This window comes from Streptomyces sp. NPDC046261, assembly GCF_040646235.1.
Lineage (GTDB): Bacteria > Actinomycetota > Actinomycetes > Streptomycetales > Streptomycetaceae > Streptomyces.
This window is the reverse complement of sequence record NZ_JBEYZU010000020.1, coordinates 1-103,919: the sequence shown is the minus strand read 5'-3', so window position 1 is coordinate 103,919 and position 103,919 is coordinate 1. Positions and strand designations below refer to the sequence as shown.

Annotated in this window: 99 protein-coding genes and 1 riboswitch; of the genes, 47 read left to right on the top strand and 52 right to left on the bottom strand. The window is 72.4% G+C overall.

Annotation, left to right across the window (positions count from 1 at the left end):
* Window positions 1–204: hypothetical protein (locus ABZ956_RS26305; RefSeq protein ID WP_360917356.1), on the top strand; the 204-nt coding region annotated here is incomplete at its 5' end.
* 155 nt (window positions 205–359) lie between these two features.
* Here ABZ956_RS26305 and ABZ956_RS26300 read toward each other — a convergent pair.
* Window positions 360–1,046: a DNA-3-methyladenine glycosylase gene (locus ABZ956_RS26300; RefSeq protein ID WP_361898452.1), complete on the bottom strand. Its 687-nt coding sequence runs from the start codon at window positions 1,044–1,046 to the stop codon at window positions 360–362.
* A 56-nt stretch (window positions 1,047–1,102) separates the two neighbouring features.
* Between ABZ956_RS26300 and ABZ956_RS26295 the strand changes: the two genes are divergently transcribed.
* A complete protein-coding gene (locus ABZ956_RS26295; RefSeq protein WP_361898449.1) occupies window positions 1,103–1,885 on the top strand; it encodes a sporulation protein in 783 nt (260 codons plus the stop codon).
* A gap of 74 nt (window positions 1,886–1,959) precedes the next feature.
* Here ABZ956_RS26295 and ABZ956_RS26290 read toward each other — a convergent pair whose 3' ends face one another.
* Both ABZ956_RS26290 and ABZ956_RS26285 read right to left on the bottom strand, forming a co-directional pair.
* Window positions 1,960–2,391, bottom strand: coding sequence for a barstar family protein (locus ABZ956_RS26290; protein ID WP_361898446.1), 432 nt, complete (start codon window positions 2,389–2,391; stop codon window positions 1,960–1,962).
* Window positions 2,388–2,798 (bottom strand): ribonuclease domain-containing protein, encoded by a 411-nt coding sequence (locus ABZ956_RS26285; RefSeq protein ID WP_361898444.1) that lies wholly within the window; start codon window positions 2,796–2,798, stop codon window positions 2,388–2,390. The genes ABZ956_RS26290 and ABZ956_RS26285 overlap by 4 nt, the downstream gene beginning before the upstream one ends.
* Before the next feature lie 142 nt (window positions 2,799–2,940).
* Between ABZ956_RS26285 and ABZ956_RS26280 the strand changes: the two genes are divergently transcribed.
* Window positions 2,941–3,480 carry a YbhB/YbcL family Raf kinase inhibitor-like protein gene (locus ABZ956_RS26280; protein WP_361898467.1) on the top strand — a complete coding sequence of 180 codons (540 nt, stop codon included), beginning with the start codon at window positions 2,941–2,943 and terminating at the stop codon, window positions 3,478–3,480.
* 294 nt (window positions 3,481–3,774) lie between these two features.
* Here the strand turns inward: ABZ956_RS26280 and ABZ956_RS26275 are convergent, their stop codons facing one another.
* From ABZ956_RS26275 to ABZ956_RS26260, 4 genes are all read right to left on the bottom strand, one after another.
* Entirely contained in the window at window positions 3,775–4,548 is a 774-nt protein-coding gene (locus ABZ956_RS26275; RefSeq protein ID WP_361898441.1) for a sulfite exporter TauE/SafE family protein, read from the bottom strand.
* Between the two features lie 95 nt (window positions 4,549–4,643).
* Complete coding sequence (locus ABZ956_RS26270) at window positions 4,644–5,591, bottom strand: SPFH domain-containing protein (protein ID WP_361898438.1); 948 nt, start codon at window positions 5,589–5,591, stop codon at window positions 4,644–4,646.
* 173 nt (window positions 5,592–5,764) lie between these two features.
* A complete protein-coding gene (locus tag ABZ956_RS26265) occupies window positions 5,765–6,130 on the bottom strand; it encodes an NfeD family protein (protein ID WP_361898464.1) in 366 nt (121 codons plus the stop codon).
* A gap of 127 nt (window positions 6,131–6,257) precedes the next feature.
* Window positions 6,258–7,067, bottom strand: coding sequence for an ABC transporter ATP-binding protein (locus ABZ956_RS26260; RefSeq protein WP_361898435.1), 810 nt, complete (start codon window positions 7,065–7,067; stop codon window positions 6,258–6,260).
* Between the two features lie 92 nt (window positions 7,068–7,159).
* Here ABZ956_RS26260 and ABZ956_RS26255 point away from each other — a divergent pair, with 92 nt between their 5' ends.
* Window positions 7,160–7,966 (top strand): hypothetical protein, encoded by an 807-nt coding sequence (locus ABZ956_RS26255; protein ID WP_361898432.1) that lies wholly within the window; start codon window positions 7,160–7,162, stop codon window positions 7,964–7,966.
* Window positions 7,967–8,069: 103 nt separating this feature from the next.
* On the opposite strand, the gene ABZ956_RS26250 is transcribed toward ABZ956_RS26255, so the two are convergent.
* The 4 genes from ABZ956_RS26250 to ABZ956_RS26235 all read right to left on the bottom strand — a co-directional run bounded on the left by ABZ956_RS26250 (window position 8,070) and on the right by ABZ956_RS26235 (window position 10,871).
* Entirely contained in the window at window positions 8,070–8,474 is a 405-nt protein-coding gene (locus tag ABZ956_RS26250; protein WP_361898429.1) for a chaplin, read from the bottom strand.
* A gap of 188 nt (window positions 8,475–8,662) precedes the next feature.
* Complete coding sequence (locus ABZ956_RS26245; protein ID WP_361898426.1) at window positions 8,663–8,905, bottom strand: chaplin; 243 nt, start codon at window positions 8,903–8,905, stop codon at window positions 8,663–8,665.
* A 177-nt stretch (window positions 8,906–9,082) separates the two neighbouring features.
* Window positions 9,083–9,733 carry a response regulator transcription factor gene (locus tag ABZ956_RS26240; protein ID WP_361898423.1) on the bottom strand — a complete coding sequence of 217 codons (651 nt, stop codon included), beginning with the start codon at window positions 9,731–9,733 and terminating at the stop codon, window positions 9,083–9,085.
* Window positions 9,726–10,871 (bottom strand): GAF domain-containing sensor histidine kinase, encoded by a 1,146-nt coding sequence (locus ABZ956_RS26235; RefSeq protein WP_361898420.1) that lies wholly within the window; start codon window positions 10,869–10,871, stop codon window positions 9,726–9,728. Before ABZ956_RS26235 ends, ABZ956_RS26240 begins: the two co-directional genes overlap by 8 nt.
* 157 nt (window positions 10,872–11,028) lie before the next feature.
* On the opposite strand from ABZ956_RS26235, the gene ABZ956_RS26230 reads away from it, so the two are divergent.
* Together ABZ956_RS26230 and ABZ956_RS26225 are read left to right on the top strand one after the other, a co-directional pair.
* Window positions 11,029–11,727, top strand: coding sequence for a nitroreductase family protein (locus ABZ956_RS26230; RefSeq protein ID WP_361898417.1), 699 nt, complete (start codon window positions 11,029–11,031; stop codon window positions 11,725–11,727).
* A 383-nt stretch (window positions 11,728–12,110) separates the two neighbouring features.
* Entirely contained in the window at window positions 12,111–12,815 is a 705-nt protein-coding gene (locus tag ABZ956_RS26225; protein WP_361898414.1) for a transglycosylase SLT domain-containing protein, read from the top strand.
* A 113-nt stretch (window positions 12,816–12,928) separates the two neighbouring features.
* Here ABZ956_RS26225 and ABZ956_RS26220 read toward each other — a convergent pair whose 3' ends face one another.
* Window positions 12,929–15,517 carry an FHA domain-containing protein gene (locus tag ABZ956_RS26220; protein WP_361898411.1) on the bottom strand — a complete coding sequence of 863 codons (2,589 nt, stop codon included), beginning with the start codon at window positions 15,515–15,517 and terminating at the stop codon, window positions 12,929–12,931.
* A gap of 230 nt (window positions 15,518–15,747) precedes the next feature.
* Between ABZ956_RS26220 and ABZ956_RS26215 the strand changes: the two genes are divergently transcribed.
* Together ABZ956_RS26215 and serB are read left to right on the top strand one after the other, a co-directional pair.
* Window positions 15,748–17,397: a streptophobe family protein gene (locus ABZ956_RS26215; protein WP_361898408.1), complete on the top strand. Its 1,650-nt coding sequence runs from the start codon at window positions 15,748–15,750 to the stop codon at window positions 17,395–17,397.
* A 164-nt stretch (window positions 17,398–17,561) separates the two neighbouring features.
* Window positions 17,562–18,794 carry a phosphoserine phosphatase SerB gene (serB, locus tag ABZ956_RS26210; RefSeq protein WP_361898405.1) on the top strand — a complete coding sequence of 411 codons (1,233 nt, stop codon included), beginning with the start codon at window positions 17,562–17,564 and terminating at the stop codon, window positions 18,792–18,794.
* Between the two features lie 45 nt (window positions 18,795–18,839).
* Here serB and ABZ956_RS26205 read toward each other — a convergent pair whose 3' ends face one another.
* The 6 genes from ABZ956_RS26205 to fabG form a co-directional block, all read right to left on the bottom strand.
* Window positions 18,840–19,358 carry a histidine phosphatase family protein gene (locus ABZ956_RS26205; protein WP_361898402.1) on the bottom strand — a complete coding sequence of 173 codons (519 nt, stop codon included), beginning with the start codon at window positions 19,356–19,358 and terminating at the stop codon, window positions 18,840–18,842.
* Between the two features lie 89 nt (window positions 19,359–19,447).
* Window positions 19,448–19,678, bottom strand: coding sequence for a hypothetical protein (locus ABZ956_RS26200; protein ID WP_361898400.1), 231 nt, complete (start codon window positions 19,676–19,678; stop codon window positions 19,448–19,450).
* A 176-nt stretch (window positions 19,679–19,854) separates the two neighbouring features.
* Window positions 19,855–19,971, bottom strand: coding sequence for an SGM_5486 family transporter-associated protein (locus ABZ956_RS26195; protein WP_361898397.1), 117 nt, complete (start codon window positions 19,969–19,971; stop codon window positions 19,855–19,857).
* A 33-nt stretch (window positions 19,972–20,004) separates the two neighbouring features.
* Entirely contained in the window at window positions 20,005–20,346 is a 342-nt protein-coding gene (locus ABZ956_RS26190; RefSeq protein ID WP_361898395.1) for a hypothetical protein, read from the bottom strand.
* Between the two features lie 131 nt (window positions 20,347–20,477).
* Window positions 20,478–21,248: an enoyl-ACP reductase FabI gene (gene fabI, locus ABZ956_RS26185; protein ID WP_361898392.1), complete on the bottom strand. Its 771-nt coding sequence runs from the start codon at window positions 21,246–21,248 to the stop codon at window positions 20,478–20,480.
* A 5-nt stretch (window positions 21,249–21,253) separates the two neighbouring features.
* Complete coding sequence (gene fabG, locus ABZ956_RS26180) at window positions 21,254–21,958, bottom strand: 3-oxoacyl-[acyl-carrier-protein] reductase (protein WP_361898390.1); 705 nt, start codon at window positions 21,956–21,958, stop codon at window positions 21,254–21,256.
* Between the two features lie 204 nt (window positions 21,959–22,162).
* On the opposite strand from fabG, the gene ABZ956_RS26175 reads away from it, so the two are divergent.
* From ABZ956_RS26175 to tyrS, 3 genes are all read left to right on the top strand, one after another.
* The gene (locus ABZ956_RS26175; RefSeq protein ID WP_361898388.1) at window positions 22,163–23,689 is read left to right on the top strand and encodes a TldD/PmbA family protein; all 1,527 of its coding nucleotides are present in this window, start codon (window positions 22,163–22,165) and stop codon (window positions 23,687–23,689) included.
* Between the two features lie 168 nt (window positions 23,690–23,857).
* On the top strand, window positions 23,858–25,264 hold the full coding sequence (locus ABZ956_RS26170) for a metallopeptidase TldD-related protein (protein WP_361898385.1): 1,407 nt from the start codon (window positions 23,858–23,860) through the stop codon (window positions 25,262–25,264).
* Between the two features lie 76 nt (window positions 25,265–25,340).
* A complete protein-coding gene (gene tyrS / locus ABZ956_RS26165; RefSeq protein WP_361898382.1) occupies window positions 25,341–26,744 on the top strand; it encodes a tyrosine--tRNA ligase in 1,404 nt (467 codons plus the stop codon).
* Window positions 26,745–26,836: 92 nt separating this feature from the next.
* Here the strand turns inward: tyrS and ABZ956_RS26160 are convergent, their stop codons facing one another.
* The gene (locus ABZ956_RS26160; protein WP_361898380.1) at window positions 26,837–27,115 is read right to left on the bottom strand and encodes a GlsB/YeaQ/YmgE family stress response membrane protein; all 279 of its coding nucleotides are present in this window, start codon (window positions 27,113–27,115) and stop codon (window positions 26,837–26,839) included.
* Between the two features lie 222 nt (window positions 27,116–27,337).
* On the opposite strand from ABZ956_RS26160, the gene ABZ956_RS26155 reads away from it, so the two are divergent.
* Together ABZ956_RS26155 and ABZ956_RS26150 are read left to right on the top strand one after the other, a co-directional pair.
* Window positions 27,338–27,712 carry a DUF3099 domain-containing protein gene (locus tag ABZ956_RS26155; RefSeq protein WP_361898377.1) on the top strand — a complete coding sequence of 125 codons (375 nt, stop codon included), beginning with the start codon at window positions 27,338–27,340 and terminating at the stop codon, window positions 27,710–27,712.
* A gap of 229 nt (window positions 27,713–27,941) precedes the next feature.
* Window positions 27,942–28,169, top strand: coding sequence for a hypothetical protein (locus ABZ956_RS26150; protein WP_361898374.1), 228 nt, complete (start codon window positions 27,942–27,944; stop codon window positions 28,167–28,169).
* On the opposite strand, the gene moaA is transcribed toward ABZ956_RS26150, so the two are convergent.
* The 3 genes from moaA to ABZ956_RS26135 all read right to left on the bottom strand — a co-directional run bounded on the left by moaA (window position 28,152) and on the right by ABZ956_RS26135 (window position 31,262).
* The gene (moaA, locus tag ABZ956_RS26145; protein WP_361898371.1) at window positions 28,152–29,141 is read right to left on the bottom strand and encodes a GTP 3',8-cyclase MoaA; all 990 of its coding nucleotides are present in this window, start codon (window positions 29,139–29,141) and stop codon (window positions 28,152–28,154) included. The two genes, ABZ956_RS26150 and moaA, sit on opposite strands and share 18 nt — an antisense overlap.
* Before the next feature lie 88 nt (window positions 29,142–29,229).
* Window positions 29,230–30,876: a cation acetate symporter gene (locus ABZ956_RS26140; RefSeq protein ID WP_361898368.1), complete on the bottom strand. Its 1,647-nt coding sequence runs from the start codon at window positions 30,874–30,876 to the stop codon at window positions 29,230–29,232.
* The gene (locus tag ABZ956_RS26135; RefSeq protein WP_361898366.1) at window positions 30,873–31,262 is read right to left on the bottom strand and encodes a DUF485 domain-containing protein; all 390 of its coding nucleotides are present in this window, start codon (window positions 31,260–31,262) and stop codon (window positions 30,873–30,875) included. Before ABZ956_RS26135 ends, ABZ956_RS26140 begins: the two co-directional genes overlap by 4 nt.
* Before the next feature lie 532 nt (window positions 31,263–31,794).
* Here ABZ956_RS26135 and ABZ956_RS26130 point away from each other — a divergent pair.
* Complete coding sequence (locus ABZ956_RS26130) at window positions 31,795–33,345, top strand: S8 family serine peptidase (protein WP_361898363.1); 1,551 nt, start codon at window positions 31,795–31,797, stop codon at window positions 33,343–33,345.
* On the opposite strand, the gene ABZ956_RS26125 is transcribed toward ABZ956_RS26130, so the two are convergent.
* Both ABZ956_RS26125 and ABZ956_RS26120 read right to left on the bottom strand, forming a co-directional pair.
* Window positions 33,306–34,040 carry a lysoplasmalogenase gene (locus tag ABZ956_RS26125; RefSeq protein WP_361898361.1) on the bottom strand — a complete coding sequence of 245 codons (735 nt, stop codon included), beginning with the start codon at window positions 34,038–34,040 and terminating at the stop codon, window positions 33,306–33,308. The genes ABZ956_RS26130 and ABZ956_RS26125 overlap by 40 nt on opposite strands.
* Entirely contained in the window at window positions 34,037–34,927 is an 891-nt protein-coding gene (locus ABZ956_RS26120; RefSeq protein ID WP_361898358.1) for a sterol desaturase family protein, read from the bottom strand. Before ABZ956_RS26120 ends, ABZ956_RS26125 begins: the two co-directional genes overlap by 4 nt.
* A 276-nt stretch (window positions 34,928–35,203) precedes the next feature.
* Between ABZ956_RS26120 and ABZ956_RS26115 the strand changes: the two genes are divergently transcribed.
* From ABZ956_RS26115 to ABZ956_RS26095, 5 genes are all read left to right on the top strand, one after another.
* Window positions 35,204–37,843, top strand: a complete 2,640-nt coding sequence (locus tag ABZ956_RS26115; protein ID WP_361898356.1) for an MXAN_6230/SCO0854 family RING domain-containing protein — start codon at window positions 35,204–35,206, stop codon at window positions 37,841–37,843.
* Between the two features lie 73 nt (window positions 37,844–37,916).
* Complete coding sequence (locus ABZ956_RS26110; protein ID WP_361898353.1) at window positions 37,917–38,927, top strand: DEDDh family exonuclease; 1,011 nt, start codon at window positions 37,917–37,919, stop codon at window positions 38,925–38,927.
* Window positions 38,928–39,002: 75 nt separating this feature from the next.
* A complete protein-coding gene (locus ABZ956_RS26105; RefSeq protein WP_361898350.1) occupies window positions 39,003–39,827 on the top strand; it encodes an SURF1 family protein in 825 nt (274 codons plus the stop codon).
* 29 nt (window positions 39,828–39,856) lie between these two features.
* A complete protein-coding gene (locus ABZ956_RS26100) occupies window positions 39,857–41,650 on the top strand; it encodes a glycoside hydrolase family 15 protein (RefSeq protein WP_361898347.1) in 1,794 nt (597 codons plus the stop codon).
* Window positions 41,651–41,654: 4 nt separating this feature from the next.
* Window positions 41,655–42,410 carry an SDR family oxidoreductase gene (locus ABZ956_RS26095; protein WP_361898344.1) on the top strand — a complete coding sequence of 252 codons (756 nt, stop codon included), beginning with the start codon at window positions 41,655–41,657 and terminating at the stop codon, window positions 42,408–42,410.
* A gap of 9 nt (window positions 42,411–42,419) precedes the next feature.
* Here ABZ956_RS26095 and amaP read toward each other — a convergent pair whose 3' ends face one another.
* From amaP to ABZ956_RS26055, 8 genes are all read right to left on the bottom strand, one after another.
* Entirely contained in the window at window positions 42,420–43,016 is a 597-nt protein-coding gene (gene amaP, locus ABZ956_RS26090) for an alkaline shock response membrane anchor protein AmaP (protein WP_361898342.1), read from the bottom strand.
* A 7-nt stretch (window positions 43,017–43,023) separates the two neighbouring features.
* A complete protein-coding gene (locus ABZ956_RS26085; protein ID WP_361898340.1) occupies window positions 43,024–43,617 on the bottom strand; it encodes a DUF6286 domain-containing protein in 594 nt (197 codons plus the stop codon).
* On the bottom strand, window positions 43,614–43,976 hold the full coding sequence (locus ABZ956_RS26080) for a hypothetical protein (protein ID WP_361898337.1): 363 nt from the start codon (window positions 43,974–43,976) through the stop codon (window positions 43,614–43,616). Before ABZ956_RS26080 ends, ABZ956_RS26085 begins: the two co-directional genes overlap by 4 nt.
* A 4-nt stretch (window positions 43,977–43,980) precedes the next feature.
* Window positions 43,981–44,181, bottom strand: a complete 201-nt coding sequence (locus tag ABZ956_RS26075) for a hypothetical protein (protein ID WP_361898335.1) — start codon at window positions 44,179–44,181, stop codon at window positions 43,981–43,983.
* 10 nt (window positions 44,182–44,191) lie between these two features.
* Complete coding sequence (locus ABZ956_RS26070) at window positions 44,192–44,638, bottom strand: Asp23/Gls24 family envelope stress response protein (protein ID WP_361898332.1); 447 nt, start codon at window positions 44,636–44,638, stop codon at window positions 44,192–44,194.
* Between the two features lie 131 nt (window positions 44,639–44,769).
* Complete coding sequence (locus tag ABZ956_RS26065) at window positions 44,770–45,561, bottom strand: enoyl-CoA hydratase/isomerase family protein (RefSeq protein WP_361898329.1); 792 nt, start codon at window positions 45,559–45,561, stop codon at window positions 44,770–44,772.
* A 132-nt stretch (window positions 45,562–45,693) separates the two neighbouring features.
* A complete protein-coding gene (locus ABZ956_RS26060) occupies window positions 45,694–45,915 on the bottom strand; it encodes a helix-turn-helix domain-containing protein (protein ID WP_006606369.1) in 222 nt (73 codons plus the stop codon).
* 378 nt (window positions 45,916–46,293) lie between these two features.
* Entirely contained in the window at window positions 46,294–47,892 is a 1,599-nt protein-coding gene (locus tag ABZ956_RS26055) for an ABC-F family ATP-binding cassette domain-containing protein (RefSeq protein WP_361898326.1), read from the bottom strand.
* A gap of 262 nt (window positions 47,893–48,154) precedes the next feature.
* Between ABZ956_RS26055 and ABZ956_RS26050 the strand changes: the two genes are divergently transcribed.
* Window positions 48,155–49,042 carry a neutral zinc metallopeptidase gene (locus ABZ956_RS26050; protein ID WP_361898323.1) on the top strand — a complete coding sequence of 296 codons (888 nt, stop codon included), beginning with the start codon at window positions 48,155–48,157 and terminating at the stop codon, window positions 49,040–49,042.
* Window positions 49,043–49,081: 39 nt separating this feature from the next.
* The gene (locus ABZ956_RS26045; protein ID WP_361898320.1) at window positions 49,082–49,504 is read left to right on the top strand and encodes a VOC family protein; all 423 of its coding nucleotides are present in this window, start codon (window positions 49,082–49,084) and stop codon (window positions 49,502–49,504) included.
* A gap of 37 nt (window positions 49,505–49,541) precedes the next feature.
* Here ABZ956_RS26045 and ABZ956_RS26040 read toward each other — a convergent pair whose 3' ends face one another.
* The 3 genes from ABZ956_RS26040 to ABZ956_RS26030 all read right to left on the bottom strand — a co-directional run bounded on the left by ABZ956_RS26040 (window position 49,542) and on the right by ABZ956_RS26030 (window position 52,922).
* Window positions 49,542–50,960 (bottom strand): hypothetical protein, encoded by a 1,419-nt coding sequence (locus ABZ956_RS26040; RefSeq protein ID WP_361898317.1) that lies wholly within the window; start codon window positions 50,958–50,960, stop codon window positions 49,542–49,544.
* A gap of 111 nt (window positions 50,961–51,071) precedes the next feature.
* A complete protein-coding gene (locus ABZ956_RS26035; RefSeq protein ID WP_361898314.1) occupies window positions 51,072–52,196 on the bottom strand; it encodes an alpha/beta fold hydrolase in 1,125 nt (374 codons plus the stop codon).
* A gap of 51 nt (window positions 52,197–52,247) precedes the next feature.
* Window positions 52,248–52,922 (bottom strand): class II aldolase/adducin family protein, encoded by a 675-nt coding sequence (locus tag ABZ956_RS26030; RefSeq protein WP_361898312.1) that lies wholly within the window; start codon window positions 52,920–52,922, stop codon window positions 52,248–52,250.
* 112 nt (window positions 52,923–53,034) lie between these two features.
* Between ABZ956_RS26030 and ABZ956_RS26025 the strand changes: the two genes are divergently transcribed.
* The 9 genes from ABZ956_RS26025 (at window position 53,035) to cobC (ending at window position 63,365) form a co-directional block, all read left to right on the top strand.
* Window positions 53,035–54,276, top strand: coding sequence for an inorganic phosphate transporter (locus tag ABZ956_RS26025; protein ID WP_361898310.1), 1,242 nt, complete (start codon window positions 53,035–53,037; stop codon window positions 54,274–54,276).
* Window positions 54,277–54,302: 26 nt separating this feature from the next.
* Window positions 54,303–54,542: a hypothetical protein gene (locus ABZ956_RS26020; RefSeq protein ID WP_361898307.1), complete on the top strand. Its 240-nt coding sequence runs from the start codon at window positions 54,303–54,305 to the stop codon at window positions 54,540–54,542.
* A gap of 176 nt (window positions 54,543–54,718) precedes the next feature.
* Window positions 54,719–54,850, top strand: a riboswitch (cobalamin riboswitch).
* A gap of 166 nt (window positions 54,851–55,016) precedes the next feature.
* The gene (locus ABZ956_RS26015) at window positions 55,017–56,003 is read left to right on the top strand and encodes a cobalamin biosynthesis protein (protein ID WP_361898305.1); all 987 of its coding nucleotides are present in this window, start codon (window positions 55,017–55,019) and stop codon (window positions 56,001–56,003) included.
* Entirely contained in the window at window positions 56,000–57,547 is a 1,548-nt protein-coding gene (locus ABZ956_RS26010; protein WP_361898302.1) for a cobyric acid synthase, read from the top strand. The genes ABZ956_RS26015 and ABZ956_RS26010 overlap by 4 nt, the downstream gene beginning before the upstream one ends.
* 166 nt (window positions 57,548–57,713) lie before the next feature.
* Window positions 57,714–59,789, top strand: coding sequence for a putative cobaltochelatase (locus ABZ956_RS26005; protein WP_361898300.1), 2,076 nt, complete (start codon window positions 57,714–57,716; stop codon window positions 59,787–59,789).
* On the top strand, window positions 59,789–60,388 hold the full coding sequence (cobO, locus tag ABZ956_RS26000; protein WP_361898298.1) for a cob(I)yrinic acid a,c-diamide adenosyltransferase: 600 nt from the start codon (window positions 59,789–59,791) through the stop codon (window positions 60,386–60,388). Before ABZ956_RS26005 ends, cobO begins: the two co-directional genes overlap by 1 nt.
* Complete coding sequence (locus tag ABZ956_RS25995) at window positions 60,385–61,863, top strand: cobyrinate a,c-diamide synthase (RefSeq protein WP_361898295.1); 1,479 nt, start codon at window positions 60,385–60,387, stop codon at window positions 61,861–61,863. The genes cobO and ABZ956_RS25995 overlap by 4 nt, the downstream gene beginning before the upstream one ends.
* Window positions 61,860–62,240, top strand: coding sequence for a cobalamin biosynthesis protein (locus ABZ956_RS25990; RefSeq protein WP_361898293.1), 381 nt, complete (start codon window positions 61,860–61,862; stop codon window positions 62,238–62,240). Before ABZ956_RS25995 ends, ABZ956_RS25990 begins: the two co-directional genes overlap by 4 nt.
* A gap of 72 nt (window positions 62,241–62,312) precedes the next feature.
* Window positions 62,313–63,365, top strand: a complete 1,053-nt coding sequence (gene cobC, locus ABZ956_RS25985; protein WP_361898290.1) for an Rv2231c family pyridoxal phosphate-dependent protein CobC — start codon at window positions 62,313–62,315, stop codon at window positions 63,363–63,365.
* Window positions 63,366–63,387: 22 nt separating this feature from the next.
* On the opposite strand, the gene ABZ956_RS25980 is transcribed toward cobC, so the two are convergent.
* Window positions 63,388–64,347 (bottom strand): SCO1860 family LAETG-anchored protein, encoded by a 960-nt coding sequence (locus ABZ956_RS25980; RefSeq protein WP_361898287.1) that lies wholly within the window; start codon window positions 64,345–64,347, stop codon window positions 63,388–63,390.
* A 228-nt stretch (window positions 64,348–64,575) separates the two neighbouring features.
* A complete protein-coding gene (locus tag ABZ956_RS25975) occupies window positions 64,576–65,715 on the bottom strand; it encodes an amidohydrolase family protein (protein WP_361898284.1) in 1,140 nt (379 codons plus the stop codon).
* A gap of 198 nt (window positions 65,716–65,913) precedes the next feature.
* Between ABZ956_RS25975 and ABZ956_RS25970 the strand changes: the two genes are divergently transcribed.
* From ABZ956_RS25970 to ABZ956_RS25960, 3 genes are read left to right on the top strand one after another with little or no spacing between them, the layout of a single operon-like run.
* On the top strand, window positions 65,914–66,951 hold the full coding sequence (locus ABZ956_RS25970; RefSeq protein ID WP_361898282.1) for a hypothetical protein: 1,038 nt from the start codon (window positions 65,914–65,916) through the stop codon (window positions 66,949–66,951).
* On the top strand, window positions 66,948–68,207 hold the full coding sequence (locus ABZ956_RS25965; protein ID WP_361898279.1) for a histidine kinase: 1,260 nt from the start codon (window positions 66,948–66,950) through the stop codon (window positions 68,205–68,207). Before ABZ956_RS25970 ends, ABZ956_RS25965 begins: the two co-directional genes overlap by 4 nt.
* Complete coding sequence (locus ABZ956_RS25960) at window positions 68,204–68,872, top strand: response regulator transcription factor (protein ID WP_361898277.1); 669 nt, start codon at window positions 68,204–68,206, stop codon at window positions 68,870–68,872. The genes ABZ956_RS25965 and ABZ956_RS25960 overlap by 4 nt, the downstream gene beginning before the upstream one ends.
* Window positions 68,873–68,885: 13 nt before the next feature.
* On the opposite strand, the gene ABZ956_RS25955 is transcribed toward ABZ956_RS25960, so the two are convergent.
* Window positions 68,886–70,031, bottom strand: coding sequence for a serine hydrolase domain-containing protein (locus tag ABZ956_RS25955; RefSeq protein ID WP_361898275.1), 1,146 nt, complete (start codon window positions 70,029–70,031; stop codon window positions 68,886–68,888).
* Between the two features lie 140 nt (window positions 70,032–70,171).
* Here ABZ956_RS25955 and ABZ956_RS25950 point away from each other — a divergent pair, with 140 nt between their 5' ends.
* On the top strand, window positions 70,172–71,317 hold the full coding sequence (locus ABZ956_RS25950; protein WP_361898461.1) for a TerD family protein: 1,146 nt from the start codon (window positions 70,172–70,174) through the stop codon (window positions 71,315–71,317).
* Window positions 71,318–71,375: 58 nt separating this feature from the next.
* On the opposite strand, the gene ABZ956_RS25945 is transcribed toward ABZ956_RS25950, so the two are convergent.
* Window positions 71,376–72,872, bottom strand: coding sequence for an alkaline phosphatase PhoX (locus tag ABZ956_RS25945; RefSeq protein ID WP_361898272.1), 1,497 nt, complete (start codon window positions 72,870–72,872; stop codon window positions 71,376–71,378).
* Window positions 72,873–73,090: 218 nt separating this feature from the next.
* Window positions 73,091–74,590 (bottom strand): hypothetical protein, encoded by a 1,500-nt coding sequence (locus tag ABZ956_RS25940; RefSeq protein ID WP_361898269.1) that lies wholly within the window; start codon window positions 74,588–74,590, stop codon window positions 73,091–73,093.
* 375 nt (window positions 74,591–74,965) lie between these two features.
* Between ABZ956_RS25940 and ABZ956_RS25935 the strand changes: the two genes are divergently transcribed.
* Window positions 74,966–76,819 (top strand): endonuclease/exonuclease/phosphatase family protein, encoded by a 1,854-nt coding sequence (locus ABZ956_RS25935; protein WP_361898458.1) that lies wholly within the window; start codon window positions 74,966–74,968, stop codon window positions 76,817–76,819.
* Window positions 76,820–76,919: 100 nt separating this feature from the next.
* A complete protein-coding gene (dapA, locus tag ABZ956_RS25930; protein ID WP_361898266.1) occupies window positions 76,920–77,819 on the top strand; it encodes a 4-hydroxy-tetrahydrodipicolinate synthase in 900 nt (299 codons plus the stop codon).
* A gap of 35 nt (window positions 77,820–77,854) precedes the next feature.
* Here dapA and dapD read toward each other — a convergent pair whose 3' ends face one another.
* The gene (gene dapD / locus ABZ956_RS25925) at window positions 77,855–78,850 is read right to left on the bottom strand and encodes a 2,3,4,5-tetrahydropyridine-2,6-dicarboxylate N-succinyltransferase (RefSeq protein WP_361898263.1); all 996 of its coding nucleotides are present in this window, start codon (window positions 78,848–78,850) and stop codon (window positions 77,855–77,857) included.
* Between the two features lie 272 nt (window positions 78,851–79,122).
* On the opposite strand from dapD, the gene ABZ956_RS25920 reads away from it, so the two are divergent.
* The 3 genes from ABZ956_RS25920 (at window position 79,123) to ABZ956_RS25910 (ending at window position 84,457) form a co-directional block, all read left to right on the top strand.
* Complete coding sequence (locus tag ABZ956_RS25920; RefSeq protein ID WP_361898260.1) at window positions 79,123–80,346, top strand: S8 family peptidase; 1,224 nt, start codon at window positions 79,123–79,125, stop codon at window positions 80,344–80,346.
* A gap of 110 nt (window positions 80,347–80,456) precedes the next feature.
* Window positions 80,457–81,470 (top strand): agmatine deiminase family protein, encoded by a 1,014-nt coding sequence (locus tag ABZ956_RS25915; protein ID WP_361898257.1) that lies wholly within the window; start codon window positions 80,457–80,459, stop codon window positions 81,468–81,470.
* 71 nt (window positions 81,471–81,541) lie between these two features.
* Window positions 81,542–84,457, top strand: coding sequence for a tetratricopeptide repeat protein (locus ABZ956_RS25910; protein ID WP_361898254.1), 2,916 nt, complete (start codon window positions 81,542–81,544; stop codon window positions 84,455–84,457).
* A gap of 334 nt (window positions 84,458–84,791) precedes the next feature.
* Here the strand turns inward: ABZ956_RS25910 and ABZ956_RS25905 are convergent, their stop codons facing one another.
* From ABZ956_RS25905 to ABZ956_RS25870, 8 genes are all read right to left on the bottom strand, one after another.
* Complete coding sequence (locus ABZ956_RS25905) at window positions 84,792–85,130, bottom strand: metal-sulfur cluster assembly factor (protein WP_361898251.1); 339 nt, start codon at window positions 85,128–85,130, stop codon at window positions 84,792–84,794.
* Entirely contained in the window at window positions 85,127–85,600 is a 474-nt protein-coding gene (gene sufU / locus ABZ956_RS25900) for a Fe-S cluster assembly sulfur transfer protein SufU (RefSeq protein WP_361898249.1), read from the bottom strand. The genes ABZ956_RS25905 and sufU overlap by 4 nt, the downstream gene beginning before the upstream one ends.
* Before the next feature lie 18 nt (window positions 85,601–85,618).
* Window positions 85,619–86,872 (bottom strand): cysteine desulfurase, encoded by a 1,254-nt coding sequence (locus tag ABZ956_RS25895; protein WP_361898455.1) that lies wholly within the window; start codon window positions 86,870–86,872, stop codon window positions 85,619–85,621.
* Window positions 86,873–86,874: 2 nt separating this feature from the next.
* The gene (gene sufC / locus ABZ956_RS25890; protein WP_361898246.1) at window positions 86,875–87,642 is read right to left on the bottom strand and encodes a Fe-S cluster assembly ATPase SufC; all 768 of its coding nucleotides are present in this window, start codon (window positions 87,640–87,642) and stop codon (window positions 86,875–86,877) included.
* 7 nt (window positions 87,643–87,649) lie between these two features.
* Window positions 87,650–87,976, bottom strand: a complete 327-nt coding sequence (locus ABZ956_RS25885) for a non-heme iron oxygenase ferredoxin subunit (protein ID WP_361898243.1) — start codon at window positions 87,974–87,976, stop codon at window positions 87,650–87,652.
* A complete protein-coding gene (gene sufD, locus ABZ956_RS25880; RefSeq protein ID WP_361898241.1) occupies window positions 87,973–89,163 on the bottom strand; it encodes a Fe-S cluster assembly protein SufD in 1,191 nt (396 codons plus the stop codon). The genes ABZ956_RS25885 and sufD overlap by 4 nt, the downstream gene beginning before the upstream one ends.
* 62 nt (window positions 89,164–89,225) lie before the next feature.
* Window positions 89,226–90,647: a Fe-S cluster assembly protein SufB gene (sufB, locus tag ABZ956_RS25875; RefSeq protein WP_361898238.1), complete on the bottom strand. Its 1,422-nt coding sequence runs from the start codon at window positions 90,645–90,647 to the stop codon at window positions 89,226–89,228.
* Complete coding sequence (locus tag ABZ956_RS25870) at window positions 90,644–91,378, bottom strand: ArsR family transcriptional regulator (protein WP_361898235.1); 735 nt, start codon at window positions 91,376–91,378, stop codon at window positions 90,644–90,646. The genes sufB and ABZ956_RS25870 overlap by 4 nt, the downstream gene beginning before the upstream one ends.
* Window positions 91,379–91,548: 170 nt before the next feature.
* Between ABZ956_RS25870 and ABZ956_RS25865 the strand changes: the two genes are divergently transcribed.
* The 3 genes from ABZ956_RS25865 to ABZ956_RS25855 all read left to right on the top strand — a co-directional run bounded on the left by ABZ956_RS25865 (window position 91,549) and on the right by ABZ956_RS25855 (window position 94,299).
* The gene (locus ABZ956_RS25865; protein ID WP_361898233.1) at window positions 91,549–92,472 is read left to right on the top strand and encodes an ABC transporter ATP-binding protein; all 924 of its coding nucleotides are present in this window, start codon (window positions 91,549–91,551) and stop codon (window positions 92,470–92,472) included.
* The gene (locus ABZ956_RS25860) at window positions 92,469–93,239 is read left to right on the top strand and encodes an ABC transporter permease (protein ID WP_361898230.1); all 771 of its coding nucleotides are present in this window, start codon (window positions 92,469–92,471) and stop codon (window positions 93,237–93,239) included. Before ABZ956_RS25865 ends, ABZ956_RS25860 begins: the two co-directional genes overlap by 4 nt.
* A gap of 64 nt (window positions 93,240–93,303) precedes the next feature.
* Window positions 93,304–94,299, top strand: coding sequence for a COX15/CtaA family protein (locus ABZ956_RS25855; protein WP_361898227.1), 996 nt, complete (start codon window positions 93,304–93,306; stop codon window positions 94,297–94,299).
* Here the strand turns inward: ABZ956_RS25855 and ABZ956_RS25850 are convergent.
* From ABZ956_RS25850 to ABZ956_RS25840, 3 genes are all read right to left on the bottom strand, one after another.
* Window positions 94,272–95,330: an amidohydrolase gene (locus ABZ956_RS25850; RefSeq protein ID WP_361898224.1), complete on the bottom strand. Its 1,059-nt coding sequence runs from the start codon at window positions 95,328–95,330 to the stop codon at window positions 94,272–94,274. The two genes, ABZ956_RS25855 and ABZ956_RS25850, sit on opposite strands and share 28 nt — an antisense overlap.
* 75 nt (window positions 95,331–95,405) lie before the next feature.
* Window positions 95,406–95,729 (bottom strand): hypothetical protein, encoded by a 324-nt coding sequence (locus ABZ956_RS25845; protein ID WP_361898221.1) that lies wholly within the window; start codon window positions 95,727–95,729, stop codon window positions 95,406–95,408.
* 91 nt (window positions 95,730–95,820) lie between these two features.
* Window positions 95,821–96,768 carry a heme o synthase gene (locus ABZ956_RS25840; RefSeq protein WP_361898218.1) on the bottom strand — a complete coding sequence of 316 codons (948 nt, stop codon included), beginning with the start codon at window positions 96,766–96,768 and terminating at the stop codon, window positions 95,821–95,823.
* Window positions 96,769–97,188: 420 nt separating this feature from the next.
* Here ABZ956_RS25840 and tkt point away from each other — a divergent pair, with 420 nt between their 5' ends.
* The 5 genes from tkt to pgl are packed head-to-tail and all read left to right on the top strand — an operon-like array spanning window position 97,189 to window position 103,812.
* Window positions 97,189–99,270, top strand: a complete 2,082-nt coding sequence (gene tkt / locus ABZ956_RS25835; protein WP_361898215.1) for a transketolase — start codon at window positions 97,189–97,191, stop codon at window positions 99,268–99,270.
* A gap of 37 nt (window positions 99,271–99,307) precedes the next feature.
* Window positions 99,308–100,423, top strand: a complete 1,116-nt coding sequence (tal, locus tag ABZ956_RS25830) for a transaldolase (RefSeq protein WP_361898213.1) — start codon at window positions 99,308–99,310, stop codon at window positions 100,421–100,423.
* 1 nt (window position 100,424) lies between these two features.
* Window positions 100,425–101,948 (top strand): glucose-6-phosphate dehydrogenase, encoded by a 1,524-nt coding sequence (zwf, locus tag ABZ956_RS25825; RefSeq protein WP_361898210.1) that lies wholly within the window; start codon window positions 100,425–100,427, stop codon window positions 101,946–101,948.
* Window positions 101,945–103,036, top strand: a complete 1,092-nt coding sequence (gene opcA / locus ABZ956_RS25820) for a glucose-6-phosphate dehydrogenase assembly protein OpcA (protein ID WP_361898207.1) — start codon at window positions 101,945–101,947, stop codon at window positions 103,034–103,036. Before zwf ends, opcA begins: the two co-directional genes overlap by 4 nt.
* Window positions 103,033–103,812 carry a 6-phosphogluconolactonase gene (gene pgl, locus ABZ956_RS25815; protein WP_361898204.1) on the top strand — a complete coding sequence of 260 codons (780 nt, stop codon included), beginning with the start codon at window positions 103,033–103,035 and terminating at the stop codon, window positions 103,810–103,812. Before opcA ends, pgl begins: the two co-directional genes overlap by 4 nt.
* Window positions 103,813–103,919 lie beyond the last annotated feature (107 nt).

Genomic DNA, 103,919 nt, shown 5'->3' with positions numbered 1-103,919 from the left:
TTTGGCACGCTGTTGAGTTCTCAAGGAACGGACGCTTCCTTTGTACTCACCCTCTCGGGCTTTCCTCCGGGCGCTTCCCTTCGGTATTTCGTGTTCCGACTCTATCAGATCCTTTTCCGTGCCGTTCCCGGCTCGAAATTTTGTTTCCGATTCCCCGTCGGCGGGGTGTTCACTACGTTAGCGGATTTCCCCGGCGGCTCCTAATCGGGCCGGATCATTGTCGTATTTCGGCACAGCGAAATACGGCCCCGATCAAGGGGATGGTTCCTCGTAGTAGTGGTTTGCCGCCCAGAGGTACGCGCACACGGCGCTGCCCGTCTCAAGCGGCTCGCCTACGTTAGGCCCTCCCGGCTCCGGAGTCAAGCACCGTCGCCCGCCCGGCCCTTGGCCTGGCTCTTCGCCCCTGCCCTCCCCCTGTTCCGCGGCACATGGGGCCGGTACGTACTCACCGTCGGGTCGCCGTCCGCCCAGAATCGCCAGGGGTGCGTCGCGCCCTCGCCGCCCACGCCCGTGCGGGGGCCGCTGCGTACCTGGTCGGCAGGGACGGGGTGGCCGGTCAGGACGGACAGGGGACCGTCCGGGCCCGCGCAGAGGTCGACGCCGTTGAGGCCGCGGTCCACGTCCAGGGCCGTGGCGAGGCGGGCCGGGCCCTGGGCGAGCTCGCGGTCGTGGCGGGCCTTGGGGCGGCGGCCGCGGGCGAGGTCGGCACCCTTGATCACTTCCCCGCCGCGCAGGAGGACGCCGCTCGCGGTGCCCTCGGGGCCGCAGACGAGGTTCAGGCTGAACCACATGCCGTAGATGAAGTAGACGTAGGCGTGGCCCGGGGGGCCGAACATCGACGCGTTGCGCTCCGTGCGGCCGCGATAGGCGTGCGATCCGGGGTCGGATTCGCCGGCGTATGCCTCGACCTCCGTGATGCGGAGCTCGATCGTGCCCTCGGGAGCGGTACGGACCAGGGTGCGGCCCAGCAGCTCGGGGGCGACCTCGAGTACGGGACGGTCGAAGAACGCTCGGTCGAGTGGCATACGGTCAGGCGCGGCGATCATGCCGCTCGAGCGTACTGGAAGGGTCCGGGATCGGTCCCGGGTCCGGGGAGGTAGAGATGGTTTTCAAGAAGCTCATGGCGAGCCTGGGTGCGGGCGGTGCCTCGGTCGAGACCGTGCTGTTCGAGGAGAACGTGGTCCCGGGCGGCGTGGCGCAGGGTGAGGTGCGTATTCAGGGCGGCTCCGTCCCGCAGCAGATCGAGGGGCTGTCGGTGGGGCTGCAGGCCCGCGTCGAGGTGGAGCGGGAGGACGGCGAGTACAAGCAGGACGTCGAGTTCACCCGGGTCCAGCTGGGCGGGGCGTTCGAGGTGCAGCCGGGGGCCGTGCACACGGTGCCGTTCGGGCTGGAGATTCCCTGGGAGACGCCGATCACGACCTTCCTGGGCCGGCATCTGACCGGGATGAGCGTGGGGGTCACGACGCACCTGGCGATCGCCCGCGCGGTGGACTCGGGGGATCTCGATCCGGTGAACGTCCACCCGATGCCGGCGCAGCAGGCGATTCTCGACGCGTTCGGGCAGCTGGGCTTCTCCTTCAAGAGCGCCGACCTCGAGCAGGGGCACATCTCGGGGACGCGGCAGCGGCTGCCGTTCTACCAGGAGATCGAGTTCCACGCGCCGTCGCAGTACCGGGGGCTGAACGAGGTCGAGCTGTCGTTCGTCGCGGACGAGCACGAGATGGACGTCGTCCTGGAGATGGACAAGAAGCCGGGGGTGTTCAGCTCGGGCAGCGACACCTACCGCTCGTTCACCGTGGATCTGCGCTCCTACGGGCAGACCGACTGGGCCGCCTACCTCAACCAGTGGCTCGCGGAGGTCGGCGGCCGACGCAGCTGGCTCTGACGGTTCCGGGCGGGGGTACGAGCGGCACGTGCGCACCCCCGCACCCCGTCTCTCCCCTCTCCTGGCGGGTGCCCTCAGGCGAGCAGCACCGTCAGGGGTGATTCGTCGTGGGCCCAGAAGTCGACGGCGTCGGCGAGGACGGCCTCGGCGGTGCGGGCGTCGGCGGGGGCGGACTTGCGGAAGGTGCCCCAGTCCTCCGCCAGCAGCAGGCAGCCGCGTGACTTGCCGGCCTCGCGCCACCAGGAGAGGTCCGTGAGGCAGTCGGCGAGGGCGTCCCAGTTGTGGCCGAACCAGTCGGGGAAGTCGAGGTCGCGGGCGCAGCGGTCGAGGAAGGCAGCCTTGTCGTGGACGCCGTCGAGCCGGAGCCAGGCGCCCCGCCAGTCGGCTTCGGCGGCGAGTGCCATGACGTGTGACGGGGCGTCGGTGGGGGGCAGGTGGTAGACGCCGGGTGGCGTGGAACCGTTGAGGATGCCGGGGAGCCCGGGGTCGGGCAGCAGGCCGGTCATGGGTGTACCACCGCTTCGAAGGTCTGGTAGTGGTCGCTGGTGTAGAAGCGCTCGGAGTGTTCCCCGGTGATGATGCGGCGGGCGCCGCGGTTGCGGGCACCGGGGGTGGGGACGGTGTACTCGCGGTAGTAGCCGCGGGCCTGCCGGGGGAGCCGGTTCTCGTAGTTGCCGAAGACGCTGCCGTCCTTCTCGTAGGGGAAGGGGCCGCCCTTGGCGATGAGTTCGAGGGTACGGCGTGCCTCGGGCGGCAGCCGGTCCTCGGTGACGGTCTTCATGCCCTTCGCCCAGGCGGGGACCGTGGAGGACGTGGTCGCGGCGGGGGTCCGCTCCGTCTTCTGGTCTCCCGGCGAGCATGCGGGGAGCAGCAGGAGGGGCAGGGCGGCCAGGAGTACGGTCAGGGCGCGCATGACGCGGCTCGCCGGTCGGTCTCGTCCGATTTGTCGAAGTACATGAAGCACACTCCCTATGGTCGCAGTCTGCGCCGTCGTGCCGTCGTTAGGCTGGCGCTTTGACCTGTCCGCGTGTACTGGAGGTGTCCCCGTGTCCGACGTGTCCGAGCGGAAGCGACGTCCGCTGCCCCACGATTTTCATCCGCCGGTGCCCTCGTTCGCCGTGGTGAGCGACGATGTGGCGCTGGGTCAGAAGCTGAAGGACGATCAGGTGTACTCCGGCGGCAATCTGTCGCCGGAGCTGCGCTGGGACGGCTTCCCGCCGGAGACCAAGAGCTTCGCCGTGACGTGCTTCGACCCGGACGCGCCCACGGGCAGCGGGTTCTGGCACTGGGTCCTCTTCGACATCCCCGCCACCGTCACCGAGCTCCCGACGGGGGCTGGCAGCGGTGACATGAAGGGGCTTCCGCAGGGCGCGGTGCACGCGCGCAACGACTACGGGACGCGTGACTTCGGCGGTGCCGCGCCGCCGGCGGGGGACGGGCCGCACCGGTACGTGTTCACGGTGTACGCGGTGGACCGGGAGAAGCTGGGGCCGGAGGCGGACGCCTCGCCGGCCGTGGTGGGCTTCCACCTGCGGTTCCACTCGCTCGCGCGGGCGCAGCTGATCGGTGAGTACGAGGTGCCGGCCGCGGGCTGAGCTCCGTACGCCCCGTCAGGCGGGCGCGGGCGTCCGGAAATTCCGTTGCGCCCCGACGCCCCCGGATCGCACAGTGGTGGTGCTTGACCGACGGCTTCGCATGCGGCCGTCGGGCAGTGGATACCGCAGTGGCGGGGGCGGCGGGGCGCGGTTGCGCCGGCCGTCTGCCGGAGTCCGGTTCTGTGCCGGGTGGCCGCGTCCGCTGCCGGACGCTCCGGGCCCGTGTTTCTTACGGGGGAAGGGCCCGGAGCGTTACCCCTTGCTGGTCTTTGTGCTACTTGACCGTTCCTTGTGCTATTTGAGCAGCATTTGGACGATCGCGACGATGCCGACGGCGACGATGACGCCGCGCAGCACGGTGGGGCTCAGTCGGCGGCCGACCTTGGCGCCTATCTGGCCGCCGATCGTGGAGCCGACGGCGATGAGCAGGACGGCGGTCCAGTCGACGTCGGCGACGAAGACGAAGAAGAGGGCGGCGACGCCGTTGACGATGACGCCGAGGACGTTCTTGAGGGCGTTGACGCGCTGGAGTTCGTCGTTGAGGAGCAGGCCCATGAGGGAGAGGTACAGGACGCCCTGGGCCGCGCCGAAGTAGCCGCCGTAGGCGCTGGCCACGAGGAGTCCGGCGAGCAGGGCGGGGCCGCCGTCGGTGGGGGCCTCGGTGCCGTTGCGTTCGTGGCGGCGGGCGAGGGCGCGGGCGAGCCGGGGCTGGAGGACGACCAGCACCAGGGCGAGGGCGATGAGGGCGGGCACGATCGCGTCGAAGGCCTTCGACGGGAGGGCGAGCAGGAGGATCGCGCCGGTGAGTCCGCCGATGAGGGCGGCGATGCCGCAGCGGATGATGCGGTCGCGCTGGCCGCTCAGTTCACGGCGGTAGCCGAAGGCGCCGCTGAAGTTGCCGGGGACCAGGCCCAGGGTGTTGGAGACGTTGGCGACGATCGGTGGCAGTCCGGTGGCGAGGAGCACCGGGAAGGTGAACAGGGTGCCCGAGCCGACGATGGTGTTGATGGTGCCGGCGCCGATGCCGGCGGCGAAGACCGCGAGTGCTTCCCAGATGGACAAGGCCATCTCCTTCAAGGTCAGTGTGTCGCCTCCCCGCCATAGAGGTCGAGGGGCCGCACCGATCATGCATGAAGTCGATCAGCCATGGATAGGGAGGCGGCTCAGTCGATCGTGGGCCGCTCGCGGCGCGGGCTCTCCTTCGCGGGCTTGGGCGCGCCGCCTCCGCCGCCGCCCATGGGGCCGAAGTTGCCGACGGCACCGCTGAGGCCCTTGAGGGCGTCGCCGATCTCGCTGGGGACGATCCAGAGCTTGTTGGCGTCGCCTTCGGCGATCTTCGGGAGCATCTGGAGGTACTGGTAGGCGAGCAGCTTCTCGTCGGCGTCGCCGGCGTGGATGGACTCGAAGACCGTACGGATCGCCTGGGCCTCGCCCTCTGCGCGCAGCGCGGCGGCCCGGGCCTCACCCTCGGCGCGCAGGATCGCGGACTGCTTCTCGCCCTCGGCCGTGAGGATCTGCGACTGGCGGATGCCTTCGGCGGTGAGGATCGCGGCGCGCTTGTCACGGTCGGCGCGCATCTGCTTCTCCATCGAGTCCTGGATGGAGGTCGGCGGCTCGATGGCCTTGAGCTCGACGCGGTTGACGCGGATGCCCCACTTGCCGGTGGCCTCGTCGAGGACGCCGCGCAGGGCCGCGTTGATCTCCTCGCGGGAGGTGAGGGTCCGCTCGAGGTCCATGCCGCCGATGATGTTGCGCAGGGTGGTGACGGTGAGCTGCTCGATGGCCTGGATGAAGCTGGAGACCTCGTAGGTCGCCGCGCGGGCGTCGGTCACCTGGTAGTAGATGACGGTGTCGATGTTGACGACGAGGTTGTCCTGGGTGATCACCGGCTGCGGCGGGAACGGCACGACCTGCTCGCGGAGGTCGATGCGGTTGCGGATGGAGTCGATGAACGGGACGACGATGTTCAGGCCCGCGTTGAGGGTGCGGGTGTAGCGGCCGAAGCGCTCGACGATGGCGGCGCTGGCCTGTGGAATGACCTGCACCGTCTTCATGAGGGCGATGAAGACGAGCACCACCAGGATGATCAGGACGATGATGATCGGTTCCATCGTGGCTCCAGCTCCCCGTGCCGTTGTCGTTGGTCTTGATCGGGCGTTCGTTGATCGTCGTGGTGGAGTCTTTCAGAACCCGGTGCCGGTGTGCAGGCGTTGAGGCCGACTCGTCCGCTCCGCGACGATCTGGGCCTTCACCGCGACGGCGGGCTCCCGCGTCCCGGGGGACCTCACATCACGACGGCCGTCGCGCCGTCGATCTCGACGACGTCCACGTGCTGCCCCACCTCGAAGCTGCGCTCCTCGTCGAGGGCGCGCGCGGACCAGATCTCACCGGCCAGCTTGATGCGCCCGCCGCTGCCGTCGACCCGTTCGAGCACGACGGCCTGCCGGCCCCTGAGCGCGTCGATGCCCGACTTGTGCTCGGGCCGGCGGGAGCGCTGCCGGTTGGCGAGGGGGCGCACGACGGCGATGAGGGCGACGGAGACGACGACGAAGACCACGACCTGGGCCACCAGGCCGCCGTGCAGGGCCGCCGTGATCGCGGCGCCGACGGCGCCGACCGCGAACATGCCGAACTCCGGCATGGCGGTCATGACCAGAGGAATTCCGAGCCCGACGGCGGCTACGAGCCACCACACCCATGTGTCCACATGGTCATGGTAGGGGCGCGAGCCGCTCGGCGGACAGGGCGCCCGGGGGCCCCGTGGGCCCCGGGGCGCGTCAGGCCATCGGCAGGCCCTGTGCGGTCCAGCGGTCGCCGCGGCGCTCGACGATCAGGGGCAGGCCGAAGCAGTGCGAGAGGTTGCGGGAGGTGAGCTCGAGCTCGAGGGGGCCGGCGGCGAGCACCTTGCCCTGACGGATCATCAGGACGTGGGTGAAGCCGGGGGCGATCTCCTCGACGTGGTGGGTGACCATGACCATCGAGGGGGCGAGCGGGTCGCGGGCGAGCCGGCCGAGGCGGCGCACCAGGTCCTCACGGCCGCCGAGGTCGAGGCCGGCGGCGGGCTCGTCGAGCATCAGCAGCTCGGGGTCGGTCATCATCGCGCGGGCGATGAGGGTGCGCTTGCGCTCGCCCTCGGAGAGGGTGCCGAACTTACGGTCCAGGTGCTCCGTCATGCCCAGGACGTCGAGGAAGGCGCGGGCGCGCTGCTCGTCGACGGCCTCGTAGTCCTCCTGCCAGGTGGCCGTCATGCCGTAGGCGGCGGTGAGGACGGTCTCCAGGACGGTCTGGGCGCGCGGCAGCTTGTCGGCGAGGGCGATGCCGGCCATGCCGATGCGGGGGCGGAGCTCGAAGACGTCGACCGCGCCGAGCCTCTCGCCGAGGATCCGGGCGGTGCCCTTGCTCGGGAAGAGGTAGCTGGAGGCGACATTGAGAAGGGTGGTCTTGCCGGCGCCGTTGGGGCCGAGGATCACCCAGCGCTCGCCCTCCTTCACCGACCAGGAGACCTGGTCCACCAGAGCCCGGCCCTCGCGGACCACGGATACGTCCACCAGTTCCAGCACATCGCTCATGAGCGCGTTGTCTCCCATTGCAGTCGCGTCGTCGCTTGCGCCTGTCGGCGCAGCCCCCAAGGAAAAACCTACGCCACCGGTTGTCGGTGCCAGTCCTTAGGCTGGGGGCCATGCTCGATGAACATCGCTCAGGACGGCTCACCGCGTGGGGAAATGCCCTTCTTGCCGGATTTGCCGCACCGGATGACGCGGCGCACCACATCACCGGAAGTGACGCGGTCCACCGCGTCACCGGTCTGCCCGGCGAGTCGGGCCCGGTGGGGCTCACCCTGGCGCTCGGCCGGCTGCGGGCGCTCGGCGCGACGGGGCTGAGGCTGGCGCTGCCGGCCCCGGGCCACCCTCTCGGCCTGAGCGGACCGCCGGAGTTCAACGCCCGCGCCCTGGAGGCCGAGGAGGCGGTGATCGCCACGGGTGCCGCGCTGGGCCTCGTACCGGAGGTGTACGAGGCGGGGCCCGAGGGCGATGTGCACGTGGAGGTCCTCTGGCACTGCCTGCCGGTGCGCGAGGCCCCGCCCGCCGACGTGCCGTCCCTGTCGGAGGCCGAGCGGGAGCTGGCGGAGGCGCTGCGGGACGCGACCGAGGTCCTCACCCGGCTGGACGTGGCCGGCTCCGGCCCGGTGGCCCAGGCGGCACTGGAGGCATACCGGGCGCGGGCCGAGCGCGGGCGCGAGGTGCTCGCGCCGGGGTATCCGCCGCGCGCGGTGCGGGTGCTGGAGCTGGCGCAGCGCGTCGGGGCGCTGATCTCGATCGCCTACGAGCCGGGGGACGCCGAGGGGCGTGAGCACGGCGGGGCGGTGAGCGCGTCGGAGATCGCGGCGCGGGCGGCGGCGCTTCGGCCGGTGGAGCGTACGGCCCGGCGGGCGCAGGTGGCGGCGTACAACGCGATGCTGGAGGAGCGGGACCGGCGGGGCCGCTGACGGCGCCTGCCGGACGGACAGCGGGAAGGCCCCGCGGACCTGCCGGTCCGCGGGGCCTTTCCTGCGCGTCCGCGCGTCAACGGTGGGACGCGCGCGGCGTCGGTCAGTGATGACCGTTGTCGTGACCACCGTTGTCGTGACCACCATTGTGGTGGCCGCCGTTGTGGTGGCCGCCGTTGTGGTGACCCTCGTGGTGGCGGCCCTCGTGGACTACCTCGTGGTGCTCCTCCTCGTGGACTTCCCTGTGACCGCCGTTGACGCAGGTGTTCCCGAAGGTCGGGTTCAGGAGCCCGATGAGGTCGATGCTGTTGCCACAGATGTTGATCGGGATGGCGATCGGCACCTGGATGACGTTGCCCGAGATGACACCCGGCGAGCCCTTCGCGGCGCCCGAGGCCAGGGCCCCGCCGAAGTCCCCGTCGCCGCCGGCGACGGCGGGCGCGACGGAGGCGCCGACGGCGACGCCGGCGGCGACCAGAGCGAGGGCGGCCTTCTTGGCAGTGTTCATGTGGTGGTCTTCCTCTTGATGACTGACCTGGTCAGGCCCTGCCACGGGGCCCTGTACCTATGAACGCCAATGCACCGCCGATGGCACGGCCATCGGCGGTGTTTGCCCTCATTCGGACGATTGATCACCCTCGGATGTCGGCTCCGACGGGGCGGAGCCGACCGCCCGACGAGGCGGGGTGGTGCTGATTACTCGTTGACGCAGACGTTGCCGCTGGTCGGGTTGAAGAGGCCGACCACGCTGATGGTGTTGCCGCAGGCGTTCACGGGCACCTCGACGGGGACCTGGACGACATTGCCGGAGGCGACGCCAGGCGAGTTCTTCGCCACACCGTCCGCGCCGCCACCGTGGGCAGAGGCGGCACCGGCGCCGGCGAGGGCGAGACCGCCGACGGCGAGCGTGACAGCAGCGGCCTTCTTGATGTTCTTCACTCTTCCAATGACCTTCCTGGAGTGTTACCAGAGCGTCGCCACGGCCATCAGCCGCGGTTACGCCATGGAAAACGGGCCAGGGCCATTCGGGTTGCGCCACCGGACGGGTTATCACACGACCGCATGAAATCTTTGATGAGAACGCGACGTTCCGCTACCACCGGACGCCGCGCCTCCTCAGGCCCCTATCCCATGGCGGACGGCCCACAGCGCCGCCTGCGTCCGGTCGGCGAGGTCGAGCTTCATCAGGATGTTCGAGACGTGCGTCTTGACGGTCTTCTCCGACAGGACCAGCGCCCGGGCGATCTCCCGGTTGGAACGGCCGTCGGCGATCAGCGCGAGCACCTCGCGCTCCCGGTCGGTGAGCGCGTTGCCCCTCCCCTGACCCCCGCCGCCCGCCTCCTCCTGGGAGAGCAGGGCGTCGGCCACCTCGGGCTGCAGCAGGACGTGCCCGGCGTGCACGGACCTGATGGCGCCGGCCAGGGCGTCGGGGTCCACGTCCTTGTAGACGTAGCCCGCCGCGCCGGCCCGCAGGGCGGGGATGACCGTGCGCTGCTCGGTGAAGCTGGTGACGATCAGCACCCGGGCCGGGTTGGCCAGCTCCCTGAGCCGGCGCAGCGCCTCGATGCCGTCCATGCCGGGCATCTTCACGTCCATCAGGACGACGTCCGGGCGCAGCTCCTCGGCGCGCTCGACGCCCTCGGCGCCGTCGGCGGCCTCCCCCACCACCTCTATGTCGTCCTGGACCTCCAGGAAGGTGCGCAGCCCCCTGCGGACGACCTGGTGGTCGTCCACCAGCAGGACCTTGATCACCCGGTTCTCAGCCACCGGGCACCTCCATTTCGATCGTGGTGCCCTTGCCGGGCTCCGAGACGACGGTCAGGGTGCCGCCGACGCCGCTCGCCCGGTCCCGCATGGACACCAGGCCCAGGTGGCGGCCCGCCCGGCGGACGGCGGAGGGGTCGAAGCCCCGGCCGTCGTCGGCCACGCGCAGGGCCGCGCCGGGGCCGAGGCGGGTGAGGGTGACGCGGACGGTGCCGGCCCCGGAGTGGCGCAGGGCGTTGTGCAGGGCCTCCTGGGCCACGCGCAGCAGCGCCTCCTCCTGGGCGGCCGGCAGGGCCCGTACGCCGTGCGCCGCGAAGGTGACGTGGGCGGTGTGGGCCCGGTCGAGGACCTTGACCTGGGTGCGCAGGGTGGCGACGAGGCCGTCCTCGTCGAGGCCGGCGGGGCGCAGTTCCACCACGGCGGCGCGCAGTTCGTCGGCGGCCTCGGCGGCGAGCCGGGCGACCTCGTGCAGCTCCCCCTTGGCGCGGGCGGGGTCGCGGTCGACCAGGGCGGTGGCGGCCTGGGCGGTCAGGCGCAGGGAGAAGAGCTTCTGGGAGACGGCGTCGTGGAGCTCGTGGGCGAGGCGGGCCCGTTCGCCGGCGATGGTCAGCTCGCGGCTGCGCTCGTAGAGGCGGGCGTTGGTGAGGGCTATGGCGGCGTGCTGGGCGAGCATGCCGAGGAGTTCCTCGTCCTCTGCCGTGAACCCGCAGCCGCCCTCGGGCTTGGGGCACTTCTTGTTGGCGAGGAAGAGGGCGCCGAGGATCTCGTCCCCGTCGGCGACCGGCATGCCGATGAAGTCGCTCATGTCGGGGTGGGCGCTGGGCCAGCCCTCGAAGCGGGGGTCCTGGCGGACGTCGCCCAGGCGCTGTGGGGTGGCCTCCTGGAGCATCGCGGCGAGGATGCCGTGCTGGCGGGGCAGGGGACCGATGGCCTTCCACTCCTCGTCGTCGATGCCGGCGACCACGAACTGGGCGAAGCCTCCGTGGTCGTCGGGGACGCCGAGGGCGGCGTACTCGGCGTCGAGGAGCTCACGGGCGGAGACGACGATCGTCTGCAGGACGTCGCGCACCTCCAGGTGCCGGCTCATGGCGAGGAGGGCGGTGCTCACGGCGGTCAGGCCGGAGCGGGGGCCGTTGGTCATGGGCTCACGGTACCGAGGGGCGCCGGGTCGGGTATCGGGCCGGCGGTGGCAGGCGACGGGGACGGGGGACCTAGGCCGAAAGGCCCGCGGCCGGGTCACGGTTCCCGAGTTTCATCATGTACGCCTCATCGCCGCGGGGCGGGGGAAGACTCCCGGCATGTCTATACCAACGCAGTGGACGCCCACCCATGGCGATCCCTACCGGCCGGTGCCCTACCGCCCCGAGCGGATGCCCGCCCAGGAGTCCCTCGCCCGCGCCGCCGACCTGCGCGAGCGGATGGACCGGCGGCGGACCGTACGGCAGTTCTCGCCGGACCCGGTGCCGGAGCAGGTGGTGAGGGACGCGATCGCGTGCGCCGCCACGGCGCCCTCCGGGGCGCACCAGCAGCCGTGGACGTTCGTGGTCGTCAAGGATCCGGCGGTGCGCCGGCGCATCCGTGAGGCGGCGGAGGAAGAGGAGCGGCGCTCCTACGAGGGGCGGCTGGGCGAGGAGTGGCTGGCGGCGCTGCGGCCGCTGGGCACGGACGAGGTCAAGCCGCACCTGACGGACGCGCCCGCGCTGATCGTGGTCTTCCAGCAGCGCTACTGGCTCGGCGCGGACGGCGAGCGGCGCAAGCACTATTACGTGGACGAGTCGGTCGGCATCGCGGTGGGGATGCTGCTGTCCGCCCTGCACCTGTCGGGGCTGGCGGCCCTGGTGCACACGCCGAGCCCGATGCGGTTCCTGTCGGAGGTGCTGGGGCGGCCGGTGAACGAGAAGGCGTTCGCGGTGATCCCGGTGGGCTACCCGGCGCCGGACTGCCGGGTCCCGGACCTGGTGCGCAAGAGCCTGGACCAGGTGCTGGTCGAGGTCTGACGCACACCTTCCCACCGGCTACCAGCCGCTCCCACCTCCAGAGATTTTCGATCGCGAACACTCTGCGCAGAAGCGGGCACACCGGGTGAGCATCAGGGGCCCCCGGTGTGACCCCGCTCATGGGACGCACGTCACGTACGAAGCTGCCTAGTGGAACCGTAAAGCCGCCATAAGTCACCGTGCGAGCAGGTCCTCGGCCTTCTTGCCGGGACCTTCGTCCCGGACGCCACAACGAAGCCGGGTAGTACATCGCACCTTTGCCACATGATTTTGCAGCCGCTAACAATTGCCCAGCCGCAGGGCGCCGTCAGATCGACGCGGCGCTTTTTTCGCGCCGATCCGGGCCACTGCGACTCAAGCGATTGGAAGAGGTTCAGCTCAGCATGCGCTCCCCCATCTCCGGTTATAGCCGTCTCACCAAGACCCACAAGTTCTCCGCCGCCGGCATCGCCGCGGCCGGTGCCGCCGCCCTGGTGTTCGCAGCCATCCCCGGCGGTGCCGCCGACGCCGAGCAGTCCGTAGCCGTGAAGCCGGTCGCCTGGAACGCCACCGCTTTCGGTGAGACCCAGCAGAACGAGCTGACCAAGCAGTCGGACAACGCCGCCAAGCAGGCCAAGGCCGAGGCGGAGGCCAAGAAGAAGGCCGAGGCCGAAGCCGCCGCCAAGGCGAAGGCCGACAAGGAGCGCGCCGAGAAGGAGGCCGCGAGCCGTTCTCAGGAGCGCAAGCCCGTCCCGGCCGCGCCCGCCGCCCCGGCCCCCAAGACCTACGCCAACAACCTTGACGGCTGGATCAAGGAGGCGCTGGACGTCATGAAGGCCAAGGGCATCCCCGGCTCCTACAACGGCATCTACCGCAACATCATGCGGGAGTCGACCGGCAACCCCAAGGCCATCAACCTCTGGGACTCCAACGCCGCCAAGGGCATCCCGTCCAAGGGCCTGCTCCAGGTGATCGACCCGACCTTCAAGGCGTACCACGTCGAGGGCACGTCCTGGGACATCTACGACCCGGTCGCCAACATCACCGCCGCGTGCAACTACGCGTGGAAGGTCTACGGCTCCATGGACAACGTCAACTCGGCGTACTAAAAGAGCTCGTACCACCGCGCATCGTCCCTCTTGCGAGGGGTCTGACCTGCGCGAATGCCGAAGGGCGGCACCCGGGACCGGGTGCCGCCCTTCGGCATAACCATGCAGGGGCGCTACTTGCGCATGACCTCGGGCTCGTGGCGGCGCAGCAGGCGCGCGACCGCGAAGCCGCACGCGATGCCGATCGCGATGAGGGCGATCATGTCGATGCCCCACTGCGTGGCGGTGTGCTCCCAGAGCGGGTCGAGGTTCTTGGGGTCGCCCTTGTCCATCGGGGCCATGATGTGCGAGAGGTCCAGCGTGGCGCCGGCGGCGCCGATGGCCCAGCGGGACGGCATCAGCCAGGCGAACTGCTCGATGCCCGGCGAGTCGTAGATCTTGAACATGATGCCGGTGAAGACGACCTGGACGATCGCGAACATCACCAGCAGCGGCATGGTCTTCTCGGCGGTCTTCACCAGGGAGGAGATGACCAGGCCGATCATCATCGAGGTGAAGCCCAGGGCGATGATCACCAGGCAGAGCTCGGCGGCGGGCAGCGCCTTGAGGATCAGGCCCTCCTCCGGCAGCTTGCGGATGGAGAAGCCGATGGCCGAGATGACCACGCCCTGGATCGCGGTGATGAAGCCGAGGACGATCACCTTGGACATCAGGTACGCCGACCGGGACAGGCCGACGGCCCGCTCCCGTTCGTAGATCACCCGTTCCTTGATCAACTCACGGACGGAGTTGGCCGCGCCGGAGAAGCACGCGCCGACCGCGAGGATCAGCATGATCGTGCCGGCGTCCTGGTTGAAGTGGCCCTTGCCCGGCGCGCCGAGTCCGAAGTCGGACGGGATCACCGTGCTCACGCCGCCGAGGACGGCCGGGAGGATCAGCATCAGGGCCAGGAAGCCGCGGTCGGAGGCGATGACCGAGCAGTAGCGGCGCATCAGGGTCCACAGCTGCGAGCCCCAGCTCTGCGCCTTGGGCGGGCGGACCATCTGCGGCTGGACGTGCACGGACTGCGGGGCGACGGCGTCGATGTCGGCCGCGTACATCTGGTAGTGCTGCGAACCGCGCCAGCGGCCCGACCAGTCGTAGTCGCGGTAGTTCTCGAACGCCGAGAAGACATCCGCCCAGGTCTCGTAGCCGAAGAAGTTGAGCGCCTCCTCCGGCGGGCCGAAGTAGGCCACCGAGCCGCCCGGCGCCATGACGAGCAGCTTGTCGCAGAGCGCGAGCTCGGCGACGGAGTGGGTGACGACCAGGACCGTGCGGCCGTCGTCGGCCAGGCCGCGCAGCAGCTGCATGACGTCGCGGTCCATGCCCGGGTCGAGACCGGAGGTGGGCTCGTCCAGGAAGATCAGCGACGGCTTGGTCAGCAGCTCCAGGGCGACCGAGACGCGCTTGCGCTGGCCGCCGGAGAGGGCGGTGACCTTCTTGTCCTTGTGGATGTCGAGCTTGAGCTCGCGCAGCACCTCGTCGATGCGCGCCTCGCGCTCGGAGGTCGCGGTGTCGCCGGGGAAGCGGAGCTTGGCCGCGTAGCGCAGCGCCTTCCGGACGGTCAGCTCCTTGTGCAGGATGTCGTCCTGCGGGACCAGACCGATGCGCTGCCGCAGCTCGGCGAACTGCTTGTACAGGTTCCGGTTGTCGTAGAGGACGTCGCCCTGGTTGGCGGGCCGGTAGCCGGTGAGCGCCTTGAGCAGGGTGGACTTGCCGGAGCCGGAGGGGCCGATGACGGCGATCAGCGACTTCTCGGGGACGCCGAAGGAGACGTCCTTGAGGATCTGCTTGCCGCCGTCGACCGTGACCGTGAGGTGGCGGGCCGAGAAGGAGACGTCACCGGTGTCGACGAACTCCTCGAGCCGGTCGCCGACCAGCCGGAAGGTGGAGTGACCGACGCCGACGATGTCGTTGGGGCCGATGACCTGCTGGCGGACCGGCTGACCGTTGACGTAGGTGCCGTTGTGGCTGCCGAGGTCGACGATCTCGAAGCCGCCGGCGGTGGCCCGGAACTCGGCGTGGTGGCGGGAGACCTGGAGGTCGGAGACGACCAGCTCGTTGTCCAGCGCACGACCGATGCGCATCACCCGGCCCACGGCCATCTGGTGGAAGCTGGTCGGGCTGCGGTCGCCGTAGACGGGCGGGGCGCCGGCGGCACCCGCCGCCTGCGGGGTCTGCGCGGCCTGCTGCGGGACGTACGACTGCTGGGCCTGCGGCTGCTGCCAGGAGCCCTGCTGCTGCGGGGGGTGCTGGTACTGCTGCCCGGGCCAGCCCTGGCCGGCGGCCTGCTGGCCGGGGTGGGCCGCTCCTGAGTGGCCCGGCTGCTGGTACTGCTGCGGGGGCTGCTGGCCCTGCTGCAGGGGCGAGGCCAGCGCGGTCTGCGCGCTGTAGAGGTCCGCCGCCGGGGCGGCCGCCGCGGCACCGGACAGATTCAGCCGCGGGCCGTCCGTCGCGTTGCCCAGATGCACGGCCGAACCGGGGCCGATCTCCATCTGGTGGATCCGCTGGCCCTGCACGTAGGTGCCGTTGGTGCTGCCGTGGTCCTCGATGACCCAGCTGTGGCCGCCCCACCGCAGGGTGGCGTGCCGCCAGGAGACGCGGGCGTCCTCCAGCACCATGTCACCCTGCGGATCGCGCCCGAGGGTGTATGACCGGGACGGGTCCAACGTCCAGGTCTGTCCATTCAATTCCAGTACGAGTTCCGGCACTCCATGCCCCACTACTTGTCCCCCGATGAGCCCCCTGCACGGGGAGTCTAGGGATGGCGAACATCGGGAGGAACTATTTCAGGCGCAGTCCCCCCACCGAAAGTCGGGAGTGACGCAGAGGTGTACCGGCCCGGTAACAGGCACCGTTGACCGATGCGAAACACGCCCTGACAGTAGTAACCGCCCATGGATGCGTACGGATCATGAACATCCGGGCGACGGGCGGGCACCGGGGGGCCGCGATGACCATGACCAGCGGCAGGCGCGCGGCTGCTGTCGCGGACCTGCTCCTCACCGCGATAGCCGCTGTGAGCTGGGCCTTTCTCACCATGGCAGGGGTCGCGGCGCTGGGCCTGCACCTGGTGGGGGCGGACGCCGCCGGGTCGCTGGGGCCGATGACGGCCGCGGTGGTCGTCCTCGCGGTCGGTGGCTCGGTCACTCCCTCGGGCTCCGTCGAAGCATTCGGCCTGACGGGCGCGGGGGCGCACACCACCATCGACATCACGCCACTGGGAGTGAGCCTGGCCGGGGCGCTGCTGCTCGGCTGGGTCTTCGCCCGGTCGCTGCGCGGGGCGGGGCCGACCGTCCGCGGTGGCGAGCTGGCCGCCCGGGCGGGGGCGGTGGCCGTCCTGTTCCTGCTGCTCCTGGGCGGACTCGCCTGGGCGGGCTCTTCGACCGTCACCATCGACGGCAGCGGGCTGGGGCTCGGGGGCCCGGATTCCGGGAGCGGCCGGCCACGCCTGGAGATACCCGGCCTCGGGGACATCGGGGACATCGGCGGCGGCCTGCCGGAGCGGATCGCGGGCCTGGCCGACGCCAGGGCCTCGGTGGGCTTCTCCGTACGGACGGGGCCGTCGCTGCTCGGCGGCCTGGTGTGGGTCCTCGCGGTCCTGCTGATCACCGTGCTGGCCGCCCGCCGGGCCCCGCTGCCGCGCCGCCTGCGCGCGCTGCACCACGGCGTACGGCCGGTGGCCTCGGCGCTGCGCGCCGTGCTGGTGCTGTCCGTCGCGGCCGGCCTGGCGGCGGCGGTGGCGGCTGCCCCGGGGGACGGCCACCCCCGGCGGGTGGCCGGTGCCGCCCTGCTCGGGGCGCCCAACGGGGTGTGGCTGGGGGTGCCCCTGGGACTGTTCGTGCCCTTGCGGGGCACGGCGAGCGGCTCGCTGCTGCAGGTGCTGCCGCATCCGCTCGACGACCTGCTGCGCATGGGCACGGAGCAGACGGTGACGGTGGGCCGGATCGCGGACCTGGAACCTGTGGCGTGGCTGCTGCCGGTGGGGTGCGCCCTGCTGATGCTGACGGCCGGGGTGCTCACGGCGGCCCGTACGCCCCGGGGCACGGCGGGAAGCGGGGCGTTCGCCGCGCGGTGCGGGCTGTCGCTCGGGGCGGCCACCGCGGTGGCGCTGCCGCTGCTGGTGCTGGCGACCCGGGTGAAGGCCGGCGCGAGCCTGTCGGTGCTGGGCATCGACGCCATGGGCGCCGGCCTGGAACTGGCGGGCAGCGTGCCGCGGGCGCTGGTGCTGGGCGCGGCGTGGGGATGCGGCGCGGGGCTGACCGGCGGGCTGCTGGCCTGCGCCGCGGGCGTCGCCGGCCGCCGGGCCTCGCCCCCGGCGCACCCCCACCCGGACGGCCGCACCTACCCCGACCTGGCCTACCGGCCGGGTCCGTACACCCCGTCGGCGGGGTACCGGCCCGCGCGGGAGGAGACCAATCCGTATCTGCGGCCGCCGGGGGAGGATCCCTTCAGCGCCCCGACGCAGACGAGCCGCTCCCCCATGCCACCGCCGCGCCGGCCGCCACCCCGGCCGCCGCGGCGGCCGGGGTACCGGTACGGTTCCTCGCCGGTACCGCCCCCGGACGACCGGCCGCCGCCACCGCCGGGCGGCCGCCGCTAGGGGCGCCCGCTCCCCGGGCTCCGCCCCGGGTTGCGTCCCGGGGTCGGGGGGAGAAACCCCTGGTGACCGGCGGCGGAAGAAATGCCGCGTACCACAGCGGCAGCGTCCCGGCAGGCGGGACACGTGTACGGGTCCGGCGCGGGGCCGGATACCGTAGGAGCACCATGAGCGCATCGCAGATCCCGCCTGCCACCGCCGTCACCGGCGACGATGTCCCCACCCTCCTCGTCAAGATCTTCGGGAAGGACCGGCCGGGCATCACCGCCGGGCTGTTCGACACCCTCGCCGCCTACGCGGTGGACGTCATAGACATCGAGCAGATCGTCACCCGGGGCCGGATCACCCTGTGCGCGCTCGTGACCGCCCCCCTGGGCGGCGCCGCGACCGAGGGCGACCTGCGGGCCACGGTGCACAGCTGGGCCGACTCGATGCATCTGCAGACCGAGATCATCTCCGGCCGGGGCGACAACCTGCCGCGCGGCACCGGCCGTTCCCATGTCACCGTGCTCGGCCACCCGCTCACCGCGGAGTCGACCGCGGCCATCGCCGCCTGCATCACCGACACCGGCGGCAACATCGACCGCATCTTCCGGCTCGCCAAGTACCCCGTGACCGCCGTGGAGTTCGCGGTCTCGGGCGCGGAGACGGAGAAGCTGCGCACCGCGCTGGCCATCGAATCGGCGGTGCTGGGCGTGGACGTGGCGGTCGTGGCCGCCGGTCTGCAGCGGCGGGCGCAGCGGCTGGTCGTGATGGACGTGGACTCCACGCTCATCCAGGACGAGGTCATCGAGCTGTTCGCCGCCCACGCGGGCTGTGAGGCCGAGGTGGCCGAGGTGACGGCCCGGGCGATGCGGGGCGAGCTGGACTTCGAGCAGTCGCTGCACGAGCGGGTGGCGCTGCTGGCGGGGCTCGACGCGTCGGTGGTGGAGAAGGTGCGGGCCGAGGTGCGGCTCACGCCGGGCGCCCGGACCCTGATCAGGACGCTCAAGCAGCTCGGCTTCCAGGTGGGCGTGGTCTCCGGCGGCTTCACGCAGGTCACGGACGATCTGCGGGAGCGGCTGGGGCTGGACTTCGCGTCCGCCAACACGCTGGAGATCGTCGACGGCAAGCTGACCGGCCGGGTCACGGGCGAGATCGTGGACCGGGCGGGCAAGGCCCGGCTGCTGCGCCGGTTCGCGGCGGAGGCCGGGGTGCCGCTGGCGCAGACGGTCGCGGTCGGTGACGGGGCCAACGACCTGGACATGCTCAACGCGGCCGGCCTGGGGGTGGCGTTCAACGCCAAGCCCGTGGTGCGGGAGGCCGCGCACACCGCCGTGAACGTACCGTTCCTGGACACCGTCCTCTATCTGCTGGGCGTCACCCGTGAAGAGGTCGAGGCGGCCAACACCCACGAGTGACCCCGATGGGGGTACGGGAACAACGCGTACCCCCGGGCGTCGTGCCTACGCGTTCGGGGCCCAGAAGGCGACCAGGCGGGCCACGCCGTGCTCGACGGACTTCCAGGAGCCGGTGAAGGCGAGGACGGCCACCGCGGACGTGGGGAAGCCGGAACGGTTCATGCGCGGCAGCAGATCGCCGTCGGCCTCGCCCGCCAGCGCGTCGGCCAGGGCGTGCATGCCGGGGTTGTGCCCGATGAGGACCAGGTCGGTCACTTCGTCGGAGACCTCGTTGAGCAGCGCGATCAGCTCGCCGAGGGAAGCCTCGTACATGCGCTCCTCGTAGACCGTGCGGGGGCGCTCCGGGAGCTCGGCGACGGCGAGCTTCCAGGTCTCCCGGGTACGGACGGAGGTCGAGCACAGGGCCAGGTCGGGGGTGATGCCGGAACCGGCGAGCCAGCGGCCTGCGACGGGGGCGTCCTTGCGGCCTCGGTCGGCGAGCGGACGCTCGTGGTCGTCGACGTCGGACCATTCGGCCTTGGCGTGCCGGAGGATGACGATCCTGCGGGTCGGTTCGGAGCTCATACCGTCCAGCTTCGCATGAAACCCACCGCCGGGCGCGGGGTGTTGGCAGGCTTGCCCCCGCCGGGTGGCGGCCCCGCGCACGCGGGTGCTCACAGTGCCAGGCGCGCGGCGGAGTGCTGCAGGAGCTGGACCACCCGCACCACCGTGCCGCCGCCGGAGCCGCGGCCGCTGTCGGCCGAGGCGGGGGACGCCGGCAGGGAGAACAGCGCCACGAACGCGGCCGCGGGCAGGGCCAGGGCCCACCACGGCAGCCTCGTCTGCTGCCGGGCCCGGGTGCCGGCTGTGCTGACTGGGGAGCGGGCCTGCCTGCCGGTGGACATGGGGATCGCCTCCGAGGGGTTCGGTGCACCGCCGCGTCGCGGTGTCCTACGAACCTACGGAGAGCGGCTTCCGCCGCCCATCCGGCAAGCCACCCACATACCCCTGACGCAGGCCCCCTAGGGGACGGTGGTGCCAGGTCCACCACGCGGGCGGACGGGCCGCGCCGCCGTGCGGTTCAGGGTGAGGCGATCGTCGCGATCACACCGATGACGACGGTGATGCCGAGCATCACGCCGAGGATGGTCAGCAGGGCCTTCTGGCCGTTCTTGGGGTTCTCGTCGAGGACGGGCATGCGCACAGTCTCCCACTCCCGTCCGCACCGCCGTCATCCGGGCGTATGGGTCACCCAGGCGTGGCGTATGCCCAGCCAGCAGCGCTGGGTGAGCGAGACGTGCCGGGCGGGCCCGACGGCGACGGGCGCGGTGTCCATGCCGGGGTCCCACCAGCGGGCGCACTCCAGGTGGAGCTGGACGCGGTCCAGGGCGGCGTTGCCGTTGAAGCAGTGGGCGGTGGCGTGGGAGCCCTCGACACGGGTGTGGCACTCCGCCTCGCGCGGAGGTTCGGGGGCGGCGCCGGTCCCGGGTCCGGCGCTCGCCGGCGGCGCGCCGGTCAGCGCGGCACCCGCCAGCAGGAGCAGTGCCGCCGTACGGCGAACGGGGACGCGCATGGCCCGTACCTCCTCCCTGCACCCCAGTGTGCGGGCGCTCGCCGCGCCGCACGACCCGGGAGCGGGCCGGGGAACGCGCGATGCCCGCCCCGGCAGGCTTCCGGGGCGGGCATCGCTCATGCGCCGGGGGCTCAGGCGCCCATCATGTGCACGCCGCCGTCGACGTGGACGATCTCACCCGTGGTGCGGGGGAAGAAGTCCGACAGCAGACCGACCACACCGCGGCCGGCCGGCTCCGGGTCGGCCAGGTCCCAGCCGATGGGGGCGCGGTGGTTCCACACGTCCGCGAGCTCCTCGAAGCCCGGGATGGACTTGGCGGCCATCGACTTGATCGGGCCGGCGGAGACCAGGTTGCAGCGGATGCCCTTGGGGCCCAGGTCGCGCGCCAGGTAGCGGTTGGTGGACTCCAGGGCCGCCTTGGCCACGCCCATCCAGTCGTACTTCGGCCAGGCGATCTGCGCGTCGAAGGTCAGGCCGACGATCGAGCCGCCCTCGCGCATCAGCGGCAGCAGGGCCATGGCCAGCGACTTGTAGGAGTACGCCGAGATCTGGACGGCCGTGGAGACGTCCTCCCAGGTGCCCTCGAGGAAGTTGAAGGCGCCCTGCGGGCCGAAGGCGATGGAGTGCACGATGCCGTCCAGGGCGACGCCGTCGCCCAGGTGCTCGCGGACCTTGTCGGCCAGGCCGTCGAGGTGCTCCTGGTTGGAGACGTCCAGCTCGATGACGGGCGCCGGCTTGGGCAGCCGCTTGGCGATGCGCTCGACCAGGGAGAGCCGGCCGAAGCCGGTCAGGATGACCTCGGCGCCCTCGTTCTGGGCGACCTTCGCCGCCTGGAAGGCGATCGAGGACTCGGTGAGGACACCCGTGACGAGGATGCGCTTGCCTGCGAGGATTCCACTCATGGCGATCAGTGACCCATGCCCAATCCGCCGTCGACAGGAATGACGGCTCCGGTGATGTATGCGGCGTCCTCGGAGGCGAGGAAGCGGACCGAGGCGGCGATCTCCTCGGGCTGCGCGTAGCGGCCCAGCGGGACGTTGCCGACGATTCCCGCACGCTGCTCGTCGGTGAGCACACGGGTCATGTCGGTGTCCACGAAGCCGGGCGCGACGACGTTGACGGTGATGTTGCGCGAGCCCAGCTCGCGGGCGAGCGAGCGGGCGAAGCCGACGAGGCCGGCCTTGGAGGCGGCGTAGTTCGCCTGGCCCGCCGAGCCCATCAGGCCGACGACGGAGGAGATCAGCACGACGCGGCCCTTGCGGGCCCGCAGCATGGCCTTCGAGGCGCGCTTGACGACCCGGAACGTGCCGGTGAGGTTGGTCTCCACCACGGAGGTGAAGTCCTCCTCGGACATGCGCAGCAGCAGCTGGTCGCGGGTGACGCCGGCGTTGGCCACCAGCACCTCGACCGCGCCCTGCTTCTCCTCGATCTCCTTGTATGCCTGCTCGACCTGCTCCGGGTCCGTGATGTCGCACTTCACGGCGAGGAAGCCGGCGGGCGGCTCCCCCGAGCGGTAGGTGATGGCGACCTTGTCGCCCGCTTCGGCGAACGCGCGGGCGATGGCGAGGCCGATGCCACGGTTTCCTCCGGTGACGAGAACCGAGCGGCTCAAAGGATCACCCTTCCGTTTTGTTCCCATAGTGGTGCTGGATACACCGAACGTATCGGTAGTGGTCGCGGAAGAGGCAATCGACCTGCGACAGGGGCGGCCCGCAGTCCCTGTTGGATCTCTACAGAAGCGGGGACGGGATTACCCGGCCGTCACCCTCCGACGGCATGGTTCACTGCCCCCACACACCGAGAAGGAGAGTGGACCGTGCCGCATGAGATCGACCCTTCGTTCCTCGCCCTGCCCTTGCGCCCCCTGGCCGACGCGGCCCTGGCGAGGGCGCGCGCGCTGGGGGCCGAGCACGCGGACTTCCGCTTCGAGCGGGTGCGCAGCGCCTCGTGGCGGCTGCGGGACGCCCGCCCGTCGGGTTCCTCGGACTCCACCGACCTGGGATACGCGGTGCGGGTGGTGCACGGGGGCACGTGGGGGTTCGCCTCGGGTGTGGACCTGACGATGGACGCCGCGGCACGGGTGGCGTCCCAGGCGGTGGCGATGGCGAAGCTGTCGGCCAAGATCATCGCCGCCGCGGGGTCCGACGAGCGCGTGGAGCTGGCGGACGAGCCGGTGCACGCGGACCGGACGTGGGTCTCGGCGTACGACATCGACCCCTTCTCGGTCCCGGACTCCGAGAAGACCGGGCTGCTCGCCCAGTGGAGCGAGCGGCTGCTGGCGGCGGAGGGCGTCGCGCACGTCGACGCGTCGCTGACGACCGTGCACGAGAACAAGTTCTACGCGGACACCGCCGGCACGACCACCACCCAGCAGCGCGTCCGCCTGCACCCACAGGTCACGGCCGTGGCGGTGGACGAAGCCGGCGGCGGCTTCGACTCCATGCGCACCCTCGCCCCGCCGGTCGGCCGGGGCTGGGAGTACCTGACGGGCGCGGGCGGCTGGGACTGGGACGCCGAGCTGGCGGAGATCCCCGCACTGCTCGCGGAGAAGATGCGCGCGCCGAGCGTGCGGGCGGGCTCGTACGACCTGGTGGTCGACCCGTCCAACCTGTGGCTGACCATCCACGAGTCCATCGGCCACGCCACCGAGCTGGACCGCGCGCTGGGCTACGAGGCCGCGTACGCGGGCACCTCGTTCGCGACGCCCGATCTGCTGGGGACGCTCAGGTACGGCTCGCAGATCATGAACGTGACCGGTGACCGCACCGCCGAGCACGGCCTGGCGACCGTCGGCTACGACGACGAGGGCGTGGCCGGTCAGTCCTGGGACCTGGTCAGGGACGGCGTCCTGGTCGGCTACCAACTGGACCGCCGCACCGCCCGCCTCACCGGCCTGGGCCGCTCCAACGGCTGCGCGTACGCCGACGCGCCCTCGCACGTGCCCGTGCAGCGGATGGCGAACGTCTCCCTGCGGCCCGCGCCGGACGGGCCGTCGACCGAGGAGCTCATCTCCGGTGTCGACGAGGGCATTTACGTGGTGGGCGACCGGTCGTGGTCCATCGATATGCAGCGCTATAACTTTCAATTCACCGGGCAGCGCTTCTTCAAGATCGAGAACGGGCGGCTGGCGGGTCAGCTGCGGGATGTGGCCTACCAGGCGACCACCACGGACTTCTGGGGTTCCATGGCGGCCGTCGGCGGGCCGCAGACGTACGTCCTGGGCGGCGCCTTCAACTGCGGCAAGGCGCAGCCCGGTCAGGTCGCGGCCGTGTCGCACGGTTGCCCGTCCGCCCTCTTCCAGGGCGTGAACATCCTCAACACGACCCAGGAGGCCGGTCAGTGAGCGGCGAGCACGGAAGCGGCCGGGGGACCGGGGGTTGCCCCCCGGGTAAGCACAGTCTCAACACGACCCAGGAGGCCGGTCAGTGAGCGGCGAGCACGGAAGCGGCCGGGGGTCCGGGGGTTGCCCCCCGGGTAAGCACAGTCTTAACACCACGCAGGAGGCCGGTCAGTGAGTGCCCGTAGGAGCAACAAGCCCCACGAGATCGTCGAGCGTGCCCTCGAGCTCTCCCGTGCCGACGGCTGCGTCGTCATCGCGGGCGAGCACTCCACCGCCAACCTCCGCTGGGCCGGCAACGCGCTCACCACCAACGGCGTCACCCGGGGCCGTGACGTCACGGTGATCGCGACCGTGGACGGCGGCGAGGGCACGGCCTCGGGGGTCGTGTCCCGGTCGGCGGTGACCGCCGCCGATCTGGAGTCGCTGGTGCGGGCGGCGGAGGCGGCCGCGCGGGAGGCGGGGCCCGCCGAGGACGCTCAGCCGCTGGTGTCGGGGGTGCCGCACTCCCCCGCGTTCACCGACGCGCCCGAGGAGACCTCCTCCGCCGTGTTCGACGACTTCGCCCCGGCGCTCGGCGAGGCCTTCGCCGGGGCCCGGTCCGCCGGGCGGGAGCTGTACGGCTTCGCCCGTCACGAGGTCGTCTCCAGCTACCTGGGCACCTCCACCGGGCTGCGGCTGCGGCACGACCAGCCCACCGGGACGCTGGAGCTGAACGCCAAGAGCCCGGACCGGACGCGTTCCGCGTGGGCCGGGCGGGCCACCCGGGACTTCACGGACGTGGACCCGGGCGCGATGGACGCCGAGCTGGCCGAGCGGCTGGCCTGGGCGCGGCGGAAGGTGGAGCTGCCCGCCGGGCGGTACGAGACGCTGCTGCCGCCGACCGCCGTGGCCGATCTGCTCGTCTACCAGCAGTGGTCGGCGGCGGCCCGGGACGCGGCCGAGGGCCGCACCGTCTTCTCCAAGGCCGGCGGCGGCACCCGGATCGGGGAGAAGCTCTCGGCGCTGCCGCTGACGCTGCGCAGCGACCCGTACGCGCCGGGGCTGGAGTGCGCGCCGTTCGTGCTGGCCGCCAGCTCGGGCGACGACGCGTCGGTCTTCGACAACGGGCTGCCGCTGGCGGCCACCGACTGGATCCGGGACGGGGTGCTGGAGCACCTGCTGACCACGCGGCACAGCGCGGGCCTGACGGAGCTGCCGGTGACGCCGTACACGGACAACCTGATCATGGAGGCGGGTGGTACCCGGTCCCTGGCCGAGATGGTGGCCGCGAGCGGCCATGAGGGGCCGGCCCTGCTGCTGACCTGCCTGTGGTACATCCGTGAGGTGGACCCGGCGTCGCTGCTGCTGACCGGGCTGACCCGGGACGGGGTGTACCTGGTGGAGAAGGGCGAGGTCGTGGGCGAGGTCAACAACTTCCGCTTCAACGAGTCGCCGGTGGGGCTGCTGGGGCGGGCCACGGAGGCGGGCCGCACCGAGCCGACGCTGCCGCGCGAGTGGGGGGACTACTTCACCCGGGCGGCGATGCCGGCACTGCGGATTCCGGACTTCAACATGAGCTCGGTCAGTCAGGGCGTATGACCGGCGCGAAATCGGTTGCGCCGAGCAAATAGACTCGGTCTGTCCGCTGTCCGACAACCACCACAGGAACGTCACGATGACACGCCTCGGCGACTCCGTCGCGCGCGCCAGCGCACTGCTGGCGCAGGACCTCTCCACCGACTCGACCGTGGAGCAGCTGCTCACGGAGACGAAGGCGCGCCGCTATCTGGACCTGACGGACCTGCCGGCGAAGGACCAGGCCGAGCTCATCGCCGCGCGCACGGTCGAGGTGCTGCCGGGCGTCGCCAAGCTGGCCGAGCGCATCGAGGCACGCAGTGCCGAGGGCAAGGGCCTGCACATCAAGCTGGGCATCGACCCGACGGCGGCCGATGTGCACCTCGGCCACGCCGTGCCGATGATGGTCCTCAGCCGCTTCCAGCGCATGGGCCACGACGTCACGCTGCTGATCGGTGACTTCACCGCCAAGATCGGCGACCCGACGGGCCGCACGGCCGAGCGTCCGCCGCTGACGGACGAGGACATCGCCGCCAACCTGGCGGGCTACCGCCAGCAGGTCCGGCCCTTCTTCGACTTCGAGAAGGTCCGCTTCGTCCAGAACAGCGAGTGGCTGGCGCCCTACACCTTCCCCGAGCTGCTCGGCGTGCTGGCGCAGGTGCCGGTCTCGCAGCTGCTGCAGCGCGAGGACTTCCGCAACCGGCTGGCCGACGGCTCGGGCCTGACGATGACGGAGATGCTGTACCCCATCGCGCAGGCGCTGGACTCGGTCGCGCTGGAGTGCGACGTGGAGCTGGGCGGCGCGGACCAGCTGCTGAACCTGCAGATGGGCCGCAAGCTGATGGAGGTGCACGGCCAGAAGCCGCAGCTGGTCGTCACCATGCCGCTCATCGAGGGCACGGACGGCACCGGCGCCAAGATGTCCAAGTCCAAGGGCAACTACGTGGGCCTGTCCGCGCCCGCCGACGACGTCTTCGGCAAGATCATGTCGGTCCCGGACCGGCTGATGGAGCCGTACCTGAAGGCATGGACGGAGTGGACGGACGCGGAGATCGCGCTGGTCCTCTCCCGCATCGGGGAGAAGACGCTGCACCCGATGGACCTCAAGAAGGTCCTGGCGGGCGAGGTCGTGGCCGCGCTGTACGGCGTGGAGGCGGCGATGGCGGCGCGCGCGGGCTTCGTCGCGCAGTTCTCGAAGAAGACCTTCACCGAGGTCGAGACGCCGGTGGTGGACCTCGCCGAACACGGCGAGGAGCCCGCCACGGCCGTCCTCAGCAAGGTGCTGGGCTTCCAGCCGAGCGCCTCGGCCGCCCGCCGGGTCGCCAAGCAGAACGGCCTGCGGCTGGTCCTGGAGGCCGACGGCGGCCAGGAGGCGGTCGTGCTGGCCGAGGCCGACGCCATCCGCCCGCTGGGCGAGGTGGCCCGGGAGCTGCTCGCCGGGCGCGAGGTGACCGGGGTCTACCTCAAGGCCGGCCGGAAGATCGCCGAGCTGCGCGGGCTGTAGTCCGCCGGGGCTTGACCTGCCCGAACGGCTCATGGGGCGGCCGGTGCGCGTGACGCGCGCCGGCCGCCCCAGCTCTTTTTCCGTGACCGCGCTCAGGTGGTTCTGCGCTTGCTCCCCCGCATCCCCACCCACAGCCGGTCGCCGATCGCGACCACGATCACCGCACCGACCAGCTGCAGCAGATGCCGGACCCAGTCGACGCCCTTGGTGTGCTCGACCCCCAGCGCCGAGGCCGCCCAGTTGCCGAGCAGGGCGCCGATCAGGCCGAGGATGATGGTGAGCCAGAGCGGGACCTGCTGCTTGCCCGGCAGAATCGCCTTGGCGATCAGGCCCAGGACCAGTCCGACGACGATTGCCCACAACCAGTTCATGCCGCCTCCTCGTGGATAGCGATGTGGCGTGCTCCGCCATTGTGGGGCTGTGCCCGCTACGGCGCACGTCGGAGCGGCCCGTACGCCGTATGCGCACGTCGGGCGCCTGAGCGTGAGCCAGCCGGAAGGCGCCCCGGTCTCGTACCCGGCGGGGCCTCGGCGTAACGTTGAGTACGTACGGGCCCGAAGGGCGTCGGCGCGGCAGTCGGGTGGTGGAACGTGATGCGGAAGCTGGGTGGTACGGAGGTCTTCCGGATCACCGGTGCCCGGCAGGGCCTGGCGGAGGACGTGCGCGGGCGGCAGCGCCGGTATGTCATCTCGATGGGCGTCCGCACCCTGTCCGTGGTGCTGACCGTGATCCTGTGGAACATCGAGCGCTACGTGGCGGTGGGCACGCTCGTCCTGGGCGCGCTGCTGCCGTATGTGGCCGTCGTCATCGCCAACGCGGGCCGGGAGAACACCCCTTCACTGCCGGGTACGTTCGTGCCGGCGCCGACCCGTCCGATGCTGACGACGGGGCCCGCGGGCGGCGTGGCGGAACCCGTCCCGGAAGCCGACGGGGCCCCGCGGCGCGATCAGGGACCCGAGCACGGCTGATCCTCCGGTTCCGGGCGGTCCGGCGGAGGACGGTGTGACAAGCTCAAGAAAACCTCAGATCAATCATGTGGATCGGTGCCCCGCGCCGGGCACCGCGTGACATACTTCGTAGGCGCTCCGCATCCCCCGTCGGAGCGACAGACCGACGCCGGGCGGCTCCCCCCGTGGCTGCCCGGCGTCGCCGTGTCTGCCGGGGCCGTGACGATCTCCGGCGTCGTAGAGTCGAGGGGTGAACTCCCCCGAGAATGCCGTGATCTGCTCCGCCAAGGGCTGCCGTGCCGCCGCGGTGTGGGTGCTGGCGTGGAACAACCCGAAGCTGCACACCCCCGAGCGCCGCAAGACCTGGCTCGCGTGCGACGAGCACCGCGAACACCTGTCCAACTTCCTTGACCTGCGCGGGTTCCTCAAGGACGTGGTGACCTTGGAGGAGTGGGAGGCGTCAGCCTCCGATCGCTGACATCGGGCGCGCGGGCTGCAGGAAGGCCGGGTCGTCCAGGCCCGAGCCCGCCTTCTTGCCCCACATGGCCGTGCGCCACAGCCGCGCGATGTCCTCGTCCGTCGCCCCCGAGCGCAGCGCTCCGCGCAGGTCGGACTCCTCGGTCGCGAACAGGCAGGTGCGCACCTGTCCGTCGGCGGTCAACCGGGTGCGGTCGCAGGCGGCGCAGAACGGCCGGGTGACCGAGCCGATGACGCCGACGCGGGCCGGGCCCCCGTCGACGATCCAGCGCTCGGCGGGGGCGGAGCCGCGCTCGGCGCCCGGCTCGGGGGTGAGGGCGAAGCGGGTGCGCAGGCTCGTCAGGATCCGCTCGGCGGTGATCATGCCGTCGCGCTTCCAGCCGTGCTGGGCGTCCAGCGGCATCTGCTCGATGAAGCGCAGTTCGTAGCCCTGCTCGACGGCCCAGGCGAGGAGGTCGGGCGCCTCGTCGTCGTTGTGGCCGGGCATCAGGACGGCGTTGACCTTGACGGGGGTCAGGCCGGCGGCGTGGGCGGCGGCCAGCCCGTCGAGGACGTCCTGGTGGCGCTTGCGGCGGGTCAGGGCGGCGAAGACCTCGGGGCGGAGGGTGTCGAGGGAGACGTTGACGCGGTCCAGGCCGGCGTCCTTCAGGGCCCGTGCGGTGCGGGCCAGCCCTATGCCGTTGGTGGTCAGCGACAGCTTGGGGCGCGGGGCGAGGGCGGCGCAGCGCTCGACAATGGAGACGAGGCCGGGGCGCAGCAGGGGCTCGCCGCCGGTGAAGCGGACCTCGGTGACGCCGAGGGCGGTGACGGCGATGCCGATCAGGCGGACGATCTCGTCATCGGTGAGCAGGTCCGGCTTGGCGAGCCACTTCAGGCCCTCTTCGGGCATGCAGTAGGTGCAGCGCAGGTTGCAGCGGTCGGTCAGGGAGACGCGCAGGTCCGTGGCGACGCGGCCGTAGGTGTCGATGAGCACGGTGAGGCCCCTCCCGCCGACTGAAAACGCTTGTACGTTCGCTCGAGGCAGCGTACGCGATCGCCGGCGGAAGGGGCCCGTACGGGCGTCAGTGCGCCCCGAACCCGGTGAGCGCGCGGACCTCGAGTTCGGCGTACTTCTTCTCGTCCGGGGCCTCCTTGGACAGCAGGGAGCCCGCCCAGCCGAGCAGGAATCCGAGCGGGATGGAGACGAGCCCGGGGTTGCCGAGGGGGAAGTAGTCGAAGTCCAGGTCGGGGAAGAGGGCCTTGGGGTTGCCGGAGACGACCGGGGAGATGATCACGAGGGTGACCGAGGAGATCAGTCCGCCGTAGATCGACCAGAGGGCGCCGCGGGTGGTGAAGCGCTTCCAGAAGAGGCTGTAGAGGATCGTCGGGAGGTTGGCCGAGGCCGCGACGGCGAAGGCGAGCGCGACCAGGGCCGCGGCGTTGAGGCGGTGGGCGAAGATGCCCAGCACGATGGAGATCGCGCCGATGACGACGGCGGCGAACTTGGCGGTGAGGATCTCCTCCTTCTCGCTGGTCTTCCCCTTGCGGATGACGTTGGCCCACAGGTCGTGGGCGAACGAGGCGGAGGAGGCCAGGGTCAGGCCCGCGACGACGGCGAGGATGGTCGCGAAGGCGACCGCCGAGATCACGGCGAGCAGGATGGCCCCGCCCGTGGAGCCGGCGCCGCCGCCGACCTCCTGGGCGAGCAGCGGTGCGGCGGTGTTGCCGGACTCGTTCGAGGCGGTGATCGCCTTGGGTCCGACGAGGGCCGCGGCGCCGAAGCCGAGGGCGATGGTCATCAGGTAGAAGGCGCCGATGATGCCGATCGCCCAGTTCACGGACTTCCGGGCGGCGCGGGCGGTGGGCACCGTGTAGAAGCGGATGAGGATGTGGGGCAGTCCGGCGGTGCCGAGGACGAGCGCCAGGCCGAGGGAGATGAAGTTGAGCTTGGAGGTGCCGTCCTTGCCGTACTGCAGCCCCGGCTCCAGGAACGCCTTGCCCTTGCCGCTTTCCTCGGCGGCGCGGCCCAGGAGGGTGGAGAGGTTCCAGTTGAACTTGTTGAGGACCAGGACGGTGATCAGCAGGGTGCCCGCGATGAGCAGGACCGCCTTGACGATCTGTACCCAGGTGGTGCCCTTCATGCCGCCGATGGTCACGTACAGCACCATCACCAGGCCGACCAGGACGATGATCCAGCGCCGCGATCCCTCGCCGGTGGCGCCGAGCAGCAGGGCCACCAGCGCGCCCGCGCCGACCATCTGGGCGAGCAGGTAGAAGATCGAGACGACGATGGTGGAGGTGCCGGCGGCGGTGCGTACGGGGCGCTGCTTGAGGCGGTAGGCGAGCACGTCGGCCATGGTGAAGCGGCCGGAGTTGCGCAGCGGCTCGGCGACGAGCAGCAGGGCGACCAGCCAGGCGACGAGGAAGCCGATGGAGTAGAGGAAGCCGTCGTAGCCGTAGAGGGAGATCGCGCCGGCGATGCCCAGGAAGGACGCGGCGGACATGTAGTCGCCGGAGATGGCCAGACCGTTCTGGAAGCCGGTGAAGGAGCGGCCGCCGGCGTAGAAGTCGGTGGCGTCCTTGGTCTGGCGGCCGGCCCAGACGGTGATGCCGAGGGTGATGGCGACGAAGACGGAGAACAGCGTGATGATCAGCGTGCGGTGTTCGCCGGCGCCCCCGGCGGCCAGCGTGTGCGCGGCGTCGGCCGCGAGGGTGGTGCTCGGGATCATTCCCCCGCCTCCATACGGGCCTTGAGGGCCTCGGCCTTCGGGTCGATCTTCGTTTCGGCGTGCTTGGCGTACCACCAGGCGATCAGGAAGGTGGTGAGGAACTGCGCCAGCCCGAACACGAAGGCGATGTTGATGTTGCCGACGACGGTGGTGTCCATGAACGCGCCCGCGTAGTTGGAGAGCAGGACGTAGAGCAGGTACCAGGTGACGAAGGCGATGGTGAGCGGGAAGGCGAAGGAGCGGTGCGCCCGGCGCAGTTCGGCGAATTCGGCACTGTCGTGCACGGCGGCGAAGTGCTCGGGCTGGGCGGGGATGGCGGGGCGGACGGGCTCCTCGGGCCCCCTGGCTGTGGAAGGTGTCGTTCCCACGGCCTCTTCTGAGTCCACGGTCTCTCCTGACAAGTGACGTGCGGGGCGCGAGCCGAACCTGTGACTCGGATCACGCATCGTAGAGGGACACCGCAGTATGCGACAGGGGCTGGTTCGCCGAATGTCGCAGTGGCGGCCGCGTGGGGCAAAACCGCCCGCCTTCGGCCTCGTTGACCCTGGTGTGAGCACTGCCCCGACTCCTCCCCAGCCGTCCCCCGGCCGACGCCCGTTCGGGAGCGTCAGGTTGACGGCTCCCCTGCCGGCGGTGGGCAGGGGGCCGACCCTTGCCGCCCCGGCCGTGCGGACGGTGGTTCGCTGGTACGGGCCGGGGGTGGCGCTGGCCCCGCTGAGCCTGGCGGGACTGCGCAGACCGGGGGTTCCTCCGTTCACGCGGGGTTGACGCGAGGTCATCTCGCGGAGAACGGCCCTCCCGCCTTCTTTCTCCGGTGAATTCATTGCCCGGGGCCATGATCGGCGATAGCTTCACTCGTCATGCACCCGCCCACGCACGTCTGTGCGTGGGCGGATTTCCGGATGATGTGGAGTACCCATGGCTCATCTGCGATCCAGACGGCGGCACGCCCTGCTGGCGGCCCCCGTCGGACTGGCGCTCACCGCTTCCCTCGGCTTCCTGCCCGGCGCGGCCTCGGCCGCCCCGCAGGCCGACGCCGCCCCGCGGGCCGCCGTCACCACGGACGGCCCGCTGCTGTCGTACGTCGTGAACACCGCCACCGACCGCGGCACGCTCGGCAAGGTGAAGAAGGCCGTGGTCCGGGCCGGCGGCACCGTCGTGGTCTCCTACGACAAGATCGGCGTCATCGTCGCGCACTCGAAGAACCCCGAGTTCGCCAAGGCGCTGCGGGCGGTGCCGGGTGTGGAGTCGGCGGGCGCCACCCGCACCGCGCCGCTGAAGGCCGCGACCACCACCGAGTACGGCAAGCCGGAGAAGCTGAAGCTGTCCAAGGACGGCGCGCGCTCGCTGGCCGCCGGCTCGGCCGCCACCGGCCAGGAGCCGCTGGAGGGCCTGCAGTGGGACCTCGGCGCGATCAACGCCGACAAGGCCGCCAAGGTCAACCCGGGCAGCAAGAACGTCACGGTCGCCGTCATCGACACCGGCGTGGACGACACCCACCCCGACATAGCCCCGAACTTCTCCAGGAGCCAGTCCGCCAGCTGCGTCTCCGGCAAGGCCGACACCAGCGCCGGCGCGTGGCGCCCGTTCAACCCGGACGAGGACTACCACGGCACGCACGTGGCCGGTTCCATAGCCGCGGCCCGCAACGGCGTCGGCGTGGCCGGTGTCGCTCCGGGCGTGAAGGTCTCCGGCATCAAGGTGTCCACCCCGAAGGACAGCTTCTTCTACGCGGAGAGCGTCGTCTGCGCGTTCGTCTTCGCCGCCGACCACGGCGTCGAGGTGACGAACAACAGCTACTACGTCGACCCGTGGATGTTCAACTGCCCGGACAACGCCGACCAGAAGGCGATAGCCGACGCGGTCGGCCGGGCCTCGAAGTACGCCCAGGACAAGGGCGCGGTCAACGTCGCCTCCGCGGGCAACTCCAACTTCGACCTGGCGGCCAAGGAGATCACCGACGCCTCCAGCCCGAACGACTCCACCCCGGCGTCGCGCAAGATCGACCCGAGGAAGTGCCTCGACGTGCCCGCCCAGCTGCCGGGCGTCGTCACCGTCGCGGCCACCGGTGTGAAGTCGCAGAAGTCGTTCTACTCCAACTACGGCCTCAACGCCGTCGACGTCGCGGCCCCCGGCGGCGACTCGTACCAGCTGCCCGAGCTGCCCGCCAAGGACGGCCGCATCCTGTCCACGATGCCGGGCGGCGACTGGGGCTACCTGCAGGGCACCTCGATGGCCGGCCCGCACGTCGCGGGTGTGGCGGCGCTGCTGAAGAGCGCGCACCCCAAGTCGAGCCCGCAGGAGATCCAGTGGCTCCTCAAGGCGCAGGCGAAGAACCCGGGCTGCCCGACGGCGGCCTACGACCCGGACGGGAAGGGTAGCTGGAAGGCCGCCTGCACCGGCACCAAGCACAACAACAGCTTCTACGGCTACGGCATCGTCGACGCCCTGGCAGCCGTCCAGGACTGACCCGGCGGATGACCGGTGGAGGGGCCGGGCGGCCGCCGCCCGGCCCCTCCTTCATGTCCTTCATGCCCTTCTCGCCGCCCGCACGTCAGCACCCCATGGGTGAGCAGGCTCTGCGCGGCCACGTACGTGAGCATGATCCAGAATTGGGGTGCCGGGGCCTGCGGCCAGGCGGCGAGCCCGCCGGCGATGAGCGTGTCGGAGAGCAGGAACAGCGCCCCGCCCGCCCCCGCCCACCGGTGCGCCCGTGTCGCACCGAGCGCCATCGCGGTCAGCAGCAGGCTGTAGAGGGTGACCGGCACCCGCAGTCCCGGCTCCAGGCCGGGCCACAGCAGGGCGAGCGTGCCGAGCCAGGCGGTGGCGTACGCGGCCGCGAGCCGGCGCGTACGGGCGCCGCCCGGGCTTCCGTAACGGGCGAAGAGCACCAGATAGCAGGCGTGCCCGGCCGCGAACGAGGCCATGCCCAGCAGGAAGAGGACCTCCCCGCCCACCTGGAGCAAGGTGTCGCCCCCGCAGCCGAACAGCAGCGCGAGGACCAGCAGGCGCGGCCCGCCGCGCGCCAGGACGCACACCGCCAGCAGCGGCATCAGCGCCGGCTTGGTGACATGCGCGAGCACCGGGGCGTCCGCGAGGAGGGCGGCCAGGTGCGTCGCCGCGACCGCGGCGAACGCGAGGGGCGCAGCGCGGCCCCCTGTCATGCGACCCGCTCGGGGACGGCGGCGTTCGCGCCCGTCCCTCCCGCCGGCTCCGCCGTGCGCTCCGGCTGCCAGCCCGGCCTGCGGAAGACGCGCCCGGCCCGCTCCCGCCAGCCGCCGGCCGCCTTCAGGTCGCGCGCGATGGCCACGTACTCGTGGGTGGCCACGCGCAGGGGGTTGTAGGTGTCGATGTTCTTCGTCAGGCCGTAGACGGGCCGTTCCCCCTCCGGGACGAACGAGCCGAACATCCGGTCCCAGACGATGAGGATGCCGCCGAAGTTGCGGTCCAGGTAGCCGCCCTGCGAGGCGTGGTGGACCCGGTGGTGGGAGGCGGTGTTCAGGACGTACTCGAAGGGCCGGGGCAGCTTGCCGACCCGCTCGGTGTGCACCCAGAACTGGTAGACGAGGTTGACCGACGAGCAGAACGCCACCGCCGCCGGATGCACGCCGAGCGCGATCATCGGCAGGTAGAAGGGCCATACCGTCAGCGAGGTCCACGGCTGGCGCAGCGCGGTGGTGAGGTTGAACTTGCGGCTGGAGTGGTGCACCACGTGGCAGGCCCACAGGATCCGTACGACGTGGTGGCCCCGGTGCGACCAGTAGTAGAAGAAGTCCTGGGCGAGGAGCATCAGCGGCAGCGTCCACCACAGGACGGGCACGCGCAGCGGGGTCAGTTCGTACAGGGCGGTGTAGACCGCGACGATCGGGATCTTCCAGAGGGCGTCGAAGACCAGGCTGCCCAGCCCCATGCCGATGCTGGTCGCCGCGTCCTTGGCCTCGTAGCCCTCGGCGCGGTCGTCGGGGTGCAGCCGGTAGCTCACCAACTCCAGTGCGGTGAGCAGGATGAAGGCGGGTACGGACCACAACACGACATCGGGAAGGTGCGGCATGGCGGCACCATAAAGGCGTCGGCGGGGGTGCCGCTAGGGGTTGTTACCCTCGGGTACCGAAGTGTGTTACCCCGAGTTCGATGGCGGGGCCACGGATGCCTCCGGGCGGCGGCGAAAACCCGTTGGCCCCGGTGAACGGCCGCTGCCTAGAATCGCGGTGCGGGGGCGGCTCCGCGGCGTGCTTCCTTCTCATTCTCTCAATGAATCCAGCGCGCCCACTCTCCGCCCCCGCTCGCTTTTCTCCAGGGGGAATCCTTCGTGCCCACACTGCACTCGGTGCTGCTTCGCCGTGCCCGGACCGTCTACGTCGACCATGAGCCGCCCACGCCCGCCGCGGCCCTCGACCCGCACGTCACGGCCGGACTCACCGCCCTCGAGGCGGAGTTGCTCGACCGGGGGCACGCCCTGACCGAACCGCTGCGCGCGGCGCTGGCGGGGGCGGGAGCCAGGGCCCTGGCCGACACCGGGCGCGGCCTGCTGCGCGCGATCGACGCCCAGCTGGGTGCGGACCGTACCCACATGCCGCTCTTCCGCGACTTCCCCCGCTCCGTACCCCAGGACACGTTCGCGCTGTACGTGGACCGCGTCTTCAGCCTGCTGATGCAGCGGCCGGATCAGCCGTGCGTGCTGTGCGGCACGGTCGGCGTCGTCCACCCCGTCTCGCCGTGCGCGCACCTGGTGTGCCGCTCCTGCTGGGACGGCGCGGACTACGCCGGGTGTCCGCTGTGCCATCGCCGCATCGACCGCGCGGACCCGTTCCTGCGGCCCGGGCGGCCGGCGGGGGCCGCCCTGCGCCCCGCGCCGCGGGGGCCGTTGCGGCTGCTGGTGCTCGGCACCTCGCGCACGGCGGACGCCGCCGCCGAACTGGCCGGCCTGCTCGCCCGGCCGACGCCGCTCTCCCCCCAGGACCGCGACGACGTCAAGGTGCTGGTGGCGCACGCCGCGCCCGGCGGGCTCGGCTGGCTGCCCACGGAGCTGCCCGTGCGCGAGACCAAGGCCCTGGTGCTGGGCACCCTGCTGCGCGACGGCGGTCCGGCCACGGCCGGGGCGGTACGCGAGCTGCTGCCCCATCTGCTGACGACCGCCACGGACGTGCTGCGGCTGCTGTGCGTGTGGTCCGGTGGCGAGGCCGACCTGCTGGCGCCGCCGGGCCTGCGCGGCGTGCCGCGGGCACTGCGGCGCGAACTGCTGTCCGTGCTGGACTCCTTCGGCGTTGCCCCGCTGGTGGAGGACCTGCGGCGGCACCCGCGCGCGTGGAAGCGGGCGGCGGAGATCCTGCACCCTTACGAGCACCACGCCCGGCATCCGCGCGCGGCGCTGGCCTTCGCCACGCTGCGCGGCACGGACCCGGCCGGCGCGGGGGCGCTGGGCGAGGCGCTGCTGCGCACGGCGGCCGAGCACCCGCAGGCGGTGGCGGTGCGCCCGGCCGCACACCACGGGCCCGCCGCCCCGCGCGGGACCCGGCTGCTGGCCCGTACCTGGGCGGGCCGGGTCGAGGAGGCGCTGCGCGAGGGCGATGCCGAGGCGGCCGTGGCGCTGTTGCGGCAGCGGCCCGGGGAGCTGGTGCGACGGCTGGACCAGCTGCTGCGGGCGTACGGGGGCGAGGACCTCGCGCCCTCGCTGGCCGAGGCGCTGCGCGGCGCGCTGCCCGCGGTGGGGCCCGGGCCGCTGCTGGGGGCGTGGGGCGCCCTGCGCGGACGTCATCTGCCGTCGCGGCGGCGGGTGTTCTTCCCCCGCGGCCAGGTCGCCCACGCCTACGCCGCCGACGACGCGCGGGCGCCGCTTGCCCGGCCGGTCCTCGCGCGGGTGTGCGCCCTGCTGGAGGACGAGCTGCTGCGACGGCTCGGGGAGTGCTCGCGCTACGAGCTCGCCGTGCTCGACCCGGCCCTGGCCTGCCTGACCGTGCCCTTCGCGGAGCGGACGACCGCGGCGTCCCTGGTCTCCGTGCCGCGCGGCAGCGCTCTGGCGCTGCCGCGGGGGACGCTGCGACTGTTCCTGCACTGGACGGAGCCCGAGGACACGGAGGTGGACCTCGATTTGTCGGTGGTGTTCTTCGACGACGACTGGAACCTCGTCGGCGTGTGCGACTACACCGAGCTGCGGCACGGCGACGCCGCCGTGCACTCCGGCGACCTCACCTCCGCGCCCGCGCCGGACGGTGCGACCGAGTACGTGGACCTCGATCTCGCCGCACTGAGGTCCGGTGGGGCGCGCTTCGCCGTGCCGGTCGTCTTCAGCTTCAACGACGTCCCCTTCGACGAGTTGCCGGACGCCTTCGCGGGCTTCATGGCCCTGCCCGCCTCCGGGGTGCGCGACGCCTCGTTCCACCCGGGGAACGTGCGGCAGCGGTTCGACATCACGGGGCGGTCGCGCGTCTGTGTGCCGATGCTGGTCGACCTCGCCGACGGGCGTGCGCTGTGGACCGATGTCCACCTTCCGGGTGAGATCGGCTTCCACAGCGCGGGGCGGCACGGCGACGGTCTGGGCTCGCTCGGCCGCGACCTGTGGGCGTACTTCTCGAGCGGTGCCCGCACCACCTTGTGGGACCTCGCCTGCTGGCACGCGGCGGCGCGCGCGGACGAGACGGTCGTGGTGCGTCGCGCCACGGCGCCGGGAACGGCCGGCGAACTGTGGCGCTACCGGCGCCACGAGGGTGAGGACGTGCCCTCCTTCGCGGCGCGGCTGCGTGCGCTGGGGACGCCGGAGAGCCGCGAGCCGGCCGCCGACGACGACGGCGTCGACGACCTCGCGGCCCGCGCGGCGGAGGGCCGGCACGTCCTCCTCGCGCTCGTCGAGGGGAGCGTGTGCCCGCGGCGGGCGACGGGCACCTTCTACCGGCTCTTCCCCGGCGCCGTGGACGCGTGGCAGGAGGCGGAGCGGGTGACGGCCGGCGCGCTGCTGACGCGGCTGGCCTGATCACGGTGGTCCGCCCGGCGCGGGGCCCGGCCGGATCCCGCGTTGTCAGCGGTGGCCCGTAAGCTCTTGGACCATGCTCGATGACCGCACCGCAGCCGCCTCGCCCACCCCGTGGCCGACCGCGTATCCCGAGGGGTACGCGGTCGTCGACGTGGAGACCACCGGGCTCGCCCGGGACGACCGGATAGTGTCGGCGGCGGTCTATCAGCTGGACGCGCGGGGCCGGGTGGAGGACCAGTGGTACACGCTGGTCAATCCGCAGCGCGATCCGGGGCCGGTGTGGATCCACGGCCTCACCTCCGAAGTCCTCGCCGACGCGCCGCTGTTCCCGGAGATCGCCGGCGATTTCGCGAAGCGGCTCGAGGGGCGGGTCCTGGTCGCGCACAACGCCGCCTTCGACTGGTCGATGATCGCCCGGGAGTACGCCCGTGCGCGCGCCACCGCCCCCGTGCGGCAACGGCTGTGCACCATCGCGCTGTCGAAGGAGCTGCGGCTGCCGCTGCCCAACCACAAGCTGGAGTCGCTCGCCGCGCACTACGGCGTCGTGCAGCAGCGCGCCCACCACGCGCTGGACGACGCCCGGGTGCTCGCCGAGGCGTTCCGGCCGAGTCTGCACCTGGCGGCGGAGGCCGGGCTGCGGCTGCCGCTGCTGGCGTGCCAGCCGCTGACCGAGTGGTCCGAGGGGCCGTCGGCCACGGCATCGTCGGCCGCCCGTCCGGCGCGGGTGGGGTATCAGCCGTCCTACCGGCCCACGACGTGGCGGCCGAGCCGTAAGCGCCCGGCCTGCCCGTACCCCAACCCGGGCCGGTACGTACCGGGCGAACAGCTCATTCAGGGCATGCGGGTGGCCTTCTCCGGCGACACCTCCATCGACCGCGAGCTGTTGGAGGACCGGGCCGTCGACGCCGGGCTGCACGTGGCCACCAGCGTCTCCCGGCTCACCAGCGTGCTGGTCACCAACGACCCCGACTCCCCCACCTCCAAGACCACCAAGGCCCGTTCCTTCGGTACGCCGGTGATCGACGAGGCCGCCTTCATACAGCTGCTGTCCCATGTGACCCCGGCCGGAACAAAAGACGCATGAGGGGCGTAAACCACCCATAGCGATCGCGCGGCACCCGCTGGCCGGGGGGCGAACCGCACCAGGTACCGTCAAAGCGTGTACCGCTTCCTGTTGTCCCGGCAGTGGGTGATCACCACACTCGTGGGACTCGCCCTCATCCCGGTGATGATCAAACTGGGCTTCTGGCAGCTGCATCGCCACGAGCACCGGGTCGCGCGGAACGACCAGATCTCCCGGAGCCTGTCCGCCACCCCCGTCCCCGTGACCGAGCTCACCTCGCCCGGCCGCGCGGTGGCACGCGACGACGTATGGCGCCCCGTCACCGCGAGCGGCACCTACGACCGCCAGGGCGAGGTCGTCGTCCGGATGCGGACCGACGCCGACGGCAACCAGGGCTACTTCGTCCTCACCCCCCTGGTGCTGGCGGACGGCCGGGCCGTCCTCGTCAACCGCGGCTGGGTGCCCGCCGACGGCGACCTGACCCGGTACCCGGACGTGCCCGCCGCACCCGCCGGCCAGGTCACCGTCACCGGCCGGCTCAAGGCGGACGAGACCACCGGCAGCGGCATCAAGAACACCGCGGGCCTGCCGCCCCGCCAGGTGATGCTCATCAACAGCGAGCAACGCGCGGCCCAGCTGCACCGCCCGCTGCTCGGCGGCTACGTCGAACTCACCGGCCCCACGGGCAAGGACCAGCCGCGGACCGTCGGCGCCCCCGACCACAGCAGCATCGGCCCGCACATGGCCTACGCCGTGCAGTGGTGGCTCTTCGCCGCCTTCGTGCCCGTCGGCTGGGTCATCCTGGTGCGCCGCGAGCGCCGCGACCGCGCGGAAGCGGCGGCCACCGGCGCACCGGACGGCGCCGGCGCGAGCGGCGAGGCCCCCGAGGACGTAGCCCGGACAGCTGCCGCACCGGAGTAGCACCCACCCGATCAGGGAAGACGCCTCGCGTGGGAGCACTCATCGAGGACTACGCGCTCATCGGCGATCTCCAGACCGCCGCCCTGGTCGGCCGCAACGGCTCGGTCGACTGGCTCTGCCTGCCCCGCTTCGATTCGCCCGCCTGCTTCGCCGCGCTCCTCGGCGACGAGGACAACGGCCACTGGCGGCTCGCCCCCACCGGGGCCCGCGAGTGCACCGGGCGCGCCTACCTCGAGGACTCCCTCGTCCTCGAATCCGTCTGGGAGACGGACTCCGGCACCGTCAAGGTCACCGACTTCATGCCGCACCGCGACCGCGCCCCCGACCTCGTACGCATCGTCGAGGGCGTCAGCGGCCGCGTCGAGATGCAGAGCGTGCTGCGGCTGCGCTTCGACTACGGCCATGTCGTGCCGTGGATACGCCGCACCGACGGCCACCGCGTCGCCGTCGCCGGGCCCGACTCGGCCTGGCTGCGCAGCGAGCCGCCCGTGCCCACCTACGGACGGGACTTCAGCACCCGCTCGGAGTTCACCGTCACGGCCGGGCAGCAGGTCGCCTTCGTCCTCACCTGGCACCCCTCGCACGAACCCCGCCCCAGGCTCGTCGACCCCCACACCTCGCTCCGGCACACCCTGGAGGACTGGCGCGAGTGGGCCGGCCGCTGCAGCTACCGGGGCCCGTACCGGGGCGCCGTCCTGCGCTCCCTGATCACGCTCAAGGCCCTCACCTACGCCCCCACCGGCGGCATCGTCGCCGCCCCCACCACCTCCCTCCCCGAGGAGATCGGGGGCGTGCGCAACTGGGACTACCGCTACTGCTGGCTGCGCGACTCCACCCTGACCCTCAACGCCCTGCTGTCCGTCGGCTACGAGGACGAGGCCGCCGCGTGGCGCGACTGGCTGCTGCGCGCGGTCGCCGGCGACCCCGCCGACCTGCAGATCATGTACGGGGTCGCGGGCGAGCGCCGGCTGCCGGAGACGGACGTGCCCTGGCTCGCGGGATACGAGCGGTCCTTCCCGGTCCGCATCGGCAACAACGCCGCGACCCAGTTCCAGCTCGACATCTACGGCGAGGTCATCGACTCCCTCCATGTGGCCCGCGGCGACGAAGTGGGCGTCAAACCGCACGCCTGGAACATCCAGCGCTGTTTCCTGGAGTTCCTGCAGACCCACTGGCGCGAGCCCGACGAGGGCCTGTGGGAGATCCGCGGCCCGCGCCGCCACTTCGTGCACTCCAAGGTGATGGCCTGGGTCGCCGCCGACCGGGCCGTACGCGCCCTGGAGGCCGACCCCGAGCTGGACGGCGACCTCGACGGCTGGCGGGCGATGCGCGAGGAGGTCCACCGCGAGGTCTGCGAGCGGGGCTTCGACACCGAGCGCGGCACCTTCACCCAGTTCTACGGTTCGCGCGAACTCGACGCGGCCGCCCTCCTCATCCCCCGCGTCGGCTTCCTGCCCCCGGACGACCCCCGCGTGACCGGCACCGTCGACGCCGTCCGCCGGGAGCTGGCCCACGACGGCCTGCTGCGCCGCTACAGCTCCGAGTTCTCGCCCGGCGGGCCCGTGGACGGGGTGCCCGGCGGCGAGGGGGCCTTTCTCGTCTGCTCGTTCTGGCTGGCCGACGCGCTGCACATGACCGGCCGGACGAAGGAGGCCCACGAGCTGTTCGAGCGGCTGCTCGACCTGCGCAACGACGTGGGCCTGCTCTCCGAGGAGTACGACGCCGGGGCCGGCCGCCAGCTCGGCAACTTCCCCCAGGCGTTCAGCCACATCGGCCTGGTGGGAACGGCCCTTCTCCTGACCGGGAAGGGCACGGCAGACTGATCCCATGGATCTTGGACTGAAGGACCGGGTGTACCTCCTGACCGGCGCGAGCCGGGGGCTGGGCTTCGCCACCGCCCGCGAACTGGCGGCCGACGGGGCCCGGGTCGTCATCTCCGGCCGCGACGGGAAGGCCGCCGAGGCGGCGGCGCGCGAGCTCGGGCCGGGCGCCGTCGGAGTCGGCGCCGACAACGCCGACCCCACCACCCCCGCACGGCTCATCGCCCTCGCGCGCGAGCGCTTCGGCCGCTTCGACGGCGTCCTCGTCAGCGTCGGCGGCCCGCCGCCGGGCTCGGCCGCCGACAACGACGACGCCCAGTGGCAGGCGGCGTTCGAGTCGGTGTTCCTGGGCGCGGTCCGGCTGGCGCGGGCCGCGGCGCGGGAGCTGTCCGAGGGCGGTGTGATCGGCTTCGTGCTGTCGGCGTCGGTCCACGAGCCGATCCCCGGCCTGACGATCTCCAACGGGCTGCGGCCGGGCCTCGCGGGCTTCGCGAAGTCGCTGTCCGTGGAGCTGGGGCCGCGCGGGATCCGGGTCGTGGGGCTGACGCCCGGCCGGATCGACACCGACCGGCTGCGGGAACTCGACGCGCTCTCGGGCGACGCCGAGGCGACGCGGGCCCGTCGCTCGGCGGCGATCCCGCTGGGCCGCTACGGCGCCCCGCGGGAGTTCGGCAAGGCGGCGGCGTTCCTGCTGTCGCCCGCGGCGTCGTACATGACGGGTGTGATGCTGCCCGTGGACGGCGGCGCCCGGCACGGCTTCTGACCGCGGCCCTCACCCGACGCGTTCGGCGCGGTGGCGCACCGCGCGCACCCGGACCTCCGCCGGCAGCCGCTCGAGCCCGGCCGAGGTCCGGCCCTGCCGCAGGACCTCGGCGCAGAGCCGGCCCAGGGCCGAGGCGGGGGTGCCCCGGGGGCCCAGGGTCAGCCGGACGTGCGCCCGGGGTGCCGTGCGCCGGCCGCCGAGCGCGACCAGGGCGTGGTCCACTCCGTCCAGGGCGCCCGCCTCGGCGGCCAGCACCTCCTCCAGCGCCCGGCCCCGCACCACGGCCACCTCGCCGTCGCCGCAGTCGACGACCAGCTCGCGCAGCCGGCGCCGGCGCGCCTGGGCGAACAGCCACCACAGGGCGGTCAGCACGACGAGGGCCAGGGCGGCGACGACCGCCGGCCACCACCAGGCGCGCCCGCGCCACCGGCCGCGGTCGGCGTCGGTGAGCAGGACGTCGTCCGGCCCGTCGAAGGGCCAGGCCGACGGCAGGGTGACGTGCCAGCGCCGCTGCAGGTCCAGGGCGCCGACGAGCACGGCGGCGCCCACGGCCAGGAGCACCGCTCCGGCCAGCCCCAGCAGGATCCGGTTGACGGTCCTCAGCACCGCGCGCTCACCTCTTCGCCGGCCGGTGGACGTGCACGGACAGGGAGGGTTCCCGGGCCAGCCCCAACGCCCGTACGCCCTCGGCCAGTACGGAGTTGACGTCCGTACGGACCTCGTCGAGGTCCCGGAAGTGGGACTGCGCGCGGGCCCTGACGACCCGGCGGCCGACGTCGACGCGTACGGACCGCACGCCGCTCACCTCCATCGCGCGGTCGCGCAGCACCAGGGCCGCGGCCCGGCGGTCGAGCCCGGCCCGTACGTCCGGGGCGCGGCGGCGCATCGGCAGGACTCCACGCAGGCCGGGGGTGACGGCCAGGGCGATCAGCCACAGGCCCAGCAGGACCGCCGCCACAGCGCCGGCGGTCAGCCAGCCGTCGCCGAGGGGGCGGGTGGCCAGCTCGTGGGCGAGGCGGCGGCGCCAGCGCAGGGCGGGGCGGCCGGCCCGGACGGCGACGATGTCGTAGAGCAGGGGGCCGGTGGCGGCGAGCACGGCGGCGGCGACGAGCGCGGCGGGCAGGCGGCGTGGGGACCAGAAGCGGTGGGCGTGGGGGTGCGCGCGCCGGCCGGGCGCGTCCTTCTCCAGGGAGACGGGCTCGTTCATCGGACCCGCTCCCCGTCCGTACGGTCCAGGTGCGGCGAGTGCAGCCGCTCCACGGTGATCACCACCTCCGGGACCTCCATGCCCGCCAGGCCGCTGACGCGCTCGACGACGCGGCCGCGGACCGCGCGGCAGCGGGCACCGAGGTCGGCGGGGTAGTCCAGCTCGAGGGAGAGCCGCACCCGGGCCGAGCCGTCGTGGACGGCCACGACGGCGTGCGGGGGTTCGTGGTGTGCCGCGGCCGTGCCGCTGAGTGCCTCGCGGGCCGCCTGCGAAGCGATCTTCGCGACGACGTGGTCGGCGATACGGGTCGCTCCGCGCTCGCCGGGCTCGACAGCCTCGATGGACCGGCCTCCCCCCACCGCCCTACCTCCCGCGTCCGTCGTGGTCACGGGGGCGCAGGAACCGCGAGAACTCGCCCGGCTCCAGATCGCCGTCGAGGAACCGGCCCGCCACGAACCCGATGGCGCCCAGCGCCGCCACCAGCAGAAAGGCCCCGAAGCCGCCGAAGTAGCCGGCGAATCCCAGCCCCATGCCGGCCATCAGGCCGGCCACCGCCATGCTCATCGCGCGCTCCTCACTGGATCCTGGGCTCGGGCTCTTCCTCTTCCTCGTCCGGGAGCTTGACGTCGGTCACCGCGATGTTGACCTCGACCACCTGCAGGCCGGTCATGCGCTCGACCGCCGCGATGACGTTCTCCCGCACCGCGCGGGCCACCTCGGCGATGGCGACGCCGTAGTCGACGACGATCTCGAGGTCGAGTGCCGTCTGGACCTCGCCCACCTCCGCCTTCACGCCGCGGGTGGCGGCGGACCTGCCGCCGGGCACCCGGTCGCGGACGGCGCCGAAGGTGCGGGAGAAGCCGCTGCCCATGGCGTGCACGCCCAGCACGTCGCGGGCCGCGAGACCCGCGATCTTCTCGACGACGCCGTCGGCGATGGCCGTGCGGCCCCGGTCGGCGGGGGCGGCCGGCTGTTTGCCCTGGGCACCGGTCTGGCTGGTCTGGCTCGTGATGTCGCTCATGGCCGATCGCCTCTCTTCCCGTCCTCTTGCCACCTTAGGCGGGGGTACCCCGAGCTGCCCGGGCGATGCGGGGAAGTCCGGGTGAAGCCCGCCGTTCGAGTGGGGCGGGCCGCACCGGGGAGGGGGTGGGGCTAGTCGCCGAGGCCGGCCAGGTCCCGCAGCCGGCGGGCCTGCGCGGCGCGCTCGGCGACGCGCTGGTCGTCGTAGGCGCGGTCCGCGGCCCCCCGCAGCAGCGCCTTGGTCTCGATGACCGCGTCCCGTGGGGCGGCCAGCAGGGCGGCGGCCAAGTCGTCGGTGGCGGCGGCCAGTTCGTCCAGCGGGACGACCACATTGGCCAGGCCCACGCGCTCGGCCTCCGCCGCGTGGACGAAGCGGCCGGTCGCGCAGATCTCCAGCGCGCGGGCGTAGCCCACCAGCGACACCAGGGGGTGGGTGCCGGCGAGGTCGGGCACCAGGCCCAGGCTGGTCTCGCGCATCGCGAACTGCGCGTCGTCCGCGCACACGCGCAGGTCGCAGGCGAGGGCGAGCTGGAAGCCCGCGCCGATGGCATGGCCCTGGACGGCCGCTATGGAGACGATGTCGGTCCGCCGCCACCAGGTGAACGCCTGCTGGTACGTGGCGATTTCGGCGTCGAGCGCCTCGTCGCTGCCGCGCGCGAGGTCGAGGAAGGAGGGCTCGCCGTCGAAGCCCTCGGGCGTGAACGCCTGCCGGTCGAGGCCCGCGGAGAAGGACTTGCCCTCTCCCCTCAGCACCACGACGCGCACGGCGCCCGGCAGCAGCCGTCCGGCCTCGGCCAGGGCCCGCCACAGCGCGGGCGACTGGGCGTTGCGCTTGGCGGGGTTGGTGAGGGTGACGGTGGCAACCGCGTCATCGACGGTGAGCTGTACGCCGTCCTGGTCGAGCAGGGTCTTGCGGGCAGTCATGGGGGCCTCCGGAATCGGCCGCAGTCGCATTGGTTGACTGCACAGTAACCACCCGGAGGGCCGGTCGGCCGACCGGGTGGTGACTGTCCTGACTGCTGTGCTCTGACTGCTGGTGCTCTCAGGTGCGCGGCGTCAGGCCGAGGCGGCCTTCTTGCCGCGCGTGGCTCCGCCGCGGCCCCGCAGGACCACGCCGGATTCGCTCAGCATCCGGTGGACGAAGCCGTAGGAGCGGCCGGTCTCTTCGGCCAGCGCCCTGATGCTCGCACCGGAGTCGTACTTCTTCTTCAGGTCTGCCGCGAGCTTTTCGCGCGCGGCGCCGGTCACCCGGCTGCCCTTCTTCAGAGTCTCGGCCACCCGTGCCTCCTCATGGGAGATGCGCCTCTTGACTCTCATGATCACCCCTAGGCGGCCACATGGCCACCCATTCGGCAAGGTCCATGAGAAGTCGAGGGGAACGGACGTCCGGAAATTCCGGCCGCGACAGCGCCCGGAGCAGGGGATTCCGAGTGATCCGGCTCGTACGGCCGTACGGGTGGCGGGGCGAAGGGGCAGGTCAGGCGGGGGCCTGTGCCGCACGGCGCGAACGGCGCCCCGCACCTCACGCAGCGCATGCGCCGGAGCACCCGGCGCCACGGGGGTACGAGCCGTCCTCACTCAGATGATGGATCACCTGTCGGCCGAATGATCGGGACGACACTGATCAAGAGAGAGCGCGCCGCGCCGGGTGGCGGATCAGGCGAGGGCCACCAGGTCCGCGTAGTCCGGGCCCCACAGGTCCTCGATGCCGTCCGGCAGCAGGATGATCCGCTCGGGCTCCAGGGCCTCGACGGCGCCCTCGTCGTGCGTCACCAGCACGACCGCGCCCTGGTAGGTGCGCAGCGCGCCGAGGATCTCCTCGCGGCTGGCGGGGTCGAGGTTGTTGGTGGGCTCGTCCAGGAGGAGGACGTTGGCGGAGGAGACGACGAGGGTGGCCAGGGCCAGCCGGGTCTTCTCGCCGCCGGAGAGCACGCCGGCGGGCTTGTCGACGTCGTCACCGGAGAACAGGAAGGAGCCCAGCGTCTTGCGGACCTCGACGAGGTCGAGGTCGGGCGCGGCGGAGCGCATGTTCTCCAGCACCGTGCGGTCCGGGTCGAGGGTCTCGTGCTCCTGGGCGTAATAGCCGAGCTTGAGGCCGTGACCGGGCGTGACCTGCCCGGTGTCGGACTTCTCGGTGCCGGCCAGCAGGCGCAGCAGGGTCGTCTTGCCGGCGCCGTTGAGGCCGAGGATGACGACGCGGGAGCCCTTGTCGATGGCCAGGTCGACGTCGGTGAAGATCTCCAGCGAGCCGTAGGACTTCGACAGGCCCTCGGCCATGAGCGGGGTCTTGCCGCAGGGGGCCGGGTCGGGGAAGCGCAGCTTGGCGACCTTGTCGGAGACGCGGGCCGCCTCCAGGCCGGAGAGCAGCTTGTCGGCGCGGCGGGCCATGTTCTGCGCGGCGACGGTCTTGGTGGCCTTGGCGCGCATCTTGTCGGCCTGGGCGTTGAGGGCCGCGGCCTTCTTCTCGGCGTTCTGGCGCTCGCGCTTGCGGCGCTTCTCGTCGGCCTCGCGCTGCTGCTGGTAGAGCTTCCAGCCCATGTTGTAGACGTCGATGGTCGAGCGGTTGGCGTCGAGGTAGAAGACCTTGTTGACGACGGTCTCGACGAGGTCGACGTCGTGGGAGATGACGATGAAGCCGCCGCGGTAGGTCTTGAGGTAGTCCCTCAGCCAGGCGATGGAGTCGGCGTCGAGGTGGTTGGTGGGCTCGTCGAGCAGGAGCGTGTCGGCGTCGGAGAAGAGGATCCGGGCCAGCTCCACGCGGCGGCGCTGACCGCCGGAGAGCGTGTGCAGCGGCTGGGTGAGGATGCGGTCGGGCAGGCCGAGGCTGGCGGCGATGGTCGCGGCCTCCGCCTCGGCGGCGTAACCGCCCTTGGTCAGGAACTCCGTCTCCAGGCGCTCGTACTTCTTCATCGCCTTCTCGCGGGTGGCGCCCTTGCCGTTGGCCATCCGGTCCTCGTTCTCGCGCATCTTGCGCAGGACGGAGTCCAGGCCGCGGGCGGAGAGGATGCGGTCGCGGGCGAGCACGTCGAGGTCGCCGGTGCGGGGGTCCTGCGGGAGGTAGCCGACCTCGCCGGAGCGCGCGATGGTGCCCGCGGCGGGGATGCCCTCGCCGGCGAGGCACTTGGTGAGGGTGGTCTTGCCCGCGCCGTTGCGGCCGACCAGGCCGACGCGGTCGCCCTTGGCGATGCGGAAGGTGGCGGACTCGATGAGGACGCGTGCGCCGGCGCGCAGCTCGATGCCGGAGGCGGTGATCACGGGGTTCTACTCCTGAGCAGGGTGGACGGCGGTGGGACGGGCTGGGGTCGCTATGACGCCGTCTAATGCACGAGGAGGAATGCCATAGGCCCCAGTCTAACGGGGGCGCGCAAGCAGATTTCCGACGGTCGCCCGCCGGACGCCTGCCGCCCCCACGCTCCGAAAAGGGCGGAGAAGGGGTGATTCGCGGATACTCAGGGTGGAAAAACCTGGCCGGAGAGCCGGAGAGCCGGAGCGCGGGCAAGCCGGAGAGGCGGTGCGCATGCAGTTCGACGACGACGCGGATCTCGACACCTCCCAGGTCCAGGACCGGCGGAGCGGGGTCCCCGGCGGCGGGCTCACGATCGGCGGCGGGATCGCGGGGCTGCTCGCCCTGGTGCTGGGGCTGTTCTTCGGCATCGGCCCCGGTGAGCTCGGTCTCACCTCCCAGGAGCCGGCGACGCGGGGCACCGCGAGCACGGACGCGCAGGTGGCCGGCGGCTGCCGTACGGGCCGGGACGCCAATACCCGCGAGGACTGCCGGATCGTGGCCGTCGTCAACAGCGCCCAGTCGTTCTGGAACCAGGAATTCGCCCGCCGCTCGGGCACGTACACGCCCGCCTCCACCGTCTTCTTCACCGGCCAAGTCCGCACGGCCTGCGGGGCCGCCACCTCGGCGGTGGGCCCCTTCTACTGCCCGGGCGACCGCAAGGTCTATCTGGACCTGGGCTTCTTCGGTGACCTGCGGACGAAGTTCGGCGCGAGCGGCGGCCCCTTCGCCCAGGCGTATGTGGTCGCCCACGAGTACGGGCACCACGTCCAGAACCTGACGGGCACCCTCGCCCGGGCCCAGGACCGGCGTACGGGCGCCGACAGCGCCTCGGTCAAGGTCGAGCTGCAGGCCGACTGCTACGCCGGGGTCTGGGCGCGGCACGCGACCACGACCCCCGAGAAGTCCACCGGCCGGCCGCTGGTCAAGCAGCTGACGCGGGCCGACATCGACGACGGCCTGTCCGCGGCCGCGGCGGTCGGCGACGACCGCATCCAGGAGCGGTCGCAGGGGCGCGTCACCCCGGAGAACTGGACGCACGGCTCGGCGGCACAGCGCCGGCAGTGGTTCTCCACCGGCTACTCCACCGGCGACATGGGGCGCTGCGACACCTTCCGCTGACCGCACCGGCACCTGACACCAGAGCGAGGAGTGAACGTCATGACCGACACGCACACGGCCGCACCGACCATCTGTCCGGCGCTGCTGTACCAGGACGCGAAGGCGGCGATCCGGCAGCTGACGGAGGGCTTCGGCTTCACCCGGACCGCGCTGTACGAGAGCGAGGACGGGGTGGTCCTGCACGCGGAGCTCGTCTACGGCAACGGCATGGTGATGATCGGCTCCCGGGGCCGGGGCGGGGTGTTCGACGAGGCCATGAAGGACGCGGGCGCCAGCGGCATCTACGTGGTGGTCGAGGACACCGACGCCCACCACCGGCGCGCGGTCGAGCACGGCGTGGAGATCCTGATGCCGCCGACGGACCAGGAGTACGGGTCGCGGGACTACATGGCGCGCGACGTCGGCGGGAACCTGTGGAGCTTCGGCACGTACGCGCCGAAGGGACCGGAGCTCATGGCCTGACGGCCCGGGGCCGCGCCCCGGGCCCGTCGGACTCCGCTCACGCCCCGCCGCGGTGGACCTGGAAGGCCGCCCGGCGGACCGCCTTGGCCAGGGCCGGGTCGGGGTGCGCCGCGGCCAGGGCGACGAGGACCTGGACCGTGCGCGGGTGGCCCACGGCCCGGACCTCCTCCAGCAGGCCCGGCACGGTGCCCTGCACGGCCGAGTCGAGGTGGCGCACCAGCAGCCTGCTCTCGCCGTGGTCGGCGACGGCCGCGGCGGTGTCCACCCACAGCCAGGTCGCCTCTTCCCGGGTGAGCACCTCCGCGGCCTCCTCGGGGTCGTGCCCCTCGTGCTCGGCGAGCCACAGCAGCGCGTACGGGCGCAGGACCGGCTCGCCGGCCACGGCCCGCACCGCCGGTTCGGCGGGCGCTCCCACCGCGCGCAGGGCCTCGAAGGCAAGGCCGCGCACCATCGCGTCGTCGCCGCGGGCGGTCTCCAGGAGCTCCTCGACGGCGCTGCGCACGGGCCGGGCGGCGAGCCAGGCGCGGTACTCGGCGCGGGCGGGGCCGGGGGTGAGGTCGGCGCAGCCGCGGAGCATGGCCTCGGCGGACAGCTCGATGTTCCCGGCGGGGCTCTGGGCGGCGACGCAGATCTGTTCGAGCTTGACCCATACGGCCCAGTTGCCGAGCGGTGTCAGGACGGCCTCGGCCCGGGGGCCGGCGCCGCGCACGAGAAGGGCGCCGACGGAGGCGAGCGCCTTGAGGGCCCAGTCGAGCAGCTCGGGCAGCGGATCGCCGGCGCCGGGGTCCGGGGCCGGTTCGGGGGCCGCCGGCACGGGCGGCGGGCCGTAGGGGACCTCGCAGCGCTCGGCGCGGATCTCGGCGACGCGCTGCTGGAGCAGGTCCAGGAGCATCGCGACGGAGACGGGGCCAGCCGACAGGTGCATGACGGACAGCAGCTGGGGGGCCGCCTCGACGACCTCGGCGGCGATGGTGGAGTCGGTGCCGGCGGGTTCGGGGTGGGCGAGGGACCAGGCGTCGAAGAGGGCGACCCAGCCGCGCAGGACGGCGCTGTCGTCGCGGTCCCATGCCTGCAGGCGCCAGCCGGGGCGGGCGGTCCCGCCGTGCAGCTCGAGGAGGCCGGCGAGGCGGGCGCGGTCCCAGTCGGTGCGTACCTGCGCGGTGGTCAGTCCCAGTGCGGCGGCGGCCCGTTCGACCGTGGCCTCGTCCATGCCGCCGGCGGTGCCCGGTCGCAGTGTGGCGCCGCGGCCGCATTCGGCGGCCGCCCAGCGGGCCAGGCGGACCGCGCCGGTCAGTCCGCCTCTCGCCTGCCGGGCGAGTTCCGGACGGGCCGGGGTGCCCGCGGGCGGGCGGGGAGCCGGGCGGGTGCCTCGGTTCGCCACGGCCCGGCGGGCGGCGGCGATCGGCTGTCGGGGGACGAGTCTGAGCCGGGAGTCGCGCGGAGTACGGGACGTCACAGGAGCAGTCTTGCCGTTCACGCTCCGAAAACCCAATCGGAATCAACTATCCGGCTCTTCACGACCGGTGGTGGGCTGCCGCGAAGGAGCCGGCCGCGGGCCGCGGGCGCCCTACATGAGGGGGACCAGGAAGCGCCGCAGGGCCTCTTCGTACCCCTGGGGATCGACGTTCCAGGACCCCGCGTGACCGGCTCCGCGCACCGCCCGCAAAGTGATCAGTTCCGGTCGTCCGGCGGCGAGTTCACGGGAGTGCTCCGGGGGCGCGAGGGTGTCGTCGCGGCCGTGCACGAGGAGCGTGGGCATGGGCAGGCCGGCCGGGTCGGCCGCCGCGAGGAGGGCCTGGGGTGCGAGGCCGGTGCGGCCCTCGGTCGCCCGGACCGCAAGCGGAATGAGGGCTGCCGGGACGCGGCGGCCGGCGAGGGCGCGCAGCGCGGCCGGCCAGTCGAGGACCGGGGAGTCCAGGACGAGGCCGCTGACGCGGCTGCTCAGCGCGGAGTTCCGGGCGGCCAGCAGGGCCATGGTGGCGCCGGTGGACCAGCCGTGCAGGACCACGCGACGGGCGCCGTAGCGCAGCGCGTAGCGGATGGCGGCGTCGAGATCCCGCCACTCGCCGGCACCGAAGTGACCGATTCCGTGCGCCGGCCGGGGCGCGCCGGGATCGCCGCGGTAGGCGATGTCGAGCACGGGGAGCCGCTGGGCGTTCAGGAACGGCATGACGATCATGGGGTGCTCGCGGGTGGTGCCCAGCCCGTGCACGGTGATCACCCAGGTGTCACGGCCGCCGGGCACGAACCACGCGGGCAGCGGTCCGAGCTCGCCGGGGACGTCCACCTCGGCGTGGGCCAGGCCGAGGGCGTCGCGGGGGTTGCCGGCGTGCACCTGCGGGGTGAGCCAGACGCGCTCACCGGGCCGCAGAACACCCCGGGTGACCCGCTGCAGGCTGCGGACCACCCGGTCGTGCGGGTGCGAGACGTCGGCGATGACGGGCCCGACGACGGCGTGCACGCCCCGTCCGGCGAGCCCGTAGGTGCCCGGGAGCAGGGACGCGGGGGTGCGGCCGAGGGTGACGGTGGTGGCGGTGACGTCGTGGAGGGCGAGCCGGGGCTGGCCCGGCGGCGGCCGGCCGGGGTCCGCCTTCAGGGCAGCGTCACCGGCGTACCGCCCGGCCGCCACCGCGGCCGCTCCGGCACCGATCAGCGTGGTGGCGGCCGCGGCCGCCACTGTGCGCAGCACCATCGTTCCCAGTGTGGGCGTATGCGGCGGGCGTGGCCAGTGGGCGCGGGGGGCTCAGCCGCGCTGCCCGTAGCCCCGCAGCTTGCCGGCCGCCTCCTCGAGCCGCTCGGGGGACAGCAGGGAGGGGGTGCGGCCGGGGACGGCGGCGGCGGTGAGCCAGACCCTGCACATCCACTCCAGCTGCGCGGTGCGGTCGTAGGCCTGGTCGAGGGTGGCGCCGTAGGTGAGGGTGCCGTGGTTCTGCAGCAGGCAGCCGGTGCGGCCGTCGAGGGCCCGCAGCATGTGGGCGGCCAGCTCCTCGGTGCCGTAGAGGGCGTAGGGGGCGACGCGGACCGGTCCGCCGAGGGCGGCGGCCATGTAGTGGATCAGCGGCACCTCGGTGACCAGGGTGGAGACGGCCGTGGCGTGCACGGCGTGGGTGTGCACGATCGCGGCGGCGTCGGTGGCGCGGTAGACGGCCAGGTGCATCGGCAGCTCGCTGGTGGGGGCGAGGTCGCCCAGCACCTGGCGGCCGTCGAGGTCCACGCCGACCGCGTCGCCGGGGCCCAGCCGGTCGTAGGGGACGCCGGTGGGAGTGACAAGGACCACGTCGCCGGCGCGCGCCGAGACGTTGCCGGAGGTGCCCACCACGAGCCCCTCGGCGGTGGTGCGGCGGGCGGTGGCCACGACCTGGGCCCAGACGCGCGGTATGTCGTCCCGTGTGCCCCCTGCCCGTTCGAACGCCTTCATCGGTCTTCGCCTCCGGTTCGCGTCATCGACGAGCCCGTCCCAGTTCACCTTCCGTTCACCCAGGGTCCCTACGGTCGCCGCGTACTGACCATCGAGCTGATTGCCTGGGTGAATGGAAAACATCACGCTTCTCATCGGGATCGTGATCGTCACGGCCTTGGTGTTCGACTTTACGAACGGCTTCCACGACACGGCCAACGCCATGGCCACCACCATCTCCACCGGGGCGCTCAAGCCCAAGACCGCGGTGGCCATGTCGGCCGTGCTCAACCTCGTCGGCGCGTTCCTGTCCGTCGAGGTGGCGGCGACGATCTCCAAGGGCATCGTCGACGAATCAGGCATCCGGCCGGAGATCATCTTCGCCGGACTGGTCGGCGCGATCGTGTGGAACCTGCTCACCTGGCTCGCGGGCCTGCCCTCCAGCTCCTCGCACGCGCTGTTCGGCGGCCTGATCGGCGCGACCATCGCCTCGGTGGGCACCGGCGCCGTCCACGGTGACGCCGTCGTCATGAAGGTCCTCATCCCCGCCGTCGTCGCCCCGGTCGTGGCCGGCCTGGCGACCGTGCTGGCCACCCGCATGACCTACCGCATGGCGCGCAACACCGACCCCGAGGCCAGCGCCAAGGGCTACCGCGCCGGGCAGATCGCCTCGGCCGCCCTGGTCTCCCTCGCCCACGGCACCAACGACGCCCAGAAGACCATGGGCGTCATCACCCTCGCGCTGATCTCCGGTGGCGCGCTGGGCGCCGACGCCGACCCGCCGATGTGGGTCATCGCCTCCGCCGGCATCGCCATCGCGCTCGGCACCTACCTGGGCGGCTGGCGCATCATCCGCACCCTGGGCAAGGGCCTGGCCGACATCCAGCCGCCGCAGGGCTTCGCCGCCCAGACCGGCGCCGCCGTCACCATCCTGGCCTCCTCCCACATCGGCTTCGCGCTCTCCACCACCCAGGTCTGCTCCGGCGCCGTCATGGGCGCGGGTATGGGCCGCAAGGGCGGCGTGGTGCGCTGGTCCACCGCCGGCCGCATGATCGCCGCCTGGGGCCTGACCCTCCCGGCCGCCGGCCTCGTCGGCGCCGGCGCCGCGCTCCTGGCCGACCAGGGCGACTGGGGCGTCACCACCGTCGCCGTCCTGGCCGTGGCCGCCTGCGGCGCGATCTGGCTGGCCTCGCGCCGCAAGCCGGTCACCCACGACAATGTCAACGACCTCAACGAGCCGCAGGGCGTCCAGGTCCCGGCCGAGCCCGTCGGCGTGGTGACCGCGGCCCTCCAGGCCGTCGCCCCGCCGCCGCCGGCCGGCGCCACCCCCGCCCCGGCCGCCACCCCCGCCCCCGCCGCCGCGACGGCCGGCTGACCGCCGGGCAACGGAGGAGAACCACCATGAACATCGACTGGGCAGCTCTCGGCCAGGTCTTCGGCGTCAGCCTCGTGGTCACCATCGGCCTCGTGGCCGTCTTCACCCTCGGCATCGTGGGCACGTCCCGCAAGCCCGGGTCCGCCACGGCCACGGCCACCGCTCCGGCGGCCGGCCCGACCGTCCTCGCGCGCTCCGGCGCCTACGCCTGCTTCGCGCTGTGCGCGGCCGCCGTGGGGTACGGCATCTACCTGATCGTCGCCTGACGCGACCCGACGCACCCGTGCGCGCGAAGCGCCGGTCCGGCACCGCCGGACCGGCGCTTCGTCGTTGCCCGCGTCGCCCGCCGCCCCACCCGTGGCCGGCAGTCTCACCGCAGGTCAGGGTGGGTTGACTGCCCTTCCCGGACCGTGGTGGACTTCCGGAGCCAAACGGCGACAGCAGAGGAAGCCGGTGCGAATCCGGCGCGGTCCCGCCACTGTCACCGGGGAGTGTCCCCCCACCCGAGGGCCACGGTCCGCCGTCCGCGGGCCGGAAGGCCGGGGGCGACGCCGATCCGGGAGCCAGGAGACTCTGGTCGCCGGTCACGTCGAGCCAGGGCGCGGACCCTGAGTGAGGACACATCGCCATGCCCGGCTGCCGCCGACCCCTGCCCTTCGCGCCCCTTGTGCCCCCTGCGCACCCTTGCCGCCCCGGTGTGACGGCGGCCTGATCCGATGCGCCCGACGCGCAGTGATCACATGAGCGGCAACCACCTGAGCGGGGGTCACCCGGGCGGCGACCCTCTCGTCTTCGCCTACGGCGCCGCGCTCGGCTTCGCCTGCGACCTCGTGGTGGGCGACCCGCGCCGCGGCCACCCCGTCGCCGCCTTCGGCCGCGCCGCGCAGGCCGTCGAAGCGCGCCTGTGGCGCGACCACCGCGGCTACGGCACCCTGCACGCGCTGCTGTGCGCGGGCGGCACGGCGGCCACCGCCGCCGCGCTGTCCCGTGCCGCACGCCGCTCCCCCGCCGCCGGCATCGCGCTGACCGCCGCCGCGACCTGGGCCGTGCTGGGCGGTACGACGCTGGGCCGCGAGGCCCGGGCGGTCGGCGGGGCCCTGGCGGCGGGCGACCTGGAGGTCGCCCGGGAACGGCTGCCGCACCTGTGCGGGCGCGACCCGCAGGCACTGGACGGGCAGCAGATCGCACGGGCCGTCGTCGAATCCGTCGCCGAGAACACCTCCGACGCCGTCGTGGGCGCCCTGGTGTGGGGCGCCCTGGCCGGGGTGCCCGGCCTGGCCGGCTTCCGCGCCGTCAACACCCTCGACGCCATGGTCGGCCACAAGTCGCCCCGCCACCGGCGGTTCGGCTGGGCCTCCGCCCGGCTCGACGACGTCGTCGGCTGGCCCGGCGCCCGCCTCACCGCCGCCCTCACCGTCCTCGCCGGCCCCGACCCGCGCGGCGCCTGGCGCGTGGCCCGGCGCGACGCCGGGCGCCACCCCAGCCCCAACGCCGGCCCCGTCGAGGCCGCCTTCGCCGGCGCGCTCGGCGTCCGCCTCGGCGGCACCCTCGCCTACGCCGGCCGCGTCGAACACCGCCCCGTCCTGGGCGCGGAGAACCGGCCCGTGGCCGTGCCGGACATCGAACGCGCCGTGCGGCTCTCGCGCCGGGTCTCGGGGCTGGCCCTGGGAACCGCCGTGGTGGGCAGGCTCTTGCTCGCACACTTCGCCAGAAGGAGGAATCGGTGACAGCCGACAGGAGCGGGCCCGCGCGCCCGCTGGGCGGGGGCCTGCTGGTGGCCGGGACCACCTCGGACGCGGGCAAGTCCGTCGTGACGGCCGGCATCTGCCGCTGGCTGGTCCGCAAGGGCGTCAAGGTCGCGCCGTTCAAGGCACAGAACATGTCGCTCAACTCCTTCGTCACGCGCGAGGGAGCGGAGATAGGGCGCGCCCAGGCCATGCAGGCGGCGGCCGCCCGCGTCGAGCCGAGCGCGCTGATGAACCCCGTGCTGCTCAAGCCCGGCGGGGACCGGAGCAGCCAGGTCGTGCTCATGGGCAAGCCGGTCGGCGAGCTCAGCGCCCGCGGCTACCACGCGGGCCGGCAGGAGCAGTTGTTCGACACGGTGACCGAGTGCCTGCGGGAGCTGCGGCGTACCCACGACGCGGTGATCTGCGAGGGCGCGGGCAGCCCGGCGGAGATCAACCTGCGCCGCAGCGACATCGTCAACATGGGCATCGCCCGCGCGGGCCGGCTGCCGGTGGTGGTGGTCGGCGACATCGACCGCGGCGGGGTCTTCGCCTCCTTCTTCGGCACGACCGCGCTGCTCTCCCGCGAGGACCAGGAGCTGATAGCCGGCTACCTGGTCAACAAGTTCCGCGGCGACGTGACGCTGCTGGAACCGGGCCTGGACATGCTCCACGGCCTGACGGGCCGGCGGACGTTCGGCGTGCTGCCGTTCGCCCACGGCCTGGGCATCGACGAGGAGGACGGCCTGCGCGTGTCGCTGCGCGGCGCCGTGCGCGAGTCGGTGGTGGCCCCGCCGCACGGCGCGGACGTGCTGCGCGTGGCGGTGTGCGCGGTGCCGCTGATGTCCAACTTCACGGACGTCGACGCGCTCGCCGCCGAGCCCGGCGTCGTCGTCCGCTTCGTCGACCGCCCCGAGGAGCTCGCCGACGCGGACCTGGTCGTGGTCCCGGGCACCCGCGGGACGGTACGGGCGCTGACGTGGCTGCGCGAGCGCGGCCTGGCGGACGCGCTGCTGCGCAGGGCCGCCGAGGGCCGCCCGGTGCTGGGCGTCTGCGGCGGCTTCCAGATACTGGGCGAGCGCATCGACGACGAGGTGGAGTCACGGGCCGGCTCGGTCGAGGGCCTGGGCCTGCTGCCGGTACGCGTGCGGTTCGCGGTGGACAAGACCCTGGCCAGACCGGTCGGCGAGGCTTTGGGCGAGCGGGTGGAGGGCTACGAGATCCACCACGGCGTCGCCGACGTCCTGGGCGGCGACGAGCCGTTCCTGGACGGCTGCCGCGTGGGTGCCGTGTGGGGCACGCACTGGCACGGCTCGCTGGAGAGCGACGGCTTCCGGCGCGCGTTCCTGCGGCGGGTGGCGAAGGCGGCCGGGCGGGCGTTCGTCCCGGCGCCGGACACGTCGTTCGCCGAGCTGCGCGAGGAACAGCTGGACCGCCTGGGCGACCTGATCGAGGACCACGCGGACACGGACGCGCTGCTGCGCCTGATCGAGGACGGGGTGCCCGTGCCGAACGGTTACCCGTTCATACCGCCGGGGGCGCCGTGAGTAGGGGAATCCCCGCACGAGCGGGGAGCACAGCAGGGCTTCAACGAAGTGATCGCCGAAGAGCGGACCAACCCCGCCGGTGCGGGGAGCAGAAGGCAAGCATGACCCTCAACTGCGGCAACGGCCGACGCATTCGGCGAGAACCCCTCGAAGGAGTGACCAGCGCATGAACACCACCTATCCCTTCACTGCGATCGTCGGCATGGAGGATCTGCGCCTGGCTCTCCTGCTGAATGCGGTCTCCCCAGCTGTGGGCGGTGTGCTCGTACGCGGCGAGAAGGGCACGGCCAAGTCGACGGCAGTTCGCGGTGTCGCGACGCTGATGCCGCCGGTCGCCGTCATCGACGGCTGCAGGTTCTCCTGTGACCCGACGTCGCCGGACCCGGCGTGTCCGGACGGGCCGCACGGGGCCGATGCCTTGAGCGACACCCGGCCCGCGCGGATGGTCGAACTGCCCGTCGGAGCCTCGGAGGACCGACTCGTCGGCGCTCTCGACATCGAGCGGGCCCTGTCCGAGGGCGTGAAGGCCTTCGAGCCCGGCCTTCTGGCCGACGCGCACCGAGGCGTGCTGTACGTCGACGAGGTCAACCTCCTCCACGACCACCTGGTGGACCTCTTGCTCGACGCGGCAGCGATGGGCGCCTCCTACGTCGAGCGCGAAGGCGTCTCCGTCCGCCACGCCTCCCGCTTCCTCCTCGTCGGCACCATGAACCCCGAAGAGGGCGAGCTGCGCCCGCAGCTGCTGGACCGGTTCGGGCTCACCGTCGAGGTCGCGGCCTCGCGGGAGACCGAGGAGCGGGTCGAGGTCGTACGCCGCCGGCTCGCCTACGACGAGGACCCCGCCGCCTTCGCCGCCAAGTGGGCGGCGGAGGAGGACGCGCTGCGCGAGCGCATCGCCGCCGCCCGCGCGCTGCTGCCCGGCGTCCGGCTCGGGGACGGCGCGCTGCGCCGGATCGCGGCGGTGTGCGCCGGCTTCGAGGTGGACGGCATGCGCGCGGACATCGTCACCGCGCGCACGGCGACGGCGCTGGCCGCCTGGGCGGGGCGCACGGAGGTGAGCACCGCGGACGTACGGCAGGCGGCGCTGCTGTCGCTGCCGCACCGGCGCCGGCGCAATCCGTTCGACGCCCCCGGCCTGGACGAGGACAAGCTCGACGAGATCCTGCGGCAGTTCGAGGACGACGAGCCCGAGCCGGACCCCGAGCCGGACCCCGACGGCCCGCGGCCCGACGGCGACGGTCCCGAGGGCGGTCCCGACGGCGGCGGGCGGCCGCCGCAGGACGGGCCGGGCCCCGAAGGCACCCCTGACCTGCCGCAGCAGCGGCAGGACTCCGAGTCCCCCGCCCCGCGGGAGAACGCGCACGCGCCCGAGGGGGCGCCCGGCGACGGCGGGGGCGAGATGCCTGCCGTCGCGGCGGCCGACCCCTTCCGTACGCGCCGCTTCGACGTGCCGGGCCTGGGCGAGGGCGCCGACGGGCGCCGGTCGCGCGCCCTCACCGCGCACGGCCGTACGACGGGGGCGCGCCGCCCCCGCGGCGGGACCCTGTCCAAGCTGCACCTGGCGGCTACCGTGCGGGCCGCGGCCCCGCACCAGCGGGCGCGCGGGCGCGGCGGCCCCGGGCTGGTGGTCCGGCGCGACGACCTGCGCGAGGCGGTGCGCGAGGGCCGCGAGGGCAATCTGGTGCTGTTCGTCGTCGACGCCTCCGGCTCCATGGCGGCGCGCAAGCGGATGAGTGCCGTCAAGGGCGCGGTGCTGTCGCTGTTGCTGGACGCGTACCAGCGCCGCGACAAGATCGGCATGATCAGCTTCCGCGGCACGGAGGCGGAGGTGGCGCTGCCGCCGACGTCCTCGGTGGAGGCGGGCGCGGCGCGGCTGGCGAAGCTGGCGACCGGTGGCCGTACGCCGCTGGCCGCGGGGCTGTTGCAGGCGCACGACGTGCTGCGCGTGGAGCGGATGCGGGACCCCTCGCGCCGCCCGCTGCTGGTGGTGGTCACGGACGGCCGGGCCACCGGCGGCCCCGAGCCGCTGGCGCGCGCCGCGCGCGCGGCGCGGCTGCTGGCGGGTGAGGGCACGGCGTCGGTCGTGGTGGACTGCGAGTCGGGGCCGGTGCGGCTCGGGCTGGCGGGCGAGCTGGGCCGGGCGCTGGCCGGGCCGGTCGTGACACTCGACGAGCTGCGTGCGGACAACGTGTCCGCACTGGTGCGTACCGTACGGAACACGAACTCGAGGAGGGCCGCGTAATGCCCAAGGGACAGCCGACCGTCGTACCGGACGACGGCCTCACCACGCGTCAGCGGCGCAACCGTCCGCTGGTCTTCGTCCACACCGGCATCGGCAAGGGCAAGTCGACGGCGGCCTTCGGCCTGGCGCTGCGGGCGTGGAACCAGGGCTGGCCGATCGGGGTGTTCCAGTTCGTGAAGTCGGCGAAGTGGAAGGTCGGCGAGGAGAACGCGCTGCGCGTGCTCGGCGCCTCGGGCGAGGGCGGGAGCGTCGACTGGCACAAGATGGGCGAGGGCTGGTCGTGGATCCAGCGCGACAGCGACCTGTCGAACGAGGAGAAGGCCCGCGAGGGCTGGGAGCAGGTCAAGCGCGACCTGGCGGCGGAGAAGTACAAGCTGTACGTGCTGGACGAGTTCGCCTATCCGATGCACTGGGGCTGGATCGACACCGACGAGGTGATCGAGGTGCTGCGGGACCGTCCGGGCACCCAGCACGTGGTGATCACGGGCCGCAACGCGCCGGAGAAGCTGGTGGAGTTCGCCGACCTGGTGACGGACATGTCGAAGGTCAAGCACCCGATGGACACGGGCCAGAAGGGCCAGCGGGGCATCGAGTGGTGAGTACGCGCGTCCCCCGCCTGGTCATCGCCGCCCCGGCGTCCGGCAGCGGCAAGACCACGGTGGCCACCGGCCTGATGCGGGCGTTCGCCGACGCCGGGCTCGCGGTGTCCCCGCACAAGGTCGGCCCGGACTACATCGACCCCGGCTACCACGCGCTGGCGACCGGCCGGCCCGGCCGCAACCTGGACGCCTGGATGTGCGGTCCGGAGCGGCTGGCCCCGCTGTTCCTGCACGGGGCGGCGGGCTGTGATCTGGCGGTGGTCGAGGGCGTGATGGGCCTGTACGACGGCGCCGCCGGGCAGGGCGAGCTCGCCTCGACGGCGCATGTGGCGAAGCTGCTGCGGGCGCCGGTGGTGCTGGTCGTCGACGCGTCGTCGCAGTCGCGGTCGGTGGCGGCGCTGGTGCACGGCTTCGCGGCCTGGGACCCCGGGGTGCGGGTGGCGGGCGTGATCCTCAACAAGGTCGGCTCGGACCGGCACGAGGCGCTGCTGCGGGAGGCGTTGGCGGAGTCGGGGGTGCCGGTGCTGGGCGCGGTGCGGCGGGCGGAGCGGATCCATACGCCGTCCCGGCACCTGGGCCTGGTCCCCGTCGCCGAACGCAGCGCGGCGGCAGTCGACGCGGTGGCGGCCTTCGCCGCCAGGGTCCGCGAGAGCTGCGACCTGGAGGCCCTCCTGACCTTGGCCCGCTCGGCCCCGCCCCTGCCGGATGCCGCGTGGGACCCGGCGGATGCTTTCCCCTACCCCGCCCCTTCCCGTAACCGGGGCTCCGCCCCGGACCCCGGGCTGGATGGCTCTGTTGTGGGCAATCGTTCCGCAGGGCGGAACGGGTGGGCACAACAGGACAACGGTCCGCAGACGAACGGCAACCCCGTCATCGCCGTAGCCGGCGGTGCCGCGTTCACCTTCTCGTATGCCGAGCACGCGGAGCTGCTACAGGCGGCCGGGGCGGAGGTCGTCACCTTCGACCCCCTCAAGGACGAGAAGCTGCCCGCCGGCACGGCCGGCCTCGTCATCGGCGGCGGCTTCCCCGAGATGTACGCCCCGGAGCTCTCCGCCAACGCCCCCCTCCGCAAGGCGGTGGCCGACCTCGCCGCCACCGGCGCCCCGGTCGCCGCCGAGTGCGCGGGCCTGCTCTACCTGGCCCGTTCCCTGGACGGCAAGCCGATGTGCGGCGTGCTGCCGGCACAGGCCCGGATGTCGGAGCGGCTGACGCTCGGTTACCGCGAGGCCGTGGCGATCGAGGACAACGTCCTCGCCGCGGCGGGCACGCGCGTACGCGGGCACGAGTTCCACCGCACGGTGATCGAGCCGGCCGCGGGGGCCACCCCGGCGTGGGGGCTGACGCACCCGCAGCGGCGCGTCGAAGGGTTCGTCCAGGGCGGCGTGCACGCCTCGTACCTGCATGTGCACTGGGCCGGAGCCCCCGGCACCGCGGCCCGTCTCGTCGCCGCCGCGGCGGAGGCGGGCCCGCGATGAGCTCGCTCTGCGTCGGTGTCGGCACCTGCCGGGACGTCGCGGCCGCCGAGGTGCTCGCGCTCGTCGAGCGGACGGTCGCCGAGGCGGGCGCGGCCACGGGCGCGGTGTCGGTCCTGGCCACGGTGGACGTGCGGGCCGCCGAGCCCGGCGTGCTGGCGGCGGCGGCGCGGCTCGGCGTGCCGGTCAGGGCGTACGCCCCGCACGAGCTCGCCGCGCAGCCGGTGCCGCACCCCTCGGACGCCGCCCGCAGGGCCCTCGGCACGGCGGGGGTCGCCGAGGCCGCCGCGCTGCTGGCGGCCGGTCCGGGCGCGGTGCTCGTGGTGGCCAAGCGGAAGTCCGCGCAGGCCACCTGCGCGATCGCCCGCGGCCCCGCCTGACGTGAGCGCGGCGGCGCTCAGTACCGTGTCCCGTACGCACCCACCCGAGCCGGAAGAGAGCTGTCCGCGGCCATGCACACATCCGCCGAACCCGACCTGCGCCACCACGGTGACGCCGAAGTACGGGGTATGGGCGCGGAACTGACCGATCTCGCCGTCAATGTGCGGGCCGGTACGCCGCCGCAGTGGCTGCGCGAGCGGATAGCCGATTCGCTCGGCACGCTGGCCGCCTATCCGGACGGGCGGGCGGCCCGCCGTGCGGTCGCGGAGCGGCACGGGCTGCCCGAGGAGCGGGTGTTGCTGACGGCCGGGGCGGCCGAGGCGTTCGTGCTGCTGGCGCGGGCGCTGCCGGTGCGGCGCCCGGTCGTCGTGCACCCGCAGTTCACCGAGCCGGAGGCGGCCCTGCGGGACGCCGGGCACACGGTGGAGCGGGTGCTGCTCGACGCGGCCGACGGGTTCCGGTTCGATCCGCGGGCGGTGCCCGGGGACGCGGATCTCGTCGTCGTCGGCAACCCCACCAACCCCACCTCGGTGCTCCACCCGGCCCGGGCGCTGGCCCGGCTCGCCCGGCCGGGGCGGACGCTGGTGGTGGACGAGGCGTTCATGGACGCCGTGCCGGGCGAGCGGGAGTCCCTGGCCGCGCGTACGGACCTGCCGGGGCTGGTGGTGCTGCGCAGCCTCACCAAGACGTGGGGGCTGGCCGGGCTGCGCGTCGGGTACGTGCTGGCCTCGCCCGGCACCATAGCCAGGCTGGAGCGGGCCCAGCCGCTGTGGCCGGTGTCCTCGCCGGCGCTCGCGGCGGCGGAGGCGTGCAGCGCGCCCCCGGCGCTCGCCGAGGCCGCGCACGCCGCGGACCGGATCGCCTCGGACCGCTCGCACCTGCAGTTGCGGCTGGCGGAGTTCCCGGAGGTGACCGTGTGCGGTCCGGCGGCCGGGCCGTTCCTGCTGATCCGGCTGGAACGGGGCGCGGCCGTCCGGACCCGGCTGCGGGGCCTGGGCTTCGCGGTGCGCCGGGGCGACACGTTCCCGGGGCTGGGCCCGGACTATCTGCGCCTGGCGGTCCGGGACCGTACGACCACGGACCGCTTCGTGGCCGCCCTGGGCGAGGCGCTCTCCGCGGACTGACGCCCGCCGGCCCCGCGCCCGGTCAGTCCCCGGCCCGGCCGGACCTGCGGCGGCGTGCGGCGAAGACCGCTCCCCCGCCCCCGGCGAGCAGCAGTGCGGCCGCGCCGGCGAGGTACGGCGTGGTAGAACTGCCGCCGGTCGCGGCGAGGTTGTCCTTCGCGGGCGGGTTCCCGGCCGGGCGGGCCGCGGTCTGCGGCTTCGGGTCGGTGCCGGGGGCGTCCTTCGGGGGATTGTCCTTCGCCGGTTCGCCCGTCCCGGCGGGCGACTCGCAGCCGGCTCGTACGAGTGTGACCGTGCCCCGTACCTTGGCCACGCCCAGCGCCAGGGGGTCGACGGCGACGTCGAGGCCGAGCGCGGTGGCGGCAGCGGTGCGGGAGGTGGTGGCGGTCTTCGACAGCTCCAGGCGCACGTCGCCCACGCCGGGCACGGTGACCTTGGTGGGGCCGGTGGCGCTGAGGGTGACCTTCTTGCCGAGCACCGAGACGCTGCCGGGCACGTGGGAGGTGGCGGTGGGCTTCTTCCCGGCCTCGCACACGGCCTCGGAGGTGACCTGCCGGACCTCGATGAGGGAGCGCAGCGGTAAGCCGGGGACGTGCACGCTGGCGCGGACGAGGTGGGCGTAGCCCTTGGCGGTGGTGCGGTCCGTAGTGGCACGGGACGTGGCGGCGTCGGCGCGCAGGAGGGTGACGGGCTTGCCGCGTTCGACTCCGTCGAGTGTGACGGCGAGCGTGGTTCTGCCGGCGTCGGCCGGGGCCTTGACGTCGTTGAGCGAGGCGTTGACCGGTACGTGCGCGGCGCCGCCGAGCAGGGAGACGTCGAGGTCCGTGCGCAGGACGGTCGCCGTCGCCGTGCCGGAGGCGGTGGCGTGCGCGGGTGCGGCGCCCAGGGTGAGGGCGGTGGCGGTGACCGTCACGACGGCGGTGGCGGCGGTGGTGAACCGGCGTGCGGGCATGCCGAAGGAGGAGCTGGTGGTGCTGGACACGTGTGTGGAACCCCCACGGGAGAACGGAGCCGCCGGCGCGCCGATGGGGGACATCACGCGCCGACGGCAGCGACTCCGCAATGTTCGATGCCGGGAGGGTGAACGGACAGAGCTCCGCCGTCAGTTCACCCCAAAGGATGGGTTTCGCTTTCGCATTCGATTCATGTGTCGCAGAAGCAACGACCAGCCACCCCCGCCCCACCCACCGGCCACCGCTCAGGCCACCCCTCAGGCCACGACGCGTCCGCGCAGCACGATCCGGCGCGGCGCGCCCAGCACCCGCACGTCCGCGCGCGGGTCCTCGCCGTACACCACGAAGTCGGCCGGGGCGCCCTCCTCCAGCCCTGGGCGGCCGAGCCACTCCCGTGCGCCCCAGGCGGTCGCCGCGAGCGCGGCGGAGGCCGGGATGCCCGCCTTGACCAGCTCCGCGACCTCCTGGGCGACCAGGCCGTGCGGCAGCGAGCCGCCCGCGTCCGTACCGACGTAGACGGGAATGCCGGCGTCGTAGGCGGCGCCCACCGTGCGGTAGCGGCGGGCGTGGAGGCGGCGCATGTGGTCGGCCCAGCGCGGGAACTTGCCCTGGCCGCCGTCGGCGAGCCGGGGGAAGGTGGCGATGTTGACCAGGGTCGGCACGATGGCCACGCCCCGCTCGGCGAAGAGCGGAATCGTCTCCTCGGTGAGCCCGGTGGCGTGTTCGATGCAGTCGATGCCGGCCTCCACCAGGGGGGCGAGGGTCTCCTCGGCGAAGCAGTGCGCGGTGACCCGGGCGCCCAGCCGGTGGGCCTCGGCGATCGCGGCCTCGACGGCCCCGCGCGGCCAGCACGCCCCCAGGTCGCCCGTCTCCCGGTCGATCCAGTCGCCGACGAGCTTGACCCAGCCGTCGCCCCGCCGCGCCTCGCGGGCCACGTACGCCACCAGGTCCCCGGGCTCGATCTCGTGCGCGTAATTGCGGATGTAGCGGCGCGTGCGGGCGATGTGCCGGCCCGCGCGGATGATGCGCGGCAGGTCCTCGCGGTCGTCGATCCAGCGGGTGTCGGACGGGGAGCCGGCGTCGCGCAGCAGCAGCGCGCCCGCGTGCCGCTCGGTCAACGCCTGCTTCTCGGTGGTCGTTTCGTCGACCGCGCCGTGCGCGTCGAGGCCGACGTGGCAGTGCGCGTCCACCAGGCCGGGCAGCACCCAGCCCTCGACGGTGGTGACGTCGCGCGCCCCGGCCGGCCGGTCGAAGGTGATCCGCCCGCCGACCACCCACATCTCGTCGCGCACCCCGCTCAGGGGGTCCGGGCCGACCAATATCCGCCCCTTGATGTGCAGCACCGGCTGCTCCGGCGCCGCCGCCGCGTCCTGGGAAACCTCGTCCTGGGAGACCATGACCGCACTGTACGACCGCCGCCGCGTTCACCGGGACCGGCCCCGTACCGCCGGCGCTCACCCCTGGTGACGCCCGCGGGGCGGAGAGCGGCGGGACGGATCCGGGCCGTGAGGAGGAGCAGCGGTTCCGCCCTGCGGAGGAGCAGGTCCGCCGCACGGGCCGAGGCGCACGGCGCGGCCGCACGGAAGCCTGGTGGCATGAGCCGCACACCACTGATCCAGGCCCTGCCGGCCCCCGCCCCCGCCCCGCCCGCCGCCGCGGGAGGCGGGTGGGACGACCACGCCACGCTCCGCCGTCTCCTGCGGACGGTGACCGTCGCCGCCTGCGTCCCCTACCTGTCCCTGAAGGTGGCCTGGCTGGCCGGGAGCCGGATCGGCATCCCCGACGGCAGCCCGCTGCTGGACGACAGCGCGACGCTGAGGACGGCCAACGCGGTCACCGTGCTCATGGACGCGTGCGTGATCGTGCTCGCCCTGCTGCTGACCCGGCCCTGGGGCAGACGCGTACCGTCCTGGCTCCTCGCCCTGCCGATGTGGGGCGCGATCGGGCTGCTGACGCCCATCATGGTGGGCTTCCCCGCCCAGCTCGCGCTGCGGGTCCTGGGGGCCACGGGCGCCGAAGCCCCGTCGGCGCGGCGGCCGTTCCTGGCCGAGTGGGTCTTCCACCTGGTCTACGGCGGGTTCATCGTCCAGGGCCTGGCGCTGGGCACCCTGTTCGTGCTCTACGCCCGCCGGCGGTGGGCCCGCCTGTGGCAGGGGCACACCGGCGGGCCCACCGCCGCGCTGCGCGGCCGGGGGCAGCGGCTCGCGGCGGGGGCGGCGGCCCTGCTCGCCCTCGGCCAGGCGGGCGTGCACCTGATGTGGGCGTCCGGCGCCCGCTCCGGCCTGTCGGGGGCGCTGGCCCGGGAGTACGGCGCGGACAACGTCCTGCAGGACGCGGCGTACGTGCTGTACGGGGCGGTGACCGCCGCCGGCCTGGTGCTGTTGCTGCGCCGCGGGGGCCGCGTCCTGCCGCTGCGGGTGCCGTTGCTGCTCGCGGGGACGGGCTCGGCGGCGGTCGGCTGCTGGGGTGGCTGGCTGCTCACCGCGGCGCTGATCGGCGGGCGGGACGGCGACCGGGCCGCGACGCCGCTGATGTTGATCACCTACGCTGTGCAGATGATCGTCGGACTGCTCGTACTCGCGGCCGGCGCCCGCTACTTCGCCCGGCGAGCGGCCGCGGGCCCCGCCGCGTGAGGGCCGCCGCGCGGCGGACGGCGGGCGCCGCGCTGGGGCGCCGCGCCCGGCTGCGCTGGGTGCACCTGCTGCTGGGCGGCGCGCTGTTGATGCCGTACTACCTGCTGGCCAACACCGTGCTGTCGGTGTTCGTGCCCAGTGCGAACATCTTCTTCCCCGCGTCCCTGTGGTGGCAGTTCGGTGTCCTCGGGATGGCGCTCGTCCCGGCCGCCGTCACGGCGCTGTACCCGCTCGCACGGCCGCTGGAGGCCGGGGCGGTGCGGGCGCTGTGCGGGGTGCCGAAGGCCGAACTGGCGGCGGGTCCGAGCCGGTCGTGGGCGGAGCGCCGGAACACGGCCGCCTGGTACACGCTGCACCTGCTGGCGGGCGGCATCGTCAGCGGGATGTCGCTGGCCGTGCCGCCGTTCGCCGCGATGATGATCGTCGTGCCGTTGACCGGCATTCCGGACGAGCTGACGAGGGCCTACCGGCTCGACGGACTCTGGCCGGTGCTGGCCCCCGTGATCGGGATCGCGACGCTCGCCCTGGTCGTCGGCGTCTCCTGGGCCGCGGGCTCCCTGCTGGCGCGCTGGGCGCCCGTCCTGCTGGGGCCGACGGCCGCCGACCGCCTCGCGGAGGCCGAGCGGCACGCCATGCGGCTGGCCCTGCGCAACCGGCTGGCCCGCGAGCTGCACGACTCCGTCGGGCACGCCCTGAGCGCCGTGACGCTGCAGGCGAGCGCCGCGCGCAGGGTCCTCGACAGCGACCCGGAGTTCGCGCGCCAGGCCCTGGCCGCGATCGAGGAGACGACGCGCGAGGCGGTCGGCGAGCTCGACACCGTACTGGGCCTGCTGCGCGAGGACGGCCCCGCCTCGGCCGCGCCCGCGCCCACCCTCACCGACCTGGACGGCCTTCTGCAGCGCACGCGCGCGGCGGGCGGCACGGTCGACTGCGCCGCCCCCGGCGGCCTGGAGAAGATACCGCCGGTCGTCTCCCGCGAGGCGTACCGGATCGTGCAGGAAGGGCTGAGCAACGCCCTGCGGCACGCGGGCGGCGCGCCCGTACGGCTGCGGATCGCCCTGCGCGACGACGACATGGAGGTCGCCTTGGAGAACCCCGTCCGGCCCGGTTCCACCCCCCGCCGCACCGGCGGCGGCCGCGGCCTGCCCGGCATCGCCGAGCGGGCCCGGCTGCTGCGCGGCAGCAGCGCCGCGGGCGAGCACGACGGCGTGTGGCGGCTGTCGGTCCGGCTGCCGTTGCGCGGTGACGCCCGATGAGCGGGACCCCGATACGCGTCGTCCTCGCCGACGACGAGCACCTGGTCCGTACGGCCCTGCGCGCCATCGTGGGCGCCGAGCCCGGCCTGGAGGTCGTCGGCGAGGCGACCACCGGCGCCGAGGCGGTGTCGCTCGTGCGCGAGCTGCGCCCCGACGTCGTGCTGATGGACGTCCGGATGCCCCAGGTCGACGGCATCCGCGCCACCGAGCGGATCATGGCGGGCATGCCGGACCCGCCGCGCGTCATCGTCGTGACCACGTTCGAGAACGACAGCTACGTGTACGACGCGCTGCGCGTCGGCGCCTGCGGCTTCCTCCTCAAGCGCGCGGGCGCCGACGAGCTCGTCCAGGCCATCCGGCTGGTGGCCACCAGCGACTCGCTGCTCTTCCCCACGGCCCTGCGCGCCCTGGCCGCCGCCCACGGCCGCGGCGCCGCCCGCGACGACGAGGCGGCACGGCTGCGCGGCCGGCTCTCCGAACGGGAGGCGGAGGTCCTGCGCCTGATGACGGCCGGCCTGTCGAACGCCGAGATCGCCGACCGCATGACGGTGGGCCCGGCGACGGTGAAGACGCACGTGGCGGGGGTGCTCGCCAAGCTGGGCGTCCGCGACCGCACCCAGGCGGTCATCGCCGCCTACGAGAGCGGCTTCGTCTCCCCCCGGTGAGCACCCCGGCGCGTCAGCGGGTCACGCAGTCGCGCACGGCCCTGGCCAGGACGCCCGCCTCGGGGGCCGCCCCGCCCGGGAAGGCGTACCGGCGCCGGTTGTAGCCGAAGGCGAGGCCGACGCTCGGGTCGGCGAAGGCCTGCGACCCGCCGGCGCCGCTGTGCCCGAAGGAGCGGGCCCCCAGGAAGGGATAGAGGTCGCAGACGACGCTGAAGCCCAGACCGAACGCCCTGTGCCCGCGCGCCACCAGGTCGTAACCGACCGAGTGCGCCTGCGCGAAGTCGGCCACCGTCGCGGCCGTCAGCAGCGGCGCCCTGCCGTCGACCTCGCTGATGGCGGCCGCGTACATACGGGCCAGGCCGCGCGCGGACGCGACACCGCCGACCGAGGCGGGCCCGGCCGCGCGGAACGCGCGGGAGTTGGGCAGGCTCTGCAGGTCCGTCGGATGCTGCGGATGGTTGAGGTTGAAGGCCACGCCGGGCAGGCTGTGCGGGCCGAACGCGGTCTCCCGCAGGGCGCGCTTCTGCTCGGGCGTCGGGTCCATGGGCTGGATGTCGAGCACCCGGTGCTCGTGCTCCTCGGGCAGCCCCATGTAGAAGTCGATGCCGTACGGGGCCCGGACCCGCGACTCGTAGGTCTCCTGCATGGTCTGCCCGGTGACACGGCGGACGACCTCACCGGTCAGCGCGCCGATGACGTAGGCGTGGTACCCGAAGGACGTCCCGGGCCGCCAGTACGGGCGCTCGGCGGCCAGCCGCTCGGCGATCGCCCGGTCGTCGGCCAGCTCCTGCGGGGAGAACCCGCCCTCGGCCCCTATCAGCCCCGCGCGGTGCGCCAGCACCTCCCGCAGGGTGATGTTCTCCTTGCCCTGGGCACCGAACTCGGGCCAGTAGTGCCGCACCTCCTTGTCCAGCTCCAGGACGCCCTCCTGGACCAGCAGCGCGACGACCAGGTGGGCCGCGCCCTTGGTGGAGGAGAACACACCCGTCAGCGAGTCCCCCGCGATCCCGGGCCCGCCCCACAGATCCACGACCCGCTGCCCGTCGACATAGGCGGCCAGCTGCGCCGAGTGCCCGGCCCGCTCCTCGGCGAGCATGGCGGCGAAAGCCTCCCGTACCGGCTCGAACCCCGCGGCGACGGTCCCCTGAACGTTATCCATCCCTCAGCCCCCCATGTCCCGATGGCAATCGTGTGGCGATCACTCCAGCCATGATCCACGTTCGAATATTCCGGACCCGTTCGGGCTCCGGGTCATGGAACCGTAAAGCGACGTCGCTCGTTACCCGGGACATGACCGCTATGACACCCGGCTCGAACATCCCTCTCTCCGTCGCCCGTGTGACGGTGGACGTCACCGCCCCGGTGCGGCTCGACGTTTCGGGCCTGCTGCTCACCGCCGACGGCAAGGTGCGCTCCGACGACGACTTCGTCTTCTACAACCAGCCCACCGGCCCGGGCGTGACCCACCGCGCCGCGTCCGGCACCACGCCCGACGGCATCACCGTCGACACCGCGGCCGTCCCCGCCGACATCGAGAAGATCGTGGTCACCGCCAGCCCGGACGCCGCGGGCGCGACCTTCGCCGGCACCGAGCCGACCGCGACCGTCCGCGACGCCGCCGACGGCTCCGTGATCGCCACCTTCACCCCGCCCCGGCTGAACACGGAGACGGCGCTGGTGGTCGTGGAGGTCTACCGCCGCAACGGCGCGTGGAAGGTCCGCGCGGTCGGCCAGGGCTACGCCAACGGCCTGGCGGGCATCGCCACCGACTTCGGCGTCTCCGTCGAGGAGCCGGCCCCCGCCGCGACCCCCGCGGCCCCGCCGATGCCGGCCGCCGCTCCCCCGGCCCCGCCCGCGGCGGCCCCGGGGAAGATCAACCTCGACAAGGGCAAGGTCAGCCTCCGCAAGAACGAGACGGTGTCCCTGGTCAAGGGCGGCCAGCCGCTGACGCGCTCGGTGCGGATGGGCCTGGGCTGGGAGCCCGCCTGGAACAGCCGCGCCATCGACCTGGACGCCTCGGTCATCGCCTACGGCCCCAACCGCAACATGATCGACGCCTGCTACTTCGGCCGTCTGCAGATCCTGGGCGGCACCGTCCAGCACTCCGGCGACAACCTCACCGGCGACGGCTCGGGCGACGACGAGAGCATCACCGTGCACATGGGCGGCCTGCCGCCCGAGGTGACGGGCCTGGTCTTCACGGTCAGCTCCTTCAACGGCCAGAAGTTCACGGAGGTGGCCAAGGCCTACTGCCGCCTGCTGGACGCCCAGACCGGCGAAGAGCTGGTGCGCTTCGACCTGACGGGCTCGGAGCCGAAGACGGGCGTGCTCATGTGCAAGTTCATCCGCCAGTTCTCGGGCGAGTGGGAGATGACGGCGCTGGGCGACTACGTGAAGGCGAAGACGGTCCGCGACCTGGTGAAGCCGGCGGCCCAGGCCCTGTAGCGGCGGGCCGCCGGCGGAAGGTGCCGGGGCGCCGCCCCGGCACCCCGGCACCGCCCGCCTATGCCTCCGGATTCCGCCGGCGTCCCTGCCGCCGCCACGGCCCGGTGATCGCCAGCAGGAGACCGGGCTCCTGGATGCCGGCGAACAGCGTCCGCCCGTCCGGCGAGAAGGTCACCCCCGCGAACTCGCTGTACTCCGGCTTGCCGGGGGTGCCGATGTTGAGCTCGTTGCGCGCGATCGGGTACGTACGCCCGTCCTCGGCGGCGCCGAACAGATGCTGGACGCCCTCGCCGTCCTCGGCTATGACCAGGCCCCCGTACGGCGAGACGGTGATGTTGTCGGGCCCGTCGAAGGCCCCGTCGCGCCCGGGGGCCTTGTTGACGCCGAGCAGCACCTTCAGGGTGAGGGTGCGGCGGCGCGGGTTGTAGAACCACACCTGCCCGTCGTGCTGCGCCGGGCTCTCGTCCCGGGCGAAGGAGGCGACGACGTACACGCCCCCGTCGCCCCACCACATGCCCTCCAGCTTGCGGGCGCGGGTGATCTGACCGTCCTTGAACTGCTTGCGCACCGGCACGGAGCGCGCGTCGCGGTCGGGGACGTCCACCCAGTCCACTCCGTAGACGGTGCCGGGGCGCTTGGCGCGGGCGAGGTCGTCGACGAACCGGCCGCCGGAGTCGTAGCACCTGAACGCCTGGAGCACGCCCGCACCGGCGGACAGGGTGCGCAGCTTGCCGCGCCCGTGCCGGAAGCCGGCCGGCGGCGTCCAGCGGTAGAAGAGCCCGTTGGGCCCGGAGGCGTCCTCGGTGAGGTAGACGTGCCCGCGGCCCGCGTCGACGACGACGGCCTCGTGCGCGTAGCGGCCGAACGCCTTGACGGGCCGGGGATCGCGGCCCGCGCGCCGGTCCTGCGGGTCGACCTCGAAGACGTAGCCGTGGTCCTTGGTCATGCCGTTCTGGCCGGCTTTGTCCTCGGTCTCCTCGCAGGTGAGCCACGTCCCCCACGGGGTGCTGCCGCCCGCGCAGTTCGTGGACGTACCGGCGATGCCGACCCACTCCGCCACGTGCTCGCCGTGCCCCGCGACCTCCACGACCGTGCAGCCGCCGGCGGCGGCGGGGTCGTAGACGAGCCCGTCGGCGAGCGGCACGGGGTACTTCCAGGCGGACCGGGGCCCCTTGAGCTCGTGGTTGTTGACGAGCAGCGTCGTTCCGCGGCGCCCCTCGAACGCGGCGGTGCCGTCGTGGTTGGACGGCGTGTACTCCCCCGACTCCAGCTTGGTGACGCCGGTGCGGGTGAGCACCCGGTACGAGAACCCGGCGGGCAGCGCGAGGATGCCGGCGGGGTCGGGGAGCAGCGGCCCGTACCCGACGGGCGCCGCGAAGAGGCCGTCGGCGTCCTCCGCGTCGCCGACGCCGCCCAGCGCACCGTCCGCGCCGTCCGCGCCGTCCGCGGCGAGCGCGCCGGGTGCGCTGGCGAGCACGCCGACGCTTCCGGCCAGCGCCACCCCGGCGCCGGTGAACGCGGTACGCGTGGCGAAATCTCTTCGGCTGAGGGTCATCTACGTCTCCAGGGCCCGGAATTCGACAGCTCGACGCCCCGGCCGCGCGAGGCGGACCGGGACGGCGCTTACGTTCCCGTTCCCCACCGAATGGCGGATGAACACCCGCCGACACCCCCGCGACGAAACGAAGTCGCCGCCGGACGGCGGCCGTCAGAGCCCGGGCGCCGGGCTCATGGCCCGGGGCGCCCCCCGGGCCGGAACGCCGCCGGAGAGCGCTACGCCCGGGAGCGGGCCTTGAAGGCGGCCTTGCGGGCTTCCTTCGCGGTCTTCTTGTCGGGGTGCAGGCGGCCCATCGCCTCCAGGACGTCCGCCGTCGCCGGGTGGTCCACCTTCCACGCGGCGTCGAAGAAGCCGCTGTGCCGGCCGACCAGGCCCTCCACCAGGCCCCGCAGCTCCTCCGAGTCGCCCTCGGCGGCCAGCTGCGCGGCGATGGTGTCGATGGTCAGCCAGAAGACCATGTCCTCCCCGGGCTCGGGGATGTCGGTGGCGCCGTGGTCGGCGAGCCAGACGCGGGCGAGGCCGCCGAGCTGGGGGTCGTCGAGGACCTCGCGCAGCGCGGGCTCGGCCTCGGCGCCGAGGAGGGAGAGCGTCTGCTGGCAGATCAGGCGGCGGCCGGGCGCCTCCTCGTCGGCACCGCGCGCCGCGGCCAGCAGCTCGCGGGCGGCGTCCAGCGGGGTGCGCCGGGCGAGCCACAGTTCGGCCTCGGCGCGCACGGCCGGGCCGGGGTGCCCGGGCAGGGCGGCGAGGAGCTCGTCGGCGCCGGAGTCGGCGAGGTCGCCGACGGCGGGGGCGTCGATGCCGGCCTCGAGCATCCGGGCCCGCACCGCGAAGACGCCGAGCGGCGTGAGGGCGACCATGCCGTAACGGGTGACGTCCTCCTCCTCGGGGAGCTCGGAGGGCACGCCGTCGACGGACTCGCGGATGTGGCCCTCGCCGTCGACGACCTCGATGAGGGACTCGTCGACGGGCCGGTAGCGCACGATCCCGGTCGGGGCGAGGATCCGGAACTGGTCGTCCAGGCGCATCATCGCGTCGGAGACCTCTTCGAGGACGTCGTCCGTGGGTTCGTCCATGTCGTCCGGCACGATCATGGAGGCGGCGAGCGCCGGCAGCGGCACGGGCCGCTCGGCCGAGCCCTCGCCGAGGGCGGTGAGCAAGTACAGGTTGCCGAGGATGCCGTCGAGGAAGTCGGCCTCCTCCTCGGGGTTCCAGTCGAGCGCGTCGAGGTCGATGTCGCCGGTGCCCGAGTCGGTGAGCTGGTCGACGAGGTCGCCGAGGTCGGGCGCGGCGGCGTCGGCCAGGACGGTCTCCAGGCCGCCGAGCCACAGCTCGAGGACGTCCTGCGGGCTGCCGGAGGTCAGCGTGGTGAGCTCCTCGCCGGCGACGGCGGTGCCGGAGGGCTCGTCGGCGTCGGCGTCCAGGGCCTCCGCGTCCGGGTTCTCGGTGAACTCGACCAGGCCCGTGTCCAGCGCGAGCTGCCACGCCTCGGCGGCGTAGGCGCCGCCGTCCTCGTCGTCCTTCAGGCCCAGGAGTTCGGTGGCGTCGCGCAGTTGCCCGGCGAGGAGCTCGCCGCCCGCGCCGACCGGGGTGCCCTCGCCGGCCCAGCGGGCGAGCTTCGCGGCGCGGGCGAACAGCGGCGCGCTGAGCGCGTCGCGTGCGAGCTCGGCGTCGGAGGGGAGCCGCACCGGCGGCATGGTGGGGCGATCTCCGGACATCAGGGGGGTCTCCTCGGGGTGACGGCCGCGCCGTCGGTTTCAGGGCGCGCAGGGAGCAAGCCTAGGCCGTGGGCAGCGCGCTTCCTTCCCCAACCCGCCCCTTCCCGAAACCGGGGCTCCGCCCCGGGCCCCGGTCCTCAATCGCCGGACGGGCTGGATTTCCAGCCCGTCCGGCGATTGAGGACAAGAAACGGTGAAAGGGAGGGGCAGGGGCAAGATCAAGCACACACCCCCCAACCCTTGACAACAACCCCACCCACACACGAAATTGACGCGCGTAGATTGCGTGTCGCTTACGTGACGGCATGTAATCACCCGGCACCACATGCTCCACCCCCCGATCAACCCCCCTCACTCCATCCGGAGGCCTTTGTGCTGCCCACCTGCCGTCCCCCGCGTCGCCGCACCGCGACCGTCGGCACCCTCATAGCCGGCGCGCTCGCGGCCGGGCTGCTCGTCCCCGCCCAGTCCGCGAGCGCGACCGACGGTGCCGGCGACGGGTCCGGGGTCCGCGTCCACGACATCCAGGGCACCACGCGCATATCCCCGCTCGCGGGCCGGCAGGTGACGGACGTGCCCGGCATCGTCACGGCCGTCAAGAACTTCGGCTCGGCACGCGGCTTCTGGATCCAGGACGCCGCCCCCGACAAGAACGACGCCACCAGCGAGGCCGTGTTCGTCTTCACCGGCAAGGACGCCCCGGCCGTCGCCGTCGGCGACGACGTCCGCGTCTCCGGCACCGTCACCGAGTACTACCCGGGCGGCGAGGCGGCGGGCCTGCAGTCGGTCACCCAGCTCACCAAGCCCACCGTCACCGTCGCGTCCTCCGGCAACGCGCTCCCCGCCGCCGTCCGGCTCGGCCCCCGGGCCGTCCCGGCCACGTACGCGCCCGACGCGCACGGCGGCTCCATCGAGAAGCTCCCGCTCAGGCCCGGCCGCTACGCCCTGGACCGCTACGAGTCCCTGGAGGGCATGCGGGTGGAGGTCCGCGACGCCGGCGTCGTCGGCGCCACCAGCGAGCACAAGGACCTGTGGGTCACCAGCGACCCCCGCCACAACCGCACCGAGCGCGGCGGCACGGTCTACGGCTCCTACCGCGACCCCAACGCCGGCCGGGTCAAGGTCGTCTCGCTGCTGCCCTACGCCCAGCACCCCTTCCCCGTCGCGAACGTCGGCGACGAGCTGACCGGCACCACCGCGGGCCCGCTGGACTACGACAACTACGGCGGCTACACGCTCCAGGCCACCGAGCTGGGCACGCTCAAGGACCGGGGGCTGCGGCGCGAGACCACGCGCAAGCAGAAGAGCGACGAGCTGGCGGTCGCCACGTACAACGTGGAGAACCTCTCCCCCAAAACGCCGCAGGCGAAGTTCGACCGCCTGGCCGCCGCGCTGGTGACCAACCTCGCCTCGCCCGACATCGTCGCCCTGGAAGAGGTGCAGGACGACAACGGCACGACGAACGACGGCGTCGTGGACGCCGGGCAGACGCTGAAGAAGCTCACCGACGCCATCACGGCGGCGGGCGGACCGGCCTACGCCTGGCGGCAGATCAGCCCCGTCAACGGCCAGGATGGCGGCCAGCCGGGCGGCAACATACGCACCGCCTTCCTCTTCAACCCCGCCCGCGTCTCGTTCAAGGACATTCCGGGCGGCGACGCCACCACGCCGGTGAAGGTCGTCCGCGAGGGCGGCAAGGCCACGCTGTCCGCCTCCCCGGGCCGCGTCGACCCGGCGAACCCCGCCTGGACGAACAGCCGCAAGCCGCTGGCGGGCCAGTTCTCCTTCCGGGGCCAGGACGTCTTCGTCGTCGTCAACCACTTCAACTCCAAGGGCGGCGACCAGGGCATCGACAGCCGCTTCCAGCCCCCCGCCCGCACCTCGGAGACCCAGCGCCTGCAGCAGGCGCGGTCCGTCAACGCCTTCGTCAAGCAGCTGCTGGCCGCCGACAAGCGCGCGAACGTGATCGTGGCCGGCGACCTGAACGACTACCAGTTCTCCCCCGCCCTCAAGGCGCTCACCGCCGGCGGCGTCCTGACGGACCAGGTGGACCGGCTCCCGGAGAAGGAGCGTTACGGCTATGTCTACCAGGGCAACTCGCAGGTGCTGGACCACATCCTGACCAGCCGTCACCTCCGCCGGGTCGACTACGACATCGTCCACGTCAACGCGGAGTTCGCCGACCAGGCCAGCGACCACGACCCGCAGGTGCTGCGCTGGAAGCCGTAGCAACCCTTAGCGGAATCAGGCAGAACAATTAAATAGACCTGTACGGTCGAGGGGGCCCAGAATCCGGGAAGGTACCGATCCCGACCCGGAGAGTGACGCCATGCCGCCCATCAGCCCCTTCGGCCGTACCGTCTGTGCGATGGTCACCCCGTTCACCCCGGACGGGGCGCTCGACCTCGACGGCGCGCAGCGCCTCGCCGACCGCCTCGTGGGCGGGGGCTGCGACGGGCTCGTCCTGGGCGGCACCACCGGCGAGTCGCCGACCACGAGCGACGCGGAGAAGAGCGCCCTGATCACGGCCGTCACGGAGGCGGTCGGCGACCGCGCGCGGATCACGGCCGGCGTCGGCTCGGCGGACACCCGGCACACCGTGGAGCTCGCCCGGGCCGCGGAGAAGGCCGGGGCGCACGGGGTGCTGGTGGTCACCCCCTACTACAGCAAGCCGCCGCAGGAGGACGTCGCCGCCCACTTCCGCACGGTGGCCGACGCGAGCGGCCTGCCCGTGATGCTCTACGACATCCCCGGCCGCACCGGCACCCGCATCGAGCCGGACACCATGCTGCGGCTGGCCGAGCACCCCCGTATCGCCGGGGTCAAGGACTGCGCGTACGACCTGCTCGGCAGCGCGAAGGTCATCGCGGCGACCGGCCTGGCCTACTACTCCGGCTCCGAGGAGATGAACCTCCCGCTGCGCGCGGTGGGCGCCGTCGGCTACGTCAGCACGGTCGCCAATGTCGCGGGCCCCCTGCTGGCCGCCGCGCTCGACGCCTTCGACCGGGGCGAGAACGCCGAGGCGACGCGGTACCACCAAAGGGCCCTGCCGCTGATCGAGCTGATGATGGCGTCGGGCCTGCCGGGCACGGTCACGGCCAAGGCCCTGCTGAACGCCCTGGACCTGCCCGCCGGCCCGGTCCGTGCGCCGCTGCGCGCGGCGTCCCCGGAACGGACGGAGGCCCTGGTGACGGCGTACGAGACCGCGATCGCCGCACGGGCCCGGTAAAGAGCCGGTGCGGCGATCGGGGACCTCACATCACCTCAGTTGTGGCTGTGCAGGACCTCGTTCAGCCCGCCCCACGTGCTCTTGTACGGCCGGGCCTCGACGGCACCGGTCGTGGAGTTGCGCCGGAAGAGGATGTTGCTGGAGCCCGACAGGGTCAGGGCCTTGACGATCTCGCCGTCCGGCAGGGTGACGCGGGTGCCGGCGGTGACGTACAGGCCCGCCTCGACGACGCACTCGTCGCCCAGCGCGATGCCGATGCCGGACTCGGCGCCCAGCAGGCAGCGCTCGCCGATGGAGATGATCTGCTTGCCGCCGCCGGAGAGCGTGCCCATCGTGGACGCGCCGCCGCCGATGTCGGTGCCGTCGCCGACGACGACGCCCGCGCTGATGCGGCCCTCGACCATGGAGGTGCCGAGCGTGCCGGCGTTGAAGTTGACGAAGCCCTCGTGCATGACGGTGGTGCCGGAGCCGAGGTAGGCGCCGAGGCGGACGCGGTCGGCGTCGGCGATGCGGACGCCGGACGGGGCGACGTAGTCGGTCATGCGCGGGAACTTGTCGATGCTGGTCACCTGCAGGTGCAGGCCCTCGGCCCGGGCGTTCAGGCGTACGGCCTCGACCTGGTCGACGGCGACGGGGCCGAGCGAGGTCCAGGCGACGTTGGCCAGCAGGCCGAAGATGCCGTCCAGGTTCTGGCCGTGCGGCTTGACCAGGCGGCTGGAGAGCAGGTGCAGGCGGAGGTAGGCGTCGTGCGCGTCGAGCGGCTTGTCGTCGAGCGAGGCGATGACCGTGCGGACGGCCACGACCGTCACGCCACGGCGCGGGTCCGGGCCGACCGCCTTGAGGGCACCCTCGCCCAGCGCCTCGGCGGCGGCTTCGGCGCTCAGCGTCTCGGTGCCGGCCGGGCCGGGCTCGGCGACCAGCTCGGGGGCGGGGAACCAGGTGTCGAGGACGGTACCGTCCGCGGCGATCGTGGCGAGGCCGGCGGCGACGGCGCCGGTGGTGGTACGGGTGGTGGCAACAGCATCGGTCATGTCCGAAAACCTAACCGGACGGGCCCGCCGAAGGCGAACCGGCCGCCCTGCCCGCCCGGCCGGGACCGGGCGCCCGCCGCCGAAGCCCGGCCGGGGCGGGCCTCACGCGGGTGGCCCAGCGTGCCAGCCGGTCGGCCCAGCCCGGATCGCGAGCGGTAGCCAAGTCGACATATCCATAGGTTGACGGCTCCGGAAGCCCGCTCCCGCTTCCGGAGCCCGTCACTGCCCCTGCTCCCCCTCCGCACCGCACGCACCATTCGAACGGAAACCGCATGAAACTGCCCCGACGCTGCCTGCCCGCAGCGGCCCTGCTCCTGGCCCTTCCCCTGCTGGCCAACGGCCCGACGGCCGTCGCCGGCCCCGGCGCGGAGGACCCCTCCCCGACCGGGCGGCCCGCCCCGCTCCGGCCGACGGCCGGCGAGCGCGTACCCGACCACTACATCGTCACGCTGCGCACCGGCTTCAGTCCGCGCACCCTGACCAGGCGGCTGGGCGTGACGCCGGACTACATCTACACCCACGCCCTCACCGGCTTCGCCGCCACGCTGAACGCCGAGCAGCTGGAGGCCGTGCGCAGCGCACCCGACGTCGCGGCCGTGGAGCAGGACGCGGTCCTCGCCCAGGCCGGTTCCCCCGCCGGCCCCGGCGTCCGCCCCCGCGTGGCGACGGACGCGTACGGGCTGGACCGCATCGACCAGCGCACCCTGCCCCTGAACAGCCAGTTCAACACCAGCACCACCGGCAGTGGCGCCACCGTCTACGTCATGGACACCGGCATCGACTACTCCCACCCCGACTTCGAGGGCCGCGCCAGGAACGGGACCGACCTCGTCACGCCGGGCGGCAACGGCGCCGACTGCCCCATGGGAAGCGGGCACGGCACGCACGTGGCGGGCACGGTGGGCGGCGCGACGTACGGTGTGGCCCGCAGGGCGTCCCTGGTCAGCGTGCGGGTGCTGGACTGCATGGGCAGGACGACGACCGCCAAGTTCATCGCGGGCTTCGACTACGTGGCCAGGTCCGCGACCGCCGGTTCCGTGCTCAACGCCTCGATCAGCGGGCCCTTCTCACAGGCGGTCAACACCGCCGTCGGCAACGTCGCGGCCAGGGGCGTGCCGCCCGTCGTCGCGGCGGGCAACGACAACGAGAACGCCTGCGACCACTCCCCCGCCGGCGCGCTCGCGGCGCTCGCGGTCGGGGCGACCAACCAGGTGGACCAGATGACCGACTTCACCAACTACGGTCCGTGCGCCCGCATCCTCGCCCCCGGCGCGGACATCGTCTCCGACCGGATGGGCGGCGGCACGACCACCAAGAGCGGGACGTCCCAGGCCGCTCCGCACGTGGCCGGCGTCGCGGCGCTCTACAAGGCCCAGAACCCGACGGCGTCGTCGACGACGGTCGTCAACTGGCTCATCGAGCAGTCCACCAGGAACGTGGTCCGGGACATCAAGCCGGGCACCCCCAACCGCCTGGTGTTCACCGGCGGGCTGTGACCCGGCCCCGGCATCCCGCCACCTCCGGGCACATCGGCGGGGCATCAACGACAATCAAGGACATATAGGCTCAAGATCCCCGCCTGCCCGGATCCCGAGGACCACCGACGATGAATCACCTGCCGTCCGAGTCGCTGCCGCACGCGCGGACGTTCCTGGGCTGGCCGCCCTCCGACTCCCCCGGAGGGCGGCACGTGGCCGAGGTGCGGGCGGACGTCGCCGCGATCGCCCGCACGATCGCCGCGTACGAGCCCGTCGTGCTGCTCGCCGCGCCGGGCGACGCCCAGGAGGCCGCGACGGCGTGCGGCGGCGCCGTCGAGGTCGCACCGGTGCCCGTGGACGACCCGTGGCTGCGGGACACGGGCCCGGTTTTCGTCACCACGGCCGACGGCACCGTCTCCGGCATCGACTTCCGCTTCAACGGCTGGGGCGGCAAGCAGGAGCACCACCGCGACGGCGAGGTCGCCCGGCGCGTACTGGAGCGGTTCGGCATCCCGCGCGTGGAGGCCCCCTTCGTCGCCGAGGGCGGCTCGCTGGAGACCGACGGCGCGGGCACCCTTCTCGTCACCGAGTCCTCCCTCGTCAACGACAACCGCAACCCGGGCCGTTCCCGCGACGATCTCGAACGGGAGCTGATCGCCCTGCTCGGCGTCCGCAAGGTGATCTGGGTCGAGGGCGTGCGCGGCGCCGACATCACGGACTGCCACATCGACGCCCTGGCCCGCTTCGTGGGCCCCGCCGAGGTCCTCCTCAGCCGCCCGCCGCGCTCGTCGCGGCCCGACGTGTGGACCCGGGTGTACGAACGGACCCGGGCCGCGCTGGAGGACGCCACCGACGCGGAAGGCCGCGTCCTGGAGATCATCGATCTGCCGGAGCCCGACCCCGCCGAGCTCGGCGACCGCGGCCCCGACTTCCTCGGCAGCTACGTCAACTACTACGTCGCCGGAGGGCCCGGCGGCGCCGTTCTCGTGCCCCGCTTCGGCGACCGGGCCGCCGACGACGAGGCGGCGGCCCTGCTGGGCGCCCTGCACCCGGGCCGCGAGGTGCGGCCCCTGGAGATCCCCGCCCTCGCCGCGAACGGCGGCGGCATCCACTGCGCCACAGCGCATCAGCCCGTCTCCTGACGGTTTCCGCGCCTCGCAGTCGGTGGCTGCGGCACCATGACAGGTGACCGTCTGACTGCGCAAGGAAGATTATGGGTGGGGATCACAAATACGAAGGCTTCGGGCGGGAGCTCAAGCAGCTCATAAAAGACATGGGCGCGCCCACGCTTGAGAACATCGCGGCGGCCAGCCGCAGGCCCGGACGTGAGTTCCTGTCGCGCTCCCGCCTGAGCGATTGGCGAGCCGGTAAGACCCTGCCCAGCACGCCAGGCGCGCTGGACACCCTTCTCACCGTGCTCACGGAGCTGTCTGGAACCGCTCTCCCGGCCGATCGGCGAATATGGCATGCCAAACGGGAAGCCGCCCGCAAGGCGACCACACAGCTGGCCTCGCCGGAGACAGCACCCCCGCCCAGACCTGTCCAAATTCCGGCGTCTCCGGGCGGACAACGCGTTCGCGACGCAGACCCTCTTCTGCTGGGGGTTCGCCGCGCCCGGGAGCACGAAGGCCATGAGCCCATCCCGCCGTACGTCCCGAGGGACGCCGACGAGAAGCTGGACGTCGCCCTGCAACGAGCAGCCGAACAGGGCGGGCTGATTCTTCTCAGAGGTGACTCGACGGCCGGCAAAACCCGATCGGCTTACGAGGCCATGCTCCGTCTCGTACCGGACTTCCGACTTGTTCAGCCCCGACGCATGAGTCCGTTGGACGAGTACGTGGAAGATGTCGTGGCAGAGACAACCAATGGCCACCAGTGCGTCGTGTGGCTGGACGAACTCGAATTCTTTCTCGGACCGGACCGACTCGACCTTCACATGCTGAGCCGACTGATCGGTCACAAGGCGGTCATCCTCTCGACTATGCGCCTCACGGAATATCATCGCCGCACGGCGCACCAGGACGAAGCAAAGAAAGGTGACGATGCCTACAGCAGGATCGACCTCACCGACCCGGTCCTGAAGGCTGCCGAGATCATCGACCTTGCCCGGGTCTGGAGTACGTCCGAGCTTGAGCGCACTGAAGCCGAATCGGACCCGCGGCTGGCAGAGGCTTTTCGCCATCACACTCGCTACGGAATTGCCGAGTACGTATCCACCGGACCGAAACTGTGGGACAAATGGCGCAATGCCCGGTACGTGGGCGGCCATCCAAGAGGCCATGCTCTCGTTGCCGTGGCAATCGACCTGGTACGGGCCGGACTGTCGAGCCCCTTGCCCACGGAACTGCTCGCCAGGCTGCACGGCGATTACCTCGCCGATGAGCAGGGGGCGCTGCTCGACCCTGAGCCGTTCGAAGATGCCCTGACGTGGGCCTCCGAGCACCACCTCGGGATCAGCCGGCTGCTCTTGCCCGTGGGCGATGCCCTCTGGCGACCGTTCGACTACTTGCTCGACATGCTGGCGCAGTCTCCAGACGCTCCCTCTGTGCCCGACGAGATCCACAAGGCTGCCTTTGAACACGCCTCCTCCCCGCAGGAGCTCTACAGCGTCGGCGTAGCCGCTCACCACTCAGGCCACGTCGATCTCGCGGTCCAGACATTCACACCGCCCGCCGAGGCCGGCAACGTCGATTCGATGCTGTACCTGGGGTCGATCCTCCTCGACCAGGGCAAGGAGGGTGCGGCTGAGGAGTGGTGGCTGCGCGCGGCGGAAGCAGGCAGCGGCCTTGGCATGCTGAACCTCGGGGTCCGACATTCCAGGAAGGGCCGCAAGAAGAAGGCGGAGAAGTGGTGGCGTAAATCCCTCACTTCAGGGCATATGGAAGCGGCCGTAAAGCTCGCGGAAGTCCATGGCATCCGGGGAGAGGACGAAGAGGCCGAGAGGCTTTGGCAGGTAGCACTCGAAGGGGAAGTCTCCCATGCCTTCTTCAGGTTTGGGCTGCTCGCGTTTCAGAGAGGAGATCACAAGGACGCCGAGCGGCTCTATCTGGAAGGAGCCATCCGCGGCAGCAGAGAGTCGGCAACCAACCTGGCCCAGCTCTACGTGATGCAGAACCGCCTGGAGGAAGCGGAGAAGCTCTATCTCATCGCAGTTGAGGCCGGAGACGCTGTGGCCATGCGCAGCCTCGGGCTGATCCGTCAGTGGGGAAGCAGCCTGTCCGCTCCGAAGCAGACGGCCGAAGAAGCCATGCGGCAGATCGCCGAACGGATGCAAAGGGTGATGAAAGAAGGGCACGAGGACGGTTGGGATGCCTCTGCAAAGGCGGCAAAATCCTGGTATCAGCGCGCCTTCGAAAACGGCGACGTGCTCTCCATGCGCCTGCTGGGAAACCTCTATCACAAGCATGGGAAGTGGCAGAAGGCGCACAAGTGCTACCGGCGGGCAGCGAAGGCTGGTGATCCAGCGTCTGTCGCGTACTTCAACCAGCCCACTCTCGCCTACGCGACGCAGAGGGAATTCCCGCAGCCGGATGATGAGGACGACGCCGTGGACGAGGGGCACCGGTGGCGCCTCAGCCCGCGAACCAGGTGCATCCTCGAAGCTGCCCTTGTCACCGAAGCCGACATGGCCTCCATGGTGCTGGAGCAACTCCAGAGTCGCCCCATATCGACGGACGACCTTTTCATCGGGGTGTTCGGCTCACTGCCGGTACAGACCTGGGAGCAAGACGTCCACTGGCGGCGGCGGATGATCCGTGCTTTCGACGATCTCGCTGACGACCTGAAGAACGGTAGGGTTCCCCGCCCCCGCTGTACCGGCGAGGAGATGGCTCTGCACATCGCTCTCGAGTCCGCCGCGTCCATCGTCGACGACAGTCCGGATCTGGCTGCCGAGTTCACTGAGGGCATCCCGGAGCAGCCCGACGACTACGACTGGTGGACGTGCAAAGACCTGCTCTTCGAGGACCACGACGTGCTCTTGATGTACGAACCGTGGATGGAGGGCATCGAGGACCCAGACAACAGCGTGGGTCAGTACATGCGCGTGGCGAACCTCAGGCCGAACGACTGGTTCGTGCCGTTCAGGGAAGGCGACCGCCGGGACCCCGACCGTGGGTTCCGGAGCTGATCCGGACCGGGCCGGAACTCCGGCCTACAAGCTCTGACCTGCGAAAACACCGCTCCAAAGTCATCGCATCTGTGCCGGAGGACGACGCGAGCAGATTCGATCGGCGCATCACCCAGCGCCTTCCGAAAGGACCGCCGTGTCGCTGCCCGAGCCGTTTCTCCTGCTGATTGTTCCACTCGCTCTTGTCCTTACCCCGCTCATCGGCCTCCTGGCTGCTCTCCGCGGCCTGCGAGGTGCAGAGCGGGTCACCGTATTCCGGGCGTTCATTCGCGCGCTGCGTCGATAGAAACGCCGAAGCCCCCGGCATGAGCCGGGGGCTTCGTGGATGGGGAGCTCAGACGTTGAAGCCCAGCGCGCGGAGCTGCTCGCGGCCCTCGTCCGTGATCTTGTCCGGGCCCCACGGCGGCATCCAGACCCAGTTGATCCGGAGCTCGTTGACGATGCCCTCCGTGCAGGACTTGGCCTGGTCCTCGATGACGTCGGTCAGCGGGCAGGCCGCGGACGTCAGCGTCATGTCGAGGGTGCAGATGTTGGCGTCGTCGATGTGGATGCCGTAGATCAGGCCGAGGTTGACGACGTCGATGCCCAGCTCGGGGTCGACCACGTCGTAGAGAGCCTCGCGGACCTCCTCCTCCGTGGCCGGCTTCGTGGTCACCTCTGCGTTGTCACTCATGCGGTCTTCCTTGCAGTGGTTTCGGGGCCTTCGCCCATGGCCTGCGCGGTCGCGTCCTTCCACGCCATCCAGCTCAGCAGAGCACACTTCACGCGCGCCGGGTACTTGGAGACGCCGGCGAACGCCACCGCGTCCTCCAGCACCTCCTCCATCGCGTCGTCCGGCTCGACCTTGCCCTTGGACTGCATCAGCTCCAGGAAGGTCTCCTGGATCCGGCGGGCCTCCGCGAGGTCCTTGCCGACCAGCAGCTCGTTGAGCACCGAGGCGCTCGCCTGGCTGATGGAGCAGCCCTGGCCCTCGTAGGAGACGTCTTCGATCGTCTCACCGGCCAGCCGCACCCGCAGCGTGATCTCGTCGCCGCACGTGGGATTGACGTGATGCACCTCGGCGTCGCCGTCCCGCAAGCCCCGCCCGTGCGGATTCTTGTAGTGGTCCAGGATGACGTCCTGGTACATCGAATCAAGCTTCACAGTCAGCAGCCCTCGCCGTCAGCCGAAAAAGTTCCGTACGTGCTCCAGGCCCTCGATCAAGGCGTCGACCTCGCCGGGGGTGGAGTACAGATAGAACGACGCTCGCGTGGTCGCGGGAATTCCGTACCGCAGGCACACGGGACGTGCGCAGTGGTGACCGACCCGGACCGCGATGCCCTGCTCGTCGAGGACCTGGCCCACGTCGTGCGGGTGGATGTCACCGAGCGTGAAGGAGACGGCGGCGCCGCGGTCCTCGGCCGTGGTGGGGCCGATGATGCGCAGGTCCGGGACCTCCTGGAGCCTGCGGATCGCGTACTCGGTGATCGCGTGCTCGTGCCGGGCGATGTTCTCCATGCCGATCGAGGTGAGGTAGTCCACCGCGGCGCCGAGGCCGACGGCCTGGGCGATCGGGGGCGTACCGGCCTCGAACTTGTGCGGCGCGGGAGCGTACGTCGAGGAGTGCATCGAGACGGTCTCGATCATCTCGCCGCCGCCGAGGAACGGCGGGAGGTCCTCCAGCAGCTCCTGGCGGCCCCACAGGACGCCGATGCCGTCCGGGCCGCACATCTTGTGGCCGGTGAAGGCCACGAAGTCGGCCTGCAGGGCCTGCACGTCCAGCGGCATGTGCGGAGCGGCCTGCGAGGCGTCGACGACCACCAGGGCGCCGACCTCCTGCGCACGGCGCACGATCGCCTCGACCGGGTTGACGGTGCCCAGGATGTTGGAGACCAGCACGAACGAGACGACCTTGGTCTTCTCGGTGATGATCTCCTCGATGTTGGACAGGTCGAGCCGGCCGTCGTCGGTGAGGCCGAACCACTTCAGCTTCGCGCCCGAGCGCTGCGCGAGCAGCTGCCACGGCACGATGTTGGAGTGGTGCTCCATCTCCGTGATGACGATCTCGGTCTCGTGGTCCACGCGGTAGGGCTCGTCGGCCCAGGCCAGCATGTTCGCCACGAGGTTGAGCGACTCGGAGGCGTTCTTGGTGAAGATCACCTCGTCGCGGCTGGGGGCGTTGACGAAGGCGGCGACCTTGTCGCGGGCGCCCTCGTAGAGCGCCGTGGCCTCCTCGGCGAGCACGTGCACGCCGCGGTGGACATTGGCGTTGTGCCGCTCGTAGTGCGCGTTGAGCACGTCGAGCACCTGGCGCGGCTTCTGCGAGGTCGCGGCGTTGTCCAGGTAGACGAGCTTCTTCCCGTCGTGGACCACGCGGTCCAGGATCGGGAAGTCCTTGCGGATCGCATCGGTGTCGAGGAGGCCCGGCAGCAGTATGGTCACGCCGTTACGCCGCCCTTCGTGCTGTACGCCTCGTAGCCCTCGTTCTCGAGCTTGTCGGCGAGCTCGGCGCCGCCGGACTCGACGATGCGGCCGGCCGAGAAGACGTGGACGAAGTCCGGCTTGATGTAGCGCAGGATGCGCGTGTAGTGGGTGATCAGCAGGGTGCCGACCTCACCGGTCTCACGGACGCGGTTGACGCCCTCGGAGACCTGGCGCAGCGCGTCGACGTCCAGGCCGGAGTCGGTCTCGTCGAGGATCGCGATCTTCGGCTTGAGCAGCTCGAGCTGGAGGATCTCGTGGCGCTTCTTCTCACCGCCGGAGAAGCCCTCGTTGACGTTGCGCTCGGCGAAGGCCGGGTCCATCTGGAGGCGCTCCATGGCGGACTTGACCTCCTTCACCCAGGTGCGCAGCTTGGGGGCCTCGCCGCGGATGGCGGTGGCGGAGGTGCGCAGGAAGTTGGAGACCGAGACGCCGGGGACCTCGACCGGGTACTGCATGGCGAGGAAGACGCCGGCGCGGGCGCGCTCGTCGACGGACATCTCCAGGACGTCCTCACCGTCGAGGGTGACGGTGCCGCCGGTGATCGTGTACTTGGGGTGGCCGGCCAGCGAGTAGGCCAGGGTGGACTTGCCGGAGCCGTTGGGGCCCATGATGGCGTGGGTCTCGCCCTGCTTCACGGTCAGGTCGACGCCCTTGAGGATCTCCCGGGGGCCGTTCTCGGCCTCGACGGAGACGTGCAGGTCGTGGATCTCAAGCGTTGCCATGGGGAACTCAGGACTCCTGGGTGATGGAGACGAGCACGTCGTCCCCTTCGATCTTGACGGGGTATACGGGGACGGGACGCGTGGCGGGCAGGCCGTCGGGCTTGCCGGTGCGCAGGTCGAAGCTGGAGCCGTGCAGCCAGCACTCGATGTGGCAGTCCTCCACCTCGCCCTCGGAGAGCGAGACGTTGGCGTGCGAGCAGATGTCGTTGATCGCGAACACCTCGCCCTCGGTACGGACGAGGGAGACGGGGGTGCCGTCGATCTCGACCCGCTTGGGGGTGTCCTCTTCCAGCTCGCTCAGGGTGGCTGCGCGTACGAAGACGGTCTCGCTCATGCCAGGGACGCCTCCAGCTCGGCCTCGATCTTGACGATGAGGCGCTCCTCCAGGTCGGGGATGCCGATCTGCTGTACGAGCTCGGCGAAGAAGCCGCGCACGACCAGCCGGCGGGCCTCGTCGGCGGGGATGCCGCGGGCCATCAGGTAGAAGAGCTGCTCGTCGTCGAAGCGGCCGGTCGCGGAGGCGTGGCCGGCCCCGACGATCTCGCCGGTCTCGATCTCGAGGTTGGGGACCGAGTCGACCCGCGCGCCGTCGGTGAGGACGAGGTTGCGGTTGAGCTCGTAGGTGTCGGTGCCCTCGGCGGCGGCGCGGATGAGCACGTCGCCGATCCACACCGCGTGGGCGTCCTGGCCCTGCAGCGCGCCCTTGTAGACGACGTTGCTGCGGCAGTGCGGGGTGTCGTGGTCGACGAGGAGGCGGTGCTCCTGGTGCTGGCCGTTGTCGGTGAAGTACAGGCCGTAGAGCTCGGCCTCGCCGCCGGGGCCGGCGTAGACGACCCGCGGGTGGAGGCGGACGAGGTCGCCGCCCAGGGTGACGATCACGGACTTGAAGGTGGCGTCGCGGCCGACCAGGGCGGTGTGCTGGGCGGCGTGCACCGCGGTGTCGTCCCAGTCCTGGACGGAGACGACGGTCAGCTTGGCGCCGTCGCCGATGAGGTACTCGACGTTGGCGGCGAGCGTGGCGTCACCGGTGTGGTCGATGACGACGACGGCCTCGGAGAAGGCGCCGATCTCGATGACGTGGTGGCCGAAGGCCACGCCGCCCTCGCCGTGCACGGCGACGCGGACGGGCTCGGTGAGCACGGTCTCCTTGGGGATCGAGACGACCGAGGCCTTCTCGAAGGAGGTGAACGCCTGGGCGGCGACCCGGTCGACGGGCTTGCCGGCCTTGCCGAGCCGGGCGTCGTCGCGGCCGACGGTCTCCACGGTCACGCCCTCGGGGGCGCTCACGTCGACCTTGACGCCGCCGCCGTCGACAGCCTTGTCGGCGGCGGTGCCGTCGTGCAGGCCGCGCAGGCGCTCGAGCGGCGTGAACCGCCACTCCTCCTCGCGGCCGTGCGGCACGGGGAAGTCCGCGACGTCGTACGAGGCGGGGGCGCTGACCCGCGCGTCGATGGGCTGCTTGGGCCCGCCCACCTGGATGGCGCCGTCGGTCGTGCTGCCGGCGGGAGTGTTGTCAGCCATGGCTGTCGTCGTGCTCTCTTCCTGTCACAAAGGGTTCGCTGCGGAGTCCGGGGCGGGAGGGGTCAGCCGACCGCGCCTTCCATCTGCAGCTCGATCAGCCGGTTGAGCTCCAGCGCGTACTCCATCGGCAGCTCGCGGGCGATCGGCTCGACGAAGCCGCGGACGATCATCGCCATGGCCTCGTCCTCGGACAGACCGCGGCTCATCAGGTAGAAGAGCTGGTCGTCGCTGACCTTGGAGACGGTCGCCTCGTGGCCCATGGAGACGTCGTCCTCGCGGACGTCGACGTAGGGGTAGGTGTCCGACCGGGAGATGGTGTCCACCAGCAGGGCGTCGCAGAGCACGTTCGACTTGGAGCCGTGGGCGCCCTCGCCGATCTCGATGAGGCCGCGGTAGGAGGTGCGGCCACCGCCTCGCGCCACCGACTTGGAGACGATGTTGGAGGAGGTGTTCGGCGCCATGTGGACCATCTTGGCGCCGGCGTCCTGGTGCTGGCCCTCGCCGGAGAAGGCGATGGACAGGGTCTCGCCCTTGGCGTGCTCGCCCATCAGGTAGACGGCCGGGTACTTCATCGTCACCTTGGAGCCGATGTTGCCGTCGACCCACTCCATGGTCGCGCCCTCGTAGGCCACGGCCCGCTTGGTGACCAGGTTGTAGACGTTGTTCGACCAGTTCTGGATCGTCGTGTAGCGGCAGCGGCCGCCCTTCTTGACGATGATCTCCACGACGGCGCTGTGCAGCGAGTCCGAGGAGTAGATCGGGGCGGTGCAGCCCTCGACGTAGTGCACGTAGGCGTTCTCGTCGACGATGATCAGGGTCCGCTCGAACTGGCCCATGTTCTCCGTGTTGATGCGGAAGTAGGCCTGCAGCGGGATGTCGACGTGGACGCCCGGCGGGACGTAGATGAAGGAGCCACCGGACCACACGGCGGAGTTCAGCGAGGCGAACTTGTTGTCGCCGACCGGGATCACCGTGCCGAAGTACTCCTGGAAGAGCTCGGGGTGCTCCTTCAGGGCGGTGTCGGTGTCCAGGAAGATGACGCCCTGCTCCTCCAGGTCCTCACGGATCTGGTGGTAGACGACCTCGGACTCGTACTGGGCGGCGACACCGGCGACCAGGCGCTGCTTCTCCGCCTCGGGGATGCCCAGCTTGTCGTAGGTGTTCTTGATGTCCTCCGGCAGGTCCTCCCAGGAAGCGGCCTGCTTCTCGGTGGAGCGCACGAAGTACTTGATGTTGTCGAAGTCGATGCCGGTCAGGTCCGAGCCCCAGGTCGGCATGGGCTTCTTGTCGAAGAGCTTGAGGCCCTTGAGGCGGAGCTTCAGCATCCACTCAGGCTCGGACTTCTTGGCCGAGATGTCGCGGACGACCTCCTCGGAGAGGCCGCGCTTGGCCGCGGCACCGGCCTCGTCGGAGTCGGCCCAGCCGTATTCGTACGTGCCCAGGCCCTCGAGCTCAGGGTGGGCAGTCTCCGTGGGGAGAGTCATGCGGGGTTCCTCCCGGCCGTGCTGGTGGATGCGGTGGTGGTCTTTTTGGGGATGTACGTCGTGCACACACCGTCACCGTGGGCGATGGTGGCGAGACGCTGCACATGTGTCCCGAGCAGGCGGGAGAAGACCTCGGTCTCCGCCTCGCACAGCTGCGGGAACTGCTCGGCGACATGGGCGACCGGGCAGTGGTGCTGGCAAAGCTGTTCGCCGACCGGCGCGCTACGCGCCGTAGCAGCGTACCCGTCCGCGGTCAATGCCCGGGCGAGAGCCTCCGTGCGCTCCTCGGGGGAGACGGCTTCCAGGGCCTCGCGGTAGGCCTCGGCCTGTGCGGCCATCCGGGCGCGGGCGAAGGCGGCGACGGCCGCCTCACCCATCGCGCCGCCGCCCGCGGACTGGGCGATCCAGCGCAGCGCGTCACCGGCGAGCTGGTCGTAGGCCTGGTCGAAGGCGTCCCGGCCGCAGTCGGTCAGGGCGAAGACCTTGGCGGGACGGCCACGGGAGCGGGCGCCGTAGACGCGCTTCTCACGGGGCTCGACCACGCCCTCGGCCACCAGGGTGTCGAGGTGGCGGCGGACGGCCGCCTGGGTGAGCTCCAGGCGCACGGCCAGCTCGGCCGCGGTGGACGGACCGTGGTCGAGGATGGACCGGGCGACGCGGTTGCGGGTGCCGGACTGCTCGTCGTGGGGTGCGGGTACGCGGGGGCCCTGCCCGGCGGCCGACTCGGCCACGGGTCCCTGTGGAGCTTCGCCCGCGTATTTCACAACACCATTGTTGCGTAATTGCCGGAGCCGCGACAAGCGCGTCCGGATCACGGAACGGTGGCTTTGATCACTTAGGGTTACCTAACCCGTGACCCCGGCGGCTCCGGCCGCCCCGCGGGCTTCGTACACTTCCGGGCATGCATGCACCCGCGGTCGCAGTCCACGGCCTGGTCAAACGGTACGGGGCGAAGGCCGCGGTCGACGGCCTCGACCTGAGCGTCGCGACCGGCGGCGTCACCGCCGTCCTGGGCCCCAACGGGGCCGGCAAGACCACCACCATCGAGACCTGCGAGGGCTACCGGCGCCCCGACGCCGGCACCGTCCGCGTGCTGGGGCTCGACCCCCTCGCCGACTCCGCGGCCCTGCGCCCGCGCATCGGCGTGATGCTGCAGAGCGGTGGCATCTACGCCGGCGCCCGCGCGGAGGAGATGCTCCGGCACACGGCGTCACTGCACGCGCATCCCCTGGACGTCGACGCGCTGATCGAGCGGCTCGGGCTGGGCGAGTGCGGCCGCACCGCCTACCGGCGGCTGTCCGGCGGACAGCAGCAGCGGCTCTCGCTGGCCATGGCCGTCGTCGGCCGCCCCGAGCTGGTCTTCCTCGACGAGCCGACCGCGGGCCTGGACCCGCAGGCCCGGCACGCGACCTGGAACCTGGTGCGCGAGCTGCGCGCGGACGGCGTCACGGTCGTGCTGACCACGCACTACATGGACGAGGCCGAACAGCTGGCCGACGACGTCGCCATCATCGACGGCGGCAAGGTCGTCGCCCAGGGCAGCCCCGAGGAGCTGTGCCGCGGCGGCGCCGAGAACAGCCTGCGCTTCACCGGCCGGCCCGGCCTGGACCTGGCCTCCCTCCTCAAGGCCCTGCCCGCCGACTCCGCCGCCGTGGAGCCGGCCCCCGGCTCCTACCGCGTCAGCGGCACCGTCGACCCGCAGCTGCTCGCGACGGTCACGTCCTGGTGCGCCCAGCACGGAGTCATGCCCGACCGCATAACGGTCGAGCGGCACACGCTCGAAGACGTCTTCTTGGAACTGACCGGCAAGGAGCTGCGCGCATGACCGCCACCGGTACCTTCGCGCCGAGGCCCGGCGCGGCTCCGCTCGGCCGGATGATCCGGGCGCAGGCCGCGCTGGAGACGCGGATGCTGCTGCGCAACGGCGAGCAGTTGCTGCTGACCGTCGTCATCCCCACCCTCCTGCTGGTGCTCTTCAGCACCGTCGACATCGTCGACACGGGTGAGGACAAGGCCGTGGACTTCCTGGCCCCCGGCGTGCTGGCGCTGGCCGTGATGTCGACGGCGTTCACCGGCCAGGCCATCGCCACCGGCTTCGAGCGCCGCTACGGCGTGCTCAAGCGGCTGGGCGCCTCTCCGCTGCCGCGCTGGGGCCTGATGACGGCGAAGACCTGCTCGGTGCTGGTCACCGAGATCCTGCAGATCGCGCTGCTGACCGCGATCGCCTTCGCGCTCGGCTGGTCGCCGCACGGCAACCCCCTGACCGTGCTGCTCCTGCTCGTCCTCGGCACCGCCGCGTTCTCCGGGCTCGGACTCCTGATGGCCGGCACCCTCCGGGCGGAGGCGACGCTGGCCGCGGCCAACCTGGTCTTCCTGCTCCTGCTGGTCGGCGGCGGCGTCATCGTGCCGCTGGAGAAGTTCCCCGAGGCCGCCCGGACCGTACTCGCCCTGCTGCCCGTCTCGGCGCTCTCCGACGGCCTGCGGGACGTACTGCGCGACGGTGCGGCCATGCCCTGGGCCGACCTGGGCATCCTGGCCGCGTGGGCGGCGCTGGGGCTGGGCGCGGCGGCCCGGTTCTTCCGCTGGGAGTAGGGGCGCACCGCCACGGACGACCCCTCGTGAATCCGTGCACAAGCACACCCTTACGATGGCTTCCGTGCCGAAAACGCTGAATCCCCTCCAGCTCGTCGCCGACCGCTGGCAGCCCTCCGAACGCTTCGTCCGGCGGGCCGCGCTGGCCTGCGTCGTCATGGGCGTGATCATCGTCGTGACGGGCGGCGCGGTCCGGCTCACCCAGTCGGGGCTGGGCTGCCCCACGTGGCCCACGTGCACGGAGGACAGCCTGACGCCGACGCCCGAGATGGGCATCAACGGCGTCATCGAGTTCACCAACCGCATGCTGACCTACGTGCTGTGCGTGGTCGTGGGCGTGGCGATCGTCGCGGCACGCGCGCGTGCCCCGCGCCGCCGCTCCCTCACCCGGCTGGGCTGGACGCAGTTCTGGCTCATCGCGGGCAACGGCATCATCGGCGGCATCACGGTGCTGACGGGGCTCAACCCCTACATCGTCGCCTCGCACTTCCTGGCGGCGACCGCGCTGCTGACGGTGGCCGTGGTGATGTGGCACCGCTCGGGCGAGGGCGACGACGAGCCGCGCGACCTGGTGGCCCGTCCGGTGCGGCAGCTGACCGGGGTACTGGTCGCCGCGACGGCCCTGCTGATCGTGGTCGGCACCGTCGTGACGGGTGCGGGCAAGCACGCCGGCGACGCGGCCAAGGACATCCACCGCATCCCGCTGGACTGGCACCAGATCACCCAGCTGCACGTCGACTTCGTGTTCGTCGTCGTGGGCCTGACCGTGGCCTTGTGGTTCGTGCTGCGGGCCGTGAACGCGCCCGCCGCGCCGCGGCGCCGGGCGGTCGAGCTGTTCGCCGTCCTGATGCTGCAGGGTCTCGTCGGCTTCGTGCAGTACTTCAACGACTCACCCGAACTCATCGTCGGCGTCCACATGTTCGGTTCCTGCCTGGTGTGGATCGCGGTCCTGCGGGTCTTCCTGTCGCTGCGCGAGCGCGGCGGGGCGACGGCCCTGCCCGCCCCCTCCGGGGAGCCCGGGGCCGCCGCCGCTCAGCCCGCGACGGCGTCCAGCCGGTAGACCCTGCGGGCGGTGCCGGCGGCCACCAGCGAGCAGATCCGCCCCGCCTCGGCCGCCCCGCACCAGCCGTCCGCGACCCAGTCGCCCATCAGCCGCTCCATGGCCCGTACGAACAGCCGGGCGGCCACCACGTACAGCTCCGCCAGGCCCCGTGCGCCCGTGGAGAACAGCAGCTTGCCGAAGGGCGCCTCGCGCAGGGTCTCCTCGGGCCGGGTCCCGACATCCGCGTAGACGTGCGGGAAGGCGGCGGCCAGCTGGGCCGCCTGCCGCCGGTGCCAGGGGTCCGGCAGCAGCACGAGGTCCACACCCTGGCTCGCGGTGGCCCGCAGGAAGCCCGTGAGCCGCTGCGGGTCCGGGCAGTGCAGCTGCAGCGGCAGGCCCGTGGCGACCGCGCTCCACAGCAGGTGCCGTCCCAGGACGGGCTCGGCGGGCGCCTCTCCGGCGTGGCGGGTGTGCAGCCAGCGCCTGGCGGCCTCGCGCACCTCGGCGGCCGCGGGCGGGGCGCCGTCGCAGAAGGCGACGCCGGAGGCGAAGGCCGTGGCGGTGCGGGAGGCGGCGTAGAGGGCCTCGGCCGTACAGGCCAAGAAGGCGTCCGCACTGCCGCAGGTGTCCGCCACACGGGCGGCCAGGGGTTCCAGTCGTACGACCTCATGGGCGCGGCCGTCGGCGGCGCGGGCCAGCTCGGCGGGCGAGGTGAGGTCGCCGGGCGCCTCCGCGGCCAGCAGGAACGTGCCGATGCCGGCGCCGCGCAGCAGCAGGTGCCCCGCGCGGTAGGCGCCCAGTTCGCGGCGCCTGGCCAGATAGCGGACGGGTGCGCAGTGCGGTTCGAGGCCCAGCAGGGGCGGGCACCAGCGGCGCACGGCGAGGCCGGCGCGGCTGTCGAAGAAGGTGGTGCCGGGCGGCGCGGGCCCGGTGGACCCGGCGGCCTCGGCCAGGTGCGTCTCGAAGGCGCCGAGCCCCAGGTCGCCGTGGACGGCCCCGTGGCTGTACTGGTCGACGAGCGGCGGTATGCCGTCCCTGCGGTCGTCCATGCGCCCCTCCTCGCCGGTCCCCACCGCGCGGCGCCGTGGCGCCGCTCCCGGTGGTTCTAACGGGCGAAGGGGCCGTCAGTTATCGGCGGAGGGGTTGGCGGGGCCGCCGATCTGGATGCCGGCCATGCGGGACCACTCGTACGGGCCCGTGCGGACCTTGGCGGCCATCTCGCCGTCGAAGTCGTCCTGGAGGGTGATCCCGGCCAGGGCGGCGGCCTCGCGGGCGGTCTCGAAGTCGCGGGCCACGAGGTTGCCCCACTCGCCGTTGGCGCCGACGAGGGCGATGCGGGTCGTTCCGCGCCCTATGTGGGCGAGCTGGCCCTCGGCGCTGCCGCCGTGGCTCCTGGCGAAGGCGGTGATCTGCTTGGCCAGCTTCGCTGCCTGCTTGTTGTCTGCCATGGCCAGGATGCTACCGACGGGTAGCCGAAAAAGGCGATGGGCGGCCCGGGTGGCTTTGGCCACCCGGGCCGCCCATCGGCAGCCGTTCGGCTCAGCGCAGGAAGGGGTCGATCGCGACGGCCGTGAACAGCAGCGACACATAGGTGATCGACCAGTGGAACAGCCGCATCTCCTTGAGCTTGGCGCCCGTGATGCCGGCCTTGGCGCGGGCCTGCAGCGCGTGCGCCTCCTTCAGCCAGAGCCCGCCGCAGACCACGGCGACGAGCGTGTAGAACCAGCCCGTGTAGCCCAGTGGGGTGAGCAGCAGCGAGACACCGACCATCACCCAGCTGTAGAGGACGATCTGCTTGGCCACGGCCTTGTTGCCGGCCACGACCGGCAGCATGGGCACGCCCACGCGCTCGTAGTCGTCCTTCACCTTCATCGACAGCGGCCAGTAGTGCGGCGGCGTCCAGAAGAAGATGACGAGGAAGAGGATCACGGAGGCCCAGGAGACCTCGTTCTTCACCGCGGACCAGCCGATGATCACCGGCAGGCAGCCGGCGATGCCGCCCCAGACGATGTTCTGTGCCGTACGCCGCTTGAGGATCATCGTGTAGACGACGGTGTAGAAGAGCGACGCGCCCAGCGACAGCATCGCCGACAGGGGGTTGACCAGAATCCAGAACCACACGGTCGACCCGACGGTCAGCGCGGCGGCGAAGACCAGGCACTCGCGGGGCGAGACCATGCCGGTGACCAGTGGACGCTGCGACGTACGGTCCATCATCGCGTCGATGTCGCGGTCGTAGTACATGTTGAACGCGCCGGCGCCGCCGGCGGAGAGGTACCCGCCGACGCAGGTGGCCAGCACGAGCCACAGGTCGGGCACGCCCTCGGCCGCGAGGAACATCACCGGCACCGTCGTCATCAGCAGCAGCTCGATGACGCGCGGCTTCGTGAGTGCCACGAACGCCTTGACACGGGCCCCGAGCGGCCGGTGACCCGGGACCGGGCTCTCGGTGAGCACCCCCGCAGGACGGGATTCGACGGCCGTCACGCACACCCCTGACAGAGATAAGGCCAGCAAGCGCGTCCGGGCGGGAATCCCGGGTAAATGCTTGCGCGTACCACGCCACTCTAGACGCAGGGGATGGCGCGGCCTTCGCCGGGGTGGGGTCGTGTTGGGGCCCCGGCGCCGCCGGATCGCAGGCCGCGTAACCCGACAGAACGGTCGCGTTCGAGAGGCGGGCGGGCCCCGCGCCCGGCAGGCTGGAGTCATGGCCGTCATGCCGCGCCGGGAAACTTCTGCATACGGATGAGGCTGCGCCGGTTCTCGCACTCAAATGAGAGCCGGTCAGCCCGACTGTACGTCGAAAAGATGCGCGTCCCAGCGGGGGTAGGCTCGACTGCGCCGCGTCGTGGCGGGCAATACCGCCCCCGGCAGATTGAACATGTGGAGAGGAGCCCTGATCCGAGGGTGAGCACCAAGCCGACCACCACAGACCTCGAATGGACCGAACTGGACCAGCGGGCCGTCGATACCGCCCGCGTCCTGGCCATGGACTCCGTGCAAAAGGTCGGCAACGGCCATCCGGGCACGGCCATGAGCCTGGCGCCCGCCGCCTACCTGCTGTTCCAGAAGCTGATGCGGCACGACCCCAGTGACGCCGACTGGACCGGCCGCGACCGTTTCGTCCTCTCCCCCGGTCACACCAGCCTGACGCTCTACATCCAGCTCTTCATGGCCGGCTACGGCCTGGAGCTCGCGGACCTGAAGGCCTTCCGCACCTGGGACAGCAAGACCCCCGGTCACCCGGAGCACGGCCACACCCGCGGTGTGGAGACCACCACCGGCCCGCTGGGCCAGGGCATCGCCAACGCCGTGGGCATGGCGATGGCCGCCCGCTACGAGCGCGGCCTGTTCGACCCGGAGGCCCCGCAGGGCGAGTCGCCCTTCGACCACACCATCTGGGCGATCGTCTCCGACGGCGACCTGGAGGAGGGCATCTCCGCCGAGGCGTCCTCGCTGGCCGGCCACCAGAAGCTCGGCAACCTCATCGCGCTCTACGACGACAACCACATCTCGATCGAGGGCGACACCGCGACGGCCCTCTCCGAGGACGTCCTCAAGCGCTACGAGGCGTACGGCTGGCACGTCCAGCGCATCGAGCAGGCCCCCAACGGCGACTTCGACGTCCAGGCCCTGTACGCGGCGTTCAAGGCCGCGCAGGCCGAGACCGAGCGCCCCTCGATCATCGCGGCCCGCACGATCATCGCCTGGCCGGCCCCGAACGCCCAGAACACCGAGGCCTCGCACGGCTCGGCGCTCGGCGACGCCGAGGTCGCGGCGACCAAGAAGGTGCTGGGCTTCGACCCCGAGCAGACCTTCCAGGTCGAGGACGCGGTCTTCGCGCACGTCCGCCAGGTCGTCGACCGCGGCGCCGAGGCGCACGCCGCCTGGGACAAGCGCATCCAGCAGTGGCGTCAGGCCAACCCCGAGCGCGCCGCCGACTTCGACCGCATCAACGCGGGCGAGCTCCCCGACGGCTGGGAGAAGGCCATTCCGGTCTTCCCGGCCGGCAAGGACGTCGCGACCCGCAAGGCGTCCGGCGAGGTCCTCAAGGCGCTGGGCGGCGTGATCCCCGAGCTGTGGGGCGGCTCCGCCGACCTCGCCGGCTCGAACAACACCACCATCGACGCGTCGTCCTCCTTCCTCCCGGAGGGCAACCCGCTGCCGGAGGCGCACCCGTACGGCCGTACGGTCCACTTCGGCATCCGCGAGCACGCCATGGGCTCGACCATGAACGGCATCGCGCTGCACGGCAACACCCGCATCTACGGCGGCACCTTCCTGGTGTTCTCCGACTACATGCGCCCGGCCGTGCGCCTGGCCGCGCTGATGAAGCTGCCGGTCACCTACGTGTGGACGCACGACTCCATCGGCCTGGGCGAGGACGGCCCGACCCACCAGCCGGTCGAGCACATGGCCGCGCTGCGGGCCATCCCGGGCCTGAACATGGTCCGCCCGGCCGACGCCAACGAGACGGCGATCGCCTGGCGCGAGATCACCAAGCGTCACACCACCCACCCGGCGCCGCACGGTCTGGCCCTCACCCGCCAGAACGTGCCGACGTACGAGGCCAACGAGGGCGTGGCCAAGGGCGGCTACGTGCTGTTCGAGGCCGAGGGCGGCCGCCCGCAGGTGATCCTGATCGCCACGGGCTCCGAGGTGCAGCTGGCCGTCGAGGCCCGCACCGCGCTCCAGTCCGAGGGCATCCCGACCCGCGTGGTCTCGATGCCGTCCGTCGAGTGGTTCGAGGAGCAGGACCAGGCGTACCGCGACGGCGTGCTGCTGCCGGACGTCAAGGCCCGCGTGGCCGTCGAGGCCGGCATCGGCCTGACCTGGCACCGCTACGTCGGCGAGGCCGGCCGCATCGTCTCGCTCGAGCACTTCGGCGCCTCCGCCGACTACAAGGTGCTCTACCGCGAGTTCGGCCTGACCTCGGAGGCCGTCGTCGAGGCCGCCCGTGAGTCGATCGCCGACGTCAACCGCCGCTGACGACGCCCGTTTACAACCAGTAGGAGATGCAAACCCCATGACAGACGCACTCAAGCGCCTCTCCGACGAAGGCGTCGCGATCTGGCTGGACGACCTGTCCCGCAAGCGCATCACGTCGGGCAACCTCGCCGAGCTCATCGACCAGAGCCACGTCGTGGGCGTCACGACCAACCCGTCGATCTTCCAGAAGGCCATCTCCAGCGGTGACGGCTACGAGCAGCAGCTCGCCGACCTCGCCGTGCGCAAGGTGACCGTGGAAGAGGCCATCCGCATGATCACGACGGCGGACGTCCGCGACGCCGCCGACATCCTGCGCCCGGTCTTCGACGCGACCGACGGTCAGGACGGCCGGGTCTCCATCGAGGTCGACCCGCGCCTGGCGCACGACACGGCCGCCACCGTCGCCGAGGCCAAGCAGCTGGCCTGGCTGGTGGACCGCCCCAACACCCTCATCAAGATCCCGGCGACCAAGGCGGGCCTGCCCGCGATCGCCGAGACCATCGGCCGGGGCATCAGCGTCAACGTCACGCTGATCTTCTCGCTCGAGCGCTACCGCGCGGTCATGGACGCCTACCTGACCGGTCTGGAGAAGGCCAAGGCCGCGGGCCTGGACCTGTCCCTGATCCACTCGGTCGCGTCCTTCTTCGTCTCCCGCGTGGACACCGAGATCGACAAGCGCCTGGACGCGCTGGGCACCGACGAGGCCAAGGCGCTGCGCGGCAAGGCCGCCCTGGCCAACGCCCGCCTGGCCTACCAGGCCTACGAGGAGGTCTTCTCCTCGGACCGCTGGGCCGCCCTGGAGAAGGCCGGCGCCAACAAGCAGCGTCCGCTGTGGGCCTCGACCGGCGTCAAGGACCCGGCCTACAAGGACACCCTGTACGTGGACGACCTGGTCGCCCCCAACACGGTGAACACCATGCCGGAGGCCACCTTGGAGGCCACCGCCGACCACGGGCGGATCACCGGTGACACGGTGCGCGGCACCTACGAGCAGGCCAAGGCCGAGCTCGACGCGATCGCGAAGCTGGGGATCTCCTACGACGACGTCGTGCAGCTCCTGGAGGACGAGGGCGTCGACAAGTTCGAGCAGTCGTGGAACGACCTGCTGAAGTCCACCGAGGCGGAGCTCAAGCGCCTGGCACCGGAGGCCTGAATTGAGCAGCAGCAATCCGCTGCGTGACGCTCTGGACCGACGGCTCCCGCGTATCGCGGGGCCGTCGGGCCTGGTCATCTTTGGCGTCACGGGCGATTTGTCCCGTAAAAAGCTGATGCCGGCCGTCTACGACCTGGCCAACCGCGGCCTGCTGCCGCCGGGCTTCTCCCTGATCGGCTTCGCCCGCCGCTCCTGGGCGGACGAGGACTTCGCCCACGAGGTGTACACCGCGGTCAAGCAGAACGCGCGCACCCCGTTCCGCGAGGAGGTCTGGCAGCAGCTGGTGCAGGGCTGCCGCTTCGTCGAGGGCGACTTCGGCGACGACGAGGCCTTCGAGACGCTCAAGAAGACCATGGAGGAGCTGGACAAGGCACAGGGCACGGGCGGCAACTTCGCCTTCTACCTGTCCGTGCCCCCCAAGTTCTTCCCCACGGTCGTCCAGCAGCTCAAGAAGCACGGCCTGGCCGAGCAGAAGGAGGGCTCCTGGCGGCGCGCCGTCATCGAGAAGCCCTTCGGCCACGACCTGAAGAGCGCCCAGGAGCTGAACCGGATCGTCCACGAGGTCTTCCCGGCCGAGGCGGTCTTCCGGATCGACCACTACCTGGGCAAGGAGACGGTCCAGAACATCCTGGCGCTGCGCTTCGCCAACACCCTCTTCGAGCCGATCTGGAACCGGTCCTACGTCGACCACGTGCAGATCACCATGGCCGAGGACATCGGCATCGGCGGCCGCGCCGGCTACTACGACGGCATCGGCGCCGCCCGCGACGTCATCCAGAACCACCTGCTGCAGCTGCTGGCGCTGACCGCCATGGAGGAGCCCGCCTCCTTCGACGCGGACGCGCTGGTCGCGGAGAAGACCAAGGTGCTGGGCGCCGTGCGGCTGCCCAAGGACCTCGGCAAGGACACCGTGCGCGGCCAGTACGCGAACGGCTGGCAGGGCGGTGAGCAGGTCGTCGGCTACCTCGAAGAGGAGGGCATCGACCCGCAGTCGAAGACCGACACCTATGCCGCGATCAAGCTGGAGATCGACAACCGCCGCTGGGCGGGCGTCCCGTTCTACCTGCGCACCGGCAAGCGGCTCGGCCGTCGCGTCACCGAGATCGCGGTCGTCTTCCAGCGCGCCCCGCACTCGCCCTTCGACCACACCGCGACCGAGGAGCTGGGACAGAACGCCCTGGTCATCCGGGTGCAGCCGGACGAGGGCGTCACCATGCGGTTCGGTTCGAAGGTGCCGGGCACCTCGATGGAGGTCCGCGACGTCTCGATGGACTTCGCCTACGGCGAGTCGTTCACCGAGTCCAGCCCCGAGGCGTACGAGCGGCTCATCCTCGATGTGCTGCTCGGCGACGCCAACCTCTTCCCGCGCCTGCGGGAGGTCGAGCTCTCCTGGGAGATCCTCGACCCGATCGAGGAGTACTGGGACAGCCACGGCAAGCCCGCCCAGTACGCGGCCGGCACCTGGGGCCCGGTCGAGGCGGACCAGATGCTCGCACGAGAGGGACGGAGCTGGCGTCGGCCATGAAAATGGATCTCACGGACACCACGGCCAGCAAGATCAACAATGCCCTGGTCCAGGGGCGCCGGGCCATCGGCACCCCCGCCATCGGCATGGTGCTGACCCTGGTCATCGTCACCGACGAGGAGCACGCGTACGACGCGCTCAAGGCGGCCAACGAGGCCTCCCGCGAGCACCCCTCGCGCAAGCTCGTCGTCATCAAGCGCGTCAGCCGCTCCCCGCGCGACCGCGCCCAGGCCCGCCTGGACGCCGAGGTGCGGGTCGGCACGTCGGCCGGCACCGGCGAGACGGTGGTGCTGCGGCTGTACGGCGAGGTCATAGACCACGCCCAGTCGGTGGTGCTGCCGCTGCTGCTGCCGGACGCCCCCGTGGTCGTGTGGTGGCCGGTGGCCTCCCCGATCGACCCGGCGAAGGACCCGCTCGGCGCGCTCGGCCAGCGCCGGGTCACCGACACCTACGCCGCCGAGGACCCGGTCACGGAGCTCGCGGCCCGTGCCGCCAGCTACACGCCCGGCGACACCGACCTGGCCTGGGCCCGGATCACGCCGTGGCGCTCGATGCTCGCCGCCGCCCTGGACCAGCAGCCGGGCATCGAGGTCACCTCGGCCGAGGTCGAGGGCGAGGCCTACAACCCCAGCGGTGAGCTGCTGGCCATGTGGCTCGCCGACCGCCTGGGGATCACGGCCCGGCGGACCGTCTCCGAGGGGCCCGGCCTGACGGCCGTCCGCCTGGAGACCACCTCCGGCGTCATCACCCTGGACCGCCCGGACGGCTCCCTGGCCACGCTCTCCATGCGCGGCCAGCCGGACCGCGCCGTGGCGCTCAAGCGGCGGGACACCGCGGAGCTGCTCGCCGAGGAGCTGCGCCGGCTGGACCCGGACGACATCTACGAGTCCGCGCTGAAGTACGGCGTGGAGAGGCTCGGCGAGCCGGTGCCGGCCGCCCCGGCGGCGGCCGGCGGATCGGCCGGCCCCGCGCCGGCCCCGGAGGCCGCCGAGGCCACCGAGCCCGCCAAGGCCGAAGCCGCCGAAGCCGCCGAGGACAAGCCCGCTCCGGCGAAGAAGTCCTCCGGCAAGAAGGCGGCGTCCAAGTGAGCACGCCCCAGATCGTCGTCCACCGGGACAAGGAGCTGATGGCCCAGGCCGCGGCGGCCCGGCTGATCACGAAGATCGTGGACGCCCAGGCCGCCCGCGGCTCGGCGTCCGTCGTCCTCACCGGCGGGCGCAACGGCAACGGGCTGCTCGCGGCCCTCGCCGCGGCGCCCGCCCGGGACGCGGTCGACTGGTCGCGCCTGGACCTGTGGTGGGGCGACGAGCGGTTCCTGGCGGACGGCGACCCCGAGCGCAACGCCACGCAGGCGCGCGAGGCCCTGCTCGACGCCGTGGACCTGGACCCCGCACGGGTGCACTACATGCCCGCGGCGGACGGCACGTACGACGACGCGGACGCGGCGGCGGAGGCGTACGCGGCCGAACTGGCCGCCGCCGCCCGCCCCGAGGACCACGGCCCGGTGCCGTCCTTCGACGTCCTCCTGCTGGGTGTCGGCCCGGACACGCACGTCGCCTCGCTCTTCCCGGAGCTCCCGGGCGTCCGCGAGACCGAGCGCACGGTCGTCGGCGTCCACGGCGCCCCGAAGCCGCCGCCGACCAGGGTCTCCCTGACCCTGCCGGCGATCCGCGCGGCCCGGGAGGTCTGGCTGCTGGCGGCGGGCGAGGACAAGGCCAACGCCGTGGCCATGGCCCTGTCCGGTGCCGGAGAGATCCAGGCCCCGGCGGCCGGCGCCTATGGCTCCCGCCGCACCCTGTGGCTCCTGGACCAGCCCGCGGCCGCCCAGCTGCCGAGGGACCTGTACCCACCGGCGTCGCCCTGACAAACGGCCGGACGGGCTGGATTTCTTGCCGGAACCGGCGGAAATCCAGGGTCCAGGTCGGCGGGGACCGCGGGCGCCGTGGCGGGGCGGGCGGCGATCACCGCCGC

Bases quoted from the DNA above. Each gene is read 5' to 3' on its own strand.
- ABZ956_RS26300 (WP_361898452.1), bottom strand. From the start codon at position 1,046: ATGATCGCCGCGCCTGACCGTATGCCACTCGACCGAGCGTTCTTCGAC.
- ABZ956_RS26295 (WP_361898449.1), top strand. From the start codon at position 1,103: ATGGTTTTCAAGAAGCTCATGGCGAGCCTGGGTGCGGGCGGTGCCTCG.
- ABZ956_RS26290 (WP_361898446.1), bottom strand. From the start codon at position 2,391: ATGACCGGCCTGCTGCCCGACCCCGGGCTCCCCGGCATCCTCAACGGT.
- ABZ956_RS26285 (WP_361898444.1), bottom strand. From the start codon at position 2,798: ATGCGCGCCCTGACCGTACTCCTGGCCGCCCTGCCCCTCCTGCTGCTC.
- ABZ956_RS26275 (WP_361898441.1), bottom strand. From the start codon at position 4,548: ATGGCCTTGTCCATCTGGGAAGCACTCGCGGTCTTCGCCGCCGGCATC.
- ABZ956_RS26270 (WP_361898438.1), bottom strand. From the start codon at position 5,591: ATGGAACCGATCATCATCGTCCTGATCATCCTGGTGGTGCTCGTCTTC.
- ABZ956_RS26265 (WP_361898464.1), bottom strand. From the start codon at position 6,130: ATGACCGCCATGCCGGAGTTCGGCATGTTCGCGGTCGGCGCCGTCGGC.
- ABZ956_RS26260 (WP_361898435.1), bottom strand. From the start codon at position 7,067: ATGGGAGACAACGCGCTCATGAGCGATGTGCTGGAACTGGTGGACGTA.
- ABZ956_RS26255 (WP_361898432.1), top strand. From the start codon at position 7,160: ATGCTCGATGAACATCGCTCAGGACGGCTCACCGCGTGGGGAAATGCC.
- ABZ956_RS26250 (WP_361898429.1), bottom strand. From the start codon at position 8,474: ATGAACACTGCCAAGAAGGCCGCCCTCGCTCTGGTCGCCGCCGGCGTC.
- ABZ956_RS26235 (WP_361898420.1), bottom strand. From the start codon at position 10,871: ATGACCAACGGCCCCCGCTCCGGCCTGACCGCCGTGAGCACCGCCCTC.
- ABZ956_RS26230 (WP_361898417.1), top strand. From the start codon at position 11,029: ATGTCTATACCAACGCAGTGGACGCCCACCCATGGCGATCCCTACCGG.
- ABZ956_RS26225 (WP_361898414.1), top strand. From the start codon at position 12,111: ATGCGCTCCCCCATCTCCGGTTATAGCCGTCTCACCAAGACCCACAAG.
- ABZ956_RS26215 (WP_361898408.1), top strand. From the start codon at position 15,748: ATGACCATGACCAGCGGCAGGCGCGCGGCTGCTGTCGCGGACCTGCTC.
- serB (WP_361898405.1), top strand. From the start codon at position 17,562: ATGAGCGCATCGCAGATCCCGCCTGCCACCGCCGTCACCGGCGACGAT.
- ABZ956_RS26205 (WP_361898402.1), bottom strand. From the start codon at position 19,358: ATGAGCTCCGAACCGACCCGCAGGATCGTCATCCTCCGGCACGCCAAG.
- ABZ956_RS26200 (WP_361898400.1), bottom strand. From the start codon at position 19,678: ATGTCCACCGGCAGGCAGGCCCGCTCCCCAGTCAGCACAGCCGGCACC.
- ABZ956_RS26195 (WP_361898397.1), bottom strand. From the start codon at position 19,971: ATGCCCGTCCTCGACGAGAACCCCAAGAACGGCCAGAAGGCCCTGCTG.
- ABZ956_RS26190 (WP_361898395.1), bottom strand. From the start codon at position 20,346: ATGCGCGTCCCCGTTCGCCGTACGGCGGCACTGCTCCTGCTGGCGGGT.
- fabI (WP_361898392.1), bottom strand. From the start codon at position 21,248: ATGAGTGGAATCCTCGCAGGCAAGCGCATCCTCGTCACGGGTGTCCTC.
- tyrS (WP_361898382.1), top strand. From the start codon at position 25,341: ATGACACGCCTCGGCGACTCCGTCGCGCGCGCCAGCGCACTGCTGGCG.
- ABZ956_RS26160 (WP_361898380.1), bottom strand. From the start codon at position 27,115: ATGAACTGGTTGTGGGCAATCGTCGTCGGACTGGTCCTGGGCCTGATC.
- ABZ956_RS26155 (WP_361898377.1), top strand. From the start codon at position 27,338: ATGCGGAAGCTGGGTGGTACGGAGGTCTTCCGGATCACCGGTGCCCGG.
- ABZ956_RS26140 (WP_361898368.1), bottom strand. From the start codon at position 30,876: ATGATCCCGAGCACCACCCTCGCGGCCGACGCCGCGCACACGCTGGCC.
- ABZ956_RS26130 (WP_361898363.1), top strand. From the start codon at position 31,795: ATGGCTCATCTGCGATCCAGACGGCGGCACGCCCTGCTGGCGGCCCCC.
- ABZ956_RS26125 (WP_361898361.1), bottom strand. From the start codon at position 34,040: ATGACAGGGGGCCGCGCTGCGCCCCTCGCGTTCGCCGCGGTCGCGGCG.
- ABZ956_RS26120 (WP_361898358.1), bottom strand. From the start codon at position 34,927: ATGCCGCACCTTCCCGATGTCGTGTTGTGGTCCGTACCCGCCTTCATC.
- ABZ956_RS26110 (WP_361898353.1), top strand. From the start codon at position 37,917: ATGCTCGATGACCGCACCGCAGCCGCCTCGCCCACCCCGTGGCCGACC.
- ABZ956_RS26095 (WP_361898344.1), top strand. From the start codon at position 41,655: ATGGATCTTGGACTGAAGGACCGGGTGTACCTCCTGACCGGCGCGAGC.
- ABZ956_RS26085 (WP_361898340.1), bottom strand. From the start codon at position 43,617: ATGAACGAGCCCGTCTCCCTGGAGAAGGACGCGCCCGGCCGGCGCGCG.
- ABZ956_RS26075 (WP_361898335.1), bottom strand. From the start codon at position 44,181: ATGAGCATGGCGGTGGCCGGCCTGATGGCCGGCATGGGGCTGGGATTC.
- ABZ956_RS26070 (WP_361898332.1), bottom strand. From the start codon at position 44,638: ATGAGCGACATCACGAGCCAGACCAGCCAGACCGGTGCCCAGGGCAAA.
- ABZ956_RS26065 (WP_361898329.1), bottom strand. From the start codon at position 45,561: ATGACTGCCCGCAAGACCCTGCTCGACCAGGACGGCGTACAGCTCACC.
- ABZ956_RS26050 (WP_361898323.1), top strand. From the start codon at position 48,155: ATGCAGTTCGACGACGACGCGGATCTCGACACCTCCCAGGTCCAGGAC.
- ABZ956_RS26045 (WP_361898320.1), top strand. From the start codon at position 49,082: ATGACCGACACGCACACGGCCGCACCGACCATCTGTCCGGCGCTGCTG.
- ABZ956_RS26035 (WP_361898314.1), bottom strand. From the start codon at position 52,196: ATGGTGCTGCGCACAGTGGCGGCCGCGGCCGCCACCACGCTGATCGGT.
- ABZ956_RS26030 (WP_361898312.1), bottom strand. From the start codon at position 52,922: ATGAAGGCGTTCGAACGGGCAGGGGGCACACGGGACGACATACCGCGC.
- ABZ956_RS26025 (WP_361898310.1), top strand. From the start codon at position 53,035: ATGGAAAACATCACGCTTCTCATCGGGATCGTGATCGTCACGGCCTTG.
- ABZ956_RS26020 (WP_361898307.1), top strand. From the start codon at position 54,303: ATGAACATCGACTGGGCAGCTCTCGGCCAGGTCTTCGGCGTCAGCCTC.
- ABZ956_RS26015 (WP_361898305.1), top strand. From the start codon at position 55,017: ATGAGCGGCAACCACCTGAGCGGGGGTCACCCGGGCGGCGACCCTCTC.
- ABZ956_RS26005 (WP_361898300.1), top strand. From the start codon at position 57,714: ATGAACACCACCTATCCCTTCACTGCGATCGTCGGCATGGAGGATCTG.
- cobO (WP_361898298.1), top strand. From the start codon at position 59,789: ATGCCCAAGGGACAGCCGACCGTCGTACCGGACGACGGCCTCACCACG.
- ABZ956_RS25990 (WP_361898293.1), top strand. From the start codon at position 61,860: ATGAGCTCGCTCTGCGTCGGTGTCGGCACCTGCCGGGACGTCGCGGCC.
- cobC (WP_361898290.1), top strand. From the start codon at position 62,313: ATGCACACATCCGCCGAACCCGACCTGCGCCACCACGGTGACGCCGAA.
- ABZ956_RS25975 (WP_361898284.1), bottom strand. From the start codon at position 65,715: ATGGTCTCCCAGGACGAGGTTTCCCAGGACGCGGCGGCGGCGCCGGAG.
- ABZ956_RS25970 (WP_361898282.1), top strand. From the start codon at position 65,914: ATGAGCCGCACACCACTGATCCAGGCCCTGCCGGCCCCCGCCCCCGCC.
- ABZ956_RS25960 (WP_361898277.1), top strand. From the start codon at position 68,204: ATGAGCGGGACCCCGATACGCGTCGTCCTCGCCGACGACGAGCACCTG.
- ABZ956_RS25955 (WP_361898275.1), bottom strand. From the start codon at position 70,031: ATGGATAACGTTCAGGGGACCGTCGCCGCGGGGTTCGAGCCGGTACGG.
- ABZ956_RS25950 (WP_361898461.1), top strand. From the start codon at position 70,172: ATGACACCCGGCTCGAACATCCCTCTCTCCGTCGCCCGTGTGACGGTG.
- ABZ956_RS25945 (WP_361898272.1), bottom strand. From the start codon at position 72,872: ATGACCCTCAGCCGAAGAGATTTCGCCACGCGTACCGCGTTCACCGGC.
- ABZ956_RS25940 (WP_361898269.1), bottom strand. From the start codon at position 74,590: ATGTCCGGAGATCGCCCCACCATGCCGCCGGTGCGGCTCCCCTCCGAC.
- dapA (WP_361898266.1), top strand. From the start codon at position 76,920: ATGCCGCCCATCAGCCCCTTCGGCCGTACCGTCTGTGCGATGGTCACC.
- dapD (WP_361898263.1), bottom strand. From the start codon at position 78,850: ATGACCGATGCTGTTGCCACCACCCGTACCACCACCGGCGCCGTCGCC.
- ABZ956_RS25920 (WP_361898260.1), top strand. From the start codon at position 79,123: ATGAAACTGCCCCGACGCTGCCTGCCCGCAGCGGCCCTGCTCCTGGCC.
- ABZ956_RS25915 (WP_361898257.1), top strand. From the start codon at position 80,457: ATGAATCACCTGCCGTCCGAGTCGCTGCCGCACGCGCGGACGTTCCTG.
- ABZ956_RS25910 (WP_361898254.1), top strand. From the start codon at position 81,542: ATGGGTGGGGATCACAAATACGAAGGCTTCGGGCGGGAGCTCAAGCAG.
- ABZ956_RS25905 (WP_361898251.1), bottom strand. From the start codon at position 85,130: ATGAGTGACAACGCAGAGGTGACCACGAAGCCGGCCACGGAGGAGGAG.
- sufC (WP_361898246.1), bottom strand. From the start codon at position 87,642: ATGGCAACGCTTGAGATCCACGACCTGCACGTCTCCGTCGAGGCCGAG.
- ABZ956_RS25885 (WP_361898243.1), bottom strand. From the start codon at position 87,976: ATGAGCGAGACCGTCTTCGTACGCGCAGCCACCCTGAGCGAGCTGGAA.
- sufD (WP_361898241.1), bottom strand. From the start codon at position 89,163: ATGGCTGACAACACTCCCGCCGGCAGCACGACCGACGGCGCCATCCAG.
- sufB (WP_361898238.1), bottom strand. From the start codon at position 90,647: ATGACTCTCCCCACGGAGACTGCCCACCCTGAGCTCGAGGGCCTGGGC.
- ABZ956_RS25865 (WP_361898233.1), top strand. From the start codon at position 91,549: ATGCATGCACCCGCGGTCGCAGTCCACGGCCTGGTCAAACGGTACGGG.
- ABZ956_RS25860 (WP_361898230.1), top strand. From the start codon at position 92,469: ATGACCGCCACCGGTACCTTCGCGCCGAGGCCCGGCGCGGCTCCGCTC.
- ABZ956_RS25850 (WP_361898224.1), bottom strand. From the start codon at position 95,330: ATGGACGACCGCAGGGACGGCATACCGCCGCTCGTCGACCAGTACAGC.
- ABZ956_RS25845 (WP_361898221.1), bottom strand. From the start codon at position 95,729: ATGGCAGACAACAAGCAGGCAGCGAAGCTGGCCAAGCAGATCACCGCC.
- tal (WP_361898213.1), top strand. From the start codon at position 99,308: ATGACAGACGCACTCAAGCGCCTCTCCGACGAAGGCGTCGCGATCTGG.
- opcA (WP_361898207.1), top strand. From the start codon at position 101,945: ATGAAAATGGATCTCACGGACACCACGGCCAGCAAGATCAACAATGCC.